General features: G+C 35.8%; 80 protein-coding genes, 1 tRNA gene and 2 riboswitches. Of the genes, 48 read left to right on the plus strand and 33 right to left on the minus strand.

Annotation, left to right across the window (positions count from 1 at the left end; all coding sequences use genetic code 11):
- The 22 genes from dnaA to RZ79_RS00110 all read left to right on the plus strand — a co-directional run bounded on the left by dnaA (window position 1) and on the right by RZ79_RS00110 (window position 26,010).
- Window positions 1–1,344: a chromosomal replication initiator protein DnaA gene (dnaA, locus tag RZ79_RS00005; protein ID WP_054449469.1), complete on the plus strand. Its 1,344-nt coding sequence runs from the start codon at window positions 1–3 to the stop codon at window positions 1,342–1,344.
- A 167-nt stretch (window positions 1,345–1,511) separates the two neighbouring features.
- Window positions 1,512–2,648: a DNA polymerase III subunit beta gene (gene dnaN / locus RZ79_RS00010; RefSeq protein ID WP_053794919.1), complete on the plus strand. Its 1,137-nt coding sequence runs from the start codon at window positions 1,512–1,514 to the stop codon at window positions 2,646–2,648.
- Window positions 2,649–2,779: 131 nt separating this feature from the next.
- Window positions 2,780–3,874, plus strand: coding sequence for a M24 family metallopeptidase (locus RZ79_RS00015; protein WP_054449470.1), 1,095 nt, complete (start codon window positions 2,780–2,782; stop codon window positions 3,872–3,874).
- A gap of 202 nt (window positions 3,875–4,076) precedes the next feature.
- Window positions 4,077–4,295 (plus strand): S4 domain-containing protein YaaA, encoded by a 219-nt coding sequence (gene yaaA / locus RZ79_RS00020; protein ID WP_191978975.1) that lies wholly within the window; start codon window positions 4,077–4,079, stop codon window positions 4,293–4,295.
- A 9-nt stretch (window positions 4,296–4,304) separates the two neighbouring features.
- Window positions 4,305–5,420, plus strand: coding sequence for a DNA replication/repair protein RecF (gene recF, locus RZ79_RS00025; RefSeq protein ID WP_054449472.1), 1,116 nt, complete (start codon window positions 4,305–4,307; stop codon window positions 5,418–5,420).
- Window positions 5,421–5,443: 23 nt separating this feature from the next.
- The gene (gene gyrB / locus RZ79_RS00030; protein ID WP_034530633.1) at window positions 5,444–7,390 is read left to right on the plus strand and encodes a DNA topoisomerase (ATP-hydrolyzing) subunit B; all 1,947 of its coding nucleotides are present in this window, start codon (window positions 5,444–5,446) and stop codon (window positions 7,388–7,390) included.
- Window positions 7,391–7,508: 118 nt separating this feature from the next.
- The gene (gyrA, locus tag RZ79_RS00035; protein WP_237756510.1) at window positions 7,509–9,983 is read left to right on the plus strand and encodes a DNA gyrase subunit A; all 2,475 of its coding nucleotides are present in this window, start codon (window positions 7,509–7,511) and stop codon (window positions 9,981–9,983) included.
- A 125-nt stretch (window positions 9,984–10,108) separates the two neighbouring features.
- Window positions 10,109–11,398: an MFS transporter gene (locus RZ79_RS00040; protein ID WP_054449474.1), complete on the plus strand. Its 1,290-nt coding sequence runs from the start codon at window positions 10,109–10,111 to the stop codon at window positions 11,396–11,398.
- A gap of 121 nt (window positions 11,399–11,519) precedes the next feature.
- Window positions 11,520–12,608, plus strand: coding sequence for a hypothetical protein (locus RZ79_RS00045; RefSeq protein WP_054449475.1), 1,089 nt, complete (start codon window positions 11,520–11,522; stop codon window positions 12,606–12,608).
- Between the two features lie 183 nt (window positions 12,609–12,791).
- Window positions 12,792–13,082 (plus strand): 30S ribosomal protein S6, encoded by a 291-nt coding sequence (gene rpsF, locus RZ79_RS00050; protein WP_034530636.1) that lies wholly within the window; start codon window positions 12,792–12,794, stop codon window positions 13,080–13,082.
- Between the two features lie 44 nt (window positions 13,083–13,126).
- Window positions 13,127–13,624, plus strand: coding sequence for a single-stranded DNA-binding protein (gene ssb, locus RZ79_RS00055; RefSeq protein ID WP_054449476.1), 498 nt, complete (start codon window positions 13,127–13,129; stop codon window positions 13,622–13,624).
- A gap of 28 nt (window positions 13,625–13,652) precedes the next feature.
- Window positions 13,653–13,889: a 30S ribosomal protein S18 gene (rpsR, locus tag RZ79_RS00060; RefSeq protein WP_034530639.1), complete on the plus strand. Its 237-nt coding sequence runs from the start codon at window positions 13,653–13,655 to the stop codon at window positions 13,887–13,889.
- A 163-nt stretch (window positions 13,890–14,052) separates the two neighbouring features.
- The gene (locus RZ79_RS00065) at window positions 14,053–16,089 is read left to right on the plus strand and encodes a DHH family phosphoesterase (protein WP_080997398.1); all 2,037 of its coding nucleotides are present in this window, start codon (window positions 14,053–14,055) and stop codon (window positions 16,087–16,089) included.
- A gap of 67 nt (window positions 16,090–16,156) precedes the next feature.
- Window positions 16,157–16,609 (plus strand): 50S ribosomal protein L9, encoded by a 453-nt coding sequence (rplI, locus tag RZ79_RS00070; RefSeq protein ID WP_041152670.1) that lies wholly within the window; start codon window positions 16,157–16,159, stop codon window positions 16,607–16,609.
- A 24-nt stretch (window positions 16,610–16,633) separates the two neighbouring features.
- The gene (gene dnaB / locus RZ79_RS00075; protein ID WP_034530644.1) at window positions 16,634–18,022 is read left to right on the plus strand and encodes a replicative DNA helicase; all 1,389 of its coding nucleotides are present in this window, start codon (window positions 16,634–16,636) and stop codon (window positions 18,020–18,022) included.
- A 60-nt stretch (window positions 18,023–18,082) separates the two neighbouring features.
- Complete coding sequence (locus tag RZ79_RS00080; RefSeq protein ID WP_054449477.1) at window positions 18,083–19,264, plus strand: MDR family MFS transporter; 1,182 nt, start codon at window positions 18,083–18,085, stop codon at window positions 19,262–19,264.
- Between the two features lie 490 nt (window positions 19,265–19,754).
- Window positions 19,755–20,945, plus strand: coding sequence for a metal-dependent hydrolase family protein (locus RZ79_RS00085; RefSeq protein WP_034530647.1), 1,191 nt, complete (start codon window positions 19,755–19,757; stop codon window positions 20,943–20,945).
- A gap of 17 nt (window positions 20,946–20,962) precedes the next feature.
- The gene (locus RZ79_RS00090) at window positions 20,963–22,606 is read left to right on the plus strand and encodes a peptide ABC transporter substrate-binding protein (RefSeq protein ID WP_054449478.1); all 1,644 of its coding nucleotides are present in this window, start codon (window positions 20,963–20,965) and stop codon (window positions 22,604–22,606) included.
- A 177-nt stretch (window positions 22,607–22,783) separates the two neighbouring features.
- The gene (locus tag RZ79_RS00095; protein WP_054449479.1) at window positions 22,784–23,950 is read left to right on the plus strand and encodes an aminotransferase class I/II-fold pyridoxal phosphate-dependent enzyme; all 1,167 of its coding nucleotides are present in this window, start codon (window positions 22,784–22,786) and stop codon (window positions 23,948–23,950) included.
- Entirely contained in the window at window positions 23,951–24,940 is a 990-nt protein-coding gene (locus RZ79_RS00100) for a D-2-hydroxyacid dehydrogenase (RefSeq protein ID WP_054449480.1), read from the plus strand.
- A 97-nt stretch (window positions 24,941–25,037) separates the two neighbouring features.
- The gene (locus RZ79_RS00105) at window positions 25,038–25,487 is read left to right on the plus strand and encodes a MarR family winged helix-turn-helix transcriptional regulator (RefSeq protein ID WP_054449481.1); all 450 of its coding nucleotides are present in this window, start codon (window positions 25,038–25,040) and stop codon (window positions 25,485–25,487) included.
- A 10-nt stretch (window positions 25,488–25,497) separates the two neighbouring features.
- The gene (locus RZ79_RS00110) at window positions 25,498–26,010 is read left to right on the plus strand and encodes a GNAT family N-acetyltransferase (protein WP_034530652.1); all 513 of its coding nucleotides are present in this window, start codon (window positions 25,498–25,500) and stop codon (window positions 26,008–26,010) included.
- A 25-nt stretch (window positions 26,011–26,035) separates the two neighbouring features.
- Here the strand turns inward: RZ79_RS00110 and RZ79_RS00115 are convergent, their stop codons facing one another.
- The 10 genes from RZ79_RS00115 to RZ79_RS00160 all read right to left on the minus strand — a co-directional run bounded on the left by RZ79_RS00115 (window position 26,036) and on the right by RZ79_RS00160 (window position 36,600).
- Window positions 26,036–26,356, minus strand: a complete 321-nt coding sequence (locus RZ79_RS00115) for a hypothetical protein (RefSeq protein ID WP_041152663.1) — start codon at window positions 26,354–26,356, stop codon at window positions 26,036–26,038.
- A gap of 88 nt (window positions 26,357–26,444) precedes the next feature.
- Complete coding sequence (locus tag RZ79_RS00120; protein WP_054449482.1) at window positions 26,445–27,812, minus strand: aspartate ammonia-lyase; 1,368 nt, start codon at window positions 27,810–27,812, stop codon at window positions 26,445–26,447.
- Window positions 27,813–27,950: 138 nt separating this feature from the next.
- On the minus strand, window positions 27,951–29,360 hold the full coding sequence (gene sufB, locus RZ79_RS00125; RefSeq protein ID WP_054449483.1) for a Fe-S cluster assembly protein SufB: 1,410 nt from the start codon (window positions 29,358–29,360) through the stop codon (window positions 27,951–27,953).
- The gene (gene sufU / locus RZ79_RS00130) at window positions 29,344–29,766 is read right to left on the minus strand and encodes a Fe-S cluster assembly sulfur transfer protein SufU (protein ID WP_034530657.1); all 423 of its coding nucleotides are present in this window, start codon (window positions 29,764–29,766) and stop codon (window positions 29,344–29,346) included. Before sufU ends, sufB begins: the two co-directional genes overlap by 17 nt.
- Window positions 29,753–30,967: an aminotransferase class V-fold PLP-dependent enzyme gene (locus RZ79_RS00135; protein ID WP_054449484.1), complete on the minus strand. Its 1,215-nt coding sequence runs from the start codon at window positions 30,965–30,967 to the stop codon at window positions 29,753–29,755. The genes sufU and RZ79_RS00135 overlap by 14 nt, the downstream gene beginning before the upstream one ends.
- The gene (locus tag RZ79_RS00140) at window positions 30,960–32,117 is read right to left on the minus strand and encodes a SufD family Fe-S cluster assembly protein (protein ID WP_053794947.1); all 1,158 of its coding nucleotides are present in this window, start codon (window positions 32,115–32,117) and stop codon (window positions 30,960–30,962) included. The genes RZ79_RS00135 and RZ79_RS00140 overlap by 8 nt, the downstream gene beginning before the upstream one ends.
- Window positions 32,117–32,890 carry a Fe-S cluster assembly ATPase SufC gene (gene sufC / locus RZ79_RS00145; RefSeq protein WP_034530660.1) on the minus strand — a complete coding sequence of 258 codons (774 nt, stop codon included), beginning with the start codon at window positions 32,888–32,890 and terminating at the stop codon, window positions 32,117–32,119. The genes RZ79_RS00140 and sufC overlap by 1 nt, the downstream gene beginning before the upstream one ends.
- Window positions 32,891–32,894: 4 nt before the next feature.
- Window positions 32,895–33,467, minus strand: a complete 573-nt coding sequence (gene nrdG / locus RZ79_RS00150) for an anaerobic ribonucleoside-triphosphate reductase activating protein (RefSeq protein ID WP_034530661.1) — start codon at window positions 33,465–33,467, stop codon at window positions 32,895–32,897.
- Window positions 33,436–35,610 (minus strand): anaerobic ribonucleoside-triphosphate reductase, encoded by a 2,175-nt coding sequence (nrdD, locus tag RZ79_RS00155; RefSeq protein ID WP_054449485.1) that lies wholly within the window; start codon window positions 35,608–35,610, stop codon window positions 33,436–33,438. The genes nrdG and nrdD overlap by 32 nt, the downstream gene beginning before the upstream one ends.
- Window positions 35,611–35,898: 288 nt before the next feature.
- Window positions 35,899–36,600: a YoaK family protein gene (locus RZ79_RS00160; RefSeq protein ID WP_034530663.1), complete on the minus strand. Its 702-nt coding sequence runs from the start codon at window positions 36,598–36,600 to the stop codon at window positions 35,899–35,901.
- Between the two features lie 102 nt (window positions 36,601–36,702).
- Here RZ79_RS00160 and RZ79_RS00165 point away from each other — a divergent pair, with 102 nt between their 5' ends.
- Window positions 36,703–37,854 carry a cation:proton antiporter gene (locus RZ79_RS00165; protein WP_054449486.1) on the plus strand — a complete coding sequence of 384 codons (1,152 nt, stop codon included), beginning with the start codon at window positions 36,703–36,705 and terminating at the stop codon, window positions 37,852–37,854.
- A gap of 752 nt (window positions 37,855–38,606) precedes the next feature.
- The gene (locus RZ79_RS07275; RefSeq protein WP_054449487.1) at window positions 38,607–39,389 is read left to right on the plus strand and encodes a hypothetical protein; all 783 of its coding nucleotides are present in this window, start codon (window positions 38,607–38,609) and stop codon (window positions 39,387–39,389) included.
- A gap of 82 nt (window positions 39,390–39,471) precedes the next feature.
- On the opposite strand, the gene RZ79_RS00175 is transcribed toward RZ79_RS07275, so the two are convergent.
- Both RZ79_RS00175 and RZ79_RS00180 read right to left on the minus strand, forming a co-directional pair.
- Window positions 39,472–39,897 carry a GNAT family N-acetyltransferase gene (locus tag RZ79_RS00175; protein WP_054449488.1) on the minus strand — a complete coding sequence of 142 codons (426 nt, stop codon included), beginning with the start codon at window positions 39,895–39,897 and terminating at the stop codon, window positions 39,472–39,474.
- Entirely contained in the window at window positions 39,884–40,333 is a 450-nt protein-coding gene (locus RZ79_RS00180; protein WP_053794938.1) for a MarR family winged helix-turn-helix transcriptional regulator, read from the minus strand. Before RZ79_RS00180 ends, RZ79_RS00175 begins: the two co-directional genes overlap by 14 nt.
- A gap of 99 nt (window positions 40,334–40,432) precedes the next feature.
- Window positions 40,433–40,524, plus strand: a riboswitch (TPP riboswitch).
- A 93-nt stretch (window positions 40,525–40,617) separates the two neighbouring features.
- Here RZ79_RS00180 and thiW point away from each other — a divergent pair.
- Window positions 40,618–41,127: an energy coupling factor transporter S component ThiW gene (thiW, locus tag RZ79_RS00185; RefSeq protein WP_054449489.1), complete on the plus strand. Its 510-nt coding sequence runs from the start codon at window positions 40,618–40,620 to the stop codon at window positions 41,125–41,127.
- 28 nt (window positions 41,128–41,155) lie between these two features.
- On the opposite strand, the gene RZ79_RS00190 is transcribed toward thiW, so the two are convergent.
- The 3 genes from RZ79_RS00190 to RZ79_RS00200 form a co-directional block, all read right to left on the minus strand.
- A complete protein-coding gene (locus RZ79_RS00190; RefSeq protein WP_054449490.1) occupies window positions 41,156–42,295 on the minus strand; it encodes a cation:proton antiporter in 1,140 nt (379 codons plus the stop codon).
- A gap of 530 nt (window positions 42,296–42,825) precedes the next feature.
- Window positions 42,826–43,986 carry a tyrosine-type recombinase/integrase gene (locus RZ79_RS00195; protein ID WP_054449491.1) on the minus strand — a complete coding sequence of 387 codons (1,161 nt, stop codon included), beginning with the start codon at window positions 43,984–43,986 and terminating at the stop codon, window positions 42,826–42,828.
- A gap of 51 nt (window positions 43,987–44,037) precedes the next feature.
- Window positions 44,038–44,862 carry a helix-turn-helix domain-containing protein gene (locus RZ79_RS00200; protein WP_054449492.1) on the minus strand — a complete coding sequence of 275 codons (825 nt, stop codon included), beginning with the start codon at window positions 44,860–44,862 and terminating at the stop codon, window positions 44,038–44,040.
- 162 nt (window positions 44,863–45,024) lie between these two features.
- Between RZ79_RS00200 and RZ79_RS07045 the strand changes: the two genes are divergently transcribed.
- The 10 genes from RZ79_RS07045 (at window position 45,025) to RZ79_RS00235 (ending at window position 51,320) form a co-directional block, all read left to right on the plus strand.
- Complete coding sequence (locus RZ79_RS07045) at window positions 45,025–45,201, plus strand: excisionase family DNA-binding protein (protein ID WP_080997402.1); 177 nt, start codon at window positions 45,025–45,027, stop codon at window positions 45,199–45,201.
- A 4-nt stretch (window positions 45,202–45,205) separates the two neighbouring features.
- Window positions 45,206–45,475: a hypothetical protein gene (locus tag RZ79_RS00205; protein WP_054449493.1), complete on the plus strand. Its 270-nt coding sequence runs from the start codon at window positions 45,206–45,208 to the stop codon at window positions 45,473–45,475.
- Between the two features lie 106 nt (window positions 45,476–45,581).
- Window positions 45,582–46,283, plus strand: a complete 702-nt coding sequence (locus RZ79_RS00210) for a Rha family transcriptional regulator (RefSeq protein WP_054449494.1) — start codon at window positions 45,582–45,584, stop codon at window positions 46,281–46,283.
- A 2-nt stretch (window positions 46,284–46,285) separates the two neighbouring features.
- Window positions 46,286–46,426 (plus strand): hypothetical protein, encoded by a 141-nt coding sequence (locus RZ79_RS07200; RefSeq protein WP_155457545.1) that lies wholly within the window; start codon window positions 46,286–46,288, stop codon window positions 46,424–46,426.
- 11 nt (window positions 46,427–46,437) lie between these two features.
- On the plus strand, window positions 46,438–46,839 hold the full coding sequence (locus RZ79_RS00215; protein WP_054449495.1) for a hypothetical protein: 402 nt from the start codon (window positions 46,438–46,440) through the stop codon (window positions 46,837–46,839).
- Between the two features lie 33 nt (window positions 46,840–46,872).
- On the plus strand, window positions 46,873–47,091 hold the full coding sequence (locus RZ79_RS00220; RefSeq protein WP_054449496.1) for a hypothetical protein: 219 nt from the start codon (window positions 46,873–46,875) through the stop codon (window positions 47,089–47,091).
- A 147-nt stretch (window positions 47,092–47,238) separates the two neighbouring features.
- Window positions 47,239–47,445, plus strand: a complete 207-nt coding sequence (locus RZ79_RS00225; RefSeq protein WP_054449497.1) for a hypothetical protein — start codon at window positions 47,239–47,241, stop codon at window positions 47,443–47,445.
- 147 nt (window positions 47,446–47,592) lie between these two features.
- Window positions 47,593–49,851 carry a VapE domain-containing protein gene (locus tag RZ79_RS00230; protein WP_054449498.1) on the plus strand — a complete coding sequence of 753 codons (2,259 nt, stop codon included), beginning with the start codon at window positions 47,593–47,595 and terminating at the stop codon, window positions 49,849–49,851.
- A 307-nt stretch (window positions 49,852–50,158) separates the two neighbouring features.
- On the plus strand, window positions 50,159–50,296 hold the full coding sequence (locus RZ79_RS07205; RefSeq protein ID WP_155457547.1) for a hypothetical protein: 138 nt from the start codon (window positions 50,159–50,161) through the stop codon (window positions 50,294–50,296).
- 466 nt (window positions 50,297–50,762) lie between these two features.
- On the plus strand, window positions 50,763–51,320 hold the full coding sequence (locus tag RZ79_RS00235; protein ID WP_054449499.1) for a hypothetical protein: 558 nt from the start codon (window positions 50,763–50,765) through the stop codon (window positions 51,318–51,320).
- 1,607 nt (window positions 51,321–52,927) lie between these two features.
- Here RZ79_RS00235 and RZ79_RS00240 read toward each other — a convergent pair.
- The 4 genes from RZ79_RS00240 to RZ79_RS00255 all read right to left on the minus strand — a co-directional run bounded on the left by RZ79_RS00240 (window position 52,928) and on the right by RZ79_RS00255 (window position 57,812).
- Window positions 52,928–54,232, minus strand: a complete 1,305-nt coding sequence (locus RZ79_RS00240; protein ID WP_054449500.1) for a DNA methyltransferase — start codon at window positions 54,230–54,232, stop codon at window positions 52,928–52,930.
- A 1-nt stretch (window position 54,233) separates the two neighbouring features.
- Window positions 54,234–55,562, minus strand: a complete 1,329-nt coding sequence (locus tag RZ79_RS00245) for a class I SAM-dependent methyltransferase (RefSeq protein WP_054449501.1) — start codon at window positions 55,560–55,562, stop codon at window positions 54,234–54,236.
- A gap of 2 nt (window positions 55,563–55,564) precedes the next feature.
- Window positions 55,565–56,836 (minus strand): HNH endonuclease, encoded by a 1,272-nt coding sequence (locus RZ79_RS00250; RefSeq protein WP_054449502.1) that lies wholly within the window; start codon window positions 56,834–56,836, stop codon window positions 55,565–55,567.
- A 903-nt stretch (window positions 56,837–57,739) separates the two neighbouring features.
- Window positions 57,740–57,812 (minus strand) — tRNA-Lys (locus RZ79_RS00255).
- A 358-nt stretch (window positions 57,813–58,170) separates the two neighbouring features.
- On the opposite strand from RZ79_RS00255, the gene yycF reads away from it, so the two are divergent.
- From yycF to RZ79_RS00295, 8 genes are all read left to right on the plus strand, one after another.
- On the plus strand, window positions 58,171–58,881 hold the full coding sequence (gene yycF / locus RZ79_RS00260; protein WP_162200339.1) for a response regulator YycF: 711 nt from the start codon (window positions 58,171–58,173) through the stop codon (window positions 58,879–58,881).
- A gap of 26 nt (window positions 58,882–58,907) precedes the next feature.
- Entirely contained in the window at window positions 58,908–60,764 is a 1,857-nt protein-coding gene (gene walK, locus RZ79_RS00265) for a cell wall metabolism sensor histidine kinase WalK (RefSeq protein ID WP_054449504.1), read from the plus strand.
- The gene (locus tag RZ79_RS00270; RefSeq protein WP_054449505.1) at window positions 60,754–62,052 is read left to right on the plus strand and encodes a YycH family regulatory protein; all 1,299 of its coding nucleotides are present in this window, start codon (window positions 60,754–60,756) and stop codon (window positions 62,050–62,052) included. The genes walK and RZ79_RS00270 overlap by 11 nt, the downstream gene beginning before the upstream one ends.
- A gap of 17 nt (window positions 62,053–62,069) precedes the next feature.
- Window positions 62,070–62,891, plus strand: coding sequence for a two-component system regulatory protein YycI (locus RZ79_RS00275; RefSeq protein WP_054449506.1), 822 nt, complete (start codon window positions 62,070–62,072; stop codon window positions 62,889–62,891).
- Between the two features lie 21 nt (window positions 62,892–62,912).
- Window positions 62,913–63,725 carry an MBL fold metallo-hydrolase gene (locus RZ79_RS00280; protein WP_054449507.1) on the plus strand — a complete coding sequence of 271 codons (813 nt, stop codon included), beginning with the start codon at window positions 62,913–62,915 and terminating at the stop codon, window positions 63,723–63,725.
- 58 nt (window positions 63,726–63,783) lie between these two features.
- Window positions 63,784–64,998 carry a S1C family serine protease gene (locus tag RZ79_RS00285; protein WP_054449508.1) on the plus strand — a complete coding sequence of 405 codons (1,215 nt, stop codon included), beginning with the start codon at window positions 63,784–63,786 and terminating at the stop codon, window positions 64,996–64,998.
- 188 nt (window positions 64,999–65,186) lie between these two features.
- Window positions 65,187–65,999 carry a sulfite exporter TauE/SafE family protein gene (locus RZ79_RS00290; protein WP_054449509.1) on the plus strand — a complete coding sequence of 271 codons (813 nt, stop codon included), beginning with the start codon at window positions 65,187–65,189 and terminating at the stop codon, window positions 65,997–65,999.
- A gap of 160 nt (window positions 66,000–66,159) precedes the next feature.
- Window positions 66,160–66,951, plus strand: coding sequence for a sulfite exporter TauE/SafE family protein (locus RZ79_RS00295; RefSeq protein WP_053794931.1), 792 nt, complete (start codon window positions 66,160–66,162; stop codon window positions 66,949–66,951).
- Window positions 66,952–68,132: 1,181 nt separating this feature from the next.
- Here the strand turns inward: RZ79_RS00295 and RZ79_RS00300 are convergent.
- From RZ79_RS00300 to ade, 3 genes are all read right to left on the minus strand, one after another.
- On the minus strand, window positions 68,133–69,260 hold the full coding sequence (locus RZ79_RS00300; RefSeq protein WP_054449510.1) for a collagen binding domain-containing protein: 1,128 nt from the start codon (window positions 69,258–69,260) through the stop codon (window positions 68,133–68,135).
- A gap of 17 nt (window positions 69,261–69,277) precedes the next feature.
- The gene (locus RZ79_RS00305; protein ID WP_080997405.1) at window positions 69,278–70,540 is read right to left on the minus strand and encodes a glycosyltransferase family 2 protein; all 1,263 of its coding nucleotides are present in this window, start codon (window positions 70,538–70,540) and stop codon (window positions 69,278–69,280) included.
- A 214-nt stretch (window positions 70,541–70,754) separates the two neighbouring features.
- Window positions 70,755–72,428: an adenine deaminase gene (gene ade, locus RZ79_RS00310; RefSeq protein ID WP_054449512.1), complete on the minus strand. Its 1,674-nt coding sequence runs from the start codon at window positions 72,426–72,428 to the stop codon at window positions 70,755–70,757.
- Window positions 72,429–72,666: 238 nt separating this feature from the next.
- Here ade and RZ79_RS00315 point away from each other — a divergent pair, with 238 nt between their 5' ends.
- Both RZ79_RS00315 and RZ79_RS00320 read left to right on the plus strand, forming a co-directional pair.
- Complete coding sequence (locus RZ79_RS00315; protein WP_054449513.1) at window positions 72,667–74,226, plus strand: Nramp family divalent metal transporter; 1,560 nt, start codon at window positions 72,667–72,669, stop codon at window positions 74,224–74,226.
- Between the two features lie 32 nt (window positions 74,227–74,258).
- Window positions 74,259–74,705 (plus strand): universal stress protein, encoded by a 447-nt coding sequence (locus RZ79_RS00320; protein WP_053794956.1) that lies wholly within the window; start codon window positions 74,259–74,261, stop codon window positions 74,703–74,705.
- A 108-nt stretch (window positions 74,706–74,813) separates the two neighbouring features.
- Here RZ79_RS00320 and RZ79_RS00325 read toward each other — a convergent pair whose 3' ends face one another.
- The 3 genes from RZ79_RS00325 to RZ79_RS00335 all read right to left on the minus strand — a co-directional run bounded on the left by RZ79_RS00325 (window position 74,814) and on the right by RZ79_RS00335 (window position 78,533).
- A complete protein-coding gene (locus RZ79_RS00325) occupies window positions 74,814–75,611 on the minus strand; it encodes a DUF975 family protein (protein ID WP_054449514.1) in 798 nt (265 codons plus the stop codon).
- 92 nt (window positions 75,612–75,703) lie between these two features.
- The gene (locus RZ79_RS00330) at window positions 75,704–77,044 is read right to left on the minus strand and encodes a dihydrolipoyl dehydrogenase family protein (protein WP_054449515.1); all 1,341 of its coding nucleotides are present in this window, start codon (window positions 77,042–77,044) and stop codon (window positions 75,704–75,706) included.
- Window positions 77,045–77,195: 151 nt separating this feature from the next.
- Complete coding sequence (locus RZ79_RS00335) at window positions 77,196–78,533, minus strand: dihydrolipoyl dehydrogenase family protein (RefSeq protein ID WP_054449516.1); 1,338 nt, start codon at window positions 78,531–78,533, stop codon at window positions 77,196–77,198.
- 222 nt (window positions 78,534–78,755) lie between these two features.
- Between RZ79_RS00335 and RZ79_RS00340 the strand changes: the two genes are divergently transcribed.
- Together RZ79_RS00340 and RZ79_RS00345 are read left to right on the plus strand one after the other, a co-directional pair.
- A complete protein-coding gene (locus RZ79_RS00340) occupies window positions 78,756–79,529 on the plus strand; it encodes a (S)-acetoin forming diacetyl reductase (protein ID WP_054449517.1) in 774 nt (257 codons plus the stop codon).
- A gap of 656 nt (window positions 79,530–80,185) precedes the next feature.
- Window positions 80,186–81,160: an AEC family transporter gene (locus tag RZ79_RS00345; RefSeq protein WP_034530698.1), complete on the plus strand. Its 975-nt coding sequence runs from the start codon at window positions 80,186–80,188 to the stop codon at window positions 81,158–81,160.
- A 247-nt stretch (window positions 81,161–81,407) separates the two neighbouring features.
- Here RZ79_RS00345 and thiM read toward each other — a convergent pair whose 3' ends face one another.
- The 5 genes from thiM to RZ79_RS00370 all read right to left on the minus strand — a co-directional run bounded on the left by thiM (window position 81,408) and on the right by RZ79_RS00370 (window position 85,579).
- Window positions 81,408–82,184, minus strand: coding sequence for a hydroxyethylthiazole kinase (gene thiM / locus RZ79_RS00350; RefSeq protein WP_054449518.1), 777 nt, complete (start codon window positions 82,182–82,184; stop codon window positions 81,408–81,410).
- On the minus strand, window positions 82,184–82,825 hold the full coding sequence (gene thiE, locus RZ79_RS00355; protein ID WP_054449519.1) for a thiamine phosphate synthase: 642 nt from the start codon (window positions 82,823–82,825) through the stop codon (window positions 82,184–82,186). Before thiE ends, thiM begins: the two co-directional genes overlap by 1 nt.
- Window positions 82,812–83,624, minus strand: a complete 813-nt coding sequence (thiD, locus tag RZ79_RS00360; RefSeq protein WP_054449520.1) for a bifunctional hydroxymethylpyrimidine kinase/phosphomethylpyrimidine kinase — start codon at window positions 83,622–83,624, stop codon at window positions 82,812–82,814. Before thiD ends, thiE begins: the two co-directional genes overlap by 14 nt.
- Window positions 83,617–84,324: a thiaminase II gene (gene tenA, locus RZ79_RS00365; protein ID WP_054449521.1), complete on the minus strand. Its 708-nt coding sequence runs from the start codon at window positions 84,322–84,324 to the stop codon at window positions 83,617–83,619. Before tenA ends, thiD begins: the two co-directional genes overlap by 8 nt.
- 91 nt (window positions 84,325–84,415) lie before the next feature.
- Window positions 84,416–84,508, minus strand: a riboswitch (TPP riboswitch).
- 102 nt (window positions 84,509–84,610) lie between these two features.
- Window positions 84,611–85,579 carry an SEC10/PgrA surface exclusion domain-containing protein gene (locus RZ79_RS00370; RefSeq protein ID WP_054449522.1) on the minus strand — a complete coding sequence of 323 codons (969 nt, stop codon included), beginning with the start codon at window positions 85,577–85,579 and terminating at the stop codon, window positions 84,611–84,613.
- A gap of 124 nt (window positions 85,580–85,703) precedes the next feature.
- On the opposite strand from RZ79_RS00370, the gene RZ79_RS00375 reads away from it, so the two are divergent.
- Complete coding sequence (locus tag RZ79_RS00375) at window positions 85,704–86,297, plus strand: L,D-transpeptidase (RefSeq protein ID WP_054449523.1); 594 nt, start codon at window positions 85,704–85,706, stop codon at window positions 86,295–86,297.
- A gap of 43 nt (window positions 86,298–86,340) precedes the next feature.
- On the opposite strand, the gene RZ79_RS00380 is transcribed toward RZ79_RS00375, so the two are convergent.
- The 3 genes from RZ79_RS00380 to RZ79_RS00390 all read right to left on the minus strand — a co-directional run bounded on the left by RZ79_RS00380 (window position 86,341) and on the right by RZ79_RS00390 (window position 88,388).
- A complete protein-coding gene (locus RZ79_RS00380) occupies window positions 86,341–86,532 on the minus strand; it encodes a hypothetical protein (protein WP_054449524.1) in 192 nt (63 codons plus the stop codon).
- Between the two features lie 14 nt (window positions 86,533–86,546).
- The gene (locus RZ79_RS00385) at window positions 86,547–87,080 is read right to left on the minus strand and encodes a GNAT family N-acetyltransferase (protein ID WP_054449525.1); all 534 of its coding nucleotides are present in this window, start codon (window positions 87,078–87,080) and stop codon (window positions 86,547–86,549) included.
- Window positions 87,081–87,209: 129 nt separating this feature from the next.
- A complete protein-coding gene (locus tag RZ79_RS00390) occupies window positions 87,210–88,388 on the minus strand; it encodes a thiolase family protein (RefSeq protein ID WP_054449526.1) in 1,179 nt (392 codons plus the stop codon).
- Window positions 88,389–88,944 lie beyond the last annotated feature (556 nt).

The raw sequence follows: 88,944 nt of genomic DNA on the forward strand, positions 1-88,944 counted from the left end.
ATGGATAAAGACTCTTTATGGGAAGCAATCAGTAAAGCTTTTGAAAAAAATTACTCCACTACAACCTATTCAACATGGATTGCTACAGTTAAGCCCATTAGCTTAGTCGGAAATGAGCTAACACTAGAACTTCCATCTCCTCTCCATCGTGATTATTGGGAAGATAAATTAGAGGACTCTTTAGTAGAGTATTCATATCAAATAACTAAAAGAGATATCGTTCCAAAATTTGTTTTAGAAGGAGATCTTAGGAGTTCTAATAGGAAAGATGATGCCGTTAAAGAGAATTCAGGCAGCGCAAACAACAATGAATTCTTAGAAAACAGCCATCTAAATCCTAACTATACATTTGAATCCTTCGTTATCGGTAAAGGTAACCAAATGGCGCATGCAGCGGCGCTAGTTGTTTCCGAAGATCCAGGAAAAATGTATAACCCACTTCTTTTGTACGGAGGTGTCGGTTTAGGAAAAACCCACTTAATGCATGCAATTGGTAATAAAATCTTAGAAGACAATCCAACTGCAAACATTATGTATGTAACTAGTGAATCATTTACCAACGATTTCATTAATGCCATTCAAAATAATGAAACAGAAGCATTCAGACAAGAATACAGAAATGTTGATGCATTACTAGTTGATGATGTTCAGTTCTTTGCTGATAAGGACGGAACTCAAGAAGAATTCTTCCATACATTTAATGATTTGTACGAAAATAAAAAACAAATTGTTTTAACTTCTGATCGTTTACCTAATGAAATTGCAAAGTTGCAAGATCGTTTAGTTTCTCGATTTGCTTGGGGACTTCCAGTAGATATTACTCCTCCAGACTTAGAAACAAGAATTGCTATCTTGCGTGCAAAAGCAGAAGGAGACGGGATTCAAGTTCCCCCAGATACGCTTAACTACATAGCTGGTCAATTTGATTCAAACGTTCGTGAACTAGAAGGAGCATTGTCACGTGTTCAAGCATTCGCTAAATTCAAAAAGGTTCCAATCACAACTGATTTGGTTTCTGATGCTCTCCGCGGTCTTAACCGAGGAGATTCAAAACCAGAAATTACGGTTGAAAACATAATCAAATCAGTTTCAAATTATTACAACGTTTCTATAGACGACTTAAAAGGGAAAAAACGAGTTAAAACAATCGTTATCCCTCGTCAAATAGCAATGTACTTAAGCCGTACCTTAACTAATAGTTCTCTTCCAAAGATTGGCAGCGCCTTTGGCGGTAAAGATCATACAACTGTCATCCATGCTTACGATAAAATAGCCGATGCAGTTCAATCTGATTCAACAATCAAAGAACAAATCCAAGAACTAAAGGAAACATTAGAGAGATAAAGTCTGTGGAAAAATGTGGTGACTTATCCACAACTTATCCACATGTGCAAAACTTTGTATCCGTAAGAGTAAATAGAGTTTTCCACAGTATACACAGGCCCTACTACTACTGTTTTAACTATATATATTAATTAATATTAAATATTACATGCGAGGAGACATTCAAAATGAAATTTTCAATCAAACGATCAGCATTCATTCAAGGAATAAATATGGTTTCAAGAGCTATTTCATCAAAAACCACTATTCCTATTTTGACAGGTCTAAAGTTAAGTGCATCAAACGAAGGTTTAGTATTAACTGGTAGCAATGCTGATGTTTCTATCGAAACTGTTATTGACAGAAACGATGCAGACAACGAACTAATCATCGAAGAAGAAGGTTCCATCGTTTTACCTGCTAGATTCTTCAGTGGAATCGTTAAGAAATTACCTAGTGATAAAATGACACTTTCTGTTGCAAATGGTTTCCAAACTGAAATCACTTCAGGAACTTCATCATTCACTATCAATGGTTTAGATGCTGCAGATTACCCTCACTTACCTGAAATCGAAAACGATAATGAAATTTCACTATCAGGTGACGTGTTCAAGGAAATTATTAACCAAACTGTTATCGCAGTATCAAACCAAGAAAGTCGCCCTATCCTAACTGGTGTTCACTTTGTGCTAAAGGACGGTACTTTATTTGCTGTCGCAACTGATTCACACCGTCTAAGTCAACGTAAAGTTGCCCTACCAGATAACCAAGGCGAATACGACGTTATCATTCCTGGTAGCAGTCTTTCAGAACTATCAAAGATGATCTCAGACGATACTGAAAACGTTAAGATGAAGATTACCGAAAACCAAGTGTTATTCACTATTGGCAACACTTACTTCTACTCAAGACTTCTTGAAGGAACATACCCTGATACTTCTAGATTGATTCCAAAAGATTCCGAAACTAACGTTCAATTCGATGCCTACGAACTACTTGGTGCGATTGAAAGAGCTTCTCTTCTATCTCACGAATCAAGAAACAACGTTGTTAAGCTAACTATCAAAGCAAATGTTAAACAAGTAACCATCTCTGGTAACTCTCCAGACGTTGGTAACGTTGAAGAAGAAGTTGAAAGCAAGGAAGTTGTCGGAAATGACTTAGAAATTTCCTTCAACCCTGATTACATGAAGGACGCCCTACGTGCCTTTGGACACTCAATGATTAATGTGGCATTCACATCATCACTACGTCCATTCACCCTTGTTCCTTCTGAAGATGCTGAAAACTTCATCGAATTAATCACCCCAGTACGTACTTTCTAGGGATTTTAATAATTCATCTAATAAAACGCGATCCTCGTCTAATAAAGGGTCGCGTTTTTTTAATTTACAAATTAATAATTGTTTGAAATTTTGCCATTTTAGTCTAAGATATATTAAAAGGAGGGGTTTGCATGTCTAAGCTAAAGTCAATCCAGGACTGGACCTACAACAACGGATTAGATTTCACATATCTAAGTGATCCGAAAACAATTCAATACTTAACTGGATTCTACAGTGATCCAGTAGAGAGGGTATTAGCATTAATTGTATTTCCTGAAAAGGATCCGTTTATGTTTGCACCCGCATTGGAAGTAGAAGCAATTAAAGATACTGGTTTTCCATATGATGTTTATGGGTACTTAGATCATGAAAATCCATGGAAAAAGATTGCTGCTCATATCCAACAAAGAGTGGCAACGCCAAAATCTGCAGGAATTGAAAAAGAAAATTTAACAGTTGTTCGTCTAGAAAATTTACACAGAGAGTTGCAAGATGTAACTTTTGAAACTGACGTCACTGATTATTTGAACACAATGCGTTTGATTAAGACTCCAGACGAAATCGAAAAGCTAAAGGAAGCGGGTAAAGAGGCCGACTTTGCTTTTGAAAAAGGTTTCGCTGCTTTAAAAGCAGGGAAGTCAGAAAAATCAGTCGTAGCTGAATTGGAATACGCACTAAAACAAAAGGGTGTCATGGAAATGAGTTTTGATACCTTGGTTCAAGCAGGGGCTCATGCTGCTGAACCACATGGTGCAACCTCCGATAATTTAGTAAAAGAAAATGAAATGGTGCTATTTGATCTAGGGACAGTGCATGATGGATACATCTCAGATGCCACCAGAACTGTTGCCGTAGGTGAAATTAGCGACAAACAAAAAGAAATCTACGATGTCTGTCTAGAAGCTCAATTAGCTGCGATGGATTTTGTTAAACCAGGTGTAACAGCTGAAGAAGTCGATAAGGTCGCAAGAGACATTATTGAAAAGGCGGGATATGGTAAATACTTCATTCACCGTTTAGGTCATGGAATGGGGATGTCTGAACACGAATTCCCATCAATTATGGAAGGAAACAAGATGGTTTTAAAACCAGGAATGTGTTTCTCAATCGAACCCGGAATTTATGTTCCAGGATTCGCTGGTGTCCGTATCGAAGATTGTGTTTACGTAACTGAAGATGGATGCGAACCATTTACCCATACACCTAAAGAAATTAAATATTTATAAAATAAGACCCCTTAGAAAGTTATCTAAGGGGTTCTTTTTGCGTTTAAAGTGATTTTTTTAGGATATGAGCGATTTTGGCATGGATTTAACAAACTAGTAAGCACATTTATATAATTGCTTAGAAAGGCGAAAATCAGCTTATAAACTATACTTTTGACCTCCAAAAGGGTATAATAATACATAGGAAAAGGTGGGTGAAGTTTTGAAAAAGAATGTTTTCATCGATACCGAATATATAACATTAGGTCAGTTGTTGAAGGAAGAAGATATCGTGTCTTCCGGTGGTCAAGCTAAGTGGTATTTGAAGGACCATGCAGTGAAACTAAACGACGAACCTGAAAATCGTCGTGGTAAGAAATTATACGACGGTGATAACGTTGAAGTTATTGATGTTGGTTTGTTTTTTATTCGCAAAAAGTAGGCTTTATTTATGAAATTAAGAGAACTCAAATTACGTAATTTTCGTAATTATAGCGATGTAGAGGTGCAGTTCTCACCTTCAATTAACGTCTTATTGGGTAATAATGCCCAGGGAAAGACCAACATGCTAGAAGCAATCTATGTTTTGGCATTAACGCGTAGTCATCGTACCAATAACAATCGCGACTTGATAAATTGGGAAAATGAAAATGCGCAGGTCTATGGCGAGGTTGAAAAAGAACTAGGCACCACCAAATTGGAAATTGATTTGGGAAAGAAAGGCAAACGTGCAAAAGTAAATCAACTCGAACAGGCCAAGCTATCCTCATACGTGGGTGAACTAAATGTGATTTTGTTTGCTCCGGAGGACTTATCCATCGTTAAGGGAGCGCCAACGGTTCGCCGTCGCTTTATGGACATGGAATTTGGTCAAATGAGCAGCCGTTATTTATACAATAATTCTCAATATAGAAAGATTCTAAAACAACGAAATAATTATCTAAAGCAGCTACAGCTAAAAGAGGCTTCGGATAAGCTTTATCTAGATGTCTTATCTGATCAATTAGCAGCTTATGGTGCTAAGTTAATTTTTCAACGTTTGGAATTATTGAAGAAGTTGCAGGGATGGGCTGCAAATATTCATGCCGAAATTTCTCAAGGTAAGGAAGAATTGAAGTTTAAATATGTTTGCGCATTAAAGAAAAAACAGCAGACCAATGAAAATGACATTTACACTGGTTTAAAGGAATTGTTTGAAGAAAATAAGGACAAAGAAATCAGACAGGGTAATACGTTATATGGTCCACATCGTGATGATTTACAGTTTATTATCAATGGAAAAGATGTTTCGACATTTGGCTCACAGGGCCAACAAAGAACATCAGCACTTTCGGTTAAGTTAGCCGAAATTGATTTGATGAAGGAAGAAACGAATGAATATCCAATCCTATTATTGGATGATGTTTTATCCGAGTTAGACGATAATCGTCAGACTCATTTATTGAAGTCAATTCAAGATAAAGTGCAAACGTTTTTGACGACTACGAGTCTAAGCGGAATTGCTCGCGACTTAATATCTGATCCAAAGGTGTTCAATATTTCAAGTGGGCAAGTCGTAGAAGAATAGTCTGAATTAGGGGAGGAATAAAGTTGACTGAAAATGAAAAAGAAGAACAAAGAAGAAAAGCTGACGAATATAATGCCAGCCAAATTCAAGTTCTAGAAGGTCTAGAAGCGGTACGTAAACGTCCAGGTATGTACATTGGATCAACCAGTGTTCAAGGTCTCCACCATTTGGTATGGGAAATTATTGATAATGGGATTGATGAAGCCCTAGCTGGATTCGCTGATACCATTCACGTAACTGTTGAAAAAGATAACAGTATTACAATCGTCGATAATGGACGTGGGATTCCTACTGATATCCAAGAAAAAACTGGAAAGCCAGCCCTAGAAACAGTATTTACTATCTTGCATGCCGGAGGTAAGTTCGGTGGTGGCGGATACAAGGTTTCTGGTGGTCTTCACGGGGTTGGGGCATCAGTTGTTAATGCGTTATCAACTGAACTAGACGTAACCGTAACTCGTGATGGTAAGAAGTACTACATGGACTTCAAACGTGGTCACGTTAATACCAATATGAAGTTTATTGGTGATGATGATCCAGATAACCACGGTACTAAGGTTCACTTCCTTCCAGATCCAGATATCTTTACTGAAACAACCACTTACAACATCAAAACTTTAACCGAAAGAATTAGAGAACTTGCTTTCTTAAACAAGGGACTAAAGATTTCACTTCGTGACAACCGTCCAGAAGAACCAACATACGAAGAATTCCACTATGAAGGTGGTATCAAGCACTACGTTGAATACATCGATAGTGAAAAGACACCATTATTCGAAGAACCAATCTATGTTGAAGGAATGGAAAATGACATTTCAGTTGAAGTTGCACTTCAATACACCGATGACTACCATAGTGAAATGAGAACATTTACCAACAACATTCACACCATCGAAGGTGGTACTCACGAAGAAGGTTTCAAACGTGCATTAACTCGTGTTATCAACGATTACGCTCGTAAGAACAACCTACTAAAAGAAAAAGACGATAACTTAACTGGTCCTGACGTTCGTGAAGGTTTAACAGCTGTTATTTCTGTTAAACATCCGGACCCTCAATTCGAAGGACAAACTAAGACTAAGTTAGGTAACTCAGACGCAAGAACTGCTACTGATCACATCTTCTCAGAACACTTTGCTAAGTTCTTATTTGAAAACCCAACACTAGGTAAGCAAATTGTTGAAAAGGGTGCATTAGCTTCTCGTGTTCGTGCCGCTGCTAAGCGTGCTCGTGAAGTTACCAGAAAGAAATCAGGACTAGAAATTTCTAACTTGCCTGGTAAGTTAGCCAACAATACTAGTCGTGACCCTGAAATCTCTGAATTATTCATTGTCGAAGGGGACTCCGCGGGTGGATCTGCTAAGCAAGGTCGTTCCCGTTTGACTCAAGCCATCTTGCCAATTAGAGGTAAGATTTTGAACGTTCAAAAGGCGACAATGGACAAGATTTTAGCCAATGAAGAAATCAGATCAATGTTTACAGCAATGGGTACTGGTTTCGGTAATGACTTTGATATCGAAAAGGTTCATTACCACAAACTAATTATCATGACCGATGCCGATGTCGATGGTGCCCACATTCAAACACTTCTATTGACATTGATTTACAACTACATGCGTCCATTAATCGACGCTGGATATGTCTACATCGCTCAACCACCTTTGTATCGTTTACAACAAGGTAAGATGATTAGATACATTGCAAATGATGATGAATTGGAACAATGGAAGGCTCAATTGCCTGCATCTCCAAAACCTAGCATCTCTCGTTACAAGGGTCTTGGTGAAATGGATGCCGAACAACTTTGGGATACTACTATGAACCCAGATAACCGTCGTTTACAAAGAGTTGAAGCCAAGGATGCTGCACAAGCTGCCGAAATCTTTGATATGTTGATGGGTAACAAGGTAGAACCACGTCGTAAATTCATTGAAGAAAACGCCACATTCGTTGAAAACTTAGACATTTAACATGGATGTTTCATGTGAAACATTTTAATGTAACGACCATGAATTGGAGGTAAAAACATTGGCCAATAATGAAGATTTATCAAGCCATCGTATTGAAAACGTTGACTTATCTGAAAAAATGAAAACATCATTCTTGGACTACGCAATGAGTGTTATCGTTGCGCGTGCCCTTCCTGATGTTCGAGACGGAATGAAACCAGTTCACAGAAGAATTCTATACGATATGCGTGAACTTGGTTTGACTCCTGATAAACCATTCCGTAAATCTGCCAGAATCGTAGGTGATACTCTTGGTAAGTATCACCCCCATGGTGACGCTGCAGTTTATGGATCAATGGTTAGAATGGCCCAAACATTTAGTTATAGATATCCATTGGTTAATGGACATGGTAACTTCGGTTCTGTCGATGGAGACGGTGCCGCTGCCATGCGTTATACCGAAGCAAAACTAAGCAAAATTGGGATGGAAATGCTAAGAGACATTAACAAGGATACTGTTGATTTCCAAGATAACTTCGATGGTAGTGAAAGAGAACCAGAAGTATTACCTTCTCGTTTCCCTAACCTACTTGTTAATGGTGCTTCCGGAATTGCCGTTGGGATGGCTACAAACATTCCTCCTCACAATTTAAGCGAAGTAATCTCAGCAATTCATATCTTAATGAACAATCCAGAAGCTACTACTGCTGACTTGATGGAAGCATTACCTGGACCTGACTTCCCAACTGGTGGTGTCGTTTTAGGTAAGTCTGGAATTAGAAGAGCCTACGAATCTGGTAAGGGTAGTATCGTGCTACGTGCCAAGACTGAAATCGAAGAACAAAAGAGTGGTAAGCAACGCATTATCGCTACTGAAATTCCATACATGGTTAATAAGGCGAAGTTGATTGAACACATCGCTAACCTTGTTCGTGACAAACGACTAGATGGAATTACAGATATCAATGATGAATCTGACCGTGATGGTATGAGAATCGTAATTGATGTTAGACGTGATGCATCTGCTCAAGTTGTTCTAAACAATCTATACAAGCTAACATTAATGCAAACTAGCTTCAGCTTTAACATGCTAGCTATCGTTGAAGGTACTCCAAAGATTTTAAGTTTGAAAGAAATCTTAAATGAATACTTGGAACACCAAGTTAACGTTATCAAACGTCGTACTGAATACGAATTAGCCAAAGCTGAAAACCGTGCGCACATCTTAGCCGGTTTAATCGTTGCTTTGGATAACATTGACCGTGTTATTACAATCATTCGTGAATCACAAACCTCAGCAATCGCCAAGGATCAATTGATGAGTGAATTCTCACTAACTGATAAGCAAGCCCAAGCTATCTTGGACATGCGTCTTGTTCGTTTGACTGGTTTGGAACGCGACAAGATTGTTAGCGAACATGCCGAACTATTAAAAGACATCGAACGTTACAAGGAAATTCTAGGTAGTCGTGAAAAGATTAATGAATTAATCTATCAAGAATTACTAGAAATCCAAGAAAAATACGGTGACGAAAGAAAGACTGAACTACGTGTTGGAGAAGTTCTAAGTATCGAAGACGAAGATCTAATCGCTGAAGAAGATATTATGATTACATTGACTCATAACGGTTACATCAAGCGTACTGCTACTTCAGAATTCAAGAGCCAAAACCGTGGTGGTCGTGGGGTGCAAGGAATGGGTGTCCATGATGATGACTTTATCGAACACCTACTAGCAACTACTACCCACCATTCATTACTATTCTTTACCAACCTAGGTAAGGTTTACAGAATGAAGGGTTACGAAATCCCTGAATACGGTCGTTCCGCTAAGGGTATTCCAATCATCAACCTATTAGGAATTGATACAGATGAAAAGATTCAAGCTGTTATTCCAGTTGACGATAACGAAAGCAACGACGGTAGATTCTTATTCTTCACAACCCTAAAGGGAACTGTAAAACGTACACCAATCGATGAATTCCAAAACATCAGAAGTAATGGTCTAAAGGCTATTCACTTGAAGGATGAAGACGAATTGATGCGTGTATCAACAGTATCTGAAGACCAAAACATTATTATTGGTACTCACTTAGGGTACTGTGTCAGCTTCAAGGTTTCAGACGTTCGTTCAATGGGACGTTCTGCTACCGGGGTTCGTGGTATCCGTCTAAGAGAAAATGATTACGTAGTTGGTGGGGATGTATTAGATCCAAACGACAACGTCTTCGTTATCTCCGAAAATGGTTACGGTAAGCAAACTCCTGCTTCCGAATACCAAATTAAAGGCCGTGGTGGTAAGGGTATCAAGACAGTTAAGGTGACTGAAAAGAATGGTCCATTAGCTGGATTGACTACTGTTGCCGGGGATGAAGATATCATGCTTGTTACTGACAAGGGTGTTATGATCAGATTTAGTATTTCTGATGTTTCACAAACCGGTCGTGCTACTCTAGGGGTTCACTTAATCAAGATTGATGAAGATTCTAGAGTATCAACTGTTGCCCGTGTTCAAAAAGAAGACGAAACAGAAGATGATGCTGAAGAACAAACTGCTGAAGTAAGTTCTGACAATGCGGAATCAACTGACGAAACAAACAACAACGAAGAATAATCTTCAAACAAAAAAGCTTTCATTTAGGGCGTAAAAGTCCTATGATGAAAGCTTTTTTATTGTGGTTGTTCATCAATAAATCTATAATTAAGCCTTAATACACGTTAAAAAACGGGGGTGAGCGAATGGAAAAGCAAAATCAACTAATGCAGAGCCAGTCCAACCAACAAATTATTAAGTCACTGACAAGTAATGGGTTGGGGTCCTTTAGTTATGGAATCTTTCAGTACGGAATTAGTTTCATGCTATTGCATGCCACCCATTCTCCATTGAGTTTTGGGATGAACATTGCCGTCGGTCCCTTGATTAGTTTATTGACGTTTATTCCGATTGGAAACTTCGTCGATACCCATAATCATAAGCGCATTATCTTTTGGGGCTACGTATTAAGGATGATTGGTTTTCTCGCTTTGGCCTTAGCGCTACCATTTTTCCATGGTGGATTATTATTGATTCCAGTCGCAATCTTCATTGCGATTGATTCTATTTTGGTGAATCTGAGGAACACAGCGTACTCAGCATCAATTCGTCAATTAGTAAGAATGTCGGATGTTGCCAAACTGACTTCGCTCACCACCGCGGTGGCATCCGCTTCTAGAATATTATCGCCCGTCTTAGGGATTACACTGTATGCTTTGATTAGTGTCGAGGGATTAATTGCTTTGGAAATTCTAGCCACTTTGGTGGCGATGTTAATTATGATGTCTCTTCATTTCTACGAGGTTAAAGCTGAAAAACAAGAACGCGTATCGCAAAGACAGCAGTTTAAACAAACCCTTCAATACGTTAAAAAACGTCCATTTATTCGTGACGGTATCGTGGCTGAAATCGTGGTTAACTTCTTCTACACAGCTGTTGTTACTGGTAGCCCATTCATTATCGTTAACCAATTAGGTTTGCCCAATTCGGTCGTGATTTGGACCGAAACCGGGTACTCAATTGGCTATCTAACCGGTAGTTTAATCACCAGTCGATTAAGACAACAAAATCACTTTGGGCTTAAGATTATGTCGACTATGATTTCGGTCGGAATCAGTTTAGTAGGATTAGGATTCCTATTCACTGTTACCAAGAATCAAATGATTGTTTCGGTAATCGGGATGCTATTGTCATTATTAATGGAATTATCCTTTGCCATCTTTGACTTGGCGATTGAAATTCGACTTCAAAGTACCGTTGAACATAACATCTTGGGTAGAGTTAGTTCCACACTATATACGGTTGGATACGCCATTATGCCATTTGGAACATTGGTATACACATGGTTATACGACATGTTCCCACGCGGTAGTTTCATTATGATGATTAGTGGATTGATTCTAATCGTCTATACCGTATTGAGTATTTCCCAATTTGTTCGAAACATCAAAAAGGACGATTTATATGTAGAGGAACATGCGGATCAGATTAATTAAGGATAATAATACTCACAGCGACTAATTGAACTAGCAGTCTAATAATTTAATAAATTATTAATTAAAACTTTATTAAATTGATGATAGAATTAAATCATACAAAAGATGAGGGGATATTCTTATGAATTTTAAGAGAGATTTAAAGGCTTTGTTGTTTGTCTTTTCATTACTCCTTTTGCTTGCTATGGGGGTTAGCGCTAATGCCAGCGTTAAGACGTATCATCAAAAGGGATATGCTTTGAAGGGTGGCTATGCGACACACTTCGTAAACAACGGAAACTATGCATACATTCCTAAGTATAGCTATGGTGCTAGCAAGGGTTATTATGAAAACTCAACTTACCAAACATCATCATACACAATGAATGCTAAGGGCGGTAATTTCCGTCGTAACGCCAGAACTAGTATTTACCTACCAGTCTCATATAACTGGAGCGGGGACCTTGGAAATCCACAAAGTGTCGCTATTTCTAAGTCTGGACAATATGCTTACGTAATGTACCCATTTGCTAAAACTACTATTGTTAGATACGATTTATGGAAACTTCACAGCCTAGGTGTTGATACCAACAACATGGCAGCGCTAAGAATGGGTGTTAGAAATCGTGATCCACAAATTATGTCAGCAATTAAATTTGGTCCTAAGTTCTATGCCGGTCACGGTCAATCACTAGCATTGAACCCAAAGACAAACATGCTTTGGTATGTAAAAATGGATGTTGTTTCAAGAGCACCTTCATTGGTTGAAGTTAGTCCAACTACTTTAAAACCAATTAAGCAAATTAAGTTTAAATTCAGTCGATCTTATTCAATCAATAATGAGTTAGCTATTGATAAAAATGGAAACTTTTACACATATGTAAAATACCGTATGCAAGGGAAATCTGCTGGTAGAATCGTTATCTTTAAGGGACAAGTTAAGAACAACCACGTTACTTTCCGCGCTATCAAGCAAGGTCTAGCAAATGGTCAAGGTTTCCAAACCCAAGGAATGGGATATAACCCAGCAAGTAATCGTTTATACTTTGTTTCCGATGGCGTTATTTCATCAGTTCCTGTAAACAAACTAAACAAATTACGTCCAAGGGATGTTAGAACAACCAAGTTCAAGACTAACCTAGAATTCGAAGGAGTTGCCTTTAACCAAGCCGGTTTAGGATACATCCTAACAATTCGAGGATCACAACTATTTACTATTAATAACTTTTAAAAATAACGGGAAAGTTTCTTTGCGTATATATAAATGTATCGCAGAAAAACAATCCCGTTTTTTGTATTGAATATTTTATTTTTTAATGTTAAACTTATTGAACGTGAGTATTGGTTATAAATAACTCGTACTCCTTACTCAACCCAACAGGTTGGGTCTAAAGTCCACAAGGAGGTGTAATTCATGGAAGAACACAAATATGAAATTACTTACATCATTCGTCCAGATATGGAAGAAGGAGCTAAGAACGACTTAGTTACTAAGTTCGACAAGGTTCTAACTGACAATGGTGCTAAGATTATTGATTCAAAAGACTGGTCAAAGCGTCGTTTTGCTTACGAAATCGCCGGTTACAACGAAGGTGTATACCACGTCGTTAACCTAACTACTGCAGACAAGACTGCACTAGACGAATTCGACCGTCAATCAAAATTCAGTGATGACATTCTACGTCAAATGACTGTAAGAAGATAATTTAGAATTTAAACGTTTTAAAAAAGAGAGGAGTAATTTTCAGCATGATTAATCGTACAACTTTAACTGGTAGATTAACACGGGATGTTGATTTGCGATACACTCCAAGCGGTTCAGCCGTAGGTAACTTCACTTTAGCTGTTGATCGTAGTTTTACCAACCAACAAGGTGAAAGAGAAGCAGATTTTATCAACTGTGTTATCTGGCGTAAATCCGCTGAAAACTTTGCTAACTTCACCCATAAGGGTGCTTTGGTTGGTATTGATGGACGTATTCAAACAAGAAATTACGAAAATCAACAAGGCCAAAGAGTATATGTTACTGAAGTAGTTGTAGAAAACTTTGCATTACTAGAACCTCGTTCAAGTAACCAAGGTAACAACAACGCCGGCAACAATGCTCCTCAAGCAAATGCAGGAAATAACAATCCTTTTGCTTCATCAAACAATGCTGCCCCATCTAATGGTGGTAACAACTCAGCGGATCCATTCGCTAACTCTGGTGATCAAATTGATATTTCCGATGATGATTTACCATTTTAATGTGTAAATAAAAGAGGAGGGAAATTTAATGGCTCAACAAAGAAGAGGTGGCCGTCGTCGCCGTAAGGTTGACTTCATCGCCGCAAACCACATCGAATACATCGATTACAAAGATACTAACCTATTAAGTCGTTTCGTATCTGAAAGAGGTAAGATTTTACCACGTCGTGTTACTGGTACTAGCGCAAAGAACCAACGTAAGTTAACTCTTGCTATCAAGCGTGCACGTATCATGGGCTTAATGCCATTCGTTTCAGAAGACTAAAAATAACTTTTGACTGGGATTGATTTTTTATCAATCCCAGTTTTTTTATATTTAAAATTATTGATATAAAGGGGATACAATCAATGTTTGTAGCTCCTTTTTTTGAATAATCACTTAATGTGATAAAATAAAGATATAAAAAAATAAAAAAAGAGGAGTTACAATGAAAAAATTGTTCTCGCTAACTAACCTACCTCCATTTTTAAAGAACCAGGTTCTTAGATGGATTGCGTTAGCTTTAACCGTATTATCAATCTTTGGTTTGGTTGTATCTTTCCTATACGATTGGAAATCCGGTGTCCTTTTCTTAGTATTCGTATGTTCATTGTTATCTTACATCTTTAAGAAAATGAACGATCTAAGTGTCAGCACCGATAATTACATCTCAGACCTTTCATACCGTATGCACCGTGGTGAACAAGAAACACTCTTGGAAATGCCAGTTGGTGTATTAATGATTAGTGAAACAGGAGTGATTGAATGGGTAAACCCATATTTGACTCCTTATTTTGGTGATCAAGATTTACTTGGTAAGACCGTCGAAGAAGTAAACGAAGAATTATCCGACATCCTAGAAAATAATTGGGATAATCCTGATTACGCAACGGTAAAGTGGGAAGACCATTACTTTACAATGTTGATTCAAAAGGAATATCGCACCATCTACATGATGGATATCACTAAGTACTACCAAATCGAAAAAGACTACAACGACGAAAAAATCGCTGTTGGTCAAGTTTTCTTGGATAACTACGATGAAATTACTCAATCAATGACCGACCAAGAAATCTCAAACCTAAATAACTACGTTACCAATGAATTGACTATTTGGGCGCAAAAATTTGGTTTCTTCATCAAACAAGTGGATGAAGATCACTATATCATGATGGCCTACTCAAAGGTTCTAAAGGATATCGAAGATGACAAGTTCAGCATCCTAGACGAAATCCGTGAATCAACATCTAAGCAAAACTATCCAGTTACTTTGAGTATCGGGATTGCTTATGGTGAAGACAACCTAAACGACCTATCTGAACAAGCCCAAAGTGATTTGGACTTAGCTTTGGGTCGTGGTGGAGACCAAGTTGTTGTGAAGGCCAAAGATCACGAAGCACGTTTCTATGGTGGTAAGACCAACCCAATGGAAAAACGTACCAGAGTTCGTGCTCGTATGATTTCTCAAGCATTACAAGAACTATTTAAAGAAGCAGATACTATCTTTGTGCAAGGTCACAGCCAACCTGATATGGATTCAATTGGTGCCTGTCTTGGTATTCATCGTTTAGCTAAGATGAACAATAAGCACTGCTACGTTGTTATCCCAGATGGAACTTTCCATTCAGATGTACAACGTTTAATTGACAAGACCAAGGAAGATGAAACCTTAGCTCCTGACATTATCACACCAGAAGAAGCTCTACAATTAGCTGACGACAACAGTCTTTTAATCATGGTTGACCACTCTAAACCATCAATGAGTGTGTCTGAAGACCTATACAACAGATTGGAAAGCAAGGTTATGATTATTGACCACCATAGACGTGGTGAAGAATTCCCTGAAAACCCAGTCTTGGTCTACATCGAACCATACGCTTCATCAACCTGTGAATTGATTACCGAAATGTTCGAATATCAATCACAAGATGCCGAACCAGTAAGCAAACTAGAAGCAACAGCAATGTTGACAGGTATCTTTGTTGATACTAAACAATTCACTTTACGTACAGGAACTAGAACGTTTGATGCTGCATCATACCTACGATCAGCAGGTGCTGATTCAGAAGAAATGCAACAATTCATGCGTGAAAATCCTGATGCCTACATGGCAAGAATGCACCTAATTTCAATGGCCAAGGTCGTTGAAGGACACGAAAACATGATGTATGTAGCCGGTGAAGAAGACAAGGTCTACGATCCTGTCACTGCTGCACAAGCTGCTGATTCAATGCTAAACATGTCAGGTGTAGAAGCATCTTATGTTATCTCTCATCGTCCAGATGATTTAATCGGTATTTCTGCAAGAAGTAACGGTGAAGTCAACGTGCAAAGAGTAATGGAAGAATTAGGTGGTGGTGGTCACTTATCAAGTGGTGCTACCCAAATTGCCGACAAGACAATTGAAGAAGTGGAACACATGCTTTTGGATTCCATCAATGAAGTAAAGAGCGAAGAAGCTCCTGAAGAATCAGAAGACAATTAATTCATTCATTTAAAAAAACACCCAGAGAGTTTATAATAATATAAAGACATTAAGAGGAGTGATTTGAATGAAAGTTATATTTTTAGAAGATGTTCGCGGTAAAGGTAAACGTGGAGAAATCAAGAACGTTTCCGACGGATATGCACAAAACTTCTTAATTAAACAAGGTAAAGCTAAAGAAGCAACCAACTCAGCATTAAGCCAACTTCAAGGCGAAAAACACGCCGAAGCAAAAGAAGCTGCAGCTGAACTACAAGAAGCCAAAGATTTAAAGGCAAAACTAGAAGATGATAAGACAGTCGTTGAATTATCTGCTAAAGTTGGTGCTGACGGCCGTTTATTCGGATCAGTATCCTCAAAACAAATCGTTGCAGAAATGCAAAAACAACATGGCTTAAAGATTGATAAGCGTAAGATTGAATTGGGTGAACCAATTAAAACTTTAGGTTACACTAACGTTCCAGTTAAACTACACAAGCAAGTTACTGCTACAATCAGAGTTCATGTAAGTGAAAAATAATCTTAAAGGAAATCGAGGGGTAGTATGAGTAACGAGTATATGAATGGTCAAACACCACCACAAGATTTAGATGGTGAAAAAGCCGTCTTGGGTGCTGTCCTATTAGACAATGAAAAATTAGCAGAAACCCAAGAATTTATTACCTCTGATGATTTTTATCGACATGCTCATCAGTTGATTTTCGCTGCTATGGAGACCTTGGGTGACAAGGATGAACCAATTGATGCGTCGACTTTAAGAACTGAACTTGAAGGTGGCCATAATCTAGAAGACGCTGGTGGTGTGGCCTACTTAGCTGAATTAGCAACCACAACACCAACCGCTGCCAACGCCGTTTATTACGCCAAAAACGTTCATCAAAAGGCAGTTGCTAGACGTCTAATTAAGACCGCAACTGACATCGTGACCGAAAGTTACAACAATAACGGAAACATTGATGAACTATTGGATAACGCTGAACGTTCAATCTTAAACGTTTCAGAAGATAGAAACAGCAATGGTTTCAAGTTCATTGGGGATGTTTTAGGACAATCTCTAGACAGTATTCAAGAATTAGCTCAACAAAAATCAACAGTTACCGGTTTGTCGACTGGTTTTCCAGCACTAGATAAAATGACAACCGGTTTGCATGATGATGAATTAGTAATTCTAGCCGCTCGTCCAGCCGTTGGTAAGACTGCGTTTGCCCTAAACTTAGCGCAAAACGTGGGTACCAAGTCTGGAAAGGCCGTCGCTATTTTCAGTTTGGAAATGAGTGCTGAATCACTAGTTAGTCGTATGATTTGTGCCGAAGGTAGTATTGATGCCAACCATTTGAGAACTGGTCAATTGACTGGGGAAGAATGGCAAAGCGTCTACATGGCAATGGGTAGTCTATCCAATGCCAGCATCTATATCGATGACACTGCCGGAACTAAGATTTCCGAAATTCGTGCCAAATCAAGACGTTTGGCCAAAGATACAAATAATCTTGGTCTAATCGTGGTCGATTACTTGCAACTGGTTGATGGTGGTAGCCAAGAAAACCGTCAACAAGAAGTTTCATACATTTCACGTCAATTGAAGAAAATTGCCAAGGAACTAGGTGTTCCAGTTATTGCGCTATCCCAATTGTCTCGTGGAGTTGAACAACGACAAGATAAGCGTCCGGTTCTATCTGATATTCGTGAATCTGGATCCATCGAACAAGATGCCGATATCGTTGCCTTCCTATACCGTGATGATTATTACGAAAGAGAAGACGGCGACGATGATGAAGAAGAATCAGAAGTAGAAGAAAACAACGACGTAGGTGAAGTTGAAGTAATTATCGAAAAGAACCGTTCAGGTCCTCGTGGAACTGTTAAGTTACTATTTATCAAATCACATAATAAGTTCTCATCTATCGCATACAATCCAGATGATGAGGGTTAATTAAAACTAAATCCTTAGCGTTTGCTAAGGATTTTTTTGTCAAAATTCGGGGGTGAGAGAATGAATGAAATTAAACTGCACTGGTTATTCTTAGGATCATTAATCAATAACATTGCGGTAAGTACGGTCTGGCCGCTTACGACCGTCTACATGCATGATGCATTGGGCAAGTCATTGACTGAAGTCGGTATAATTTTGTTCCTATACTCAAGTTCTAACGTTTTGGGTAATTATATATCGGGGAAACTATTTGACCGCCATAATCGCTATATTTTGACGATAATGGGGATTATTACTTCTGTGTTAATATCGTTTGGATTAATTTTCTTCAATGGCTGGCCATACTATCCAATTGGATTGGTATTATTTGGCTTCACGACTGGTTGGAACCTAACAATGATTAATTCCTTAGGGACTACCGTTAAAATGAAGTCAGGGCGTTATATTTTCAATATGTTATACCTAGCGCAAAACGTCGGGGTGGTGTTTGGAACGATTGCGGTTGGTTTTATCTATCCAATCGGAATTGGCTACGTATTTATGTTGACTACTGCTATATTGATGGTTTACGGAATTAGTGCCATTTTTACCTATCACAAAGAGGGTTCGATTTATCCAATTAAACGTGATTCCATTAAGAAGACAAAGGTGAAGTTACCACGTCCAAATTGGATTATTGTCACCACATTCTTTGTGACACTAGCCATCATTTGGATTGTCTATGAACAATGGGTATCCAACATGTCGGTATACATTACCGGATCAGGCATTCCATTATCAATGTATAGTTTGTTGTGGACTTTAAATGCATTCCTTTTAGTAGTGTTCCAACTATTGATCAACTGGATTGCACAAAAACACGACAGTCTATACTTCCAAATTTATTTTGGAATTCTATTTATCGGTTTGTCATTCTTCACGCTAATCTTTACGCATACCTATACAGGATTCGTTATCTCAATGATTGTTCTAACATTGGGAGAAGCATCCGTAATTCCTTCAATTCCAGCGTTGGTCAATGAATTAACACCGGTTGAAGTAAAGGGTAAGTATCAAGGATTAACCAATGCCTGGGCCGCAATTGGTAAGGCGATTGGACCATTGGTTGGTGGAATCATCATTGATGCCACTTCGTATGGATTATTGTTCATCATTTGTACAATCACGTGCGTGGTAATTATTTTAGGGTCAGAATTAATCGCTAGATATTCACGCAAAAAAGTAACTAAATATTCAGAATAATAGGTTCGCCATTTTTATAGCGAACCTTTTTTATTAGAATTATATTAGAACGATAAACTTTGCCATGTATCTATCATTATTTTATCTAATGTTAGCATCGAAAACGTAAATGATAAAATGGTTAGAAAATCATTGACCTTTTTGAATGGAGAGTCTAGTATTTGAAATGTTCAATAAATAAAAAACAAATAACTAATAAAATATTTTTGATGAAGGTAATTAGATCTTTAGCCGTACTAAGCGAGTGTCGTTGCTGAAAGGGCATTATGACTACTGATTGAAAGACTTGATTGTATAAGTTCACTTTTCTAGGTGAAATGGTTGTACCCATTATCGTACCGCGTATGAAACATTAATTTGTGTAGTACGAGCGAGAAAATATTTGTGAAAATATTTTGAATCTGGGTGGTACCACGTTACAAACGTCCCTTGGCCAATTGGCTGAGGGACGTTTTTTTAGTTATTTGTTAAAAAGTTGGGAGAGATTTATATGCATAGAAAAATTTTTAAGAACGCCAACATCTTTGATGGAGTCCACGAAGATGTCTTTAAAGATTTTAGTTTTGCAGTCGATGTAGAAACGGGAAAGATTATTGAAATTGCTCAAGAAATTTCGCCAGCAGCAGATGATGAAGTAATTGATGTAAATCATAAGTTTGTCGCTCCGGGTTTAATCAATGCCCATACTCACATCACCAGTGATCCTAACGTTAGCACTGGAGGTGATAAGGACGTTGTAGAAACCACAGTCGATGCCATCAAGGCATTACGTGCATTCTTAAAATCTGGCTGTACATACGTCAGACAATGTGGTGCTAGATACGGAATCGATATACCAATTAAACGTTTAATTACCGAAGGCAAAATCAACAATGTTCCACACATGATGGCTTCAGGTAAAGCTTACACAATGACTGGTGGACATGGGGATTATGCCAATGGTGGAAACGTTGTTGATTCTCCAGATGAAATGAGAAAGAAGATTCGTGAAGGATTAAAAGCTGGTGCTGATTGCATTAAAATCATGGCATCTGGAGGTGTCATGTCACCTGGTGACTTTATGGATGAAGCTCAATTAACAATTGAGGAAATGAAAGTTGCTGTTTACGAAGCACATAACAAACATAAGATTGTCGCAGCACATGCTGAAGGTAATCCAGGAATCAGAAACGCTATTGAAGCCGGTGTAGACTCTATTGAACACGGCTTTTACGTTGATGATGATGAAATTGCAATGATGAAAGAGCGAGGTACATATATTGTTCCTACCATTATCGCTGCAGCATCTGTAACTGAAAAAGGAAAAGATACTTTGCCTGAGTGGGAGCATCAAAAGATGGCTAACGCAATGGATGATGCATATACCAACGTTAAAAAGGCGTATGAAAATGGTGTCAACATTGCATTAGGAACTGATGCTGGAACTCCTTATAACTACTTTGATATGACCACACCTAAAGAATTAGAAATGATGGTTGAACGCATCGGAATGAGTGAATTTGAAGCATACAGAACTTCTTATAAGGCCGCCGAGTTAATGAAAATTGATGACGAATACGGCTCGATCGAGAATGATAAATATGCGGATTTCATAATCATTGATGACAATCCAATGGAAGATATCAAAGCAGTTCAACAAAAAGATAAAGAAGTGTATGTAAGCGGAAAAAAAGAATTTTAGATTGGGGGATGAATTTTATGAAGAAAAACAAAATAATTGTTGGATCAACCATGATTATGATGGCCATTGGCTTAGCTGCCTGTGGTAAGTCAAACTCAGCAAGTCAAACATCTAATAATGGAACAACTAAGCCAATTAATTGGATGGCATCAGCAGAAATTACAACTTTAGACCCATCAAAGATTGTTGATGCTGAAACTTCAAACACATCATTAAACTCTGAACAGGGGTTATTAACATATGGTGACAAGGGTAAATTAGAATATGGAATTGCCAAGAGTTACGATGTTTCAAAAGATGGTAAGACATACACATTCCATTTAAGAGATAACGCTAAATGGAGTGATGGTAGCAAGGTAACCGCCAATGATTTCGTTTACGGAATTCAACGCACAGTTAACCCTAAAACTGCCGCACAAAATACATATGATTTCGATCATATCGTAAATTATGAAGCTGTAAGTAAGGGCCAAATGTCATACAAGAAGTTAGGTGTTTCAGCACCAAACGACAAGACAGTAGTATTTAAACTATCTAACCCACAACCATACTTTAAGTACCTAGTAGCTGGTACAGATTTCCTACCTCAAAAACAATCATTTGTTGAATCAAAGGGTAGCAAGTATGGAACTAACTCAGAAAATCAAATTTACGATGGACCATTTAAGGTTACCGGCTGGACCGGAACCAATGATACTTGGATGCTAGAAAAGAACGACAACTACTGGGATGCCAAAAGTACTAAGCTAGAAAAGATTAAGATTAACGTTGAAAAAGACGCCAACACTGCCTACAATGAATATCAATCAGGTCAATTGGATGAAATGATGTTAGCTGATAAGGAACAAGTTAAACATTACAAGGGCACTCCTGAATTCCATCAATTATCCAGTGCTCGTAACAACTACTTAGAATTTAATGAAGACAGAATTTCTGCATTTAAGAACGTCAACATCAGAAAAGCACTATCAATGGTTGTTAACAGAAATCAATTCGTAAACGACGTAATGGGTGATGGATCATTCCCAGCTAAGGGATTAGTTTCAACCGGAATGATGAGTAGAAATGGTGTTGATTTTGCGGATGCTGCTTACGTTAAGGATGCTGCTACCTACAACAAGAAGAAGGCTCTATACTACTGGAACAAAGGGATGAAAGAAATTGGCAAGAAGTCACTTACATTCAACATCTTATTTGATGATACTTCTGAAGGTAAATCAATCACTGAATTCCTACAAAGTTCAGCATTTAGCCAACTACCTGGTTTGAAGGTAACTGCTACTAATATTCCAACTAAGACACGTTTGAGCAGACAAATTGCTTACGATTACGACGCCACAGTTACTGGTTGGAGCACAACATACCCAGACCCAATCTCATTTTTGCAATTGCTAACAAGTACCTACCCATACAACTTCGCAAGATGGAAGAATTCTGAATACGACAAGTATGTAAATGCTGCATCAACTACTGATGCTAATAATTCAGCAAAGCGTTGGGATGACATGGTTAAGGCCGAAAAGATTCTTATGAATGAACAAGGAGCTGTGCCATTCTACCAAAGTTCAGAACCACAAGTTGTTAAGACTAATATTAAAAATGTTACTCATTCAGCTACTGGTCTAGCATGGAACTTCAGTAAAGCATATGTTGAAAAATAACAATAAAAAGAACCCATTGGAGGGTTCTTTTTTAGTTCTCCATGTTTTATTTGATGAAATATTTTCATTTTTCTAATACTAAATTAATAATTGGTTTGACATATTCACTCTTATTAGCATATTATGGATGAAATATTTCTAATCTTTTTCTAATATAAAACGAGGAGGTTGATTAATATGTCAAAATTAATTAACAAAATTAGTAAACGAATGGGAAACGTTAAACCAGATGCGATTTTGTCATTTGGAGCTTCGATTTCCGATGTTGATGGATTAATTCCATTAACCATCGGAGAACCCGATTTTAATACCCCTGATCATATTAAGGAGGCAGCTATCCAAGCGATTAATGATAATCAGAGTCATTACAGTGATTCTCGCGGGATTATTGAATTGCGTGAAGCTGCCGTTAACTTTTTAGCAGATAAATATGGGTTAAATTACGATGCTGATACTGAATTTATCGCTACAGTTGGAGTAACAGAAGCTGTATTTTTAACATTTGCAGCAATCCTAGATACAGGAGATGGCGTGATTATTCCATCTCCAGCATTTTCTCCATATTTTAATAATGTATCATTTTTTGGTGCACATCCGATTGAAGTTGATACATCCAAAGATGATTTCGTACTAACTCCTTATAAATTAGAAGAAGCGATTAGACAGCATCCAGAAGTTAAAGCGGTTATTATTAATACTCCTAATAATCCGACAGGTGTTTCATACACTAGAGAACAATTGAAAGAACTGGCAGATGTAATTAAGAAATACGATATTTTCTGTATTAGTGATGAAATCTACAGTGAATTAAACTACGAGCATGAACATGAATCTATTGCAGAATTTATTAGAGATCAAACGATTGTATATAATGGTTTATCAAAATCTCATGCGATGACTGGATGGAGAGTCGGTTTGGTATATGGCCCTGCCGATATTATTAATGTTATTAAATCTATACACGAATACAACGTTAGCTCTATAACTGACAATGCTCAATTTGCTGCTGCCGAAGCGTTGAAGCATGGTAGAGATGATGGACCGGAAATGAAGAAGATTTATGAAAAACGACGTTCGTTATTACGCCAAGGCTTATCTGATATTGATATTGAAAGCGCCAATCCAAGCGGTGCATTTTATATTTTTGCTAAAATTCCAGAACAATTTGGTGAAGATGATTTTGCCTTTTGTACGAAACTAGCGAAAGAAGCTAAAGTTGGTACAATGCCTGGAAGTGCTTTTGGAAAAGCTGGAAAAGGTTATTTCCGTTTGAGTTATGCAACTAGTGAAGATAACTTAAATGAAGCATTGAAACGCATTGCTAAATTCGTGGAGGATAACTAGATGAAAATATTAATGTTTAATACCCAACCATACGAGATAGAAGATTTTGAAGCCATTGCTGATGAGTTGAATGTGCAAATTGATCACATAAATGAAGCATTAACATTGGATAACGTTGATAAAACCAAGGACTATGATGCTATTACCATTCAACAACATGGTGCTCTTTCTGGTGATAGTTTATACAAACGTTTGGCTGAAAATGGAATCAAACAAATATCATTACGTAGTACTGGATACGAAATTATCGATTTAAATTTAGCCAACAAATACAATTTAAAAGTAACCAACGTACCTGGATACTCCCCTCGTTCGGTCAGTGAATTAGTATTAGCTGATACGATGGCGTTATTACGACGATTAAAAGACTACAGTAAACGTGAGGAGAGAAACGACTTTAGTTGGACTGGCGGACAAGCCCGTGAGATTCATAACTTAACTGTTGGGGTAATCGGTGCTGGAACCATCGGAAGTGCATCCGCACGCATTTTTAAAGCGCTAGGAGCACGCGTACTAGCGTATGATCCCGTGCAAAGAACTGATTTGGCTGATACGGTAGAATATGTTGATGTAAACTACCTATTATCCGAATCAGATGTCGTAACTATGCACACACCTTTAACTCCTGAAATGGATCATTTTATGAATTTTGAGCGATTCAAGAAAATGAAAAATGACGCTATTTTCATTAATGCTTCCCGTGGTGGAGTCGTTGATACTGATGCGCTAGTTGCTGCTCTAGAAGCAGGTGAAATCGGTGCAGCAGGAATCGATGTTGTCGATGGTGAAGCTGGAATTACCAGTGTTGATCTTGGCGACAAGGGATACGACAATGACAACTTAAAAGCTTTAATTGCGATGGATAATGTAATTGTTACTCCACATATTGCTTTCTTTACCGATGTTGCGGTTCACAATATGGCTTTATTCTCGGTGAGAGATGCTATCAAGATTGCTAGCGGACAAAAGGCCTTATATCAAATTAATTAAATAAAAAAAGAACTCATTTTGAGTTCTTTTTTATTTGACAGTTTTAACATTTGTGATATAGTTGCATTTGCAACAAAAATAAAAGGTGTGATATTTTATGGATTCGTTGAAGAAGATAGGTGTTATCGCTAGGTCGTTGGATTCGATTAGTAATATCGAGTTTAAAGAGTACTCATTATCTAAAGGCCAATATCTTTATTTAGTTCGTATTGGTGAAAATCCAGGAATTATATTGCAAGATTTATGTGAACTCATTTGTGTTGATAAGACAACTGGTAGCAGAGCAGTTAATAACTTGGTAAAAGCTAGTCTTGTTGTCAAGAAGACGGAAAAGACAAACAAGAAAAATCAACTTCTATACTTAACTACAAAAGGTGAAGAGCTTTATAAAGTAGTGGCGAGAGAAAATGAATATTCCAACAATGTTGCTCTAAAAGGTTTTACGGAAGAAGAAAAAACAATATTTAATAGACTGCTAGATAAGGCTAAAGACAATATTTATAAGGATTGGCAAGAAGTTAAAAATGGTGGAAAAAGAAAATATTAGGAGTAATTATATGATTGATTTAAAAAGAATAAAAATTTCTGACGTGTTAGAACTACAAAAAATAAGCATTGAAACTTTTAATGATACTTTTGGCGAATATAATAGTTTAGAAGACTTAAATGAAATGTTTGAGAATAATTATAATTCTGAACAATTAAAATCTGAAATAAATAATCAAAGTACGGATTTTGAATTTATCTATGTAGATGGACAAATAGCAGGGTACCTCAAAATAAATTGGGGATCGGCTCAATCTGAAGATATGGGTAATTCATTTCTTGAAGTAGAAAGAATCTACATAAGAAAAGCATTCAAACGACAAGGATTAGGAACTAAATTAATGGATTATGCCATTGAAAAAGCTAAAAAGCTAGGTAGACAATACATTTGGTTAGGTGTTTGGGAAAATAATTCTAATGCGATTGGTTTTTATCAATCCAAGAAATTTATTCCTTTCTCAGATCATATTTTCATGGTCGGTGAGGATAAACAAAGAGATATATTGATGAAAAAGAAGATATAAAAAAGAACTCATTTTGAGTTCTTTTTTAGTTATATAAACTATATACGCTTAATAGGACTGAAATGATTAAATTAATCAAGATGATGGTAAAACCAAGTGTCCCGTTTACAACTAGAATAATTCCTAAAATGAAAACAATGATTCCAATCACAGCGTTGATTAACCAATCCTTTTTCCAGAAAAATAGCACGATTTCAATCAGGGTTAAAATGGTAATTAACCATAATACTGTTAGTGAAAAGTCAGTCACGTACAAGTCTGAAATATCTTTGATGGTGATAATTAGCATGTAGACGGTCATCAAAAGACTGATGGCAGCTAGCACACCTTTTGTAGTTTTTTGCATTTGTATTCAACTCCTGCCTTTATTTTAAAGGTCGAAGGGATGCTTGTAAAACTAAAATAAAAAAGAGCTCTATGCGAGCTCTTTTTTATTAGCTTTCACCGTTAACAAGATATTCTGGTGAGAATAGTTGTTTAACTTTTTCAGGAGATAAAATATGGTTTTGGATTAATAGGTTTGGAACAGTTTCGTGTTTCTTGGTGGCTGTCTTGATAATTTCGGTGGTCTTGTTGTAACCCAAGATAGGAGATAGAACTGTGGCGGTTACAGCTGATTTACGAACGTCATCTAGACATTGTTTAACATTGACGTCGATACCGTCTAGGCAGTGGTCTACTAATGTCTCGATTGCGCGTGCTAAGTGAACTTCGGCGGTTAGGATTCTCTTGAACATGATTGGTTCAAAGGCATTTAGTTCCAATTGACCGGCTTCTGAAGCGGCAGTGACTGTGGCGTCAAAACCGATTACTTCAAAGGCGACCTGGTTCACGACTTCTGGGATAACAGGGTTAATCTTGTTAGGCATGATGGATGAACCGGCTTGGCGTTTTGGTAGAATTAATTCATTCAAACCCGATTGAGGGCCGCTACCAAGTAGACGTAAGTCGTTACTGAACTTGGATAAGTCAACGGCCAATGTTTTTAAACTAGAGGAGAATGCGACGAAGTGATCTGTGTTTTGAACAGCGTCGATTAAATCTTCATCCTGTTTTAGGTCGAGACCGGTAATCTTGTTGATTTCATCAACAATGTGATCACGGTAGTACTTAGTGGTGTTGGTTCCAGTACCGATGGCAGTTCCACCCATGCTGACAGTCTTTAGTTCGTTTTCAGCGCTGTTGATTCGTTTTAAATCACGACGGAATAATGAAGCGTAAGCATGGAATGTCTTGCCGTAGGTAGTAGGAACGGCATCTTGAAGCTGGGTTCGACCTAGTTTAATAGTGAACTGGAATTTCTTTGATAGTTCATCTAGGATTTCGATTAGTCGATTAATTTCGCTGGTTAACTTTGGTAAACGTTTAATCATTGCTAGTTTACCAGCGGTTGGGTAGGTATCATTAGTAGATTGTGCCTGGTTAACATCATCGTTTGGATGAATGAAGACATCAGGGTGTAATTTCATTGCGACATTGGCAATTACTTCATTTACGTTCATATTTGTGGAAGTTCCGGCACCACCTTGGATGGCTGGAGTGATAAAACTCTCTGGTGATGGGTGCTCAAGCAAGTAGTCACAAGCATCTACAACTGTGTTATATTTTATAACATCTGTCGCTTTGGCACCATAATTTGCGGTAATTGAAGCTTTTTTGATTTGAATGTAGCTTTCAATCAAAAGCGGGTCAACTTTCTCTTTTGTAATCGGGAAATTCCTTGCGGCTCTAAGGGAATGAATTCCATATAAAGCATCATCAGGAACTTCTAGTTTACCAACACAATCTTTTTCGATACGCATAAAAACATCTCCTAAATAGTTATATGTTATAAAATGTTACATTAAGTATAAACTAAATATTTAATTAGTCAAATGAAACATATAAGATTGTTTCACATGAAATAAAACGCCCCTAGAAAAGCTCTAGGGACGTTAGTTTTAACCAACGGAATCTTCCATTTGGTAATCAATTAATTTATTTAATTCCATTGCGTATTCCATTGGAAGTTGATTTGAGAAGGGTTCAATGAATCCCATGATAATCATCTTAGTTGCCTGAGCTTCGGATAAGCCGCGGCTCATTAAGTAGTATAGGTCAGTTTCTGAAATCTTTGAAACCTTGGCTTCGTGTTCGATTTCGGAATCACCATTGTAAATATCATTGTGCGGAATGGTGTCACTCATTGAATCATCATCCATGATGATCGTGTCACATTCGATATGTGATTTGGAGTAGTGAGCATCTTCAATCATGCGAATTGTTCCACGGTAGTTACAAGTTCCACCGTCTTTACAGATTGATTTTGATACCACGTTGGATGAGGTGTGAGGAGCATGGTGCCTCATGATGCATCCGGTATCTTGGTAAATATCACCGCTTGCAAATGCGATTGATAGCATTGTTCCGTTGGCGTAGGGGCCATTCAAATCGATACTTGGGTACTTCATTGTGACCTTGGATCCAAGGTTTCCGTCTACCCATTCCATTGTCGCATTTTCATCTGCGGAAGCACGCTTGGTTTCTAGACTGTAAACATTGTCTGACCAATTCTGAATGGTGGTGTAACGACAAAAGGCGTTCTTCTTCACGAAGACTTCGACGTCGGCTGCATGCAAACTATCTTCTGAATAGTTAGGTGCGGTACAACCTTCGACGTAGTTTACACTGGCATCTTCATCAACGATGATTAAAGTCCTTTCGAATTGACCGGTTCTACCGGCGTTGATTCTAAAGAATGCCTGGATTGGAATCTTGGCATGGACACCCTTTGGAACGTACAAGAAGACACCACCAGACCAAACCGCTGTGTTTAGTGCAGCGAATTTGTTCATTTGAGGCGTAACTAGTTTACCGAAATATTCCTTCACTAAATCAGGGTGTTCTTTTAATGCCGTATCAGTATCTGAAAAGATGATTCCCATGTCGGCGAATTCTTTTTTGATGTTGGCATAGACAGCTTCTGATTCGTATTGAGCTTCGGCACCCGCTAGATATTTACGTTCTGCTTCGGGAACCCCAATTTTTTCAAAGGTATTCTTAATATTTTCTGGAACATCGTCCCAACTACGTGATACTGAATCGGTCGCTCTTTGGAAATATCTTATTTTGCTTAAGTCGAGATCAGATAGGTCGGGACCAAATTCAGGCATGGGTAGTTTTTGGAAGATTTTAAAAGCATTCAAACGAATATCTAACATCCATTCTGGTTCATGTTTTTGTGCTGAGATTTCGCGGACGATATCTTCAGTTAAGCCATCACCGGTTGAAAAGACGGGTTTGACGTCGTCTTTAAAGCCGTATTGATAATCATCATTTAAGTGTTGGATTGATTTATCGATTGATATCATCTCCGTTAATTAATTGATAAATTGCTTTGAATGGAAGCATGGCACATTTAATTCTGATGGGTAAGTGCACGACGGATTTAAAAGCGACTAAATCACCTAACAGTTCTTCGTTGTAATGCTCGTGTGTCATCATTTTGGACATGTTTAAAACGAGTTCATTGATTTGATCAGCGGATTTATCTTGAATTGCTTCTAGCATCATCTGAGTGGCACCCTTACAGATAATGCAGCCGTCGCATGATACTTGTAGGTTCTCTATGTTGGGGTTCTTTTCATCAGCTGCCATCGAAATATTATCACCACATGTGGGATTAGTTAGATGGACGTCTGAATCAAACTGATTATTGTTAGGGCACTCACTAGCTTTTTGCATGATGATGCGTTGATAAATGTTACTTAGATCCATTGAAAAATTCCTTCATTTCGTTAATACAGTCGACTAGTCGATTGCATTCTTCAATCGTGTTGTAAATGTAGAGACTAGCGCGTAAAGTCGCGTTGACTCCCAGCTTGTGGGTTAGTGGTTCGGCACAGTGTTGACCAGCTCTAACGTCGATATTCTTAGAGTCCAGGAAGGTTGCAGCGTCGTGTGGGTGAATATTGTCGACGTTAAAAGAGACGATTCCAGTTTGACGCTTAGTTGGTCCATATACTGAAACGCCGTCTAAAACATTAAGTTGGTCATATAGGTATTGACCTAGTTTCTCACATTGTTTCTGAACGTTAGTCATTTTAAGTTCTTTTAGATAAGAAATTGCAGCGTCTAAACCGATGACTCCCTCGATGTTGGGAGTGCCGGCTTCTAGACGGTATGGAATATCTTTGACCTTGTGGTCGGTAGTTGAGACTGATTCAATCATCTCGCCGCCGACGCGGGGGATATCCATGTTTTCTAGTAAATCTTGTTTACCGTATAAAACACCGATGCCGGTTGGTGCCATCATCTTGTGTCCGGAAAAGGCTAACCAGTCAATTGGTGTTTTTTGCACATCGATTGGTAATTCGGGAGCAGCTTGCGCACCGTCGACTAGAATGTCAGCACCGTGTTCATGAGCCAATGTCGTTAGTTGATCAATGGGATTGATGTTTCCTAAGACGTTGGAGACGGCGGTGACTGCCACTAGTTTGGTTTTGTCTGAAATGATTTGGCTAGCGGCATTTAAGTCGAGGTTAGCATCTTCATTTAGCGGAATGAATTTTAAAGTTGCGCCGTTATTTTTCGCAATCTTTTGCCAAGGAAGGAGGTTACTGTGGTGTTCTGCGATTGAAACCACAATCTCGTCACCTGCTTTGATGTGCTTTGCATAATATCCGTTAGCGATTAAGTTGATGCTATCGGTGGTACCAGCAGAAAAGACGATTTCTTTTGCGCTGCCGGCATTAATGAATGAGGCAATGTTTTTTCTGGATTGTTCAAACATTTCAGTCGTTTCCCCGGCATGAGTGTAGACGCTTCGGTGCACGTTGAAATTGTGATGAGTGTAAAAGTTGCTGATTGCGTCAATGACGTACTTTGGCTTTTGAGTCGTTGCAGCGTTGTCAAAATAAATCATATCTGAGTGCTCTTTGAAGATGGGAAAGTGATGACGAATGTTTAGACTATCCATGAATACGCTCCTCTAGGTTATTTAATAGGTGTTCTTGAACTGATTTATCGGGGAATTTCTCAATTAAAGGTGTCAAGAATCCGCGGGTTAATAGGAAACGAGCGGTTTTGGCGTCAATTCCCCTTGTTTTTAAATAGTATAGCTGTTCGGGGTTAACTTTACCAACACTCGCAGCGTGACCGGCAACCACATCGTGATTGTCAATCAAAAGAATTGGGTCAATTTTCCCCTTACTTTCGGGACTTAAAGTTAATAGTCTACTGATTTGATCTGAATCAGAATCGCTAGCTTCCAGCTTAATTTGACCGGTAGTATCGTAGACAGTCTTGGATTTATCGGCGACGATACCACGTTGTGATATTAAGCCACTCGTATTGGGACTTTTATTGATAATTTTGGTTTGAACTACTTGGTTTTGGTTTTGATCGGATAGACTCACTAGGTTAATTCTAGCGGAACTGCCCATACCATCGAGGTCAATATTGCTGTAGTAGCGACTGTCACCATGATTAAATAGACCGACGTAAGTCTTTAAGTTGGCGTTTTGTGCTAAGTAAGCATTTAAAACGCGGTGAGATTTTTCGCTATTAGTCATTGCAGCGTCATAGAAGGAGACGTTGGCGTGATCGCCTAGTAATACTTCAATCATTAGGCGGTCGTTTTTAGGTTGTTGTTTTGAATCCTTGTAGGTAAATGAAACTTCACTTCCTGAAGCAGCGATAATTAGGAGGTGTTTTTCCTGCATGTTGTGATCGACTAAGTCGGAGATGTCGATTGATTCATCAACGCAGACATCTTTAGGGATGAAAACAAACCCACCACTTTGTAGATACGCAAGATGGTTCGCATTTAATGCGTTATCACGCCAATAAATTGCTTTTTCCATCAGGTTTTCTTGGATTAGTTCTGGAAACTCGTTTGCAGCGGCGAATAAGTCCATCATGATAATTCCTAAATCTTGTAAGTTTTTAGGTGCTAAGTTTTGCGTATCTATTGAACGGGGGTTAAGTTCTGGGGATTCAAAGTGAAACTTGCGAAGTGGTGCGGGGACCCTCATCGTATTCTTCATGTCGTTTGCGACAATGCGTTTAACGGTTAACCATTGTGGTTCGTTATGAGATAGGGCAAATTCTTGAACTGACATACTCATTATTCATCCACCAGCTTTACGTCGATGCCTAATTGATCACGCAATTGGGCGTAACCGTTTTGTTCTAGTTGTTCAGCTAGGTGATAGTCACCGCTGGTAACTACGCGACCACCCATCATAACGTGAACGACATCTGGTTTAACGTAACGTAAGATACGGTTATAGTGGGTGATGATAAGTGAAGAGAAGTGATTGTCTCGCATGTGATTGATTCCCTTTGAAACAACTTTTAAGGCGTCGATATCTAGCCCAGAATCGATTTCATCTAGGATTGCTAGGTTGGGTTGAATCATCATCATTTGCAGGATTTCGTTTCGCTTCTTTTCACCACCGGAGAAACCTTCGTTAAGGTATCTATCGGTGTATGATTCGTCGATATCCAAGAAGTTCATGACGTAGTCTAGGCGCTTCATGAAGTCTAAAACAGATACTGGTTTGTCAGCCACCGCATTCATTGCGGCATGAATGAAGTCGACATTTTTAATCCCGCTGATTTCGGTAGGGTATTGCATACCAATGAAGAGACCCAAACGGGCACGTTCATCGGTTGCCATGTTGTTTAATTCTTTGCCATCAAATGAAATGGTTCCCTCAGTAATTGAATACTTGGGAGAACCCATGATGGTTTGAGAAAGAGTCGACTTACCGGTTCCGTTGGGGCCCATGATGACATGGACTTCACCGTCGGGGATGGTTAAGTTTAGTCCCTTGATGACTTCTTCATCGGTTTCGTTGATTTTAACGTGTAGGTTTTCAATTTTTAACACAATAATCCTCCTAGTGAACTAACTTGTCCCAAAGTACGACCTTCTTTTCTTCAAGGGACTTTGGAACATTGATAATTCTTTGGTTAGCACTACCGCGGAATTGAAGAGTTAAATCTTTTTGGTCTTCCATGAAACGACCATCAACTAGGATGTCAATCATTGAAAGTAGTTTTAATTTGTCATATGAATCTTTTAGTAGTTCATCGAATGTGTAACCTGACCATGACCAGATGTCCTTGGTGTGGCCGAATTCTTCTCTAACTCTTTTGCATAAACGAAGGCAAACTTGAGTATTCAAGAATGGTTCTCCACCCAATAGGGTAAGACCTTGAACGTAATCTTTTTTCATATCTTCGATGATTTGGTCCTCTAAATCTTGTGAGTAAGGTTGTCCGTAATGGAAGTTTTGTGAGGCGACATTATAACAGCCGGGGCATAAGAACTTGCAACCAGAAACATAGATACTGCAACGGATTCCCTCACCATCAACGAAGTTAAATGGCTTATAGTCAGCAATATATTGTTGGCTTAAGTCTTTTGCAAGCCATTCCTTAGGCTTTGGATTGTTTGGCTGTCTCTTCATGTGCGACACTTTCTACCATTCCTTTCGACATATTCTTTTGACGTGATGAAATTTCAACGTGACGACCGTGAACCATTGGACGTGCTTGAGGGTTACCTAAGTAACCACAAGTTCTCTTAACAACGTCACAGTACTTAGGATCGTGGTTACCACATTGAGGACATTTGAAACCACGGGCGGTAGCTTCAAATTCACCCTTGAAACCACACTTGAAGCACTTATCGATTGAAGTGTTGGTACCTAGGTAGCCAACGTGGTCGTATGCCCAATCCCAAACGGCTTCTAGTGCCTTAGGATTTTGCTTTAGGTTAGGGTATTCACAGTAGTGAATGAATCCTGCTGAGGCGAAGTGAGGATATGCTTCTTCAAATGTTAGTTTTTCAAATGGGTTAGGACGTTTTCTAACGTCGTAGTGGAAACTGTTAGTGTAGTATTCCTTATCGGTGATGTCTTTAACCTTACCGAATTTTTCGATATCATCTTGAGCAAATGTATCGGTTAATGATTCGGCTGGAGTTGAGTATAGACTGTAGTGGTATCCACTTTCCTTACTCCATACACGGCATAGACGGTTTAGTTCAGCAACGACGCTGACAGTGAAGTCATGGGCTTCTTGATTTGCTTCCCAATCTGGACCAAAGAAGGCGGTACCGACTTCGTATAGTCCAATGTAACCAAGTGATACTGTAGCACGTTCGTTTCTGAATAGTTCGTCAACGCTGTCAGTTGATTTTAGACGTTTACCAAATGCACCATACTTGTATAGTAGTGGGGCGTTATCTGGTTTAGCTTCCTTAGTTCTTTCGATACGGTATGCCATGGCTTGGTGAACGATATCTAGCTTTTCTTCAAAGATGTGCCAGAATAAGTCCATGTCCCCCTTGGCCAATAGTGCGATACGTGGAAGGTTAACGGTCACAACACCTAGGTTCATACGACCAGCGTTTACGGCCTTACCGTTTTCGTCAGTCCATTTAGGTAGAAATGATCGACAACCCATAGGTGCCTTGAAGTCACCGGTGATTTCACAAAGCTTGTCGTACATCAAAATATCAGGGTACATACGCTTGGTAGCACATTCGATGGCTAATTCTTTAACGTCATAGTTTACGTCGTTAGGGTTTAAATTTAAGCCTTTCTTCAATACATAGATTAGCTTAGGGAAGATGGCAGTACGACGTTCTTTACCAAGTCCTTTAATACGAATTCTTAGGATGTCCTTTTGAATTTCTTTTTCAATCCAGTTAGTACCTAGACCGAAACTAACAGTGGTGAAGGGCGTTTGACCTTGTGATGAGTAAAGGGTGTTAATTTCGTATTCTAGTGATTGCATAGCATCGAAGATATCCTTCTTAGTACGATCTTTAGCGTATTCTTCGCGCTTGTCTTCTTCGACCCATTTAGAAGCGGTCTTTAGGTGCTTCTCGTAATTAATTTCGGCAAATGGTGCTAGTACTTGATCGGCACGGTCGAATGATAGACCACCATATTGTAGGGATGCAACGTTGGCGATGATTTGAGAAACTTGAGCAGTCGCAGTTTGGATTGAGCGAGGTGATTTGACTTCGGCGTTACCAATCTTAAAACCGTTATTCAACATTTCTGCAAAATCAACTAAGCAACAGTTGGTTTCAGGAGTTGCTGGTGAGTAGTCTAAATCGTGCCAGTGAATGTCACCTCTAAGGTGAGCTTTGGCAACTAGTGGAGGTAGCATTTGAAGACCGATGGCCTTGCTGGCAGCCCCCGCTTCTAGGTCTCTTTGGGTGTTAAAGACGTTACTATCTTTGTTGGCATTTTCGTGAACAACACGGTCGTAACGGTTGAATAGTTGGTCGATTCGAGCCTTTACATCGGTTGCTTTCTTGAATTTTTCAATGTCTTTTTGTTCATATTTTAAGTATTGCTCTTTAGCATCTAAGAAATCATTTTCTTCCAGAAATTGAATGATGAAGTCATGAATATGACTTGAGGTAATTTCTTCTTGATCCTTAGTAAATAGGTTCAAACGTTCAAAGAAACGCTTGTTATCTTCCTTACTAATACCCAGTTGATTTAGTACAAAATCAATCTTGTATTTATAGAATTTGGTCTTGTCACCAGAATTCTTTATAACGTTTAAATGGGCAAAAGTTTTATCAAACATTATATCAGTCCTATCCTTAAAATATACACTATAACTTGTGTCTAAAATAATGTTAACACGCATATATAGTGTAAAAACATTCTTGAATGTAAATTTGAATAGTGCGTACTGAATGATTATAATAATTTAATTTTCTCATAATACGTAGTGATGAGTGATTTCGCATTTTTTTGTCGAACATTTTTGGAATTTTGTCTAAAAATGTTCAAATTGAATACTTACATATCGTGCCCAAAGTATTGATATACTAACGTTTAATAAGTAAAATCCGAATAAAAAAGAACTTCTTTATTGAAGTTCTTTTTTATTATCTTTTTTATAGATCAAGATAAATTTAAACTGGAATAGCAAAATTATGATTAATTCAACGCTAACCACCCAAATAGTCTTGGTATGTAGGAATATCGATAATATACTTGCTTCGAACGCTCCACATAAGAAACTAAATACTAAGCCACTATAATAAATTAATTTAGTTTTAAATTCATCATCTTTGGTTTTTAAATATAAGAATAAATTATTCATTGTCTTTTGCAGGTTTCCAGTACTAAACATGTTGGAATAACCCAATCCTGACATTGTATTAAATGTTGAAAGTTGAAGAGCGGTTGTTAGAGACATGGAAGTGGTAATGACTAGTTGGGGAACGTTATGTTTTAAAAAACCAACTATAATGCTCAGAGTTATTTCAATTATTAGAATGTAAACTTTCCAATAGTTTAATTTATATTTATCGAGATTATGATGAATCCAGTTAGCTAATAAAATACCAAATGAAAAAGCGATAACTGGCAAAATACGTTCTAAAAAGTGACCAAAGTTGAATTGTGTTAACGCTAAAGCAGATAAAATTAAATTACCGGTTTGGGTACTAGCGAATATCCCACCGTGTTCTATGTAAGTGTAGGCATCTAGGCATCCTCCAATTGAAGTAAGAAAGAATGCAGTGGAAATTTTTTCGCCAAAATGAGCGGGATGAGGCGCATCCATAATGTTGACTCCCTTTCATTAAAGTAATAACTTATACATAAATGTTACTACTTTATTATTTTTTAATAAACAAGATTGTTTCATCGGGGGAGAATGATTTATTTGAATTATTTAATTGCATTGTTTTTGATGATTGCATTTGCGAAAATTTTCGGACTAATTGCATCAAAAATACATATTCCAGAAGTAGTCGGACAGATTTTCGGGGGAATCATCTTAGGACCTTCATTTTTAGGATTAATTCATCGTCAGGATGTAGTCGTCTCATTAGCGGGACTTGGCGCTGTTCTTTTGATGTTTGTAGCTGGACTCACTTGTGACGTGGACAGGTTAAAAAAGTATTTCGGCCCTGGATTGGTTGTTGCTTTCATGGGAGTCATATTCCCGGTAGCTTCAATTTACTTTGTATGTCGATACCTTCAAGTTTCATTAATAGAAAGTGCTTTTATTGGTATTGTATTTGCAGCAACATCTGTTTCAATTTCGGTTGCTGTGCTAGAAGAGATGAATGAATTAAAATCTTCAGCTGGAACCACAATTTTAGCGGCAGCCGTTGCTGATGATATTATTTCTATCGTTTTACTGAGTGTGGCAATTCCACTTCTAGGAATTGGAAGAGGGCATGGTAATTCCGATGCACTATTATTAATTGTTTTACAAGTTATATTTTTTGTATTTCTATGGTTATGCTATAAAGTAGTCACCTTATTGATCGATGTCTTAGATTTAAGTCCACAAAAGATTGGATTATATTCATTTTTATTATGCTTATTCCTATCTGGAACCGCCGAAATGGTTAAGTTAAGCGCAGTAACCGGGGCATTTTTTGCTGGTTTGATATTTAGCAAAACAGAATTCCAAAAACCACTTACATCAAGGTTAAAAGGGATGGGAGGACTGCTAGCAGTTCCAATCTTCTTCGTCAGCATTGGTGTGGAAATGCAGGTGACAGGAATATTAAAAAATGGTTGGTTGTTTGTAATTTTAACTTTGTTAGCAGTAGTCACTAAATTCGTAGGTGCATTTATCGGTGCGAGAATTAGTAGAATTGACAAGTTTAATTCCGCAGAAATTGGTGCAGGAATGATTAGTCGAGGAGAAGTTGGAATCGTTATTGCTCAAGCAGGATTAGCCAGCCACTTTATTTCTACTAGCTATTATTCGACTTTGATTGCAGTGATTGTAATGACAACCATCATAGCTCCTTTAATCTTAAAACCCGTTGTATTGTTAAAACGAAAGTATAAAAATTAATGTCGGCTTGAGCCGACTTTTTTATGGTAGATATGAAAGTAACACTATAACTAAATCAATGACCAATGCCGTTAATATCGCAAAAATTAATGCATATAAAGGCAGACTTTTATCGTCACCGAAAAAATTCATGTGTTTTATTCTCTTATCAAAAGAATTTGTTAATCGTATGCATGATTTTTTTAAATCTACTTTTAATTGATTGTCGATCATTCTGCAGTATTTGCATTTTAGCTGATTGAAAAATAAATTTCCGCAGATTGGGCATTTTAAATGGACGATTATTAAAGCCCCCTTACTAATTTTTAACTTATTGTATCAGGGGTTTTAATCGATTTAAATTTAGTGAAAAATTTAGAAATAAACAACGTATTCACTAATAAATGCCTTTTAGGCGATATGGATAAATTATTGAACAGATAGTGAAAATAAAAAAATTACAGATTCATAACAAGTTATTAAAATCACAATTGAATTTATGCAATCACTCCATAAAAATTTAAATAGTTAGCTTTGTTTAATATTGACATTTTGTATACTAAATATAAAAAAGGTGATAAAAATTCATATGTATACTGATCAAATAGCGTCAATAATCTTATAAAATATAGATTTGAAGGTAAAAATATCACTATTGACTTATTGGTTTATTTTTATTGGGTAATAGACTTTATATAAATATTATAATAATATTAAAGATGTTAAAGAGTTTTTTAATATTATTACATATATATTTCGGGGGGGATTTTGATATGAAAATCAAAAAGTCATTTTTTGCCATTATGGCAGTATTAACACTTTTTGCTGCGAGTGCATCAACTTCGATTAGTTCATTTACTTCAGTTGAAGCGAATGCGGCTACTCATCATAAGAATGAAAAAAAGCACAAGAAAGCAAAGAAATCTTCAAAGAAACACAAGAAGACAACAAAGAAGAGTAAGAAGAAGGCTACTAAGAAGCATTCAAAGAAAAAGGTAGCTAAGAAAAAGAAGAAATCTACTAAGAAACATGTAGCTAAGAAAAAAGTGGTAAAACATGTTGCTAAGACTCCTGCGGGACCTACTCCAATTACTTACAGTAATCCAACAATCACTATCAATCCAGATGGTAATAATCCAATTAAGGTTGAATACACTAATAAGCAGTACAAATCGTACAATGATCAACTTGTTAAAGATGACAGTACTGATGAATACAACCCAAATAAGCTAATACTAAAAGGTATTACCTACTATAATTTAACAAATAGTCAGTACCATACGGCAATGACATTTACTTTCTTGGTTCAAAATCCTGATGGTTATTCTCATGATTACTTCTCAGGTGATAATGAGGACACTTATATTTCATCAAACAATGTTGATAAGAAACTATACCCAGCATGGAGTGGATCTGCGATGAATGTTCCAGGAAACAGTCAACAAGTAATCGACCTAACATTTGTTGGAAATGATGATTCAACTCCTGCGGACTTTAGTTCGTTTACGTTTAACTACACACCTGATTATACAATCGCTGTTAATCTTAACCTTTAACATCTAAAAAAGCCCACCGTTTCGGTAGGCTTTTTTATTTTGCTTTTTAAGAAAATTGGATTTCATTATCAGCAATTACTAATTAGTGTTGCATTTTAATATGATTAATGCCGGCTTCTATAAATGGTTCACTGGCAACTTTGAACCCACTTTTTTCGTAGTATCCAACCGCGTATGCTTGAGCATCGATTTCGATTCTGGTATTAGGGAAATATTGATTTATTACATTTAAAATTTTTTCTAGTAGTTCTTTTCCTTTTCCGGTTCCACGAACTTTTTTAGTCGTTAAAACTCGACCAAAAGTAACGTGATCATGATCTTTAAAAATTCTAGCGTAAGCAGTGATATTCCTGCCATCTGTTTCGAAAATGTGGAGTGCTTTTTTATCGTTCTCATCTGGATCAGCATAGACGATATGTTGTTCCTCGACGAATACCTCTGATCTGACACGGTAAATTTCGAAAAGTTCTTCTAAAGTTAATTCTGTAAATTTTTTAGTTTTCCACATGATTGATACCACCTTTTTCTAGTAGCTGATTCAATGTATTAATTGATTGATAAAAGGACTCTTGTTCTTCGTTGCTGAGATTATCTATTATTAATTGAATTTGTTTATCGGAATTAATATTTAGTTGTTCAACAACTTGCTTTCCAGTATTTGTTAAATATAGTAATTTTGTTCTTTTATCTTTTTTTGTATCTTTCTTTTCAATGTATTTTAAATTATTTAACTTGTTGATGACACGACTGACGTAGCTTTTATCAAGATCTAAGTTGATTGCAATTTTCATTGGTGTAGGATTTTTCATGTACCCAACATCCATTAGAATTCGAGCTTCAGCCCAACTTATTTCGCTATTAAAGACGTTTTTCTGCAATATTCCTAATTGTTGTGTATATTTACGGTTAAAGTGTCTGATAGTTTCGATTTGTTTATTGTTCATATAATTACTTCCTTTTAAATGATTATATCAAAGTAGTGGCTTTTGTCCACTAATTAATTTTGACTATTTCATAGAACTAATGTATTATCTTAAACATACAAACATTAATGGGGTGCCCTAAAAGGCTGAGATTATACCCAAGAACCTGATCCAGATAATGCTGGCGCTAGGGAAGATAACGCACTTGGACTGTCCCTATCTATCAAAGATAGGGACTTTTTTAATAAGGTACTGTATGGGTGCATCCATTGATGAAGTATACATATTTGAGAGGGGCTTTATTAATGGATTCAAAAGTTAGCATCAAGAAAATAACAATTTTAGCAATTATGATTGCACTAGATTTTGTTTTATCACCAATTTTTAGAATTGAAGGAATGGCACCCATGTCATCGGTACTAAATGTTACTGCTGCAGTTTTGATGGGACCATGGTATGCACTAGTTATGGCTATAGTCTGTGCTTGTTTTAGAATGTTACTGTTAGGGATTCCACCACTAGCATTCACTGGAGCAGTTTTCGGTGCTTTTTTAGCGGGATTACTATATCTTATCTACCGTAAAAACTGGATGGCGGTCATTGGCGAAATCGTTGGAACCGGGGTATTAGGATCACTTGCTTCATATCCTGTGATGGTTTGGTACACCGGAAGTTCTAACCAACTATTCTGGTTCGTGTTCACTCCTAAATTCTTTGGTGGTGCAATTTCAGGATCCATCATTGCATACATTATCTTGTTGAGACTTTCCAAAACTCGTCAGTTTAAAGACATTCAAAAGTTATTTTTTAAGTAAACAAAAAAGACACCCATTGGGTGTCTTTTTATATATTTTTGATTTTGAGTACGATTGGTTTTAATAGTATTGGTGCCAAAATAGTAGTGAATATGATTACGGCGATTATTGTTGAGTAGTAATTATCTGAAATTATATTATTTTTTAAACCAATCTCAGCAATAATTAAACCAACTTCGCCACGACTAATCATTCCAACACCAATTTCAGTTGCTGATAAACGACTGAATTTAAAGAAACGTGATCCTAAATATGCTCCTAAAAACTTAGTAATTACCGCAATAATGGATAATGATAGGAATAATGATATATTTTCTATAATTCCTTTTATATTCATGTTAAGTCCAACGTTAACAAAGAAAACAGGGATGAATAACAAATTACTAAATTGATTCATATGTTGGTTAATTGATTCTTTGTATTTAGTTTTTCCCACTAATATTCCAGCAAAGAATGCACCGGTAATGGCACTGATTTGAACATGTTCAGCTAGAGAGGATAATAATAAACAAAGAATTAATCCGAGTGTTGGTGCCAATTTAGTATTAATAGCAATTTTAATTTTTTTGACTAAGATGAATAAAAACCAAATCAAAATAAAGAATCCAATTTGCATTAATATCAAAATGATAATGTTAGAACTGCCTTGTGACGAATCAATACCCGTAAACGTAATAACGATACTTAATAACAGGATTGAGATGATATCATCCGCAACTGCTGCCCCTAAGATGGTAATTCCCGATTCCGTATTTAGGGCCTTCATCGACTTTAGTACCGCAACCGAAATTGAAACGGATGTTGCTGCAAAAATGACCCCGATAAAGAGACTTTCTGCATTTGATAGGTGAAATAATTTACTGGTATAAAAAATACCAATAACCGGAAAGACAATCCCTAGTATCGCAACAATAATACTTGGTTTGAAGTATTTTTTGAGTAGATTTAAATCACTTTCTAACCCAGCGATAAACATTAATAAAATTACACCTAATTCAGCTAACGATGAAATTAAACTTGTAGGTTTAACGATATTTAAAATTGCTGGTCCAATTATTATTCCAGCTACTAATTGTCCAACTACTGATGGCAGATTTATTTTTGCAAAAAGTGTTCCCATAATTAATGCGGACAACAAAATGATGGGAATTGATAAGATATAATTCACTAAATCTTCCTTTCAAGACTATTTAAAATGATTATAGTGGTTGCTCCTAATTGTGTAAATGTCATTAAAATCATGCTTATAAATATGAAGGGATGCAAGGAGATACTTTGCAAAAATAAAGCAGGATCCTCGCTATCAAAGCGAAGTCCTGCTTTTTTTAAATATTTATTGTAAGTTTTACGTTTTATTTTTGATTAATTTATTAATTAGCTTATATGCAGATACCCAAATAAGCATAAATAAAGTTAAAATAGCGATTCTTTCAATTGAATTTAAGTTATCAAGTTTAATACTGGATAAACCATTCGGTATTTTGTCACTGATTAGTGAATAGGGTGAATATTGCGGAAAAATTTTTGAAAACAAAAAACTGATGTAATAGGTCATTAAAACCATTACATCAGTTTTATCAGTTATGGGCAGTCAGGGTTTTGAACCTTATATTTACATAAATGCCGTAATATCAGTAATAGTAAGACTTTAGGGTGCTTCAAAATGGTTAATTGAATGCCAAAATGAATGCCATTTGCCTAAAAATTAAGATAATTTACTAATTTATCTACAGCATCTTTATTCTGTTGATCAGTAACATGAGTATATACATTCATAGTAGTTTGAACATCTTCATGTCCTAAACGCTCTTGAACTTCTTTGATTGAAGCACCTGATGCGAATAGTGCGGATGCATGAGTATGCCTAAAACCGTGAACCGTTATCTTGGTTAATCCATTTTCCTTGATAATCTTGTGTAGCCATTTAGCAGGTGTATTCAAACACTTGTGAGTGTTATGGACCGTAGCGAAGATTAATTGACTATTCTTGAACGTATTGAAGCCTAGCATTAAATAACGTTGTTTCTGTTGAGTCCGCCACCTTTTTAGATAATTCAAGGTGGAAGTATCTAACAGGATTGTACGTCTACCTTTTTTAGTCTTAGGGGCTTGAACAATTTGTTTACCCTTAATGCCTTGTGTTAGCGTCTTATTGATGCGGATAGTACCATTAGCAAAATCAACGTCATCCCACGTTAGAGCTAAGCATTCGCCCCGTCTTAATCCCGCAAATGCCAATACTCTGAACAGGGTAAATTTTTCTAATTCCTTATTAGCATCAATACAGTTGAAGAACTGAATTAATTGTTGCTTATTCCAGAAGTTAGCGAATTTATCGCCTTGCTCTTCTTGTTTTTTAGGGATGCTTACCAACTTACAAGGATTAGCATTACCACTATTCTCTATATAGCCTTCTTTAATGGCGTAATCAAATACCATTGATGTGTAGTGATACCACTTTGTAAATGTAGCAGGGGCAATCTTGAACCACTTATTGACCGCCTTTTGAACATCATTAATCTTGATTGTGCGGATGCGTTTATTACCAAATTCTACTAGAATATGATTTTTGAACATCCCCGCTGTCCTTGCAAATGTAGACTCACGAACGGTATTGATATAGGCTTGATACCATTGTTTATATACATCTTCAAACTTAATATTATTTTCTTCCTTAATGCCACCTTGTGCAATTTCTAGCTCTAATCTAGATGCTTCAAGAGTGGCTTTTTTCTTTGTTGTGAACCCACGTCTAGTAGTCTTGATAGGTTTACCAGTTTGGGCATCAGTGCCCGCATATAGCTGAAATTTATATAATTTCTCGCCATTTGCATTGGTGTAACTCTTGATACTTGCCATAAAATCATCCCTTTAATACCGTTGGGGAATGGTATGTATTGGGGGATGTAGTTAATCTTTGATGTTGAATTCTTTATATAATTTATCAATCTTCTTTTCTGTATCATACAAAATATTATTTATTTGTTTTTCAAGGCTTGGATTAATATTTTTTGCTACTCGTACACTTCTATGTTCTCTATTCACTACATATATGAGTTTATATATTTTGTCTGCATATATATCTTCTATACTGTTTCTAACTAAGTTAAGCAATCCTTTATTGTCGGGTGTATATTCAGCAAAATGATTTTCTACAACGTCACGTATTATAAACATTAAAATATTTCTATCTTTAGGAGATACACCAGCACCTTTTGCCCTTTCTAAAGACAATTTTAAGTAATATTTCTCAGCTTCTTCTATATTTTGAGAAAAATAATTAGACAGAACTTCATTTTCTTTTTGAGTTAAATTGTTAAAATCTTTAACCCGAAATCCTTTAGGGTATCTAACAAAAGAGTCATTTAAAAATAATGAATTAATCTCACTAGCAGCCCTTAAAAAACTTTTGTCTTCATACGACATTTCTTTTTTTAAATCACTATTATATTTATCTGCTGAATATGATAATGCAAATGATATTAAACTTTGTATTTTATCTTTTAAAGATCCATTTAATAGCTCTTCTTTTGAATAGCCACTTAGTTTACTTATTTCATCTAATCTTTCATCACTCGGTATAGATTTTCCCTTTTCCCACTTTGATATATTTCCCTTATTTGCTTTTGGATGAAATAAATTACCAAATTCTTCTTGGGTTTTCCCTAGATTTTTTCTCGTTTGTAGAATGGTATTTGATAAAAAGCTAACATTTATACTATTATCTCTTTCCATTTTTACCCCCCTTTTTATATTTGGTTTTATATAAAGTTGTTCAATGTTGCTTGACTTTATTTTATGCTATGGTTATTATTTAGTCAATGAGTTGCTTAATGTTTCTCTTTTTATTTTTCATAATAAGTTGCTCGATGTTTCTTAAAGAAAGGAGATGACAAAATGAATAACCAATATTTAACTTATAAGGAAGCTATGAATTATATGAACATCCATAGCTATATTACATTAAATAAGATGATTGATGATGGCTTACCAGCTTTGAAAATTGGTAATGTTAAGCGAATTAGCAAGGATGAACTAGATAAATACCTTGCTTCTAAAACTGTTAGGGGATGAAGTTATGGAAGTAAAGCTACCAAGTGCCCAAGAGCAAGAATTATATAGCAGTATTCAAGGATTGCTATTAAAAGCAGTTGATGATGCCCAGAAGCTAACAGGCATTAATAATGATTGGATTAAGGGTAGGAAGAACGCTTGTAAGTATCTTCAAATATCAGACCAAACATTAACTAAATTTATTGATAGGGGGCTTAAATACCACCTTATTGATGATATGAATATTACTTTCTTTAGTAAGAAAGAGATTTCAGAATTCTTGAGAGCACAATAAAAAAGCATGACTACTAAATAATAAATCCGTTGGGGAAAATGGTATGTAGTTAGGATGATGTTTGTGTTGATGATTTAATTCTTTATAGATTGGAGATGCTTAATATATGAAAAACATTAATAAAGTTGACGATTCATTAGGATTGGATTTATTGGGAAATGGAATTGTATTTGCGAGTGATTTAAGTGAGAACGCAAAAATATATACTACCAATAAATCAATTTCAGATTTTGCACATATTGGAATGAAAGCTATAAATCAACTTATTGATAAGTATGATAATGAGTTAAATGCTAAAGAAATTTCCCCATTTGAAATGGATAAATTAAATAGTCATAAAGTTGGTAGACCTAATAGAATTATTGGGCTAAATGAAGAAGATGCTATTTTTATTATTTCTCTTTTAAAAAATACTAAACAAGTTGTTAAGTTTAAACGTGCTTTATCAAAAGCATTTACTAGTATAAAAAAAGAATTATTAAAAAGACAAATTATTCATGTTCAAAGTAAACCTATTACCAAATCATTAGGGGATGCGATAAAAGATAATTCAAATATGAATGGCAGTCATGATTATTTAAATTTGAATAAGCTGATATATAAAACAGCATTAGGAATTGATACTAGTAATTTAAGAAGGCAAAGAAACATCCCTAAAAATAATTCTATATCTAATTATTTAAGTACTGATGAGCAAGATATAGTTAATAAAGTTAAGAATGCGGTTATTGCTCTAAATATTTTGAATAAGGACTATGAAGAAATTAAATTATCTATTTCTAATCAAAAGTCAAAAGAAAGTGATTAGTGATGCTTGAATATATTGTGAACCATATCTATTTAAATTCATTTGGTTTAATGATTTTAGTGCCAAGTATTTATTATTTAGGTAAATCAGTAGAAAAGCACGGATCATTGAAGGAATTCTTGAAGGATATTGAAGAAGATTAGGAGATGTAATAATGAAAACAGCTAAAGAAATTAGACAAATGCCGTTAGTAATGCAAATGTATGAAATGGCAAAAGAAAGCGGAGTCAAAATTAGCATTGGAGTCAAGATTAGCATTAAAGAAGCTTATAACACAGCAGTAGCATCTAATCTAGTAGATGAGCAAGGAGAAGCAACTAAATGGGCTATAGATAATGGAATGGTAGCAGAGGTGAAGACTAGTGATTTTGTACATTTAGACTATCCAAATTTTATTGGTAATTTATATGATGATTATGTAGAAGAAACTTCTTTAACTGATGAACCTATTATGAGTAATCGTGAATTCTACGAAATGATGTTGAGTGCTAACCTAGTTTATCCAGAAGGACTACCAACACCAAAGGCAACCAAAATGGATAAGGCAACGCTTTAAGACTGGATAACGTCAGATGAATTACAGGCTAAGATGACTGTTACTGAATTTATTGATGCTTGTGAACCATTGAAAAAATATGATGCTAAACACATTCAGAAAGTTGGAAATGGCTTTGGCTTTGATATGTCATTAGCATATGATCTGGCTAAGCGGGTTGTAAATGGGGAATTAGATGGTGATGTGGAAGCATCTAAAGCCATGATGAAGCGACTTGAAGAGCAGTTTGGCAATGATATTGAACCTCTTTAAGAATAGGAGCATGAACATGAATACATTAGGGCATACAAAAAGAGCTACTATACTTTGGACGGTGGTCAGTAGCTCTAATATTAAAAGGCTTGTCTATACAGCTTTTTACATCCCTATTGTAGCAAATTTAGGGGGGAACTTTGAATAATGAAAGATAATAAACAATCAATAGAAATGCAATCAGATGATTTTAAATCTGAAATGATTAAGAAAAAACTATCACAAAGCTATTCAGCTATTAGAGATTATCTAAGCGTAATTGAGTTGAATTACAGAAATAAGTATGAGCAGATGAATTTAAGCAATCTAAGTGCTTTACTATTTGAAGATGGGGCATTCATACATTTAGATTAGCTATTAGAGACATCATCAGAATCAATAGATGATGCACTGATAAGCATGATTGAAGCTAAGAACAATTAAGATTAGATAACTAAATTAGCACTAAAGACGGGACAGTTGATTTTGGTGCTTTTATTATTTTGGAAAGGTGGGACTGTTATGAAATCCGATTTAGTTAAAGATACAACGCCATTAGAACAGCTTAATCCATGGGATTATATTAAAGTGTTATCAAGTAACCATATTTTTATGTATCCACTTAAAAAAGGGACTAAAGAGCCCGCAATTAAGGCATGGAACGAGAATGCCACTTATGATATTGGACAATTAGAAACATGGCTAAAACCAGACCAAAACGGCAATATTTCATATGATGTAGCTATGATACCATTGAAGAGCGGATTAATCACGATTGATATTGATGATCCAAGTGAGCATGCTAATAGTACAGGCATGGAATGGATTAAAGAAAATGAACGAAATGGAAATAGATTGCATGAAAATAAAGTAGCTATTGAAAGAACTAAGAATAACGGACTTCACTATATCTATAGATATGATTTACCAAACGAAAGCATACCAACAGATTTAAAAATATCAGGTGTTGAAGTTAAAACTAATTCTACAATTATTTATCCAAGTGATAGTTATAAATTAATTACTAATAGCTTTTTAGACAATGTTTGTGTGCTTGCTAGTGATGAAATGGATGTAATGCCTAAATGGCTTAAATCATCCGTAAATGATGCGATTTTAAAGCATGAACAAAACAAGCGAGCGAAATCAGAACATAATAAAGGTAAGAGCATTAATCAAAAAGCTATGCAGTGGGTAATTAATTTTAATGAAATGTTATTAAATGGAATCCCAGAACATGAACGTAACGAGAGACTAACTAGCGTTACTGGTAGTTTGTTTCATACTGGTGCGGATAACAAAACAGTTTGGCAACAATTACAGTTGATCAATGATAAATTTGTATTTCCACCATTACCGAATAAAGAATTAAAGGGTATTTTCAACAGCATTGCTAAGAGAAATCATAGCATTATTAAAGCAACGGAATTAGATGATAAAGCTGAACAGAACCAACGGAATGCCCAATTAGCATTTAATAATAACGGCAATCCTAGAACCAATTTTGCCACTAATTTTACTAATATTTGTGAATATGATGAGCATTTTAAATCATCAATCAAATATAACGAATTTATTAACTCAGTAGTTATTAAACATGGCGATACATGGAAACGGTGGGGAGATCTAGATGAAACCAGGATAAGGATTTACATTGAGCGTAAATACAATATGACCGCAAATGTTCCTAGAACCATGTATCAAGGAATTGAAGAATACGCTTTAAAAAACACCTTTAATCCAGTTAAAGATTTAATCAACATTCAACAGTGGGACGGTAAAAAGCGAGTTGATAGCCTATTTATTGATTATTTAGGTGCAGAAGATAATAATTACAATAGATTAGTTGCTCGTAAATTTATGGTTGGTGCGGTATCAAGAGTATTTCATCCCGGCATTAAGTTTGATTTAATGCCTATTCTAACTGGAAAGCAGGGAATTGGTAAAAGTACGCTTGTTAGTAAACTAGCTAGTGGTTATTTTTTAGATAATCTAAGTAAAATGGATAGTAGTAACAAGGATGATACTATGAAATTGCAAGATAGTTGGATCATTGAAGTGGGCGAATTAGCACCTTTTAAGAACTCAAAAACGGACAATGTAAAATCATTTGTCAGTGCTACTACAGATATTTACCGTAAACCATTTGGGCAGGCCAATAGCATTTATAAACGGCATAATGTATTTATCGGAACGACTAATGAACAACAATTCTTATCTGATAAAACTGGTAACCGTAGATATTTAACAGTTGAATGCGGAGTTAATGAAATAAAGAATAAACCAATAGATATTAGCAATAACACTTTATATCAAATATATGCAGAAGCTAAGCATCTTATGGAACAAGGTGAATTACTATATTTAACACCAGATGAAGAAAAGACAGCTAACGAACAGCGAACTAAAAATGAAACCTATGAACCAGAAGATGAAGCAATCAAGGAATATCTAAACATGAAAGTACCTATTAATTGGGATGATTATGATTTATTCCAAAGATCTAGTTATTATGAACGTGTATTTCAGAGTAATAGATATTCTAGTAATGAAGAAGATACGACCCCACTAAGTCAAGATGAATTAGTACCAATAACCGCAGTAGCAACTAGGGAACTATTGAGCATTCCATTAAACAAATTGAAAAATCCAAGCATCCAAGGAACGCAACAATCATTAACTAAGAAGATTAGCTACACAATGAGTGGATTAGATGAATGGAAGCAGTCTAATAAAGTTAAATTGTTTGGAAGGTATGTTAGGGGATATAAGAAAAAGTAGTTTGGATACACTAGGTACACTAAGGGTACGCTTGATTTAAGCTAAGTGTACCCTTTATAAATGTTGATATAATATCTATGAGTTGCTGTTGGGTACACTAGGTACACTAAATTACTTAAGTGTATAGAAAAAAGTTATTATATTTGTTCGTAACTATAATATATTGTTTAGTGCTATTTCAGCGTACCAAGTGTACCTATAGCTTATAACGGTTGTTATTATAACAATTACAGGCAGTACGATATGTTATTTATAAGTGTACCTTAGCGTACAAAGCGTACCCAAAAGATTGATAGGAGATTAAAGAATGCAAAATAATTTAGATAAATTAAATAAACAGTATCTTATAAATACTGATTTATATAACGTCTTAAAGTATATGACTATTGATTTTATGGCAGACACTAATGACATCAACCCAGAATGTGTTGAACGTAAAATGTAAATTGATGAATTATTAATGATATTGATAGCACTAAACAAGATTATGAGTTAGTAAGAGATCATGCTAGTGCTATAGTTTTGAATAGTGAAAATGAACGTTTTTAAATTGAATTTACACGCTATCAAAAAGTTAATTTCATGGGATACTATAAATAATTTAATGGTGATATGGATTTAATTGAGCGTGAAATGTACCGAGACTTTAAACAAATGTTTTAACAGAAGAATATTTAGAGATTAGGGGTAACTCTATCAATTAGGGATGCCTTTTAATGTCTCTTAAACGTTGATACAATGCGGTTCATAGATGATTTATAACGTTAATTATGATATAATATAGTCATTGGATATATCTTGATAATTGTTATATCATCACACGAAATAACTTCAAAGATAACGAAATAAGAGCAGTGATGACTCACTGCTTTTTATACATAATGCTCTGATGTTAGGGGGGAATCTTTTAAATGAGGACTAGCGTATTTGATGTTGAAGCAATTAGATATGAGTTTAGATATACAAGCGGTACGATCAAACAAATAGCAGAACGCAATGGAATTAACTTTAATACGTTGCGTAGCTATGCATATCGCCATAATTGGAATAAACGTAAAAGAAGAATTAAAAAGCTAGACCGTGTATATAATCAGAGCGATTACAGCGACATTCCTTATAGAGCAATTGTATTTGCTATTATGATTGGTTACTATGGTTGGAAGCAAGATTTTGCTTATTATCATTGTTATTGTACAAAGCCAGAAACTTCTAGAGTTAATGCTTATCGTTTATTAAGACGTGATGATATTAAAGAGTTGATAGCTAAGTGCAATGATATTAAATTGAATGGTGGTAATCTATTAAAAGAATTGCCATTTAATTGTGGATTACCAGTTTTGGATGCTGAAATGTTAAATGATAGTTTTGAGTTCTGGAACAGTAAATTTGGATATTCTAGATACTGCTTTGGGGGCTCTAGTTTACATCAAAAGGGAATGGCATTTCGTAGCATGTGTGGTTTCAAGTGATACATGGTTATGTAACAAAACACAGTAAATCCTAGTTGTATCAAGGGATGAGCATGTAACGATTTTTGTCCATTTCTTGTAACAAGCGTTACATTTAAAAGAGATACAAAACGACTATAAAAGCATATGTAGCAAGGGTTTAGGGTTGTAACGTTTTGTCCATTTTGGTTACAAGTAGGTATATGAACATAATCTATCGTAACTATTAGTTTAACAAGTGTTTTGATGCTATTAGTGAGTAGTGTTCAATGCATCTAAAATACTTGAAAATGCTAGTATTTTTATGATTATGTATTCATTTGGATTGCATCAAAAATGATGATAAATGATAACTTTTCAAGAGTTTATAAATGTGATTAATTAGTTATATTATGCATCACTGATCGTGGCATTTTAGGGCATTTAAGGCGGTGTACATTATAGATATTTCAGGTTAGGCAAAAAGATTGAGCAAGTTAGGAACCATCATACATATTTCTCCTATCTGAATATTATTATGCCATAAACCGTCCAGGTTTATCTGTGCCAATATTCAGTATAGGAGCAAATTGAAAACTCAAATGAATCTCCATCTAACATACTTAGTAAAGGTGCTACATGGGCTAGATCTTTTAATGCAAAATCAATAATGGATGCACTAAGATAATTTCAAAATTTAATAATTAAAAAACAGTTTTGACGAACTAAGTATTCGTTTTAACCATTTTTTCTATGCATTAAACTAAGAAACTTTATAAATTTGTTTATTCACTGTTATTGACTTATTATGCTGTGACTGGAATATGGACAGTCACCAGAAGTTCTTTAATTATATTAATTCTGATCAATATAACACTTAAACCACTTAATAATCTCGTTATTAAAATAAAATACGAGTACTTTCGTGAAATTTACGTATCTATTATTATCAAACGGATTGAAATGGGCTGTATAGACTCTGTTGAATCCACATATCGATTCATTAACCATCCAAATTAACCAATTGCTAACAGCAACTACAGAACCAATAATACAATTGACTAGTTCATTTACGATTTTAGATTTATAATCGTCTCAAAAAGGGCGAGGCGATTTTATGAGTAAGACGATTCAAAAACTAGCTACCGAGCTGCACATCACCAAACAAGCTATATGGACGCTATCGAATTATTAAAACGTCAATTAGAGGTTAAAGATGCTCAAATTGAAAAACTTCTAGATGAACTAACGAAACAGCAGGACTTGTATTAGGATTTGTTAAACGAAAACAAATTGCTGAGAGGCCAGACTGATCAATCAATTAGCAAACAGGAACGACATCGACACTGGGGGGTGTGGCGGTGATTATGTTCAATAAATTAAAATAATATCTTACATGTTATAATCACACGCAAAGGGGAGTCCCCCTTGAATTAATTAATCTCTTTTAAGTGACCAGTTAGCAGCATTAAGTCTGTTAACTGGTTATTTTACTAGGCTAAGAAACGCTAGATTTTCGTTTATTCACAGTTACTGATTAAGTAGGATATATAATTAAAAAATACGTTGCTACTAAATTAATAGTTACAACGTATTTTGTATTCATGAATTAATGAAAATTAAACGTTAGAATCTATGTTAAATTAATACTAATTATTTTTTTTAAAAATTAACATATGATCAATCTTTATCTTTCCACCGTGATTTTTTCTATCAAATCCCATAAAATGATTTTTTATTACATAACTCCATCTATTTTCTAAAGTAAATCCGGCATCATTAGCTATTGATATTAAAATATCAGCAGTAGGAATTTCAACATTGCTTACTTTACTATTTCCAATAGCCATAACATAATGTCCTTCATCATTTAGAACTTTTTCCGAAGCATTAAAATGTTCTTTCATAAATGAAAAATATTTATAAATAATATAGGCATGCTTTTCTCCATTTTTATTATCTTTTAACACTTCAGTTATACTATTATCTAATAACGGTATATTAAAATTATCTTTTTTACTTAAGAAGCCACTATACTCTTTTTTAGGTATTAAAGTAGTACCAGTATACTTTCTTCTCTTTTTATTCTGATTAGTTTGAGTGTTCATATCAAATAAATCACCTATCCAAAATAATTCAACCATTTGATTATACACATAATCTATTGATTTTATATACGGTGGAGAGGTTACTATTAAATCCACTTTAGTTGGAAGAATTTTAGAAAAATCAGGATTTCCATCTGATTTTATAATAATAGATTTTGATTTCTTATTCCAACGATCATTTAATTCTTTAAATCCATTTACAAATAGATTTAATTGCTTTTGAAATAGTGAATAAACTTCAGCTGGCTTCTTTACTTTAGTCCCGGATACATAGGTCTTTTGTGATTGATTATCAGCATTAGAGACTCTTCTTATTATCCCTGAAAATGCTATTATAAATGCATCATAATAGTCATCTATATTATCAATACTAGAAAATTTATTTGGTATATCATCAATTAGTGTTCTTAATTTACTTAACTTAATAATTGCTTCATTAGTAAACCAATGATTTAAATTATCGGTTTTAGGATTAAAAAGTGGCTTAGCATTTTCTACATTATCCATTATCCAATGGCTTATATTTGAAAATATTGTTTGATCAATAGGTGTAGATTTTACTTTTGAGATTAAACACGATAGTGGATCTATATCAATTCCATATGAATTATATCCATTTGAAATTCCCTCTACAACAGTTGTTCCACTGCCTACAAAAGGATCCAATACTATTTTATTTTCACCCCTAAGATACGATTTAATAGCCCACTCTGGTATTTGAGGTATGAATTTTCCGGGATATTTATGAAATCCATGTGTTGATGCAGTTACTTTATTATTATCAATACTTACCTCAGTACCATTAGTAATATTTTTAGGAAGGTTTTTATAATGTATTATTGTCATTTTACTCCTTTTTAAGAATCACAATAGATTCTCTCATATAATTCATTACATCAGTTAGATATTTTCTTTGTTGTGAACTAGTAGTTAGATGTCTAGTAACGATGATGTTTTCAACTTTATAGCCAATTTTTTCAGCAATTTCAGCAACTAATAAATCTGAAGGTACTATTATACCTCCATAAGCTGAGTTACCAATTACTATTGCTACTCTTCCATTTTTATCAGTTTTTATGAATAGATTTCTTAATAACGTTTCCATATCATCAAAATAACCTTTAATGACATCAGGTATTTTTTTGCTCCATAATTTCTTTTTGGCCAGTATATTTGTTATATGATTTACATATTCATCATGATTATTTATTTCTTTAGATACGGTTGCACTAGCGTTAGATCTCATACCAGTTCTTTTAAGTTTTCTTAATTCTTCATGGCTATTAATAAATTGTCCAAGCCATAATTCTACCTTATGAATTTCAAAATAATCAAAAAAATTGACATAAGGTGGAGAAAACACTGTTAATTCCACTTTATCCGGAACTTTAAGGACATCATCCATTGCTGAACCCAAATAAAAATTAGGTTCAGGTGATTGAATTCGATTGTCTTTTAAGTCTTTAAAAATTATGTTTATGTGACTAAGTATTTGATCTTTTACAAACTTAAACTTATTTTCAGGAAAATGTTCATCTTCCCATTCTTTTATTGGTATATTTATATATCCGCTTTTTAATCTTTTTCTATTTTTATATTTCAAACCATTCCCTTCTTTTTTTACGTTAGAAACTGATTCTATTACAGATAACCATGATAGAAAAAAAACATCTCTTATTTTTTCGTCACTAATATCATTTATAAAATCTCTTATTTGAAGTAACGATTGCAAAATATCATCATTAAAGTATTTATCTGCTAAGTTAAACTCTGTAGTTCGATGTCTATAATCTGGTTTTATATTGCTTAATTTATATATTTCTTCATTAATATACTCTACATCTGTTGATTTATAATTTCTGTTTTCTACTTTAGCTATAAATATAGATATTGGATTAACGTCAATTCCATATGACTTTAAGTTGTTATATCTAGCAGCTAGTACAGAAGATCCGCTACCAACAAATGGGTCCAATATTGAACCAGTAATATTAAACTTCTTAATTAGTTTATCTACTAATTCATATGAATATCCTTCCCTATACGGGTACCATCTTTGAAATGGGATATCATTAGTAGTTTGAAAATGAACTAGCTTAGAATATTCCTCATCTGATACTATATTGTATTTAGACTCTAAATTATCTAAGTATTGTTTATCTATATAATTTGACAACGCTATTCTCCTAAAAATATATTTTCTTCATGATAATAAATATATTCCTCATTTAAATCCATATTTTCTGGTATTTTTACACTTTTATTTCTGCTATTTAGCACTCTCATAATATTAACTTGATTAAATGTACCAGTTACATCATCATTGGAATATATAAATTTTGATGGTATAACCGCTCCATTTTTATCAAATGTAAATAATCCAGCATCAAATAATTTATGACATGATAAACATAGTGCAATTCCATTATTTACATCGTTTCGATGATAATTAATAGAATCATGCTTATCAATACTAAATGGCATTATATGTGCAGCTTGAATAAAAAGCTTTCCTTCTGAATCACAACCAGGAATTGCACATTTATAACTGTAGTTATCCTTAACTGACTCGGACCATTTTGGGGATCTTTTAATTTGTTTCCTAGATATTACATTATTACCAATTGATTTATCATTATTACTAGACTTGCTATGAGATATTGTTAATACTGCATCAATTAGTTCTGGAGATCCATATTTTTTAAATTCTTGAATTAATGCATTCCTAAAAGGTGCACCATTTGATAGTGGGTTATTTTTTATTGATTCTGTTGTTAATGAATCAGATGGAATATAATTTTCTACCGAAATAATCATATCATTAAAATAATTATTAATAACTAGGTTACTACTATCTTCTTTAAACAATCCAGAATTAATTAAATCGGTTTTCCAGTAAGTATAATTTTTACTAGTTTTTCTTTCTGTATCACCATCAATCAAATATTTTAAATTTTCTTCACTAATATAACCATCATGACTTTTTATTATCTTTATTAAGTTTTTAATTATAAGGCCATCTTCATTAGGTATATCATCAAATCCCTTTTTACCTGGTGTAAAGGAAAATGTAGATAATGCATTAGCAATTATAAGCCTGTAAATAATATTAGTATCCATCCCATTACCTTGATTAATAGAGTTAAACCATAATAATCCTAATTGAGTCCACTTTAATGGAAGTTGAGAACCATCTTTTATAAATCCTAATCTAATCCAATTCCTAATTTTAGTTTGCATTGTAGATGGTTGTATAGACTCATCACCAACTTTAGCTTGAGCAGAAAAATCGTATATCCATTTATTTTTAGGATTTCTTCTATCTGCTCCCCAATTTTTACCAATAAATTTAAATTTATTACTTGCTTCCACAAGTTTTTTTATAGCTGCCAATTCAGATAGTTGACTACCTGTTCTAGAATGAAACCAGTCTCCATAAAAATTAGGCATATTTTTATCACCCCAATGTTTAAATATATCATTACTATTTTAACGCTTAAGGGATTGTTAAAACCATCAATATTTGAATTTAATAGTGATATATGAAGGTATTATTTTGTTTTATGAGCCTATGTCAATAATCTCACTAAAGATGAGAATAGTTTTTTGTTTTAGCAATATTTATTATAGCCGTTGTAACTGTTCCTATGTCAAATTTTGGCACAGTTTTACCTATATGTTAACCCGAATCCGATCTGTGTTGTACCAATGAATGTAATTCTCTACTTTTCAAATTAAATCGCTTTGATAGTTGAATACCGTAACGAAATGGAATGCTATTACTTTGAGCATCCATAATTGGATTGTCGGAATACCGACCTAAATTGGGGTGGTATTATAAATACATGTATCAAATCACGACATGTTAGGCAGTTATTTTATTTGGTGGCGTAATTTTACGCCGTGAGATTTATATAACTGGTGTGTATTTTTACGCAGTAGTATCTCGTAGCCGAAAATCCGTCCATGAGATTTATATACTGGTGCTGAAAATTAAGCTACAGCCGAAAATTAGTCCGCAGTGCTATTAACAGTGAGGGATGCTTAAAAATCAGCTAACCTAATTCATTTAGTTAGTACAATCATACATATATACTAATGAACTAGTTAAATGAGAGCGTACGGGTTTATATGATGCGAAATAAAAAGCTACCTATTTATATAGATAGCCTTACATCCCATTCCCCACGATTAAAATATTTAATTATGATGCTAAATTCTAATTAATATGTGAATGCCAAAATGAATGCCATTGAATGCCAATTAATCATTTTAAATGGATGCCTAGAGAAACAAAAAAGCTATCATAGTAAGGTTTTTAACGCCTTATCATGATAGCTTTTATATCAGTTATGGGCAGTCAGGGGATCGAACCCTGGACCCACGGATTAAGAGTCCGTTGCTCTGCCAGCTGAGCTAACTGCCCAAAATATTTATCTGTTGGCTATCAACCAACAAAAACTATAATACCATGTTGGAGTAAGGATTGCAACACTTTTTTTAAAATTAATTAACAAGTTGTTTATCAATCCTTGCCTCAAATCAACGATATTTATAATAGCATGATAATTATTATTTTGACAACCCCTATTTTTGGAAAAAAGTCATATTTTAAATCTTCATTGCAAGAACATTACGTTTAGAAAACAAAAGTCCAAGCGTGTTATAATGTAGTAAGTTAACGATTTAAAAATAGATAAAAGTATAAATATCCTTGAAGTGATAGCTTTTCGTTAACGTTAAAATAAACAAAAACAAATCAATTCCTGTTAAGGAGATAGAATATTATGGCAAAAATTTTAGTAGTAGATGATGAAAAACCGATCACAGATATTGAAAAATTCAATTTAGAAAAAGAAGGATATGACGTTGTAGTTGCATATGATGGGGAAGAAGCACTTCAAAAAGTTGAAGAAGAATCCCCAGATTTGATTATCCTAGATTTAATGTTGCCTAAGGTTGATGGACTAGAAGTGGCTAGAGAAGTCAGAAAGACTCGCGATATGCCAATTATCATGGTAACAGCTAAAGATTCTGAATTGGATAAGGTCTTAGGCCTTGAATTGGGTGCTGATGACTATGTTACTAAACCATTCTCAAACCGAGAATTAGTTGCTCGTGTTAAGGCTAATTTGCGTCGTCAATCAAGCAACGACAATGGACAAGTTTCTGATAATGAAAACAAGGATATCAAGATTGGTGACTTAGTAATTCATCCAGAAGCTTACACTGTTACAAAACGTGGTGAAAATATCGAATTAACTCACCGTGAATTCGAATTGCTACATTACTTAGCTCAACATATTGGTCAAGTAATGACTAGAGAACATTTGCTACAAACGGTTTGGGGTTACGACTACTTTGGTGATGTTCGTACAGTTGATGTTACTGTTCGTCGTCTAAGAGAAAAGGTTGAAGACAACCCAAGTCACCCAATCTGGCTAATCACAAGACGTGGGGTAGGGTACTACCTACGTAACTCAGAACAAGAATAATCGACAGAACTAAGGAGTAGTTTGCGGTGAATAGTAAGATTAAGTATTTTCAATCAATTCATTTTAAAATTGCGCTTGTGCTTGCGCTAATCTTATTGGTGACCCTAGAAATTGTTGGGGCCGTTTTTGTTAACCAATTGGAAAACAAGAATATGGCTTCATTTAAAAAACAAGTTCAGGTTCCTACTTACGTAAACACAACCTTAACGAATGAGCTTTCTAGCTCTAATATTGCCAATGCCAACGTAAAAATTAAGTCATTATTATCTAATATTGACAGTAACAACTACACCGAAATTAAGGTTGTTGATGCTAAGAACACCATTCGTGGAACCAACGAAGTCGGTGATCAAAGCTCTGTTGGCCAAAAAAACTTCAGAACCGATATTAAAAACGCGATTATCAACCGTCGTTCATCTAGTTCAATCACTAGTAACCCGGGCGATAGTTCGCGTTATTATACTGTCATCACACCGCTAATCAAGAGTAGTAATAACGAATTAGTCGGTGTTGTTTACGTGCACGCTAATTTAAATACTGTTTATAACGAAATTAACCAAATCACGGTTATTTACGTTGTTGCCGCTGTTGTCGCCATCCTATCTGGTTTATTAATTTCCATCGTTATTTCAAAGGCGATTACTAAACCAATTGATGAAATGAAGAAACAAACATTACAAATTGCGCGAGGGGACTACTCCGGTCAAGTTCACGTTTATGGACGTGATGAATTAGGACAACTTGCCAATGCTGTTAATAACCTTTCAGTTAAGGTTGAGGAGTCCCAAGAATCAACTGAATCAGAACGTCAAAGACTGGATTCCGTTCTAACCAACATGACTGATGGTGTTATTGCGACCGACCGTCGTGGATACGTCATCATCATGAATGATGAGGCGGCAAGTTTCTTAGAAACGACTGAACAAGATGCATTAGGTAATTCAATCCTAGACATTTTGGATATTAGAAAAGAATATAGTCTACGTGACTTAATCGAAAACCCGGATGAAACAATCATTGATCGTTCGGATAAAGATCATGATTTAATCTTACACGCACACTTCTCATTAATTCAAAGAGACTCTGGTTTTGTATCAGGACTAGTATGTGTGCTACATGATGTTACCGAACAACAAAAGATTGATAACGACCGTAAGGAATTCGTTTCCAACGTTTCCCACGAATTAAGAACACCGCTAACCAGTGTTCACTCATACATTGAAGCATTACAAGATGGTGCCTGGAAGGATCCAGAGATTGCACCTAACTTCTTGAAGGTTACCCAAGAAGAAACCGACCGTATGATTAGAATGATTAACGACCTGTTAACCTTGTCTAGAATGGATTCTGGAACCCAAAAGATTGATAAGGAACTAGTTAACATCACCGAATTGTTCAACTATATCTTGAATCGATTCGACATGATTATTAAGTCGGATGACAACAATAGCGAAAAGCCTAATAAGCACTACCGCATTGAACGTCGTTTCACTAAACAAGACCTATGGGTAGAAGTTGATACCGATAGATTTACTCAAGTAATCGATAATCTAATGAACAACGCCATCAAGTATTCTCCTGATGGGGGAGTGATTACTTGTTCACTATACAAGACCAAACACAGCGTTATCTTGAGCGTTAGAGACCAAGGATTGGGAATTCCTAGAAGTTCCATTCCACACATTTTCGATCGTTTCTACCGTGTTGATAAGGCGCGTTCTAGAGCCCAAGGTGGAACTGGTCTTGGATTAGCAATTTCCAAAGAAGTGGTTGAAGCACTTGGTGGTAAGATTTGGGTAGAAAGTACCGAAAATAGAGGTTCTACTTTCTACATCTCACTACCATACGAACCAATCGAGGAGGATTTATGGGATGAAGATTAAATATTTTATACTACCGGCATTATTGACAATCGCGGTTGTAGTTAGTTTTGCCCTTTCTGCCTCCATTTTGATTAATCCGGCTCACTACGACCGTTCAAGTCAGAAGGTTTCTACGCAAAGTAGTCAGATTGATGCTAAACCAATGTCGACCATCTATTCACCAACTCAGGTGATTAGAACCAAGGACTCTGGTAAGCAATACGTTCTAACCAACCAATCTGTTAACTTAACCACCGAAATTGGCCAACAAATGAACAACTATAAGGATCCCAAGTTTACAGAGGTAAAGAGTAATGAAAAAAATTACCTTAAGTATCTAAATACAGACGATTCTGTCATGCTAAACTATCCGGATGCTTTGAACCTAAAGATTGTTAGCCAGTACATTAGTAAGAGTTTTAAATCATTACCAAACGTTTCAATCAATCGAATTGTGATTCCGTTTGACGACAGTAATGATATTTACCTATTTTCAGACCACAACTACAAGGTCTACAAGATTCACGTCTCAGATACTAACGTTAAGGGAATTCAAAAGGTTATCGAGGATAATGTCAGAGCAATTCCCGTTAAGATGAAGATGATTAACCACACACCATTTATTGATTTTTATAAGTCATTTACCATGCCTCAATATGGCTACTTGATTAATCGAACTTCACAAAATTACTACGTGACAAGACTGCTATCAGACTCACAAGATATCAGTGTAAAACGTCACCGTAGCTCGACTGTTTACAATGACGAAAATTCTCGTCAGTTGTCGTTTTCAAACGATGGCGAGGTCAATTACTACGATAGTCATCCGGGCAATATTTCTACCAATATGACCCAGTTCTTGAAGGCTTCATATCAAAATATTTCCCAGCTATTAGTTAGCGATACATTGGCCAACATTCGTTTCTTCAATTACGATTCTAAGAATTCTAAAGTTGTCTACAGAAACTACGTTGAAGGTTTCCCAATCTTTGACCAAACTAATTACGGGGCAATCGAAATGAGATTAGTTGATAATACTTCCTTGAAGTACAACTTCTCACTAAATACCCTTCAAATCCCGGTACCAACCGGACGTAAGGATACTAAACTAATTACTACCGACGACCTATTGAACAGTCTACGTAATCACGGATACAATGCCAACAAGATTACAGACATCGAGTTGGCTTACCAATGGAGTAATACCAAGTCATCTGACATCTTGATTACTCTCCAACCAACATGGTTCGTTAAATATAACGGTAAGTACATGAATTACACCCAAATGCTATCAAGAGGACCACAATAAGATAGGAGGAAAGCTACATGGACTTTAAAAAGATACAAATCATCTTCTTGATTATCTTCGTGATGATTGATGTTTTCTTATTCTCTTTATTCAGAGAAAACTCACATCTTCAAACCGAAAACAGTAATCAAGGTAGTGATACCGAAATCATTAAGCAAATGCAAAATGATCAAATCACTGTAGCACCTAAACTATCTACAAGTGGTCAAACTGGATACTACCTATCCGCAGTCAACGATGACACTTTAAATAACGACGTCAATAAGTTATCTAATCAAAAGGTGACTTACGCCAATCACATTTTAAGAAGTACTTTCAAACGACCAATCGGTCTATATTCCGGCGACTATCGCGACATCCTAGATAAGTTGATGAAGAAGTCTAGCTTCATTTCACATGGCACGGAATATGAGTACAATTCTGACTTATCTACCAAGAACAGTGTTGTGTATTCACAAAAAACATCTGACGGATTATTATATGGTACAAAACATGGTCAGGTTACCTTCAACATTAGTAATGATCATCTATTAGAAGGATATACACAGAGTTATATGAATGATGTTAGTATTTTGCGTGAAAAAACTGATATCATTTCACCAGCAAAGGCTTTAGTCTGGCTATACCAATACAACGAAATTCCGGATAATTCAAAAATTAAATGGGTTCGTTTATACTACACCCAACTACTATCAATTAAGAACAATATTGTTTTAATTCCGACCTGGGTAATTGGATATACCACTTCAGATTCCTCTTCAGTAGTAGTTAAGAGAATCAATGCCTTTAACGGTGCTATCTTGGATAGCAGTAGTGCGACTCAATCGACTACTAATTAGAATTTTAGAAAGAGGATTAAAATGAACAACGAGACAGACGATATGAAAGTTAGTGTTTTATCTAGTGGAAGTGGGGGAAATGTAACCTACATTGAAACTAATCAACATAAAATACTATTAGACGCTGGTTTGAGCGGTGTCAGAATTGAAAAATTGATGCAATCAATCAATCGTTCAATGAAGGATGTCGACATGTTGTTGGTTTCCCATGAACATACCGACCATAGTAAGGCGGTCGGTGTTTTGGCTAGACGTTACCCACAAATTAACGTCTACGCGAACCAACCAACATGGGATGCAATGCATGAAACCATTGGAGAGATTCCAAACGAACAAAAGAATATCTTCCCACCAAATATGGTAATGAACTTTGGTGATATCGATATCGAAAGTTTTGCGGTTTCTCATGATGCTGCTCAAGCGCAATTCTACGATTTTCATCATCACAATAAAAGTTTCGTTGTTCTAACAGATACTGGATATATCTCAGATCACATCTTCGGTGTTATCAATAATGCCAATGCATATGTTTTAGAATGTAACCATGACGTTGAAATGCTTAGAAGTGGGGAATACCCATGGTCATTGAAGCAGCGTATTATGAGTGACGAGGGCCATTTATCTAACGAAGATGGCGCTAACTCATTGATGGAATGTATCGGATATGATACTAAACGCATATTTATTGGGCATAGAAGCCATCACAATAACGTGAAGGAGTTAGCTCATCTAACGGTAGCATCAATGTTAGAAGAAAATGATTTTGGGGTAGGCACCGATTTTGATTTATTAGATACCGATGTTGAAAAGGCATCTAAATTATTTACACTTTAGTTTGATTTAAGATTATTTAATATAATAAGATTAATAAAATTGATAGGGGGAAAACCTTATGAAAAAAAGTGACCGATTTGTTTTAAAAACAGGATTAATTGCTTTAGTGGCTGGACTATTGGGTGGTGGAATCGCCTATGGTGGTGCGAGCTTGTTACAAAGCACTGGCGTCGATGTTGCCGTACCAACTGGTTCTAACGCCGGTGGAACAGCTTCAACATCTAATTTAAAAGTTAACGTGCAATCACAATCAGAAAAGGCATATCAAGCTGTTAAAAATTCAGTTGTTTCTGTAATTAACTTAAAATCAACTAGTTCAAGCTCATTTGATTCGATGCTAGGAAAGAGTTCTAGCAAACTAGAGGCGAACAGTGAAGGTTCTGGTGTGATTTACAAGAAGAGCGGTAACGCTGCTTATATCGTAACTAATAACCACGTTGTTTCCGGGGCCTCAGCAATTCAAGTGCTGTTAAGCAATGGAAAACAATTAGAGGCTAAGGTGGTTGGTACCGATAGTGTGACCGACTTAGCTGTGTTAAAGATTAACGGAAGCATGATTAAATCAGTTGCTTCATTTGGTAATTCCGACAACATTAAGGTGGGTGAAACTTCTCTAGCAATTGGTTCACCATTAGGTTCTGCATACGCTTCATCATTAACGCAAGGAATCATTTCCGCTAAGAAACGTGAAGTGCCTTTGACTGGGTCAAATGGCCAAGCTACTGGAAACACCGCCACAGTAATTCAAACTGATACAGCTATCAACCCAGGGAACTCGGGTGGTCCATTGATTAATTTAGCTGGACAAGTTATTGGTATTAACTCAATGAAGTTAGCTTCTGATAGTGAAGGTACTAGTGTTGAAGGAATTGGTTTTGCTATTCCAAGTAACGAAGTGGTTAATATTATTAACCAACTGGTGAAGAACGGAAAGATTGAACGTCCGGCTCTTGGAATTCAATATGTGGATTTAACTAACATTGCCGTTAGCCAACAAAAATCAATTCTAAAATTACCATCATCCGTTGAAAATGGGGTTGTGGTTTACACAGTTACCAAGAATAGTCCTGCTGAAAATGCTGGATTGAAGAAATATGACGTGATTGTTGAACTTGCTGGCAAGAAGATTTCTAGCCAAGACGAAGTTAAGAACATTTTATACAGTCAAAAGCTCGGATCAACAGTAAGCGTTAAGTACTATCGAGACGGAAAACTAAAGACCGGAAGCATTAAGTTGACGGAAAGTACTTCTCAATTGAAAATTAATCAATAACATGCAATAAATTGAAAAAAATTTAAAGTTATGAAAACGCTGACATGCTGGACATTGTCAGCGTTTTAGCGTTTTTCAGGGGTTGTATTTAATTTAAATAAGATGTATAAATTTATATATCGGATTTTAAATTGATATATATAAAGGAGTTTTTCATTATCACTATTTTTGGTTTTAGTGTATGGACATTGCTATTATTCATCCCTGTTGGTATCGTTGCCGGTATCTTAAGTACAGTAACTGGACTAGCTTCACTTGCCTCATACCCAGCGTTATTATATTGGGGTGCTTTAAACCCTATTTCAGCAAATATTACTAATACTTCCGCTTTACTATTTAACGTAGTAAGTTCTGGTATTTCATCTAAGCGCGAATTAGATGGACACTGGAAGGAACTATTTAAAGTTATGACTATCATCTTCTTTGGTGGTATCGTTGGTGTTATTCTATTAACATTCTTACCATCAAAGGACTTTGAATATGCAGTACCTGTATTTATTGCTGCTGCTGGTATTGGTATCTTATTACCAAGTAAGGACACTACTAAGGCACCTACTGCTAAAGTAGTTGAAGAACCAACTATTGGTTCAAAGAAAATGCTTGTAGACTTCGGTATGATTGTTCTATTCTTTGCTATTGGTATCTACGGTAGTTACTTCGGTGCTGCTGCTGGTGTTATCCTATTAGCTGTTCTATCAAGAACAAGTAAAGATCCATTCCCTGTTTACAACGCAATCAGAAACGTGGCCATGGGTTCAGCTAACGTTATCGGTACTATTCTATACTCATTCAAGTATGGTCAACACGGTAGCACCCACATTTACTGGGCACTAGCTATTCCTCTAGGTATTGGTTTCTTAATTGGTGGTTACGTTGGACCTAAGATTGTTCGTGTATTACCAGTTAAGTTAATCAAGATTGTTACTGGTATTTTAGCGCTATACCTAGCTTACACTCAATTCGTGTCAGCTTACGGTATTCACTTATTCTACTTCTTCTAAAGATGAAATTTTTGCACCTATTGTTATTTATAACGGTAGGTGCTTTTTTTATCCTTTTCTTTTATTCGAAAAATGTTAATATGAAATTATGATTTTATTTTAGAAGAAAAAGAGATGAGAAGTCATTACTATTTTAGGTGTAAGTATTTGGATTATTTTATTGTTTATTCCTGTGGGTATCTTGGCAGGAATATTGGGAACGGTCACTGGGTTATCATCACTAGTATCCTATCCTGCATTGCTATACTTTGCTGGCCTACCAGCCGTTTCTGCAAATGTGGTTAACAAGGCATCACTAATGTTTAATGCCGTCGGATCATGTATCTCTTCCACCCGTGAGCTTAGAGGTCACTGGAAGGAACTATTTAAGATTATGGTTATCATCTTCTTTGGTGGAATTACAGGAGCTATTTTGCTAACTGCGTTACCATCATCTAGTTTTACTCATATTGTGCCATTTTTTATTGCCTTTGGTGGTTTAATGATTTTGCTTCCTGACAAGAAAGAAATTAATGAAAATACTGAGGGTGCGATGAACTTTAATCCTGCAGCCAAAAAAGATACTCCATGGACTTGGTTAAAGAATATCGCCATCATTGTCCTTACATATTTAATTGGTGCATACAGTGGATATTTTGGCGCTGCATCAGGAATTTTATTATTAGTCCTACTAACTAGAACTACATATAACGAATACACTGTAAGCAACGCAATTAGAAATGTTGCGATGGGAGCTGCAAACATTGTTGCTACTGTCTACTATTCACTTTTTTCCCATGTTGTTTGGATCTTGGTTTTACCGCTGGGAATTGGCTTTTTCATTGGTGGATATATTGGACCTAAGATTGTGCGTGTGCTACCAGTTAAATTCATTAAGATTGCGACTGGAATTTTGGCTTTGATTTTAGCTTATACTCAATTTGTTTCAGCTTATCATATCCACTTCCTATAAAAAGAGCGAAAAAAGTTTGCTCTTTTTTTGTGCTTAAAATGTGAGTAATTTTAGAAAAGTTAAAATTGATAATTAAAGACTATTTATATTTATAAGTAAAAAAAGGAAATTACTTTATGCACGATTCAATCTTCTTGCTATTAGTTAATACTAAGTTTATCCATTACGTTTTTTGTGATTATGCCGTACAAGACTGAAAATTAAAATTAAGAGTTAAATGATAAAAGGTGATGTTGCAATGTTTCAGTCTTGTAATTATTAATTAAAACTTAACTGAATTATAACTACAAATTATGTAAAAGTGGTGCTACAATACAAAATTGTTCCTCAAGTGATGCACACAGATGATCATTTTTGTGGAGTTTACATCTTTATAATCTCTATATTTAATATATTGATTTAATTACCATTCTTATTTTTTTCTAGAACGCGCGATGAAAAAATTCGGTGGACGAATGGTAGTTGAATGATGAATCAATATGTTGTTTATATCGAAAATGCATATTGTTATGGGTTGTATGTAAAATACATGAACCTAAAACAATTTAAGCAATCTAAATAATGCACTTTTCGTTGATTACTTCTTAATTGGAATAAATAGTCTAACTTGAGAGACTATTTCTCATCAATAACTTTGCGATGGATATCTAGCAACAATGATTTGGTAGGATTATTGTGATGCTTTTATCTATTAGCATTGCTCCTTTTATTGGTTGAGGTGGATCCATTAGGACACATAGTGTTTAGCTATTATTTATTATTTTTGATTCATATGATTATGTACTGTTTTGTGTGATGGTAGACACACATGATAGTAAATTCCCCCAATCATTTATTAAGTTATGTTTCATAACGTACACGTAAGCTTTGATAATGACAGTTTCGTATGAATTTCATTTTTAAAAGTTGTTGAACCTTCTCTAGTATTTAGATGCTGCATTTAAAGATGTATTTAAGTGGCAATTCTTTTATTAAGATGTAATGATCAAAAAGCAATTGGTAGTTATTTCGAGAATTTAAGCAATCGGTGATGCATCTCCGTCACGCAGATTTATCCCAAAATCGTAATACTTTTCATTCCTTATAATAAAAGCATTCTCGATTATGATTATTATTCAGATCATTATTATATTGCACTAAAAAAGCTTATCCTAAACGGGATAAGCTTTTTTATTTATTCTTTACCAGTGTGAAAAGAATCCATTAGCACCAAAGAAACGGCAAGTACTTGGGACGAACCAGTTGTAAATACCAGTAACCCATTTGTCGATACAATTGAATAATCCATAACTTCTGTTTGAATAAACAGGATGGCACCAATTCCAACTCCAAATCCATCCACATCCCCATTTGTGAGGTCTGCAGTTGTTATTTGGTTGTTGGTTATTGTCATTGTTGTTGTTGTTGTTATTATCGTTTGGTTTTGCATTGTCATATTTAACGTCTGCATTTCCACCAAATGAAACAGCAGCAGTTACTGAAGAATTAGCATTGTTTTCAGTTCCCTGACCTGAAACAGCAACAGTGTTTTTGTAAACATCACCATCAGGATTTCCATTAGCATCAGTATCATAAGTTAGGTTGATACCGTTGTTGAATGCACCAGCAAAGCTAAATTCTAGGTTGTTGTTTACTTGATTTACAGTGATAGCAGGAACTGCCTTATTATCAGGGATGAAGTTGTTGTTTTCGTCCCAGTAACCAGAAGTTGCCTTGACGCTACCCGCAACGTATTTTTGGTTATTTCCTAGTGAATCAGTCAATTTAACATCTTTAAGATCCTTATGTTCAGGATTCATAGCAACATTCCAAGTTACTTGTTTATGATCATCTTTTTTAAACCAACCAGTTTTATTAACAAACCAATTTTTGCTTGTATGATCGATGTTTTTACCAGATACGTTCAAGTTGATATCACCTTGGCGGTTAATCTTCTTATCCATCAAGCTACTGTTGAAAGTAAGAGTTGCGGTAGAGCTGTTGACGTTAACATTTCCTACTGCAACGTTGTCGGTATTGTAAGCTGGGAAACTGTTAGCTCCATCAACTCTAACGTTTTGAGGGATGCTTAATTGAATACTGTCGTTTTCCTTAACACCAACGTTATCTCCCATGTTCCAATGGTATTTCAACTTATATTGTGTATAATAATCCAAATTATTTTGACTAGTTACATCTTTACCTTGGCTGTCTGAAACTTGATATGAGGAATTGATTTGATTTGTAATGTCATCGGCATGAGCTGATACATTAAAAAAGAACAATCCCAAACAAGCAAAGACAAGTAGGCTAATTACTTTCTTTACCATAATCCTCATCACTCCGTTCAATGTTCTGTCTTGTCCCATTTGAGTTCACCAACCATGATTTTATAAAGACTCACAATTGGAATGAAGAAGGTGATAACGTTAACCACAAAATAATATAAAGTATTGATGAAGGCTCTCCATATCGATAGATGCATTTTAGGATTTTCACGATTTTTAAAATACCAATTAATGTACCTTTGATACGAAATAGTAGCCAGAAAAGTTATTACTATCCAGATAAATAAAAGAGACATCAGCGTATAATCTACGGAATGGTAAGTAAAGAGTGTATATATTTGTCGATAAAGCACATAAATATTAATGATATTAACAAATATATATAAAAACGGTATTACCATATCGATTGTTAAATCGATTTTTAATCCAATTTGAATATACTTGCTTCTATAAAGATCTCCTAAGTATTTAAAGCATTGCAGACCGCCTGTACACCAACGAATTCTTTGCCTTATATACTTATACATACTACTCACTGCTTGTTGTCTGACGATAACATGATCATTAAAGATACTAGTGTACCCTTTAATCCACCCTTTAAGGGTAAACTCCATATCTTCTAAGAGGGCATTACCCCAGCCCACATTCTTGGCCATGTCAAGACTCACAAATTGACCATTCCCCGAGGCAATTCCATCGCCTAAATTGTCACGGGTGATTTGTGCTTTACGGTTCATCCCGCAAAACTCAACATCTTGAGCAATTTCTAGAGCATTGTTAATGTTAATCATTTTCACGGCTGATTGAACCATTCCGAGACCAGGATTTTCTTGAAAGTCAAAAATAGCGGTTTCGATGTCGACGGAACTAATTCGACCATCTGCATCAATGATTAAGATAATATTCTCAGCAGCCTCACTTTTATGTTGTTCAACGAAGCTTGTTGCGAAATTTAATACTGAACCTTTACCTGTATGGGCAATATCAGACGTGGTTTGAATCACAATTTCTTTTTTTGATTGAACAATTGCAAAAGTGTCGTCATTGGATTGATCATCGACTACTAAAATATGACCGGTGATGTTTGGATTGAGCTTATCAATCTCGTTTCTTAGTGAAACAACGGTATCACCAATTACAGATTCTTCGTTCAATGCTGGAATTACAATCCACAAACAGTATCTAGATACAATATTAATTTTTCTTTTCTCGCATTTATAATGTTTTGAATGATTAACCAATAGAAATAGTACTTGTAATATATACAAAATATAAAAAATCACGGATATTACAAATAGAATTTTCACTTTATCTACCTCCATTTTAGGGACAAGATAACTTCATTATATTCAGAAGTTTATAAATGTCTTGTCTAGCCTAAATGCATAGGTAGTTCACGATGACACCGTGTCTCCACTAGGATTGAGCACTTTTATATTTTTTGACTATATGTCATGTTCATGTGATTGGTATTTCTTTTACATAAACTTATGTAAAAAAGAAAAAAATTTACTTATTTTTTGACTTTGAGTATAATTATTCAGCTTCTACATTGATGATTTTTTGTTGGTCGAAGTCGTATAGGCCCTGATCAGTTAATTTTAATGTTGGAATGACAGGAAGTGTTAGGAAAGATAAAGTGATAAAAGGATCGAAGTTAACACCATCGCTGATTTCTTTAAATGCAGATTCGATTTCTTCTAGTTCGTGACTAGCTGATTGCCAGGACTTATCAGACATTAGTCCAGCGACTGGTAGTGGCATAGTTGCTAAAGTCTTTTCTTCATCAACGACGGCGATACCTCCTTTTGATGCAGTTACTTCTTGAATGGCTCTATAAATAGCCTCCTTTGTGGTTCCAACAGCTACTATGTTATGTGAATCGTGAGCTACTGTTGTGGCGATTGCACCGTTTTTAATGTTAAAACCATGAACTAATGCTAATCCGTATGTACCTAATTGATGATGACGTTCGGCATCAACCATTAATAGGACGTCGTTTTTTAGATCAGTTTTGAAATAGCCATCTTCGACAGGAACGTCTTGAATTGAATGGGTAGTTTCAATGTGATTAGCAATAACTCCCATTATGTGGCATTTGTTTGAGTTTAAAGGTAGTTTTAAATCATCAACCGATAGATTCTGGTGGACACAGTTTTCGTCGAAATCAATAGGAGTGGTATTAAACCTGTCTTCGGTCATGACTTCACCGTTTTTGATGACAGTCTTAACGTCAACCTGGTCCAGGTGGTCAACGATGACTAAATCAGCTTGATAGTTTTCTTTGATGGCCCCTAACTTATTTAGTTTGTGAGCAATTGCAGCGTTGTAGCTGGCCATTTTGTATGCTGTTTCAGGTTTTAGGCCGTATTGAATTGCTAACTTGATATTGAAGTTGATGCTACCTTCTTTAATGATGGTAGTGATGAATTTGTCATCAGTACAGAAGGAAAAACGGTCAGCATTTTCTTCATTTACTGCTTGGATTGTGTTTTGCAAATCTCTTTCGACGGTTCCTTCTCTTAAGAAGACATTCATTCCTGCAGCAAGTCGGTCTTTCATTTGATCTAGACTAACTGATTCATGATCGGTGGTAATACCATTTTCGCGGTATTCTTTTAGTTGGTCTAAGGATAATCCGGCACCGTGACCATCAATTTGATATCCGTGGTCTAAGGCATCTTTTAGTTTTGCCATCATGTCCTTATCTTTATTATGTACAGCTGGATAGTCCATTACTTCGGCTAAGCCGATAACGGATTCTTCATTATATAGGGGATGTAAGTCTTTGGCAGTTAAAGTAGCACCATTATGTTCGAAACTGGTTGCGGGAACTGATGAAGGTAACATTACTAGGACTTCTAGTGGTGTTTGTTTAGCATCTTCAATCATGTATTTTATTCCATCTGCACCGGAAACATTCGCAATTTCGTGTGGATCTACGACAATAGATGTGACTCCCATAGGAACTAAAACTTTACCTAATTCTGATGGAGTAACTAGTGAGCTTTCGATGTGAACATGAGAATCAATAAAACCAGGAACCACAAACTGGTTATTAGCATCTATGATTTTTTTAGCCTTAAGGTCTGGATGATTTCCTAAAGCAATAATCTTGCCATTATTAATGAAAATATCATTAATTTCGAAGCTGTTTGTGAATACATTTAAAACTTTTCCATTTTGAACAAGTAAATCAATTGTTTGCATTTTTCCACCCCAACGTTTATTTAATTTTGATTAAAATTATCAAGTATTATGAAACATTAATGAATGAAAGTCAAATCTATTTTAATGTTCGGAAAAACACTGAAGTATTAAGCCGTTGGTAGATATATTTTCTATAGATGATAGAGTAATTTTTCAGTAGTACCTAAAAAAATGTTTAAAAAGGGGTAAATGTAGTGTACAATTATATTGTTCTTAAAAATAGAAAGGGTGAAGAACTTTGAGTGAAAACGTTTCACATGAAAAAAAGGGCTTCGTTGAATATGCCAACGGTCCTTCACTAGAAGAAATTAACGGTGGAATTAAAGTTCCGAAGGACTGGGGATTCTGGAAGACTTTATTCGCCTACTCAGGACCTGGTGCTTTAGTAGCGGTTGGTTACATGGATCCAGGTAACTGGGCTACATCAATTACAGGGGGTCAAAACTTTGGTTACCTATTGATGTCTGTTATCTTAATTTCAAGTTTGATTGCGATGTTACTTCAATACATGGCAGCTAAACTTGGAATCGTGAGTCAGATGGATTTAGCACAAGCCATTCGTTCAAGAACCTCAAAGACATTGGGTGTCGTTTTATGGATTATGACTGAATTAGCAATTATGGCTACTGATATCGCCGAAGTTATCGGTGGAGCTATTGCTCTTTATCTTTTATTCCACATTCCTTTAATCTTAGCGGTATTCCTTACCGTATTTGATGTTTTATTATTGCTATTATTGACTAAAGTGGGATTCAGAAAGATTGAAGCAATTGTTGTTTGTTTAATTCTTGTTATCTTAGTAGTCTTCATCTATGAAGTTGTACTATCTAATCCAGATTGGTTTGGTGCAATTAAAGGATTAGTACCAACTCAACGTACTTTTTCTAGTGACCATCCTGTTGCAGGTATGACTCCACTATCAGGTGCTTTAGGTATTATTGGGGCAACTGTTATGCCACATAACCTATACCTACATTCAGCCATTGCTCAAACTAGATCTATTGACCATAACGATGAAGAAGATGTTGCAAGAACTGTTCGTTTTGCTACTTGGGATTCAAATATCCAATTAACATTCGCATTCTTCGTTAACGCCTTACTATTAATCATGGGTGTGGCCGTATTTAAGACAGGTGCTGTTCAAGATACATCATTCTTCGGTCTATTTGATGCTTTAAACAATACTAAGATGTTATCAAACCCAATTCTAATTGGTGTTGCTAAGTCAGGTATTTTATCAACATTATTTGCCGTTGCATTACTTGCTTCAGGTCAAAACTCAACCATTACTGGTACTTTATCAGGACAAGTTATCATGGAAGGTTTCGTTAACTTAAAGGTTCCTCTATGGGCTCGTCGTTTAATTACTCGTTTAATCTCCGTTGTTCCAGTGCTTATCTGTGTGCTATTAACCGCGGGTGAATCAACACTAAAACAACATGCTGCGATCAATGACTTGATTGAAAACTCACAAATTTTCTTAGCATTCGCATTACCATTCTCAATGCTTCCATTGTTAATGATGACTAATAGTGCTCAAGAAATGGGTAGTCGTTTCAAGAATACACTATGGGTTAAGATTTTAGGTTGGATTTCAGTTATTGTTCTTATTTACTTAAACGCAATTAACATGCAACCTGCTGTCGCTGGTTTCTTCAGTGACAATCCAACTGCTGCTCAAAATGCAGAAGCTGGTGTAATTGCTAACATCATTAACGTTGTTATCATTCTTCTACTAATCTGGACATTAGTTGAACTATACTTAGGTAACAGACGTTTAAGAAACAGAGAAGACTAAAATAAAAAATTCAAGAATAGAAGGCGAAAATTATGCAAAACATGGACGTCGAAATTAATTTCAAGAATATTTTAGTTGCTGTCGATGATTCAGATGATGCTTTATTAGCTTTTAAGTACGCTATTTCACGTGCTAAATCAGAAGGTGCAAAGCTAACCATCGTTTCAGTACTAGAAGACGAAGAAATCAATGTTTTCCAATCATTATCAGGACAATTTGTTCATGGTAAGTATGAAGATTTAGAAAAACATTTAGAAAAATACAAGCAAACTGCTGAATCAGCCGGTGTAGCTGATGTTGATGTTATCGCATCCACCGGTGAAGCTGGGGAAACCATCATCAAAGATGTTCTTCCTAAGGTTAATCCAGATCTATTGATTGTAGGATCAGAATCAAGAAAAGGATTAGCTCGTCATTTTGGTAGTCAAGCTGCCTATATGGCAAAATATTCACCAGTATCAGTTATGGTGATTAGATAAAAACTATTGATTAATTACTCACTCCGAAAAAAGACTCAAGATATTATCTTGAGTCTTTTTTTATAAAACAAAACAAAAAAATCCATAGGATAAACTATGGATTTTTTATTATTCAACATCTAAAACATTTTGTTTTTGTTTGAATTGTTCTTTTACGAATTCATAGAACTTAACTTGAGTAACATAGAAGTAAGGGAATACGTAAATTCCGACGATTCCTGAAGTAATTGCGACTAGAATTATCCAACCGGTGAATGAAAGTTGTAATACAAGGAAATCTACCTTGTAGCCCTTCATAATATCTTGGCTGGTCATAATAGCAGTGTAGGCACTAACTGGTTTGTTTTCCAATCTAGCATCTCTGTATATCCAAAGAGCTTGGTTGTATGCGAAACTCTTTACGACTAACCATACAAGTACGGCGATGAATTCAGCGATGGAAAGAGATAATCCTAATGCGTTTGGTAGTAAAATCATTAATAGATAACCAGGGATAAATAGTAGTGACCATAGTGATAATAGGATTGATCTTAAAATCCAAGTCCATGTGGTACCCCAGAAAAGACGTTGATCATCGATAAATGTTAGTGATTTTCTAATTGGTTTTTGGAAATCATCTTGGCCTCTTAATACATTGAAGGCGGTGTAGATAGCACCGAGTAAAAAGATTGAAGATAAGATTATGAAAATAAATGTTGCAACATAGTTAACGGCGTCATTACTTGTAACGCTAGTAGCAACGTTTGTGGCATCTACCTTTATAGCTGAGTTAATGCTTACCTGGTTAGCTAAAATGTTGTAAGCAATGTAAGTTAGTAAGAATGGTAGAAATAGGATGAAGAAGAAGCGTTGGTGACCACGAATAAGGCCTTTAACTTCTCTTTTTTGTTCTGCGCGATTGTACATGAGAATCCTCCTGTTTGATATTATGTCTTAATTATACCAAAAACCCCGGCAGAAAAAATCCGACCGGGGTTTAATTTTTGATTAAGAATGATTTAGATGTTCTTCCAAGTGTCGTGACCGATTGAAGGGAATAGGTGAACATTTCTTTCAATTTCAAGTGGCGTCATCTTCATGTTAACGGCTGGAACAATCATGTCCACTGCGTTATCAGCTTGGTCTGAGATTTCAGTGAAACCAACTAAGCGGTGTTCCTTGTCAAAAATGTAGGCATTCTTAACAACTGGTTCCTTAGTGATTTGTCTAAACCAAGTGTTAGTAGCATCGTGTTCTTCAACAGTGTATTCGTCACTAGCGTTTGCTTCATCAACGGTAACACCCATTTGACTGATACGAGGTGAAGTAAATACTACTGATGGAATTGCTGGGAAGTCGATTGGTTGATCTGTTTCTCCGGCAAATAAGTGCTTTAGGTATTGTGATTCGAAAGTTGCTGTTGGAGTTAGGTTTGGTTGACCAGTAGCGGCAACGTCACCTGAAGCGTAGATGTTTTCAACTGATGTTTGTAGGTATTCGTTAACTAGGACACCTTTCTTATCATCGTATTTAACACCCACTTCGTCTAGTCCCATGTTGTGGACCATTGGAACACGACCAGAAGCGTCCAGAATGTAATCAACAGTTAGTTGTTGGTTGTCAGCGTAAGTAACAGTGTATTCGTCACCATCTTGGCTGAATGAACGTAGACCAGAGTTTTCAACAAACTTGATACCTGATTTCTTCATTTCGTCCATTAGGATTTTTACGTATGGTTGGTAGAAAGGACGTAATGCCTTGTCACCATGCATGAACATAGTAACATCAGCGCCTGCTTCGTTTGCCATAGTAGCAAATTCCATGGCGATGTAACCAGTACCAACAACGGCCATACGTTTTGGCATGTCTTCTAGTTCCATGAAGTCTCTTGAATCATGTGATAATTCAGTTCCTTCAATTTCAACTTTGTGAGGTGTTAAACCTGTGGCGATAACAATCTTGTCTGAAGTTACGTGTTCACCATTGATTTCTAGTGTGTGAGCATCAGTGAACTTAGCGAAACCATGGATAACATCCATTCCTAAGCTCTTCATAGTTGCTTCACGGTCTACCTTGATTGGTAGGATTCCTTCGCGTTTGTGTTTGATGTTTTCTTTCCAGTTTAGCTTAGTGTCACCTTCAACAATGGCTTTCATACGTCTTTGGGTCTTAGCTAGGGTAACTGGTCCATCAAGTGAGATTTTGGCGTTACAACCCCAGTTAGGGCAAGTACCACCAACGGCAATTGCTTCTACAAACGCAATTTTAAAACCTTGTTTGCAAAGTGTCTTGGCACCGTCGAATGCGGCGTGTCCTGATCCGATGTAGATAACATCGTAATCGAAGTTAGGATTTTTCATGTTAAAGCCTCCATATTTATTACGATTTTTATATTTTCTTATATTAATTAATGTACAATATTGTAGTGTTGCAAACAAATATATTGACTCGATTTTAACGGAATTTTAACCAATAAAAAAACCACCCAAATGGGTGGTTTTACTTAATATTTTATAGATGTTGCCAAGCGTCACTACCAATAGTAGGGAACAAGTGGACAATCTTGTTAATTTGAGATTTGTCTAATTTTAGAGCGACGGCAGGTAGGATGGAATCAATTACGCTATCTGCTTCATCAGAGACTTCTGTTGCACCAACTAAATGGTGTTCTTTGTCAAAGATGTATGCACGTTTAGCGATTTTTTCATTTGTAATTGAACGATACCAATCAGCAGTCATATCATGTTCTTCGACAGTGTAGTCATCACTGTTTTTAGCTTCTTCAACTGAAACACCTACTTGAGCGATACGAGGTGAAGTAAATACAACTGAAGGAATAGCAGGGAATTCAATTGCATCCTTGGTTGCACCTGAGAATAAGCTTGTTAGATATTGTGATTCGAAGATAGCTGTTGGAGTTAATTTTGGTTGACCAGTTGCAGCAACGTCACCGGAAGCATAAATGCTATCAACTGATGTTTGTAAATGATCGTTTACTTCAATTCCGCTCTTTTTATCGTACTTAACACCAACTTCGTCTAAACCAATGTTTTCGACATTTGGAATACGACCAGTTGCATCTAAGATGTAGTCAGTGAAGACTTGGCGGTCATTTGATAGTTCAATTGTAGTCTTGCATTTTTCTTCATGGAATTCTTTAACTTCTGCATTTTCAACGAATGTAACACCTTTTTCCTTTAAGTCGTTAACTACAGAATCAACGTATTCTCCATTGAAACCACGAAGTGCACGATCGCCATGCATGATAACAGTAACTTCTGATCCAGCGGCATTAGCAATAGATGCAAATTCCATTGCAATGTATCCAGCACCAATAATAGCGATGTGAACAGGAAGTTCGTCAATGTTTAAGAAGTCCTTAGAGTCATGTGCCATTTCCTTACCAGGAACATCCAATCTGTGTGGACGTAAACCAGTAGCGATGACAATCTTATCAGCAGTGTAAGATTTACCATTAACATCAACAGTATGAGGGTCAGATAACTTACCATATCCATTAATAACATCAATACCAAATGCTTCTAGACCACCCTTGATGGCACCAGAAATACCATCGATTACTTTATGTTTGTTTAACATGTTTTGGGTCCAGTCAATGCTTAATTCACCCTTAATGATGTTTTGTAGACGCTTTTGAGTTTCTAAAACTTGTGCTGGTAAATCTAAAGCGATTTTAGCGTTACAACCCCAGTTGGGACATGTACCACCAATTTTATCGCCTTCAACGACAGCAACTTTGTAACCTTTTGCAGCTAATGGCATAGCACCGTCAAAAGTACCATGTCCAGCACCGATGTATAATACATCATAATCAAAATTTTCAGCCATAATTATCAAGTCCTTTTTTCAAATTATTATGAATTACTAATTTATAAGATAAACTCATGCGTTGTGTAATTCAATTAATTTGCTTCAAATTATATAGTGTAAGACATAACAAAATTTATATATTTTATAAAAAAATAATAATAAAAGTACTGTAAAAATAATAAAAGTAGTATATAATTGCTTTGTGAATAAATAAACAAAAGATGAAAAGAGGATGTTACTATGACTCAAAAAGTTGCATTTGTTACAGGTGCCGGTCAAGGTATCGGTAAAGCAATCGCTGAAAGATTAGCTCAAGACGGTTTTGCAGTTGCAGTTGTTAACCGTACTGCTGAAAAAGGTGAAGCGGTAGCAAAAGAAATTAACGCAAATGGTGGTAAGGCAATTGCTGTTCAAGCAGACGTTGCTGACAGAGACCAAGTATTTGCTGCAGTTGAAGAAACTGTAAAACAATTGGGTGACCTAAACGTTGTTGTTAACAACGCTGGTGTAGGTCCTACTACTCCAATTGAAACTATCACTCCAGAACAATTCAACAATGTATACAACATTAACGTTGCATCAGTTATCTGGGGAACTCAAGCAGCCAAGGCTAAGTTCAACGAACTAGGTCATGGTGGTAAGATCATCAACGCTACTTCTCAAGCTGGTGTTGTTGGTAACCCTAACTTAACTCTATACGGTAGTACTAAGTTCGCTATTCGTGGTATCACTCAAACCACTGCTCGTGATTTAGCTGGTGAAGGTATCACTGTAAACGCATTTGCTCCTGGTATTGTTAAGACTCCAATGATGATGGACATTGCCCATGAAGTTGGTCAAAATGCTGGTAAGGATGACGAATGGGGTATGCAACAATTCTCTAAGGATATCGCATTAGGTCGTTTAGCTGAATCAGAAGACATCGCTGCTGGTGTATCATTCCTAGCAGGTAAAGATTCAGACTACATGACTGGTCAAACATTAATTCTAGATGGTGGTATGCAATTCCACTAAAATCATATCTTGGATATGGAAAAAGCCGTAGCTTATGCTATGGCTTTTATTATGTATAAAAGATCTAAAAAAAGAGCCGCTTCAATTAAGAAGCGACTCTTTTTTTGTGAGATATACAAAAACAAACTTTTATTCTTTAACAAAAAAGTACCCCAAAGATAAAATCTTCAAAGTACTTTAGTTAGTGAGCTGTGATGCTTTGAACACCATCTTCTCAGCAAAGGACTGAGTGCTTTTACCTTAAGCTAACAGCTCAAAATATTAAGTTTGTCTGTGAGATGTAACCTCAAGCGACATATAATATTAAACCATATCTATTTATTTTATGCAACATTTTTTGAGAAAAAATTGAAAATTAGCTATAATTTTATCAAAAGGTGAAAAAACTAGGAGGGATTAGATGCTAGTGATCGGAATGATTATCATGGTAATTGTATTATTTATTATTTCTACATTATCCACTGTGTTAGTAATTTCTTTAAAAAACAAGCATAAAGAAGACGACAAAGACTAATACGACGGTCTTTTGCTAGTTGATATAAAAAATATTTATAATGAACTTATCCTTTGACTATATCTTTAAATGTGTTTTATAGTACTTATCGTGTTTTAAATTAAGCAATAATTATTTTTAATATCAAATAGGAGGATTCATAATGGGAGTATTTATTAACTCAATCCAAAGTGTCCTTGTTGTTGTTCTAATTATGTTATTAGGATATGTATTAAGAAAAACCGGTTGGTTTGCAGATACATTCAGCAAGAACATTTCTAAATTAATCAAAAACATCGCCCTACCAGCTTCAATTTTCGTAGCGGTGTTAAGTCGTCTAACTAGAGGTAAGCTTGTAAGTTTCGGTAGCTACCTAATCTGGGGTATTATCTCAGTTGTTATCGGTTACCTAATTGCATTTGCACTAGTTAAAATCATGAAGGTTAGACCAGGTCGTCGTGGTGTATTTATTAACGCTATTGTTAATGCCAACACTATCTTTATTGGTTTACCATTGAACATCGCCTTATTCGGTGACAAGTCAATGACTTACTTCTTGGTATACTACATCATTAACACTGTTTCTACTTGGGCATTTGGTGTCTTCTTAATCAGTAATGATGATCCTACTAAGTCAGGTCAACCAAAAGAACACCACAAGATTAACTGGAAACAAGTTATCCCAATGCCACTTGTTGGTTTCTTGGTTGCATTAGTATTCTTACTACTAAACATTCCAGTATTAAAGGTACCTTTCTTATCACAAACACTATCATACGTTGGTAGTTTGGTTACTCCACTATCACTAATCTACATTGGTATTGTATTAGCTGATGCTGGTCTAAAGAGTATTTCATTCGACCGCGACACTGTTGTTGCATTATTAGGTCGTTTCGTATTGGCTCCAGTCGTTATGATTGCTATCCTAACTGCTGCTGCTCATGGTGGTGTATCACTACCAACAATGTTTAGCCAAACTATGATTGTTCAATCAGCTACTCCAATGCTAGCTGTATTACCAATCCTAGCTGCTGAATCACACGGGGATGTTAAGTACGCTACAAACATTGTAACTACTTCAACTGTATTGTTCATCGTTGTTATTCCTATCTTGATGACAATCGTTCAATACATCTAATAAATATAAGAAACGTTGGAATTATTCCAACGTTTTTTTATTACATATAACAAAATTGACAAGTGCGGGTAGTTAGCCTAAACTTTAGATAAATTAAATGCGGGAGCAAAGAAGGAAATTCATATGTTTGAAAAGATTTGTTACACATTAATGATAATCGCCGTTATTATTATAGCCATAGTATATTTTGTATGTTATTAAAAAATAAGAGGAGCTGACGTTTTTGTCAGCTCCTTTTTTATTAAGATTAGCCTAATTTTTGAAATTCGTTAATTTCGTCATCCGTTAGTTGGTACAAAGTATTAAAGACGGTTGATAAAAATGAATATGGTAGGTTGTCGGTAATACCGCCGGCAATTTCTCCTGCAATACTTAGAATGCTTGATGCTAATACAGCTGAGTTGAAAGTGTTGTCGACAGCTAGACATGCTCCCAAGATTCCATCTAACATGTCACCACAGCCAACATTTACAGCGAAATAGTGGTGACCATTTTTTACCTCAATGGTCTTTGTGCCGTCTGAAATTACATCGATTACTCCAGATAGTAGTGTAAGGCAGTTGAACTTTTTAGCAACTGCTGCCGCAATTTCATGAAGATCACCATCACCACTTCCGGCATCGATGCCTTTAGCATTCCATTCAATATTTGCTAAAAATGATAATTCACCAGCATTACCACGGACAGCATCGAATTTTACCTCTTTTGCCACTTTGGCAAAGTTATCTTGACGTAATTTGGAAGCACCGATGGCGACTGGATCAATAACTACAGGGGTGCCTTTTTGGTTTGCATACTTTCCCGCCGCAATCGATTTGGCGATGTCTGCATCGTTAGATGACCCCATGTTAATAACTAAAGCATTGGAAACGTTAACTAGGTCTTCAGCCTCTTTGATGTCATCAAACATAATGGGTGAGGCGCCGATGAAATTGATGGCATCGGCGACGTGTTGAGGTGTTACCATGTTAGAAATATTTAGGATGATTGGTGAATTTTCTCTAATTTGTTGGATGGTAGTCATTATGCGTTCCCCTTTAGATGGTTAATTGTTTGTTTAAAGTCCTTGCTGTCGATGATGTCAGAAATTACAGATACACCATCGACATTAGTGGTTAAGACTGCTTTGGCGTTATCTTCCTTAATACCACCAATAGCGACTGCAGGATGAATTGATTCTTGGTACAAACGATTTAATTCGTCGATTCCAATAGCTGGTTTAACTTTTAGCTTGGATTGAGTGGCAAAGATGGGTCCAATTCCAATATAGTCGATTGATTCAACATTGTTGGCAGCTCTCACTTCCTCTAATGAATGAGTGGATAGACCAATAATCTTATTTGGACATTCAGCAATGACTCTTTCAATCTTAGTGTCGTCTTGACCAACGTGAATACCGTCGGCGTTAATTTTCTTCATTAAATCGATATCATCGTCAATGATGTAAGGAACATTGTACTGGGCGGTAATTTCTTTTAACTTAATGGCCACCTTTAATTTTTCATTATCAGAAAGGGTGGAATAATCTTTTTCACGGTATTGAAACATCGTAATTCCGTTTTGACATGCTTTTTCAACGATTTGAATTAATCTGTCGACATCACCGCCAACGTTTTGACTTCCGGCAATGAAGTAGACGGATAATTGCTGCTCATCGAATTTCATCTTCAGCCCCCCAATGGTTTAATGGTCCATGCCCATGGCCCACAATAATTTCTGATTGTAGGATGGTATCAATATAGTGTTTTCCCTCAATGATAGCTTCTTTAATAGATAATCCCTTTGCTAGATTGGATACAATTGCTGATGATAACGTATCACCAGTTCCGTGTTTTCTAACAGTTTCATATTTAGTGCTTTCAATGGTAAAACTGACACCATTTTCCAATAGGACGTAATCGGATAACATATCGCCTTCTTGGTGGCCGCCCTTGATAATGACATTTTTGGCTCCTAATTGTTGAATATAAGTAGCTGTCGCAATTACATCGTCGTTTTTATCAATCTTCTTACCATAAATAACTTCAGCCTCTGGTAGGTTGGGGGTGACAATATCTGCGATTGGGATTAGCTTATTGATAATTGCATCGATACCAGCGTCGTCTAACAATCTTGCCCCGCCCTTAGCGACCATTACGGGATCGACTACGATAGGGTGAATATTATGTTTATTAATATTTTCGACCACTGTTTCCACACGTTGCTGGTCAAATAAGGCGCCGGTTTTAGCTGCTTTGATGTCAAAGTCATCAAAGACGGAGTCAAATTGTGCGTTAATCATGTCGACAGGGGTAGGTAGCACGGATTGAACACCTAATGTGTTTTGTGCAGTTAAACCTACGACAACACTAGTTGAGAAAACATGGTGTTCTTGCATGGTTTTGATATCTGCTTGCATACCTGCGCCACCACCAGAATCTGATCCAGCAATTGTTAATGTTTGAGGAACTTTTTTACTATTCATTTTTGCCACCTCCATGAACCACTTCAGCAAAACGCCAATCTTGTTGGTAGAAGGCTTGTTCCCAGAATTCCCATTCCAATTCGGTACTCTTTAAGAAGAAACCCTTGGCCTCTTGGATTTGTTCGTCAGACATATCTTTAGCTAGTTCATCTAACATTTTGAATAACTTTCTAGTTAAGCCACCTTCTGCATCTGCATCATCTGCGATGTAAAAGTCAATCCAACTTTTGAATGGATTGTCATCAGTATTCTTACCAGTAGCAGTAAGTTGTTTGGCAATTTCGTTATATGTCCAAGGGCATGGTAGCAGTGCACAGATGATATTTGCTAGACTACCAGTTCTAACGGCACGGTACATGTGTGATTGATATAAATATGCCTTAGGACTTGGAGTAGCATGTTGCAAACTTTCGTATGTAACGTTAGCAATATTGCAGAAAACGTGGTGAGGATGGATTTCACTGTTTAGAATAAAATCAATATTTTCAGCGAAAAATTTCATATCCTCTCGTTTTTTTAGGATAGGGATGATACTAGCGTAAATTTTGATGAACTCAGATAAGTATTGAAAGTCTTGTTGAACATAAAACTTTAGAGCGGCATCATCGACGTGACCGTTACCGATACCTTTAACAAATGGGTGATCAAAGATAGCTTCTAAAATGGGATTAGCTTCTTTGACTAGTTGATGTGAAAACATGAAATAATACCTCCGTTGTGCTGCCACAAAAAAATACCCTCCCACACGAAGGTGGAAGGGTACACTTGGATAGACTAGGTCTAATTCTTTACGTGGAGTGCGCCTGACTTCCTTCGCTAGTGTTAACTAGATCAGGTTCAATGGGTGTAATCTCAGCCGTAAAACGGCACCCCAGTGGACAGCATTTTTATGTTTAATTCATTCATAAGTATATCTGTTTTGAACCATTTGTAAACCTGATAATTTTCGTAAATAAAAAGAGACGGTGTCATAGCGTCTCTTAATTTTATTGATAAATTTCAAAGTGAATTTGACCCATTTTATCGATTGAAACTCCAAATTCCTGTTTAGCTGAATTATCGAAACCAATACCTAAGAAGTTATCAGCATGTCCCCAATTGGAATCAGCATCATCAAACATCATGGCACAGATTGCACCATAGATGCTTTCCTTAACGTTAGCAAGTGTGACTGAACCACTGATGTATGAATTAGCTAGGAGGGAAGCCACAATGTTTTCACCATAGCTGTTGTATTTAAACTTGGTAAAGACCTTATTCAAGACTTTAACGTCATGATTACCTCTGGTCGCAAAATTCCAGTGATCCTTGTTATACCCTTTTGCAACATCACTGGAAGCTAAAAGTGCACGGTTAGTCACCTTTAAGTCATTGGTATATGGGTGGTGATTGGATAATTTGTGTCTGAAGTCATTAACTAATTTGGCAGCATAATTAGATAGCTGTCTTTGCATTTTGATGTTAATTTTTTTTATGTTTACAGTCTTATTAACGTCTGCTGAATTAGGATGAAAAACATTGGTTTTCATGCTTTGCTTAATGAAGTTATGATTGGTTTGATGTTTAAAAACGATTCTTTTTTTGTGACTGTCAAAATAAAATAGATAGTTAGATGGCAAACTTAATGAATCTGAAGCTTTATTGGTAGGATGACTATCTGCAGGAAAGTTAAATCCATCAACAGATTGATAATTTTTAATTTTACGATGCTTTCGGTGAATAGAATAATTTCTTTTACTGGTTACTTTTTTTGCTTTAGTTGCCTTATTATTTTGAACCGTCTTCTTTTTTAGCTTATATTTTTTTAATTGTTTGCGACCTTTTAGTTTGTATCTTTGAGTCGATGATTTAGTACTTTGAGCACTAACGGATATGTGGTTGAAACTGCTGCTTCCTAAAAATAAGACTGCTATAGCAACAATGATGGATAGGCAAAGTTCTTTTGACTTCGACATAACGATTACCCCTTATAAAAATGTGATATTTATATAAGTTTAACTATACCAAACATCTCTCTAATGATGGAATTAATTTTAACTTTGTGGTTTAATTAAAGGCAAAGACAAGGGGAGATATTTAATGACTAAATTTAAACGTGCACTCGCAATGATTTTGACTGCTGTCATTGTTGCATTAGGACTAACAGCTTGCGGTCAATCTACCTCAAAATCGACTGCCAACAACAATAGTAGTACAAATGATGTGTCAGCAATTGCTTCAGTTAGACCATCAAAAAATGCTTGGAAACATTCATCTGAAAAGAAGCCTTATCCAAATATGAAACTATCAAAGAAGAATTGGCTAGATGTTTCAATAAAGAAGCAACGTGTCTATGTTAAAAATAAGGCAGGCAAGGTCCTATACACCATGCTGTGTTCAACTGGAAATGACGATGGTACCCCACGTGGTACATTCCACATTCAAAAAGAACGTGGTAGTCACTTCTACAATGCATCTTCAAAAGAAGGGGCCAACTACTGGACTTCATTCAAGGATCACGGAATCTACCTATTCCATTCTGTGCCAGTAAATGCTGCTGGGAAGTACTTGAAAAAAGATGCACATGAGTTAGGTAAGGTTGCCAACTCACATGGCTGTGTTCGTTTATCGATTCCAGATGCTAAATGGATTAACAGCTCAGTACCAACCGGAACTAAAGTTGTTATTCATTAATAAAATAACAAACAAAAAAGACGTTCATAATGAACGTCTTTTTTTAATGCAATGTGCTTACATCGATTAGGATTAACACCATAATAATGGTAATTCCTAAGATTGTTGCTACATATTTATTTTTAAATGACTGATGCTTGCGGTATAAGAAAAATAGCAATGTTAATAATGCAAGTACACCAATCACATACATAATGATTAATTTGATTTGGACTGATATGTCGTCTGCTAGCATGTAAGCACCTTCTATTATTTAGTTAATAGTTGGTATGCAAATCTAGCGGTCCATGGGTGACCATTTTCGCGCATATGGATAATACCACGTTTTTCAAAACCGTTAGAAGTTATAACGTGTTGCATACCTTTGTTTTCAGGATGAGTATCAATTCTGATATCCTTAAAACCTAGTACACGTGAAACGGTGATTAAGCTACTAACCAACTTTTCAGATAGATGTTGACCACGGAATTTATTTGAGATAGCAACTCTATGGATAGCGGCATAGTGAGCTTCGGAACCGTTAATCCAATCACCTTCTTCAATTTTTAGGTAGTTAGGATCAATTCCTTGGTGGATAGTTGCTGTACCTGCAATTTGTCCGTCTGTAATTAATACGTAGTTGATACCATCTTTAACGTCTTTTTCTAGGTCTTCATCGGCTGGATAACCGTGTTGCCATTGGTCAATACCTTGTTCATGTAAGTATTTGATTGCTGAATGAATGATGTCCAGGATTGCTGGTAAATCTTCTTCAGTTGATTTCTTTAAGTATGTCGCGGGCATTTTTACACTTCCTTTATGAAAATTATAAGTAAAAAGTATATAGAAAAACGTTGCAATTTGCAACGTTTGTAAATCAAGCCTATTCATAGCATACTACAATGACACTTTTAGTAAACTAATTAGAATTATCTATAGTAAGGTAATCTTCATAGCCATTCCCATGCCACCACCGATACAGATTGTAGCTAGACCACTTTTTTGATTGGTTCGTTGTAGGTTGTAAATCAATGAACCAACAATTCTGGCACCTGAATCACCTAGGGGATGTCCCATTGAGATGGCACCCCCCGAGATGTTTAATTTGTCCATGTCGATGTCGTAGTCATGAGCAACGGCAAGAACTTGTGCAGCAAATGCTTCGTTTAGTTCAACTAGGTCGATATCGTTCATAGTAATGTTTAGTTTATCAAATAATGATTTAGTAGCGTCATAGGGAGCGTATCCCATGTAGTCAGGATCGCATCCTGCTTCGGCATACCCGTCGATAACTGCCAGTGGTTTAACGTTTAAACGTTTAGCAGCAGATTCACTCATTAATACTAATGCAGATGCACCGTCGTTTAGACTAGCGGCATTACCGGCTGTTACAGTTCCGTTTTCTTTAAATGCAGGACGTAGTTTATTTAAAACTTCGATAGAAGTATCGCGACGAATGTTTTCATCTTCCTTCATAATATAAGAAGATTTTTTGTTTTTGATTTCTATTGGGATTAGTTCTTTATCGAAGTAGCCATTATCAAATGCATTAGCAGCCTTCATATGAGATTGGTAGGCAAACTCGTCTTGTTCTTTTCTTGAAACGTTGAACTTTTCAGCAACGTTTTCTGCGGTAACCCCCATTGGTTGTTTGTTGAAAGCATCCATTAAGGCATCGTTATTTAGTGAATCAATTAAAGTAACGTTACCAAACTTGTGACCAGATCTAACGTCCATGTTTAAAAAGGGTGCATTTGACATACTTTCAACACCACCGGCGATAACAACATCAGCGTCACCCATGACGATGGCAGCTTGTGCATTGCGGACAGCCTTTAGGCCAGAACCACATACTTGGTTAACTGTATTGGCGGTACTACAGTAGGGGATGTTTGAGTTGATTTCGATTTGTCTAGAGATGTTTTGACCAGCACCTGCTTGGATAACGTTTCCAAACACAACTTGATCTACATCAGATGGTTTAATATTTGCTTGGTTCATAACAGCCTTGGTAACGATGGTTCCTAGATCCACAGAAGTGAAGTTCTTTAGGGCACCATTTATCTTACCAATTGGTGTTCTCTTGGCAGCAGCAATCACGACTTTTTCCATATAATAGTAAAACTCCTTTAATATTATCTATAAGAAATAGTATAACGATTATTCTATTTATTTCTATTATAAAGAATAAAACTGAAAAGTTTAAAAAAGTTTAAAAAAGTTATTGACCACAGTGTTTATAATTGTTAAGATTATATCCGTTGTCATTTTTCAGATAACAATAAAATTTAGTTAAAACAAATAATAAAAAGTTATTGACCTGATGGTCTTAATTTGATATTATTGTTTCTGCTGTTAAAAAAGTTGATCGTTAATTTCGATTGAAAATAAGCAAAAAAAGTTATTGACTTTTACTTGCTAAGATGGCATAATAGTTTTTGTTGTCATCGCGATTGAGCGATTTTTGATAACGAAGTTGATAAAATTAATTATAAAAAGTTATTGACATTGAGTTAACGCTTTGATATAATTAAAGAGCTGATTATTTTAATTAGCAATCAACAAATTGGTAGATCTTTGAAAACTGAACAAGATTGATAATCGATTATGTGTAAGGAACTTACAACTTGGTTGTAAGAATTAAACATAGCGAAGTCAATTCGCTTAT

It is taken from the genome of Apilactobacillus kunkeei DSM 12361 = ATCC 700308 (assembly GCF_001281265.1).
Lineage (GTDB): Bacteria > Bacillota > Bacilli > Lactobacillales > Lactobacillaceae > Apilactobacillus > Apilactobacillus kunkeei.

Coding starts and splice junctions, on each gene's coding strand:
- RZ79_RS00280 (WP_054449507.1), top strand. CDS start 62,913: ATGAACAACGAGACAGACGATATGAAAGTTAGTGTTTTATCTAGTGGA.
- RZ79_RS00090 (WP_054449478.1), top strand. CDS start 20,963: ATGAAGAAAAACAAAATAATTGTTGGATCAACCATGATTATGATGGCC.
- RZ79_RS00175 (WP_054449488.1), bottom strand. CDS start 39,897: ATGTGGAAAACTAAAAAATTTACAGAATTAACTTTAGAAGAACTTTTC.
- RZ79_RS00390 (WP_054449526.1), bottom strand. CDS start 88,388: ATGGAAAAAGTCGTGATTGCTGCTGCCAAGAGAACACCAATTGGTAAG.
- RZ79_RS00385 (WP_054449525.1), bottom strand. CDS start 87,080: ATGCCCGCGACATACTTAAAGAAATCAACTGAAGAAGATTTACCAGCA.
- RZ79_RS00305 (WP_080997405.1), bottom strand. CDS start 70,540: ATGGAGGTAGATAAAGTGAAAATTCTATTTGTAATATCCGTGATTTTT.
- rpsF (WP_034530636.1), top strand. CDS start 12,792: ATGGAAGAACACAAATATGAAATTACTTACATCATTCGTCCAGATATG.
- RZ79_RS07275 (WP_054449487.1), top strand. CDS start 38,607: ATGAAAATCAAAAAGTCATTTTTTGCCATTATGGCAGTATTAACACTT.
- RZ79_RS00235 (WP_054449499.1), top strand. CDS start 50,763: ATGAGGACTAGCGTATTTGATGTTGAAGCAATTAGATATGAGTTTAGA.
- RZ79_RS00320 (WP_053794956.1), top strand. CDS start 74,259: ATGCAAAACATGGACGTCGAAATTAATTTCAAGAATATTTTAGTTGCT.
- RZ79_RS00105 (WP_054449481.1), top strand. CDS start 25,038: ATGGATTCGTTGAAGAAGATAGGTGTTATCGCTAGGTCGTTGGATTCG.
- RZ79_RS00345 (WP_034530698.1), top strand. CDS start 80,186: ATGGGAGTATTTATTAACTCAATCCAAAGTGTCCTTGTTGTTGTTCTA.
- RZ79_RS00115 (WP_041152663.1), bottom strand. CDS start 26,356: ATGCAAAAAACTACAAAAGGTGTGCTAGCTGCCATCAGTCTTTTGATG.
- RZ79_RS00015 (WP_054449470.1), top strand. CDS start 2,780: ATGTCTAAGCTAAAGTCAATCCAGGACTGGACCTACAACAACGGATTA.
- dnaB (WP_034530644.1), top strand. CDS start 16,634: ATGAGTAACGAGTATATGAATGGTCAAACACCACCACAAGATTTAGAT.
- dnaN (WP_053794919.1), top strand. CDS start 1,512: ATGAAATTTTCAATCAAACGATCAGCATTCATTCAAGGAATAAATATG.
- nrdG (WP_034530661.1), bottom strand. CDS start 33,467: ATGAAGAGACAGCCAAACAATCCAAAGCCTAAGGAATGGCTTGCAAAA.
- rplI (WP_041152670.1), top strand. CDS start 16,157: ATGAAAGTTATATTTTTAGAAGATGTTCGCGGTAAAGGTAAACGTGGA.
- RZ79_RS00370 (WP_054449522.1), bottom strand. CDS start 85,579: ATGTCGAAGTCAAAAGAACTTTGCCTATCCATCATTGTTGCTATAGCA.
- RZ79_RS00120 (WP_054449482.1), bottom strand. CDS start 27,812: ATGCGTATCGAAAAAGATTGTGTTGGTAAACTAGAAGTTCCTGATGAT.
- sufU (WP_034530657.1), bottom strand. CDS start 29,766: ATGGATCTAAGTAACATTTATCAACGCATCATCATGCAAAAAGCTAGT.
- recF (WP_054449472.1), top strand. CDS start 4,305: ATGAAATTAAGAGAACTCAAATTACGTAATTTTCGTAATTATAGCGAT.
- RZ79_RS07045 (WP_080997402.1), top strand. CDS start 45,025: ATGAATAACCAATATTTAACTTATAAGGAAGCTATGAATTATATGAAC.
- RZ79_RS00275 (WP_054449506.1), top strand. CDS start 62,070: ATGGACTTTAAAAAGATACAAATCATCTTCTTGATTATCTTCGTGATG.
- RZ79_RS00300 (WP_054449510.1), bottom strand. CDS start 69,260: ATGGTAAAGAAAGTAATTAGCCTACTTGTCTTTGCTTGTTTGGGATTG.
- RZ79_RS00215 (WP_054449495.1), top strand. CDS start 46,438: ATGAAAACAGCTAAAGAAATTAGACAAATGCCGTTAGTAATGCAAATG.
- thiE (WP_054449519.1), bottom strand. CDS start 82,825: ATGAAATTCGATGAGCAGCAATTATCCGTCTACTTCATTGCCGGAAGT.
- RZ79_RS00135 (WP_054449484.1), bottom strand. CDS start 30,967: ATGGATAGTCTAAACATTCGTCATCACTTTCCCATCTTCAAAGAGCAC.
- thiD (WP_054449520.1), bottom strand. CDS start 83,624: ATGAATAGTAAAAAAGTTCCTCAAACATTAACAATTGCTGGATCAGAT.
- nrdD (WP_054449485.1), bottom strand. CDS start 35,610: ATGTTTGATAAAACTTTTGCCCATTTAAACGTTATAAAGAATTCTGGT.
- RZ79_RS00220 (WP_054449496.1), top strand. CDS start 46,873: ATGACTGTTACTGAATTTATTGATGCTTGTGAACCATTGAAAAAATAT.
- gyrA (WP_237756510.1), top strand. CDS start 7,509: ATGAAAACATCATTCTTGGACTACGCAATGAGTGTTATCGTTGCGCGT.
- RZ79_RS00375 (WP_054449523.1), top strand. CDS start 85,704: ATGACTAAATTTAAACGTGCACTCGCAATGATTTTGACTGCTGTCATT.
- RZ79_RS00180 (WP_053794938.1), bottom strand. CDS start 40,333: ATGAACAATAAACAAATCGAAACTATCAGACACTTTAACCGTAAATAT.
- RZ79_RS00040 (WP_054449474.1), top strand. CDS start 10,109: ATGGAAAAGCAAAATCAACTAATGCAGAGCCAGTCCAACCAACAAATT.
- RZ79_RS00230 (WP_054449498.1), top strand. CDS start 47,593: ATGAAATCCGATTTAGTTAAAGATACAACGCCATTAGAACAGCTTAAT.
- RZ79_RS00065 (WP_080997398.1), top strand. CDS start 14,053: ATGAAAAAATTGTTCTCGCTAACTAACCTACCTCCATTTTTAAAGAAC.
- RZ79_RS00205 (WP_054449493.1), top strand. CDS start 45,206: ATGGAAGTAAAGCTACCAAGTGCCCAAGAGCAAGAATTATATAGCAGT.
- RZ79_RS00095 (WP_054449479.1), top strand. CDS start 22,784: ATGTCAAAATTAATTAACAAAATTAGTAAACGAATGGGAAACGTTAAA.
- tenA (WP_054449521.1), bottom strand. CDS start 84,324: ATGTTTTCACATCAACTAGTCAAAGAAGCTAATCCCATTTTAGAAGCT.
- RZ79_RS00085 (WP_034530647.1), top strand. CDS start 19,755: ATGCATAGAAAAATTTTTAAGAACGCCAACATCTTTGATGGAGTCCAC.
- RZ79_RS00195 (WP_054449491.1), bottom strand. CDS start 43,986: ATGGCAAGTATCAAGAGTTACACCAATGCAAATGGCGAGAAATTATAT.
- RZ79_RS00330 (WP_054449515.1), bottom strand. CDS start 77,044: ATGAAAAATCCTAACTTCGATTACGATGTTATCTACATCGGATCAGGA.
- rpsR (WP_034530639.1), top strand. CDS start 13,653: ATGGCTCAACAAAGAAGAGGTGGCCGTCGTCGCCGTAAGGTTGACTTC.
- ade (WP_054449512.1), bottom strand. CDS start 72,428: ATGCAAACAATTGATTTACTTGTTCAAAATGGAAAAGTTTTAAATGTA.
- thiM (WP_054449518.1), bottom strand. CDS start 82,184: ATGACTACCATCCAACAAATTAGAGAAAATTCACCAATCATCCTAAAT.
- RZ79_RS00160 (WP_034530663.1), bottom strand. CDS start 36,600: ATGGATGCGCCTCATCCCGCTCATTTTGGCGAAAAAATTTCCACTGCA.
- RZ79_RS00100 (WP_054449480.1), top strand. CDS start 23,951: ATGAAAATATTAATGTTTAATACCCAACCATACGAGATAGAAGATTTT.
- RZ79_RS00250 (WP_054449502.1), bottom strand. CDS start 56,836: ATGCCTAATTTTTATGGAGACTGGTTTCATTCTAGAACAGGTAGTCAA.
- RZ79_RS00340 (WP_054449517.1), top strand. CDS start 78,756: ATGACTCAAAAAGTTGCATTTGTTACAGGTGCCGGTCAAGGTATCGGT.
- RZ79_RS00270 (WP_054449505.1), top strand. CDS start 60,754: ATGAAGATTAAATATTTTATACTACCGGCATTATTGACAATCGCGGTT.
- RZ79_RS00380 (WP_054449524.1), bottom strand. CDS start 86,532: ATGCTAGCAGACGACATATCAGTCCAAATCAAATTAATCATTATGTAT.
- RZ79_RS00080 (WP_054449477.1), top strand. CDS start 18,083: ATGAATGAAATTAAACTGCACTGGTTATTCTTAGGATCATTAATCAAT.
- RZ79_RS00335 (WP_054449516.1), bottom strand. CDS start 78,533: ATGGCTGAAAATTTTGATTATGATGTATTATACATCGGTGCTGGACAT.
- RZ79_RS07200 (WP_155457545.1), top strand. CDS start 46,286: ATGCTTGAATATATTGTGAACCATATCTATTTAAATTCATTTGGTTTA.
- RZ79_RS00225 (WP_054449497.1), top strand. CDS start 47,239: ATGAAAGATAATAAACAATCAATAGAAATGCAATCAGATGATTTTAAA.
- dnaA (WP_054449469.1), top strand. CDS start 1: ATGGATAAAGACTCTTTATGGGAAGCAATCAGTAAAGCTTTTGAAAAA.
- RZ79_RS00240 (WP_054449500.1), bottom strand. CDS start 54,232: ATGACAATAATACATTATAAAAACCTTCCTAAAAATATTACTAATGGT.
- sufB (WP_054449483.1), bottom strand. CDS start 29,360: ATGATATCAATCGATAAATCAATCCAACACTTAAATGATGATTATCAA.
- RZ79_RS00200 (WP_054449492.1), bottom strand. CDS start 44,862: ATGGAAAGAGATAATAGTATAAATGTTAGCTTTTTATCAAATACCATT.
- RZ79_RS00285 (WP_054449508.1), top strand. CDS start 63,784: ATGAAAAAAAGTGACCGATTTGTTTTAAAAACAGGATTAATTGCTTTA.
- RZ79_RS00140 (WP_053794947.1), bottom strand. CDS start 32,117: ATGAGTATGTCAGTTCAAGAATTTGCCCTATCTCATAACGAACCACAA.
- RZ79_RS00045 (WP_054449475.1), top strand. CDS start 11,520: ATGAATTTTAAGAGAGATTTAAAGGCTTTGTTGTTTGTCTTTTCATTA.
- RZ79_RS07205 (WP_155457547.1), top strand. CDS start 50,159: ATGCAAAATAATTTAGATAAATTAAATAAACAGTATCTTATAAATACT.
- RZ79_RS00325 (WP_054449514.1), bottom strand. CDS start 75,611: ATGTACAATCGCGCAGAACAAAAAAGAGAAGTTAAAGGCCTTATTCGT.
- thiW (WP_054449489.1), top strand. CDS start 40,618: ATGGATTCAAAAGTTAGCATCAAGAAAATAACAATTTTAGCAATTATG.
- RZ79_RS00210 (WP_054449494.1), top strand. CDS start 45,582: ATGAAAAACATTAATAAAGTTGACGATTCATTAGGATTGGATTTATTG.
- RZ79_RS00110 (WP_034530652.1), top strand. CDS start 25,498: ATGATTGATTTAAAAAGAATAAAAATTTCTGACGTGTTAGAACTACAA.
- ssb (WP_054449476.1), top strand. CDS start 13,127: ATGATTAATCGTACAACTTTAACTGGTAGATTAACACGGGATGTTGAT.